The organism is Moheibacter sp., assembly GCF_049672845.1.
Taxonomy (GTDB): domain Bacteria; phylum Bacteroidota; class Bacteroidia; order Flavobacteriales; family Weeksellaceae; genus Moheibacter.
Genome location: NZ_JBATWT010000023.1, coordinates 460,115 through 575,457 on the forward strand (window position 1 = coordinate 460,115; position 115,343 = coordinate 575,457).

106 protein-coding genes and 6 tRNA genes (2 of these 112 running past the window's edge) are annotated in these 115,343 nt (G+C 39.1%); 65 read left to right on the forward strand and 47 right to left on the reverse strand.

Going from position 1 to position 115,343, the window contains the following annotated elements:
- On the reverse strand, positions 1 to 222 hold the start of the coding sequence (locus WBF63_RS09790) for an exosortase F system-associated membrane protein (protein WP_424369534.1). 228 nt of this gene lie to the left of the window's left edge; the window shows 222 of its 450 coding nt (coding positions 1–222); it begins with the start codon at positions 220 to 222; the stop codon falls past the left edge of the window.
- Positions 206 to 757 (reverse strand): exosortase family protein XrtF, encoded by a 552-nt coding sequence (xrtF, locus tag WBF63_RS09795; protein WP_424369535.1) that lies wholly within the window; start codon positions 755 to 757, stop codon positions 206 to 208. The genes WBF63_RS09790 and xrtF overlap by 17 nt, the downstream gene beginning before the upstream one ends.
- Before the next feature lie 76 nt (positions 758 to 833).
- Between xrtF and WBF63_RS09800 the strand changes: the two genes are divergently transcribed.
- From WBF63_RS09800 to gyrB, 3 genes are all read left to right on the forward strand, one after another.
- Complete coding sequence (locus tag WBF63_RS09800) at positions 834 to 1,280, forward strand: GAF domain-containing protein (protein WP_424369536.1); 447 nt, start codon at positions 834 to 836, stop codon at positions 1,278 to 1,280.
- Entirely contained in the window at positions 1,280 to 1,897 is a 618-nt protein-coding gene (rsmG, locus tag WBF63_RS09805; RefSeq protein ID WP_424369537.1) for a 16S rRNA (guanine(527)-N(7))-methyltransferase RsmG, read from the forward strand. Before WBF63_RS09800 ends, rsmG begins: the two co-directional genes overlap by 1 nt.
- Before the next feature lie 104 nt (positions 1,898 to 2,001).
- Entirely contained in the window at positions 2,002 to 3,939 is a 1,938-nt protein-coding gene (gene gyrB, locus WBF63_RS09810) for a DNA topoisomerase (ATP-hydrolyzing) subunit B (RefSeq protein WP_424369538.1), read from the forward strand.
- A 128-nt stretch (positions 3,940 to 4,067) separates the two neighbouring features.
- On the opposite strand, the gene WBF63_RS09815 is transcribed toward gyrB, so the two are convergent.
- The 3 genes from WBF63_RS09815 to WBF63_RS09825 are packed head-to-tail and all read right to left on the reverse strand — an operon-like array spanning position 4,068 to position 5,975.
- Positions 4,068 to 4,652, reverse strand: coding sequence for a Maf family nucleotide pyrophosphatase (locus WBF63_RS09815; protein ID WP_424369539.1), 585 nt, complete (start codon positions 4,650 to 4,652; stop codon positions 4,068 to 4,070).
- Between the two features lie 38 nt (positions 4,653 to 4,690).
- Positions 4,691 to 5,218 (reverse strand): KdsC family phosphatase, encoded by a 528-nt coding sequence (locus tag WBF63_RS09820; protein ID WP_424369540.1) that lies wholly within the window; start codon positions 5,216 to 5,218, stop codon positions 4,691 to 4,693.
- Positions 5,211 to 5,975, reverse strand: coding sequence for a Rossmann-like and DUF2520 domain-containing protein (locus tag WBF63_RS09825; RefSeq protein ID WP_424369541.1), 765 nt, complete (start codon positions 5,973 to 5,975; stop codon positions 5,211 to 5,213). Before WBF63_RS09825 ends, WBF63_RS09820 begins: the two co-directional genes overlap by 8 nt.
- Positions 5,976 to 6,165: 190 nt before the next feature.
- Here WBF63_RS09825 and WBF63_RS09830 point away from each other — a divergent pair, with 190 nt between their 5' ends.
- From WBF63_RS09830 to WBF63_RS09855, 6 genes are all read left to right on the forward strand, one after another.
- On the forward strand, positions 6,166 to 6,537 hold the full coding sequence (locus tag WBF63_RS09830; protein WP_424369542.1) for a carboxypeptidase-like regulatory domain-containing protein: 372 nt from the start codon (positions 6,166 to 6,168) through the stop codon (positions 6,535 to 6,537).
- 28 nt (positions 6,538 to 6,565) lie between these two features.
- A complete protein-coding gene (locus WBF63_RS09835) occupies positions 6,566 to 8,962 on the forward strand; it encodes a TonB-dependent receptor domain-containing protein (RefSeq protein ID WP_424369543.1) in 2,397 nt (798 codons plus the stop codon).
- A gap of 289 nt (positions 8,963 to 9,251) precedes the next feature.
- Positions 9,252 to 10,178, forward strand: coding sequence for a malate dehydrogenase (locus WBF63_RS09840; RefSeq protein WP_424369544.1), 927 nt, complete (start codon positions 9,252 to 9,254; stop codon positions 10,176 to 10,178).
- A 70-nt stretch (positions 10,179 to 10,248) separates the two neighbouring features.
- A complete protein-coding gene (nadC, locus tag WBF63_RS09845; protein ID WP_424369545.1) occupies positions 10,249 to 11,112 on the forward strand; it encodes a carboxylating nicotinate-nucleotide diphosphorylase in 864 nt (287 codons plus the stop codon).
- Between the two features lie 113 nt (positions 11,113 to 11,225).
- Positions 11,226 to 13,634, forward strand: coding sequence for a TonB-dependent receptor (locus WBF63_RS09850; RefSeq protein ID WP_424369546.1), 2,409 nt, complete (start codon positions 11,226 to 11,228; stop codon positions 13,632 to 13,634).
- Between the two features lie 84 nt (positions 13,635 to 13,718).
- Positions 13,719 to 14,135: a hypothetical protein gene (locus tag WBF63_RS09855; RefSeq protein ID WP_424369547.1), complete on the forward strand. Its 417-nt coding sequence runs from the start codon at positions 13,719 to 13,721 to the stop codon at positions 14,133 to 14,135.
- A 69-nt stretch (positions 14,136 to 14,204) separates the two neighbouring features.
- On the opposite strand, the gene WBF63_RS09860 is transcribed toward WBF63_RS09855, so the two are convergent.
- The 3 genes from WBF63_RS09860 to WBF63_RS09870 all read right to left on the reverse strand — a co-directional run bounded on the left by WBF63_RS09860 (position 14,205) and on the right by WBF63_RS09870 (position 16,418).
- Positions 14,205 to 14,975 carry a DUF3108 domain-containing protein gene (locus tag WBF63_RS09860; protein WP_424369548.1) on the reverse strand — a complete coding sequence of 257 codons (771 nt, stop codon included), beginning with the start codon at positions 14,973 to 14,975 and terminating at the stop codon, positions 14,205 to 14,207.
- Between the two features lie 70 nt (positions 14,976 to 15,045).
- Positions 15,046 to 15,303 carry a NifU family protein gene (locus tag WBF63_RS09865; protein WP_424369549.1) on the reverse strand — a complete coding sequence of 86 codons (258 nt, stop codon included), beginning with the start codon at positions 15,301 to 15,303 and terminating at the stop codon, positions 15,046 to 15,048.
- Between the two features lie 14 nt (positions 15,304 to 15,317).
- Positions 15,318 to 16,418 (reverse strand): Mrp/NBP35 family ATP-binding protein, encoded by a 1,101-nt coding sequence (locus tag WBF63_RS09870; protein ID WP_424369550.1) that lies wholly within the window; start codon positions 16,416 to 16,418, stop codon positions 15,318 to 15,320.
- A 128-nt stretch (positions 16,419 to 16,546) separates the two neighbouring features.
- Here WBF63_RS09870 and WBF63_RS09875 point away from each other — a divergent pair, with 128 nt between their 5' ends.
- A complete protein-coding gene (locus WBF63_RS09875; RefSeq protein WP_424369551.1) occupies positions 16,547 to 17,005 on the forward strand; it encodes a DinB family protein in 459 nt (152 codons plus the stop codon).
- A gap of 42 nt (positions 17,006 to 17,047) precedes the next feature.
- Here the strand turns inward: WBF63_RS09875 and WBF63_RS09880 are convergent, their stop codons facing one another.
- Positions 17,048 to 18,142, reverse strand: a complete 1,095-nt coding sequence (locus tag WBF63_RS09880; RefSeq protein WP_424369552.1) for an HmuY family protein — start codon at positions 18,140 to 18,142, stop codon at positions 17,048 to 17,050.
- Positions 18,143 to 18,153: 11 nt separating this feature from the next.
- Positions 18,154 to 20,319, reverse strand: a complete 2,166-nt coding sequence (locus tag WBF63_RS09885; RefSeq protein ID WP_424369553.1) for a TonB-dependent receptor plug domain-containing protein — start codon at positions 20,317 to 20,319, stop codon at positions 18,154 to 18,156.
- Positions 20,320 to 20,431: 112 nt separating this feature from the next.
- Here WBF63_RS09885 and WBF63_RS09890 point away from each other — a divergent pair, with 112 nt between their 5' ends.
- Positions 20,432 to 21,190, forward strand: a complete 759-nt coding sequence (locus WBF63_RS09890; protein WP_424369554.1) for a T9SS type A sorting domain-containing protein — start codon at positions 20,432 to 20,434, stop codon at positions 21,188 to 21,190.
- Positions 21,191 to 21,305: 115 nt separating this feature from the next.
- On the opposite strand, the gene WBF63_RS09895 is transcribed toward WBF63_RS09890, so the two are convergent.
- Positions 21,306 to 21,387: transfer RNA gene (locus WBF63_RS09895), tRNA-Leu, on the reverse strand.
- Positions 21,388 to 21,490: 103 nt separating this feature from the next.
- On the opposite strand from WBF63_RS09895, the gene WBF63_RS09900 reads away from it, so the two are divergent.
- From WBF63_RS09900 to WBF63_RS09910, 3 genes are all read left to right on the forward strand, one after another.
- The gene (locus WBF63_RS09900; RefSeq protein WP_424369555.1) at positions 21,491 to 21,856 is read left to right on the forward strand and encodes a DUF3127 domain-containing protein; all 366 of its coding nucleotides are present in this window, start codon (positions 21,491 to 21,493) and stop codon (positions 21,854 to 21,856) included.
- A 114-nt stretch (positions 21,857 to 21,970) separates the two neighbouring features.
- Complete coding sequence (locus WBF63_RS09905) at positions 21,971 to 22,420, forward strand: hypothetical protein (RefSeq protein WP_424369556.1); 450 nt, start codon at positions 21,971 to 21,973, stop codon at positions 22,418 to 22,420.
- Positions 22,421 to 22,513: 93 nt separating this feature from the next.
- Positions 22,514 to 22,981, forward strand: a complete 468-nt coding sequence (locus tag WBF63_RS09910) for a DUF6702 family protein (RefSeq protein WP_424369557.1) — start codon at positions 22,514 to 22,516, stop codon at positions 22,979 to 22,981.
- A gap of 50 nt (positions 22,982 to 23,031) precedes the next feature.
- Here WBF63_RS09910 and aroA read toward each other — a convergent pair whose 3' ends face one another.
- The 11 genes from aroA to WBF63_RS09965 all read right to left on the reverse strand — a co-directional run bounded on the left by aroA (position 23,032) and on the right by WBF63_RS09965 (position 34,348).
- Positions 23,032 to 24,261 carry a 3-phosphoshikimate 1-carboxyvinyltransferase gene (gene aroA, locus WBF63_RS09915; RefSeq protein WP_424369558.1) on the reverse strand — a complete coding sequence of 410 codons (1,230 nt, stop codon included), beginning with the start codon at positions 24,259 to 24,261 and terminating at the stop codon, positions 23,032 to 23,034.
- A gap of 14 nt (positions 24,262 to 24,275) precedes the next feature.
- On the reverse strand, positions 24,276 to 24,602 hold the full coding sequence (locus WBF63_RS09920) for a nucleotide pyrophosphohydrolase (RefSeq protein ID WP_424369559.1): 327 nt from the start codon (positions 24,600 to 24,602) through the stop codon (positions 24,276 to 24,278).
- Positions 24,603 to 24,605: 3 nt separating this feature from the next.
- Positions 24,606 to 26,552: a DUF3857 domain-containing protein gene (locus tag WBF63_RS09925; RefSeq protein WP_424369560.1), complete on the reverse strand. Its 1,947-nt coding sequence runs from the start codon at positions 26,550 to 26,552 to the stop codon at positions 24,606 to 24,608.
- A 9-nt stretch (positions 26,553 to 26,561) separates the two neighbouring features.
- Positions 26,562 to 28,460 carry a DUF3857 domain-containing protein gene (locus WBF63_RS09930; RefSeq protein WP_424369561.1) on the reverse strand — a complete coding sequence of 633 codons (1,899 nt, stop codon included), beginning with the start codon at positions 28,458 to 28,460 and terminating at the stop codon, positions 26,562 to 26,564.
- 23 nt (positions 28,461 to 28,483) lie between these two features.
- Complete coding sequence (dtd, locus tag WBF63_RS09935; protein ID WP_424369562.1) at positions 28,484 to 28,936, reverse strand: D-aminoacyl-tRNA deacylase; 453 nt, start codon at positions 28,934 to 28,936, stop codon at positions 28,484 to 28,486.
- Positions 28,937 to 28,955: 19 nt separating this feature from the next.
- Positions 28,956 to 29,876: a ribosome small subunit-dependent GTPase A gene (gene rsgA / locus WBF63_RS09940; protein WP_424369563.1), complete on the reverse strand. Its 921-nt coding sequence runs from the start codon at positions 29,874 to 29,876 to the stop codon at positions 28,956 to 28,958.
- Positions 29,873 to 30,961, reverse strand: a complete 1,089-nt coding sequence (locus WBF63_RS09945) for a chorismate mutase (protein ID WP_424369564.1) — start codon at positions 30,959 to 30,961, stop codon at positions 29,873 to 29,875. Before WBF63_RS09945 ends, rsgA begins: the two co-directional genes overlap by 4 nt.
- A gap of 23 nt (positions 30,962 to 30,984) precedes the next feature.
- Positions 30,985 to 31,854, reverse strand: coding sequence for a prephenate dehydratase (locus tag WBF63_RS09950; protein WP_424369565.1), 870 nt, complete (start codon positions 31,852 to 31,854; stop codon positions 30,985 to 30,987).
- Positions 31,855 to 32,107: 253 nt separating this feature from the next.
- The gene (locus WBF63_RS09955; RefSeq protein ID WP_424369566.1) at positions 32,108 to 32,824 is read right to left on the reverse strand and encodes a porin family protein; all 717 of its coding nucleotides are present in this window, start codon (positions 32,822 to 32,824) and stop codon (positions 32,108 to 32,110) included.
- A 129-nt stretch (positions 32,825 to 32,953) separates the two neighbouring features.
- Positions 32,954 to 33,679: a bifunctional demethylmenaquinone methyltransferase/2-methoxy-6-polyprenyl-1,4-benzoquinol methylase UbiE gene (ubiE, locus tag WBF63_RS09960; RefSeq protein ID WP_424369567.1), complete on the reverse strand. Its 726-nt coding sequence runs from the start codon at positions 33,677 to 33,679 to the stop codon at positions 32,954 to 32,956.
- 111 nt (positions 33,680 to 33,790) lie between these two features.
- A complete protein-coding gene (locus tag WBF63_RS09965; protein ID WP_424369568.1) occupies positions 33,791 to 34,348 on the reverse strand; it encodes a hypothetical protein in 558 nt (185 codons plus the stop codon).
- 167 nt (positions 34,349 to 34,515) lie between these two features.
- Between WBF63_RS09965 and rpsO the strand changes: the two genes are divergently transcribed.
- Complete coding sequence (rpsO, locus tag WBF63_RS09970; protein ID WP_424369569.1) at positions 34,516 to 34,785, forward strand: 30S ribosomal protein S15; 270 nt, start codon at positions 34,516 to 34,518, stop codon at positions 34,783 to 34,785.
- Between the two features lie 194 nt (positions 34,786 to 34,979).
- The gene (locus WBF63_RS09975; RefSeq protein WP_424369570.1) at positions 34,980 to 37,142 is read left to right on the forward strand and encodes a polyribonucleotide nucleotidyltransferase; all 2,163 of its coding nucleotides are present in this window, start codon (positions 34,980 to 34,982) and stop codon (positions 37,140 to 37,142) included.
- A 108-nt stretch (positions 37,143 to 37,250) separates the two neighbouring features.
- Here the strand turns inward: WBF63_RS09975 and WBF63_RS09980 are convergent, their stop codons facing one another.
- The 3 genes from WBF63_RS09980 to WBF63_RS09990 form a co-directional block, all read right to left on the reverse strand.
- Positions 37,251 to 39,359: a DNA topoisomerase 3 gene (locus tag WBF63_RS09980; protein ID WP_424369571.1), complete on the reverse strand. Its 2,109-nt coding sequence runs from the start codon at positions 39,357 to 39,359 to the stop codon at positions 37,251 to 37,253.
- Positions 39,360 to 39,460: 101 nt separating this feature from the next.
- Positions 39,461 to 39,796: a hypothetical protein gene (locus tag WBF63_RS09985; protein WP_424369572.1), complete on the reverse strand. Its 336-nt coding sequence runs from the start codon at positions 39,794 to 39,796 to the stop codon at positions 39,461 to 39,463.
- A gap of 14 nt (positions 39,797 to 39,810) precedes the next feature.
- Entirely contained in the window at positions 39,811 to 40,209 is a 399-nt protein-coding gene (locus WBF63_RS09990; protein ID WP_424369573.1) for a DoxX family protein, read from the reverse strand.
- A gap of 154 nt (positions 40,210 to 40,363) precedes the next feature.
- Between WBF63_RS09990 and WBF63_RS09995 the strand changes: the two genes are divergently transcribed.
- The 3 genes from WBF63_RS09995 to WBF63_RS10005 all read left to right on the forward strand — a co-directional run bounded on the left by WBF63_RS09995 (position 40,364) and on the right by WBF63_RS10005 (position 44,629).
- Entirely contained in the window at positions 40,364 to 42,247 is a 1,884-nt protein-coding gene (locus WBF63_RS09995) for an ABC-F family ATP-binding cassette domain-containing protein (protein ID WP_424369574.1), read from the forward strand.
- On the forward strand, positions 42,244 to 43,056 hold the full coding sequence (locus WBF63_RS10000; protein WP_424369575.1) for a sulfite exporter TauE/SafE family protein: 813 nt from the start codon (positions 42,244 to 42,246) through the stop codon (positions 43,054 to 43,056). The genes WBF63_RS09995 and WBF63_RS10000 overlap by 4 nt, the downstream gene beginning before the upstream one ends.
- 151 nt (positions 43,057 to 43,207) lie before the next feature.
- Complete coding sequence (locus WBF63_RS10005; RefSeq protein ID WP_424369576.1) at positions 43,208 to 44,629, forward strand: MBL fold metallo-hydrolase; 1,422 nt, start codon at positions 43,208 to 43,210, stop codon at positions 44,627 to 44,629.
- Positions 44,630 to 44,691: 62 nt separating this feature from the next.
- Here WBF63_RS10005 and WBF63_RS10010 read toward each other — a convergent pair whose 3' ends face one another.
- The 3 genes from WBF63_RS10010 to WBF63_RS10020 form a co-directional block, all read right to left on the reverse strand.
- Complete coding sequence (locus WBF63_RS10010) at positions 44,692 to 45,834, reverse strand: MFS transporter (RefSeq protein ID WP_424369577.1); 1,143 nt, start codon at positions 45,832 to 45,834, stop codon at positions 44,692 to 44,694.
- A 195-nt stretch (positions 45,835 to 46,029) separates the two neighbouring features.
- Positions 46,030 to 48,036: an excinuclease ABC subunit UvrB gene (gene uvrB / locus WBF63_RS10015; RefSeq protein WP_424369578.1), complete on the reverse strand. Its 2,007-nt coding sequence runs from the start codon at positions 48,034 to 48,036 to the stop codon at positions 46,030 to 46,032.
- Between the two features lie 70 nt (positions 48,037 to 48,106).
- A complete protein-coding gene (locus WBF63_RS10020; RefSeq protein ID WP_424369579.1) occupies positions 48,107 to 48,814 on the reverse strand; it encodes a hypothetical protein in 708 nt (235 codons plus the stop codon).
- A 368-nt stretch (positions 48,815 to 49,182) separates the two neighbouring features.
- Here WBF63_RS10020 and WBF63_RS10025 point away from each other — a divergent pair, with 368 nt between their 5' ends.
- Positions 49,183 to 49,503: a hypothetical protein gene (locus WBF63_RS10025; RefSeq protein WP_424369580.1), complete on the forward strand. Its 321-nt coding sequence runs from the start codon at positions 49,183 to 49,185 to the stop codon at positions 49,501 to 49,503.
- 4 nt (positions 49,504 to 49,507) lie between these two features.
- On the opposite strand, the gene mazG is transcribed toward WBF63_RS10025, so the two are convergent.
- The 4 genes from mazG to ruvX all read right to left on the reverse strand — a co-directional run bounded on the left by mazG (position 49,508) and on the right by ruvX (position 51,942).
- On the reverse strand, positions 49,508 to 50,272 hold the full coding sequence (gene mazG, locus WBF63_RS10030; RefSeq protein WP_424369581.1) for a nucleoside triphosphate pyrophosphohydrolase: 765 nt from the start codon (positions 50,270 to 50,272) through the stop codon (positions 49,508 to 49,510).
- A 58-nt stretch (positions 50,273 to 50,330) separates the two neighbouring features.
- Positions 50,331 to 50,798, reverse strand: a complete 468-nt coding sequence (locus WBF63_RS10035) for a DUF5606 domain-containing protein (RefSeq protein ID WP_424369582.1) — start codon at positions 50,796 to 50,798, stop codon at positions 50,331 to 50,333.
- A gap of 22 nt (positions 50,799 to 50,820) precedes the next feature.
- Positions 50,821 to 51,393, reverse strand: a complete 573-nt coding sequence (def, locus tag WBF63_RS10040) for a peptide deformylase (protein WP_424369583.1) — start codon at positions 51,391 to 51,393, stop codon at positions 50,821 to 50,823.
- A 135-nt stretch (positions 51,394 to 51,528) separates the two neighbouring features.
- Positions 51,529 to 51,942 (reverse strand): Holliday junction resolvase RuvX, encoded by a 414-nt coding sequence (gene ruvX / locus WBF63_RS10045; protein WP_424369584.1) that lies wholly within the window; start codon positions 51,940 to 51,942, stop codon positions 51,529 to 51,531.
- 116 nt (positions 51,943 to 52,058) lie between these two features.
- Between ruvX and WBF63_RS10050 the strand changes: the two genes are divergently transcribed.
- From WBF63_RS10050 to aqpZ, 5 genes are read left to right on the forward strand one after another with little or no spacing between them, the layout of a single operon-like run.
- Positions 52,059 to 52,874 carry a 2,3,4,5-tetrahydropyridine-2,6-dicarboxylate N-succinyltransferase gene (locus WBF63_RS10050; RefSeq protein ID WP_424369585.1) on the forward strand — a complete coding sequence of 272 codons (816 nt, stop codon included), beginning with the start codon at positions 52,059 to 52,061 and terminating at the stop codon, positions 52,872 to 52,874.
- Positions 52,875 to 52,907: 33 nt separating this feature from the next.
- Positions 52,908 to 54,827 carry a glycosyltransferase gene (locus WBF63_RS10055; protein WP_424369586.1) on the forward strand — a complete coding sequence of 640 codons (1,920 nt, stop codon included), beginning with the start codon at positions 52,908 to 52,910 and terminating at the stop codon, positions 54,825 to 54,827.
- Between the two features lie 37 nt (positions 54,828 to 54,864).
- The gene (fabD, locus tag WBF63_RS10060) at positions 54,865 to 55,743 is read left to right on the forward strand and encodes an ACP S-malonyltransferase (protein WP_424369587.1); all 879 of its coding nucleotides are present in this window, start codon (positions 54,865 to 54,867) and stop codon (positions 55,741 to 55,743) included.
- A gap of 50 nt (positions 55,744 to 55,793) precedes the next feature.
- The gene (locus WBF63_RS10065) at positions 55,794 to 56,732 is read left to right on the forward strand and encodes a GYDIA family GHMP kinase (RefSeq protein WP_424369588.1); all 939 of its coding nucleotides are present in this window, start codon (positions 55,794 to 55,796) and stop codon (positions 56,730 to 56,732) included.
- 42 nt (positions 56,733 to 56,774) lie between these two features.
- Positions 56,775 to 57,485, forward strand: coding sequence for an aquaporin Z (gene aqpZ / locus WBF63_RS10070; protein WP_424369589.1), 711 nt, complete (start codon positions 56,775 to 56,777; stop codon positions 57,483 to 57,485).
- 38 nt (positions 57,486 to 57,523) lie between these two features.
- Here the strand turns inward: aqpZ and WBF63_RS10075 are convergent, their stop codons facing one another.
- The gene (locus tag WBF63_RS10075; RefSeq protein WP_424369590.1) at positions 57,524 to 58,426 is read right to left on the reverse strand and encodes a TIGR01777 family oxidoreductase; all 903 of its coding nucleotides are present in this window, start codon (positions 58,424 to 58,426) and stop codon (positions 57,524 to 57,526) included.
- Between the two features lie 36 nt (positions 58,427 to 58,462).
- On the opposite strand from WBF63_RS10075, the gene WBF63_RS10080 reads away from it, so the two are divergent.
- Positions 58,463 to 59,335 carry an ion transporter gene (locus WBF63_RS10080; RefSeq protein ID WP_424369591.1) on the forward strand — a complete coding sequence of 291 codons (873 nt, stop codon included), beginning with the start codon at positions 58,463 to 58,465 and terminating at the stop codon, positions 59,333 to 59,335.
- A gap of 51 nt (positions 59,336 to 59,386) precedes the next feature.
- On the opposite strand, the gene secG is transcribed toward WBF63_RS10080, so the two are convergent.
- The 7 genes from secG to miaB form a co-directional block, all read right to left on the reverse strand.
- The gene (secG, locus tag WBF63_RS10085) at positions 59,387 to 59,725 is read right to left on the reverse strand and encodes a preprotein translocase subunit SecG (protein WP_424369592.1); all 339 of its coding nucleotides are present in this window, start codon (positions 59,723 to 59,725) and stop codon (positions 59,387 to 59,389) included.
- Positions 59,726 to 59,792: 67 nt separating this feature from the next.
- Positions 59,793 to 60,584, reverse strand: coding sequence for a hypothetical protein (locus WBF63_RS10090; RefSeq protein WP_424369593.1), 792 nt, complete (start codon positions 60,582 to 60,584; stop codon positions 59,793 to 59,795).
- Between the two features lie 100 nt (positions 60,585 to 60,684).
- The gene (locus WBF63_RS10095) at positions 60,685 to 61,209 is read right to left on the reverse strand and encodes an LptE family protein (RefSeq protein ID WP_424369594.1); all 525 of its coding nucleotides are present in this window, start codon (positions 61,207 to 61,209) and stop codon (positions 60,685 to 60,687) included.
- A gap of 18 nt (positions 61,210 to 61,227) precedes the next feature.
- Complete coding sequence (locus tag WBF63_RS10100; RefSeq protein ID WP_424369595.1) at positions 61,228 to 62,478, reverse strand: sigma-54 interaction domain-containing protein; 1,251 nt, start codon at positions 62,476 to 62,478, stop codon at positions 61,228 to 61,230.
- Between the two features lie 72 nt (positions 62,479 to 62,550).
- Entirely contained in the window at positions 62,551 to 62,703 is a 153-nt protein-coding gene (locus tag WBF63_RS10105) for a hypothetical protein (RefSeq protein ID WP_424369596.1), read from the reverse strand.
- Positions 62,704 to 63,258 carry a GNAT family N-acetyltransferase gene (locus WBF63_RS10110; RefSeq protein ID WP_424369597.1) on the reverse strand — a complete coding sequence of 185 codons (555 nt, stop codon included), beginning with the start codon at positions 63,256 to 63,258 and terminating at the stop codon, positions 62,704 to 62,706.
- A gap of 84 nt (positions 63,259 to 63,342) precedes the next feature.
- Positions 63,343 to 64,785, reverse strand: coding sequence for a tRNA (N6-isopentenyl adenosine(37)-C2)-methylthiotransferase MiaB (gene miaB, locus WBF63_RS10115; protein ID WP_424369598.1), 1,443 nt, complete (start codon positions 64,783 to 64,785; stop codon positions 63,343 to 63,345).
- A gap of 113 nt (positions 64,786 to 64,898) precedes the next feature.
- On the opposite strand from miaB, the gene WBF63_RS10120 reads away from it, so the two are divergent.
- From WBF63_RS10120 to WBF63_RS10155, 8 genes are all read left to right on the forward strand, one after another.
- Complete coding sequence (locus WBF63_RS10120) at positions 64,899 to 65,681, forward strand: hypothetical protein (RefSeq protein ID WP_424369599.1); 783 nt, start codon at positions 64,899 to 64,901, stop codon at positions 65,679 to 65,681.
- 52 nt (positions 65,682 to 65,733) lie between these two features.
- Complete coding sequence (gene topA, locus WBF63_RS10125) at positions 65,734 to 68,202, forward strand: type I DNA topoisomerase (RefSeq protein WP_424369600.1); 2,469 nt, start codon at positions 65,734 to 65,736, stop codon at positions 68,200 to 68,202.
- Entirely contained in the window at positions 68,202 to 69,338 is a 1,137-nt protein-coding gene (locus WBF63_RS10130; RefSeq protein ID WP_424369601.1) for a formimidoylglutamase, read from the forward strand. The genes topA and WBF63_RS10130 overlap by 1 nt, the downstream gene beginning before the upstream one ends.
- Before the next feature lie 105 nt (positions 69,339 to 69,443).
- Positions 69,444 to 70,892 (forward strand): gliding motility lipoprotein GldK, encoded by a 1,449-nt coding sequence (gldK, locus tag WBF63_RS10135; protein ID WP_424369602.1) that lies wholly within the window; start codon positions 69,444 to 69,446, stop codon positions 70,890 to 70,892.
- A gap of 65 nt (positions 70,893 to 70,957) precedes the next feature.
- Positions 70,958 to 71,632 carry a gliding motility protein GldL gene (gene gldL, locus WBF63_RS10140; protein ID WP_424369603.1) on the forward strand — a complete coding sequence of 225 codons (675 nt, stop codon included), beginning with the start codon at positions 70,958 to 70,960 and terminating at the stop codon, positions 71,630 to 71,632.
- 62 nt (positions 71,633 to 71,694) lie between these two features.
- Positions 71,695 to 73,224: a gliding motility protein GldM gene (gene gldM / locus WBF63_RS10145; protein ID WP_424369604.1), complete on the forward strand. Its 1,530-nt coding sequence runs from the start codon at positions 71,695 to 71,697 to the stop codon at positions 73,222 to 73,224.
- A 49-nt stretch (positions 73,225 to 73,273) separates the two neighbouring features.
- Positions 73,274 to 74,146 (forward strand): gliding motility protein GldN, encoded by an 873-nt coding sequence (gene gldN / locus WBF63_RS10150; RefSeq protein ID WP_424369605.1) that lies wholly within the window; start codon positions 73,274 to 73,276, stop codon positions 74,144 to 74,146.
- A 160-nt stretch (positions 74,147 to 74,306) separates the two neighbouring features.
- Positions 74,307 to 75,383, forward strand: a complete 1,077-nt coding sequence (locus WBF63_RS10155; RefSeq protein WP_424369606.1) for a PA0069 family radical SAM protein — start codon at positions 74,307 to 74,309, stop codon at positions 75,381 to 75,383.
- A gap of 137 nt (positions 75,384 to 75,520) precedes the next feature.
- Here WBF63_RS10155 and ribB read toward each other — a convergent pair whose 3' ends face one another.
- Genes ribB through WBF63_RS10175 form a run of 4 tightly spaced genes read right to left on the reverse strand, consistent with a single transcriptional unit; the run spans position 75,521 to position 81,135 of the window.
- Positions 75,521 to 76,660, reverse strand: a complete 1,140-nt coding sequence (gene ribB / locus WBF63_RS10160; protein ID WP_424369607.1) for a 3,4-dihydroxy-2-butanone-4-phosphate synthase — start codon at positions 76,658 to 76,660, stop codon at positions 75,521 to 75,523.
- Positions 76,660 to 78,123 (reverse strand): LptF/LptG family permease, encoded by a 1,464-nt coding sequence (locus tag WBF63_RS10165; protein WP_424369608.1) that lies wholly within the window; start codon positions 78,121 to 78,123, stop codon positions 76,660 to 76,662. Before WBF63_RS10165 ends, ribB begins: the two co-directional genes overlap by 1 nt.
- A complete protein-coding gene (locus tag WBF63_RS10170) occupies positions 78,123 to 78,749 on the reverse strand; it encodes a LolA family protein (protein ID WP_424369609.1) in 627 nt (208 codons plus the stop codon). The genes WBF63_RS10165 and WBF63_RS10170 overlap by 1 nt, the downstream gene beginning before the upstream one ends.
- A 4-nt stretch (positions 78,750 to 78,753) precedes the next feature.
- On the reverse strand, positions 78,754 to 81,135 hold the full coding sequence (locus WBF63_RS10175) for a DNA translocase FtsK 4TM domain-containing protein (protein ID WP_424369610.1): 2,382 nt from the start codon (positions 81,133 to 81,135) through the stop codon (positions 78,754 to 78,756).
- A gap of 139 nt (positions 81,136 to 81,274) precedes the next feature.
- On the opposite strand from WBF63_RS10175, the gene dnaX reads away from it, so the two are divergent.
- The 3 genes from dnaX to WBF63_RS10190 all read left to right on the forward strand — a co-directional run bounded on the left by dnaX (position 81,275) and on the right by WBF63_RS10190 (position 84,034).
- The gene (dnaX, locus tag WBF63_RS10180) at positions 81,275 to 82,366 is read left to right on the forward strand and encodes a DNA polymerase III subunit gamma/tau (RefSeq protein WP_424369611.1); all 1,092 of its coding nucleotides are present in this window, start codon (positions 81,275 to 81,277) and stop codon (positions 82,364 to 82,366) included.
- A 149-nt stretch (positions 82,367 to 82,515) separates the two neighbouring features.
- Positions 82,516 to 82,977 (forward strand): hypothetical protein, encoded by a 462-nt coding sequence (locus WBF63_RS10185; RefSeq protein ID WP_424369612.1) that lies wholly within the window; start codon positions 82,516 to 82,518, stop codon positions 82,975 to 82,977.
- Positions 82,978 to 83,107: 130 nt separating this feature from the next.
- On the forward strand, positions 83,108 to 84,034 hold the full coding sequence (locus WBF63_RS10190; RefSeq protein ID WP_424369613.1) for an FKBP-type peptidyl-prolyl cis-trans isomerase: 927 nt from the start codon (positions 83,108 to 83,110) through the stop codon (positions 84,032 to 84,034).
- A 75-nt stretch (positions 84,035 to 84,109) separates the two neighbouring features.
- Here WBF63_RS10190 and rho read toward each other — a convergent pair whose 3' ends face one another.
- Positions 84,110 to 85,768, reverse strand: coding sequence for a transcription termination factor Rho (rho, locus tag WBF63_RS10195; RefSeq protein WP_424369614.1), 1,659 nt, complete (start codon positions 85,766 to 85,768; stop codon positions 84,110 to 84,112).
- A 194-nt stretch (positions 85,769 to 85,962) separates the two neighbouring features.
- Here rho and WBF63_RS10200 point away from each other — a divergent pair, with 194 nt between their 5' ends.
- The 27 genes from WBF63_RS10200 to WBF63_RS10330 all read left to right on the forward strand — a co-directional run bounded on the left by WBF63_RS10200 (position 85,963) and on the right by WBF63_RS10330 (position 112,070).
- The gene (locus tag WBF63_RS10200; protein ID WP_424369615.1) at positions 85,963 to 86,370 is read left to right on the forward strand and encodes a DUF4293 domain-containing protein; all 408 of its coding nucleotides are present in this window, start codon (positions 85,963 to 85,965) and stop codon (positions 86,368 to 86,370) included.
- 213 nt (positions 86,371 to 86,583) lie between these two features.
- A complete protein-coding gene (locus WBF63_RS10205; RefSeq protein WP_424369616.1) occupies positions 86,584 to 88,770 on the forward strand; it encodes a glutamine synthetase III in 2,187 nt (728 codons plus the stop codon).
- Between the two features lie 155 nt (positions 88,771 to 88,925).
- Positions 88,926 to 89,822 carry a T9SS type A sorting domain-containing protein gene (locus WBF63_RS10210; protein WP_424369617.1) on the forward strand — a complete coding sequence of 299 codons (897 nt, stop codon included), beginning with the start codon at positions 88,926 to 88,928 and terminating at the stop codon, positions 89,820 to 89,822.
- A 126-nt stretch (positions 89,823 to 89,948) separates the two neighbouring features.
- The gene (gene prfA / locus WBF63_RS10215; RefSeq protein ID WP_424369618.1) at positions 89,949 to 91,037 is read left to right on the forward strand and encodes a peptide chain release factor 1; all 1,089 of its coding nucleotides are present in this window, start codon (positions 89,949 to 89,951) and stop codon (positions 91,035 to 91,037) included.
- A gap of 84 nt (positions 91,038 to 91,121) precedes the next feature.
- Positions 91,122 to 92,405, forward strand: coding sequence for a DUF2851 family protein (locus WBF63_RS10220; RefSeq protein WP_424369619.1), 1,284 nt, complete (start codon positions 91,122 to 91,124; stop codon positions 92,403 to 92,405).
- Complete coding sequence (locus tag WBF63_RS10225) at positions 92,398 to 92,619, forward strand: PspC family transcriptional regulator (protein WP_424369620.1); 222 nt, start codon at positions 92,398 to 92,400, stop codon at positions 92,617 to 92,619. The genes WBF63_RS10220 and WBF63_RS10225 overlap by 8 nt, the downstream gene beginning before the upstream one ends.
- A 101-nt stretch (positions 92,620 to 92,720) precedes the next feature.
- Positions 92,721 to 93,674: a hypothetical protein gene (locus tag WBF63_RS10230; protein WP_424369621.1), complete on the forward strand. Its 954-nt coding sequence runs from the start codon at positions 92,721 to 92,723 to the stop codon at positions 93,672 to 93,674.
- Between the two features lie 93 nt (positions 93,675 to 93,767).
- Positions 93,768 to 94,910, forward strand: a complete 1,143-nt coding sequence (locus WBF63_RS10235) for an acyl-CoA dehydrogenase family protein (protein WP_424369622.1) — start codon at positions 93,768 to 93,770, stop codon at positions 94,908 to 94,910.
- A 63-nt stretch (positions 94,911 to 94,973) separates the two neighbouring features.
- Complete coding sequence (rpsU, locus tag WBF63_RS10240) at positions 94,974 to 95,168, forward strand: 30S ribosomal protein S21 (RefSeq protein WP_424369623.1); 195 nt, start codon at positions 94,974 to 94,976, stop codon at positions 95,166 to 95,168.
- Positions 95,169 to 95,233: 65 nt separating this feature from the next.
- The gene (locus WBF63_RS10245; RefSeq protein WP_424369624.1) at positions 95,234 to 96,127 is read left to right on the forward strand and encodes a tyrosine-type recombinase/integrase; all 894 of its coding nucleotides are present in this window, start codon (positions 95,234 to 95,236) and stop codon (positions 96,125 to 96,127) included.
- 6 nt (positions 96,128 to 96,133) lie between these two features.
- Complete coding sequence (gene hpf, locus WBF63_RS10250; RefSeq protein WP_424369625.1) at positions 96,134 to 96,433, forward strand: ribosome hibernation-promoting factor, HPF/YfiA family; 300 nt, start codon at positions 96,134 to 96,136, stop codon at positions 96,431 to 96,433.
- 110 nt (positions 96,434 to 96,543) lie between these two features.
- Positions 96,544 to 96,617: transfer RNA gene (locus WBF63_RS10255), tRNA-Thr, on the forward strand.
- Between the two features lie 21 nt (positions 96,618 to 96,638).
- Positions 96,639 to 96,720 (forward strand) — tRNA-Tyr (locus tag WBF63_RS10260).
- A gap of 57 nt (positions 96,721 to 96,777) precedes the next feature.
- Positions 96,778 to 96,850, forward strand: a tRNA-Gly gene (locus WBF63_RS10265).
- Positions 96,851 to 96,860: 10 nt separating this feature from the next.
- Positions 96,861 to 96,932: transfer RNA gene (locus WBF63_RS10270), tRNA-Thr, on the forward strand.
- Between the two features lie 133 nt (positions 96,933 to 97,065).
- The gene (gene tuf, locus WBF63_RS10275; RefSeq protein WP_424369626.1) at positions 97,066 to 98,253 is read left to right on the forward strand and encodes an elongation factor Tu; all 1,188 of its coding nucleotides are present in this window, start codon (positions 97,066 to 97,068) and stop codon (positions 98,251 to 98,253) included.
- 69 nt (positions 98,254 to 98,322) lie between these two features.
- Positions 98,323 to 98,394: transfer RNA gene (locus tag WBF63_RS10280), tRNA-Trp, on the forward strand.
- Between the two features lie 82 nt (positions 98,395 to 98,476).
- Positions 98,477 to 98,671, forward strand: coding sequence for a preprotein translocase subunit SecE (gene secE / locus WBF63_RS10285; RefSeq protein WP_424369627.1), 195 nt, complete (start codon positions 98,477 to 98,479; stop codon positions 98,669 to 98,671).
- A 25-nt stretch (positions 98,672 to 98,696) separates the two neighbouring features.
- Positions 98,697 to 99,242, forward strand: a complete 546-nt coding sequence (gene nusG / locus WBF63_RS10290; RefSeq protein WP_424369628.1) for a transcription termination/antitermination protein NusG — start codon at positions 98,697 to 98,699, stop codon at positions 99,240 to 99,242.
- A gap of 248 nt (positions 99,243 to 99,490) precedes the next feature.
- Complete coding sequence (gene rplK / locus WBF63_RS10295; protein WP_424369629.1) at positions 99,491 to 99,931, forward strand: 50S ribosomal protein L11; 441 nt, start codon at positions 99,491 to 99,493, stop codon at positions 99,929 to 99,931.
- A 20-nt stretch (positions 99,932 to 99,951) separates the two neighbouring features.
- Positions 99,952 to 100,647: a 50S ribosomal protein L1 gene (gene rplA / locus WBF63_RS10300; RefSeq protein ID WP_424369630.1), complete on the forward strand. Its 696-nt coding sequence runs from the start codon at positions 99,952 to 99,954 to the stop codon at positions 100,645 to 100,647.
- A gap of 18 nt (positions 100,648 to 100,665) precedes the next feature.
- Positions 100,666 to 101,190: a 50S ribosomal protein L10 gene (rplJ, locus tag WBF63_RS10305; protein ID WP_424369671.1), complete on the forward strand. Its 525-nt coding sequence runs from the start codon at positions 100,666 to 100,668 to the stop codon at positions 101,188 to 101,190.
- Positions 101,191 to 101,275: 85 nt separating this feature from the next.
- Positions 101,276 to 101,653, forward strand: a complete 378-nt coding sequence (rplL, locus tag WBF63_RS10310) for a 50S ribosomal protein L7/L12 (RefSeq protein ID WP_424369631.1) — start codon at positions 101,276 to 101,278, stop codon at positions 101,651 to 101,653.
- A gap of 404 nt (positions 101,654 to 102,057) precedes the next feature.
- Entirely contained in the window at positions 102,058 to 105,891 is a 3,834-nt protein-coding gene (gene rpoB, locus WBF63_RS10315) for a DNA-directed RNA polymerase subunit beta (protein ID WP_424369632.1), read from the forward strand.
- Positions 105,892 to 105,977: 86 nt separating this feature from the next.
- Entirely contained in the window at positions 105,978 to 110,237 is a 4,260-nt protein-coding gene (gene rpoC, locus WBF63_RS10320) for a DNA-directed RNA polymerase subunit beta' (protein ID WP_424369633.1), read from the forward strand.
- Positions 110,237 to 110,539 carry a DUF3467 domain-containing protein gene (locus WBF63_RS10325; protein WP_424369634.1) on the forward strand — a complete coding sequence of 101 codons (303 nt, stop codon included), beginning with the start codon at positions 110,237 to 110,239 and terminating at the stop codon, positions 110,537 to 110,539. Before rpoC ends, WBF63_RS10325 begins: the two co-directional genes overlap by 1 nt.
- A 226-nt stretch (positions 110,540 to 110,765) precedes the next feature.
- On the forward strand, positions 110,766 to 112,070 hold the full coding sequence (locus tag WBF63_RS10330; RefSeq protein ID WP_424369635.1) for a dihydrolipoamide acetyltransferase family protein: 1,305 nt from the start codon (positions 110,766 to 110,768) through the stop codon (positions 112,068 to 112,070).
- A gap of 81 nt (positions 112,071 to 112,151) precedes the next feature.
- On the opposite strand, the gene WBF63_RS10335 is transcribed toward WBF63_RS10330, so the two are convergent.
- The gene (locus WBF63_RS10335; protein WP_424369636.1) at positions 112,152 to 113,759 is read right to left on the reverse strand and encodes an FG-GAP-like repeat-containing protein; all 1,608 of its coding nucleotides are present in this window, start codon (positions 113,757 to 113,759) and stop codon (positions 112,152 to 112,154) included.
- Positions 113,760 to 113,773: 14 nt separating this feature from the next.
- Positions 113,774 to 114,883 (reverse strand): hypothetical protein, encoded by a 1,110-nt coding sequence (locus WBF63_RS10340; protein WP_424369637.1) that lies wholly within the window; start codon positions 114,881 to 114,883, stop codon positions 113,774 to 113,776.
- 118 nt (positions 114,884 to 115,001) lie between these two features.
- Here WBF63_RS10340 and WBF63_RS10345 point away from each other — a divergent pair, with 118 nt between their 5' ends.
- Positions 115,002 to 115,343, forward strand: the 5' portion of a protein-coding gene (locus tag WBF63_RS10345) for a Smr/MutS family protein (RefSeq protein WP_424369638.1). The gene runs 156 nt beyond the window's last position; the window shows 342 of its 498 coding nt (coding positions 1–342); its start codon is at positions 115,002 to 115,004; the stop codon falls past the right edge of the window.

Here is a 115,343-nt window from a genome sequence, read left to right on the forward strand (position 1 = left end):
TAATCCGATGATCCCTAAACTTAAAATGGAATTCAATACATACCGGAATATAATGTGAATGCTTATTCGGACTAAATCATATTCGGGAAATTCTTTATTCAGAAAATCCCCTTTGAAAAAAGCCAGAAAAGGATCATAAAAAAGATTGTCTTCGTATTTTCTGACGAGAATTAATCCGAAAATTAAAACCGCAGCGAGTGTATATCTAATCCACTTGTTCATCGGACTTGTTTCTAAGTTTCAATGCAAAATATTTCACCCAAATAATCCATAAGACGACAATGGTTCCATAGATAATCGCCGGAAAAAGATAATCGTGTGCGATTTTGCCGTATTCTTTATGATAAACAAAAATATAATTAAGCAAAACAATCCGGGCGATGTTCATTATTTTGATGACAATCAATCCGCCCAAAATGTAAAGCGAGGTTTGTTTCCAGGTCGTGGAAAATGCAAAGATAAAAGCAACAAAAATAATCATTACAGAAACCGCATTACAACCTTCGTTGATGTAAGAAAGCCATTCGTTGTTCATTCCGATCCAAACCCAAGGGCGTGTTTTGTCCACAGCTTGGTAAGCATCTAATCCGAGCGAGTTCATCGAGGCAACCGTGCAGTCTGCAACAAATTCACTGTAAGGATCAGGAAGATTGTATTGATGGTATTGGTGCAGGTACAAATTATAAAGAACGACCAAAACGATTCCCGTCACGGCGAATTTGAGTAAAAAAATCAGAACGGGTTTGAATTCTTTCATTGTCTAGATTCTGCGACAAAGTTAATCAGAAATTACCGAACAAAATTTCATAAATTTGTAAGCTTAAAAGGAAGGTATGGAGCGTTTAAGACTTAGAATTGATACGATTTTCAATGCAGATCAGTCGGCAGAAGTAAAATTGCAGAAAGTTTGTCAGTTATTGCACGACGAAGTAGCACATTACAATTGGGTTGGCTTTTATTTCCGAAACGGTGACAAAGAAGAATTGAAATTGGGGCCTTATGTAGGTGCGGAAACCGATCACACCATCATTCCGTTTGGAAAAGGAATCTGCGGACAAGTTGCGGTTTCCAACGAAACTTTTGTCGTTCCGGATGTTTCGGCACAAGATAATTATCTTTCCTGTAGCATTAAAACCAAATCTGAAATCGTGGTTCCCATTTTCAAAAACGGCGAAAACATCGGTCAGATCGACATCGACAGTCACGTGATTGATCCGTTTACCGACACCGATGAAGAATTATTGAATTATGTTTGTGAAAAAGTTTCTGAAATAATTTGATGGACGAAATTCTCAAATATTTTCCCGATTTATCCGAAAAGCAAATTGAGCAGCTTTCAAAACTGAAAGATTTGTATTTTGAATGGAATGAAAAAATCAATGTGATTTCGCGTAAAGACATTGACGAATTGTATGTGAAACACGTTTTACATTCCTTAGCAATTGCCAAAGTGATGAAATTTAAAGACGGAAGCGAAGTTCTGGATGTTGGGACCGGAGGAGGTTTTCCGGGAATTCCATTGGCGATTTTATTTCCCGAAGTGAATTTTCATTTGGTGGATTCTATTCAGAAAAAAATATTAGTCGTTTCAGAAGTCGCAAATGCTTTGGAATTGAAAAATGTGAAAGCCGAAACCCAAAGAGTCGAAAAATTAAAATCAAAATACGATTTCATCGTCAGCCGCGCCGTTACCCAAATGCCGAAATTCGTAGGTTGGGTACGAGGAAAAATAAAAAAGGAAAATATAAATCCGCTTCCCAACGGTATTTTATATCTGAAAGGCGGTGATCTTTCAGAGGAACTAAAAGACTTCAAAACCGCAGAAATTTATCCGATTTCCGAGTTTTTCTCAGAAGATTTCTTCGAGACAAAAAAAGTAGTGTATCTACCCTTGTGAAAAACTTCAAAAATTGTTGAAAACTATTGATTTGAAAAGGGTTTTATGGTCCAAAATCCCTTTAATTTTCGTATCTTTGTTAGGTTAAAAAAGTAAGAGATTTTATGAGCAAGAACACTTATACGGCTGATAGTATTCAGGCGTTAGAGGGAATTGAGCACGTACGTATGCGTCCTTCGATGTATATCGGGGATGTGGGAGCGAGAGGTCTTCATCATTTGGTGTACGAAGTAGTGGACAACTCCATTGACGAGGCTTTGGCCGGTCATTGTGATACGATTTCCGTCACCATTCATGAAAACAATTCCATTACGGTAAGAGACAACGGACGGGGAATTCCTGTCGATATGCATAAAAAGGAAGGGAAATCTGCTTTGGAGGTCGTAATGACCAAAATCGGGGCGGGTGGTAAATTCGACAAAGACAGTTATAAAGTTTCCGGTGGTCTTCACGGTGTAGGTGTTTCCTGTGTGAACGCACTTTCCGTGGATATGATTACAAAAGTTTACCGGAACGGAAACATTTACCGTCAACATTATCAGAAAGGTCATGCCGTAACAGAAGTTGAAATCATCGGAACCAGTGACGAAAACGGTACAGAACAGTTTTTCCAGCCCGATAATACGATTTTCAACGAACTGGTTTATAATTATAATACATTGGCAAGCCGAATGAGAGAGCTTGCTTACTTAAACCGTGGTTTGACCATCATCATCACTGACGAGCGTGAACAAAATGAAGACGGAAGTTTCAAATCTGAGACTTTTCATTCAGTAGGTGGATTGAAGGAATTCGTTGAATTCATCGATGGAAACCGTGAGGCACTGATGCAGGAAGTGATCTATATGGAAGGTGAGCGTGATGATATCCCGGTAGAAGTTGCCATGCGTTACAATACTTCTTACAATGAAAACCTGCATTCCTATGTAAACAATATCAATACACACGAAGGAGGAACGCATCTGGCCGGATTCCGTCGTGCACTGACCAGAACTTTGAAGAAATATGCCGATGAGAATTTCAATTTGGCAAAAGAAAAAGTAGAAATTGTTGGAGACGACTTCCGTGAAGGTTTGACGGCAATTATTTCCGTAAAAGTAATGGAACCTCAGTTTGAGGGACAAACCAAAACCAAATTGGGGAATTCGGAAGTAAGTGGTGCGGTTGATAAAATCGTGGGCGAAATGCTGACGAATTATTTGGAAGAGCATCCGAATGAAGCCAAAATAATCGTTGAAAAAGTAATTCTTGCCGCGAAAGCAAGACAAGCCGCCAAAAAAGCCCGTGAGATGGTTCAACGTAAAAACCCGATGGGTGGAAGTGGACTTCCCGGGAAACTGGCAGATTGTTCTTCAAAAGATGCAGCTGAAAGTGAATTGTATCTGGTGGAGGGAGATTCTGCAGGTGGAACGGCCAAACAAGGACGTGATCGTCATTTCCAAGCAATTTTACCGTTGAGAGGAAAGATTCTGAACGTGGAAAAAGCCATGGCTCACAAAGTTTTTGAAAACGAAGAAATCAGAAATATTTATACCGCTTTGGGGGTAACTATTGGAACTGAAGAAGACAGCAAGGCGCTGAATATCGAAAAGTTGAGATATCATAAAATTGTGATTATGACGGATGCCGACGTGGATGGGAGCCACATTTCGACTTTGATTCTGACTTTCTTCTTCCGTTATATGAAAGAATTAATCGAGAACGGATATATCTACATTGCAGCGCCACCATTGTACATGGTGAAGAAAGGTTCGCGCCAACAATATGCATGGGGTGAGGCCGACCGTGAAAGAATCGTTCATGAATGGTCAGACGGAACCGGAAAAGGTGTTTCCATCCAGCGATACAAAGGTTTGGGAGAAATGAATGCCGAACAACTTTGGGAAACAACCATGAATCCCGAAAACCGTACACTTCGTCAGGTGACGATTGACAATGCAGCAGAAGCCGACCGTATTTTCTCCATGCTGATGGGCGATGATGTTCCACCAAGACGAGAATTCATAGAGAAAAATGCGATGTACGCAAAAATTGACGTATAATAATAGATTTACTTTATTTTGAAAATGCCCGAACTTGTTTCGGGCGTTTTTATTTTGAATTTAATTGGAATTATAATTTTGGTCAATTTTAATTTAGGAATTTTAAACTTCTGACTAATCGATTTGATTCAAAATTCATTGGACTCCAAAACACTATATAATTTGTGCAGTGGCAATCCCATCACATTGTAGTAACAACCTTGAATACGGAAAATCTTTGCAAAGCCAATCCACTCCTGAATTCCATACGCGCCTGCTTTGTCAAAAGGTTTGTAATTTTCAATGTAATAATTGATTTCATCTTCCGAAATGGGTGAAAAAGTAACTTGCGTAGTATCTGAAAAGGTTATGATATTCCGAATGGATTTAACGGTAACCGAAGTGAAAACTTCATGGGTTGAATCCGACAAAAGGGAAAGCATCTGAATTGCTTCTTCCTGATTTTTGGGTTTTCCTAAAATTTCATTTTCAAGCCAAACCAAAGTATCAGCGGTAATCAGAATTTCATCTGAATCCAATGGCCGGAAGGATTCCGATTTGGTTTTGGAGATGAATTCAGTGATTTCTTCCCGCACCAAATGTTCCGGAAAACTTTCATCTGCTTCGATTTTTACAATTTCGAAATCAATGTCAAGCCCTTTCAGAAGTTCCTGTCGCCGAGGCGATTGTGAAGCCAATAGAAATTTTTTGTCGGAATAAATTTCGCAAAGCATTTAATTATAAATATTAAGTGGATTAAATTTCAACTTAATTAGACCGAAGTAGTAGTATCGTCTTCGTCGTACCATTTTCCCTGAACTTTCATCGTTTGTTCGATGATGTCCCTGACACAGCCTTTTCCACCATCCAACAGAGAAATGTATTCCGAAATAACCCGAATGTCAGACACTGCATCATTCGGACAACAAGCGATTCCTACATCTTTCATCACATCCAGATCCGGAACGTCATCGCCCATATAGAGAATTTCTTCGGGTTTGAGATTATAACTGTACAAAATGTCCTGATAACTGTCCCATTTATCCCGAATTCCCAAATAAATATCGGTAACACCAAGGTATCTGAGACGAGCTTCCACCATTTTGTCCTGCCCTCCGGAAATAACAGCAATTCTGAAACCCTTTTTCAGTGCGAGTTGTATGGCATATCCGTCTTTTGTATGCATGGTTCTGACCATTTCGCCACTTGGAACCAGAATAACCGTTCCGTCTGTGAGTACGCCGTCCACATCAAAAAGAAAAGTGGTAATATTTTTTAATTTCTGTTTGTAACTAATCATTTCTGTAAGTTCTGACAATGGAGTCCGATAGTAATCTGTAAAGTTGCTGCAGTCTGGAATCTTCCAGAATTTCCAAATGTTTGTTGATGATGATTTCATCGCCGCGTCTGGCCGGACCTGTCTGGGCTTCAAAAGGTTCCAAATCCTGAACTTTCAGTGCGGTTTCTTCAATCAATGGGCGCAATACATCAAACGGTAAATCGGCTTCTTTGCAGATATCCTGAGCGATTTGGTACATGTGATTCACAAAATTACTTGCCCAAATGCCCGATAAATGCACTTTTAATCTTTTCGCACTATCGACCCGATGAACTTCATTTGAAATTTTATCGGCCAATTTAAAAAGCGCTTCTTCATCATCCTTATTTTCGGCTTCTACAAAAAACGGAACTTCTTCGTAACGAAGATTTTTTCGTTTGGTAAAGGTCTGAAACGGATAGAAAACACCTTTTCTATAATCACCTTTCAGTGCAGAAGTGCTAAGTGAACCCGAAGTATGCACCACCAATGTATCGTCAAAAGGAATGTAATGGGAAAGCTCTTCCACAGCTGAATCCGAAGCAGCGATGATGTAAAGATCAGCCTTTTCAAGTTCCGAAATTTTATCGGTATATTTTATATTGTTGGCTTCGCCCAATTCCTGGGCTTTGAAAAGCGTACGGTTAAAAATCTGCCTGACATTCACTGTATTTTGAATCAAGGCGCGTGTCAGATGGAAGGCTACATTTCCTGCTCCAATAATTACTACTGATCTCATGGAGAACAAATATATAAGATTTCAATTAATTGTTTATTTAGAATAAAAATGAATAGATAATTTTTTAAAATATTTTTTCATTGTGTGTAACAAAGTGAAAAACAAAATCGTCTTATAAGTAAAAATAGGGATAATTATTCTCTTCAATTATGTATAACAAAGTAGTATGTATAATATAAAATCATTTAAGATGAAAATTCAAAAATTAATTGCAGGCCTTGTTTTAGTATTTGCCATCATGTTTATGGTACACGAAAACAAATCAGATCTTACCGGGAAAATCCAGGATTATTCTGGACAAGGAATATTATTCAGCACGCTGGAAGTCTATAAAATGGGAGTGGAGAATCAATTTGTTTACAAAGTATTTACGGGATTGAATGGTGAATTTGAGCTTCCTAATTTAATTCCGGGCGAATATAAACTTGTAATCAAATCTCCCGGATTTGAAGACCGCGTCCAAATTGTCAGGCTGAATGGAAAAGACCGGGATTTAGGAGCCATTCAACTTGATGGAAATGTAATTACGCTCAGCCCGGCTATTATTTATGGTAAAGTCTGAGTGAAAATCCGTAAACAAAAACAAATATATGAGCTTAAGAAAAATTTATTTGATGTTGTTCCTTTTCAGTACCGTCTGGGTGTTTGGAAATGATGATAAAAGTGGACAGATCATTGGTGTGGTGCAGGATGGAGCCGGACATGGTTTGCCCTTCGTATCAGTAGAAATTTATACAAAAGGTGAAACGCAGGATTTGATTTCAGGCGGAATGACCGATGAAAATGGGAATTTCCAGATTGACGATGTTCCCTATGGCGAATACGAACTCGTGCTGATGGCTGTTGGTTTTGCCGATAAAGTTCAGGATATAAAAGTAAGTGCACCCAAAAACGATTTGGGAGTTATAAAGCTCGGTAACGATGTAGTGATGCTGGAAGGAGCCGAAATCCGAGCCGAAACTTCTCAATACCGCACCGAGATCGACAAACGAGTAGTAGATGTCGGTAAAGATTTGGTGAGTGCCGGTGCCGATGCTGCGGCGGTTTTGAACAATATTCCTTCGGTTAGTGTCGATCAGCAGACCGGGCAGCTTTCCCTTCGTGGAAACGAAAACGTGAAAGTGATGGTGGACGGCAAACCTTCCAATATTCCGGCAGCACAATTATTGAAACAACTGCCTTCCAACGCCATTGCCAAAGTGGAAATCATCACCAATCCTTCCGCAAAATATGAACCCGAAGGGAATTCTGGAATCATCAATATCATTACCCATAAAAACAAAAGACAAGGTTATAATGTAGGATTGGATTTGGGTTATACGCAAGGTGATAATTCACGCCACAATGGTTCGGTAAATGCCAATATCAACACGGGGAGTTTCAATTTCTTTGGAAATTACAATGCAAATCTAGGAAAAAACAGATTCCACGGAACCGTTACCAACTATGAAACTTTGCTTGATCAGTCTTTTGATGTGATTAATGACAATACTTCGCAGATTTTCAAAGTCGGATTTGACTGGTTCATAAGTGATAAAACCGCTTTGACACTGTACACCAGCCATTATTTCTACAAAGGAGAAGGTTATGGCTCTTCAAATGTTCTGGATAATTCAAACGGAATTTTTTATGAAAATCTGAATGTAAACGACGGTACTTACAACAACCACGATTACAGTCTGAATTTCAAACAGGATTTTGGCAAGGAGGATCATCATATTGTGTTGGATGCGATTTATTCAACTTCTGAAAACGACGATTTTCGGGATTATAACAATAGTTTTCCGGACTTGAACGCGCCGCATCTTTACAATGAAACAAGAGAAGGCGGCAACGACAATACCCGAATCAATCTGGATTATACCAATCAGATTGTAGACGGTGGAAAAATCGAAGCCGGACTTCAGTTCAGACAGGAAAAAACCGAGAGTAAGATGAATTCTACCCAAAATCTGAGTTACATCAACGATCAAGGCGAAATTGTTAATTATCAGCCCGATGTGAATTATGATTTCACGCGTGATATTTATTCGGCTTATGCCAATTACGGGCAGAAATTCGGGAAGTTTGCGATGCAATTGGGTGTAAGAGCTGAGCAGGTTGTGGAAGGTTCAAATTACAATGTAAATCCAACCGGAGCCGGGAAATTTGAAAATGATTATGTTGAATTTTATCCTTCGGCATTCTTGACGTACGACATCACCGAAAGAGGTCAGATTGCGTTGAATTACAGCCGCAGAGTGGATCGTCCCGGGGTCAATCAACTTACGCCGGTTCCTGAATGGAGCACGGTAACCATGCAAAGTTTGGGGAATCCAGAACTGAAACCGCAGTTTACGAATTCATATGAATTAGGTTATTTGCAAAGGTTTAAAGGCGGAAGTCTGAATGCCACTGTTTTTTATCGCAAAGTAAACGATATGATTTTTCGTTATCTGGAAACAGATGAAAACGATCCGCGGATTACCAATCAATTGTATATCAATTATGACGATTCGGAAAGTTATGGATTGGAGTTGAGCGCCAATTACAGACCGGCCAAATGGTGGAGTTTCAATTCGAGTTTTGATGTTTTTTCGAATAAATTTTATCTTGGAACGGAAGAATCAACCGGAACACCTTGGAACTTCCGAATCAATAATAATTTCAGTTTGTTGAAAAACTTGAGTTTGCAGAACTTCTTTATGTACAGAGGGAAATTCAAATTTGTACAGGGAGAAATGCAGCCGATGTGGCGAATGGATTTAGGTGCCCGTTATACGTTTATGGACGGGAAAGCGACATTGAGTGCGAGAGTGAGCGATATTTTCAAAACTTTCAAAGCGGAAGTGCATTTGGATAATCCTACGCCGGGAATCGGGAAGTTTCATTGGGAAAGTCATACACTATATGTTGGGTTTTCTTATAATTTCGGAGGCGATGTGCGCAAACGAAACATTCAGCAGGAGTCTCATCAGCAGGCGCCCGGCGGTGGAATTGGATTTTAATACAAGTTTCATTTTTTATAATTTTTTATCACAAGAGAAATCCTTTCGGTTGCGACCGGAGGGATTTTTTGTGAATTTTGAATTGTTTATGAAACCCATAGCCCCGATAGTAGCGGATATCCTTTTTTGTGAGGAACGAGCAAAAAAGATAGTAGCGGATAGCGGGAAAAAGCTCCAAAAAAAACATAAAAACTTGAATCTGAAAACAATCATAGTCTGAAATCAGATAGTTTGGGATGAATTAATTATATTTACAACCCTAAAATTAATTTAAAAAATCACACATATCATGAAAGTAACTGTTGTAGGAGCAGGAGCAGTAGGCGCAAGTTGTGCCGAATATATTGCAATGAAAAATTTCGCTTCAGAAGTCGTTTTGGTGGATATCAAAGAAGGATTTGCCGAGGGGAAAGCCATGGATTTGATGCAGACTGCTTCGTTGAACGGATTTGATACAAAAATCAGCGGAACGACCGGAGATTATTCCAAAACAGCCGGTTCAAAAGTAGCCGTAATTACTTCGGGAATTCCAAGAAAACCGGGAATGACACGCGAAGAATTGATCGGTATCAATGCCGGAATTGTAAAAGATGTAACCGAAAATTTGATCAAACATTCGCCTGATGTAATCATCATTGTGGTTTCCAATCCGATGGATACGATGGCATATTTGGTGCATAAAACTTCGGGATTGCCAAAGGAAAGAATCATCGGAATGGGTGGAGCTCTGGATTCGGCTCGTTTCAAATATCGTTTAGCGGAAGCACTTGACTGTCCGATTTCTGATGTGGACGGAATGGTCATCGCGGCGCATTCTGACACGGGAATGGTTCCTTTGATTTCAAAAGCAACGAGAAACGGAGTTCCGGTTTCTGAATTTTTGAATGAAGAGCAACAAAATTATGTAGTGGAAGAAACCAAAGTCGGTGGGGCAACCCTGACCAAACTTTTGGGAACTTCGGCTTGGTATGCACCGGGTGCGGCAGTTTCGGTTTTGGTTCAGTCGATTTTATGTGACCAGAAAAAGATGATTCCTTGTTCGTTGATGTTGAATGGCGAATACGGAGAATCTGATATTTGTTTAGGCGTTCCGGCGATCATCGGGAAAAACGGTGTAGAAAAAATCGTGGATATTACGCTTACCGATGCTGAAAAAGAAAAGTTTGCAACGGCTGCCCAAGCAGTTCGTGAGGTGAACGGCGATTTGAAATTTTAAATTCAATTAAAAATAATAAATTTGGCGGTGGCTGTCCGGATTCGGAGTCACCGTTTTTTATTTCTGCATTATGAAAAGACCCGAATATGTAACCGATCTAAGGTTGAGACATTTTATATCCGAAGCTTTTAAAGAAGATGTAGGCGATGGTGACCATTCGACTTTGGGCAGTGTGCCGGAACATCTTCAGGAAGAAGCCGAATTATTGGTCAAGGAAGATTGTGTTTTGGCCGGAGTGGAACTTGCCATTGAAATTTTCAAGTTTTTCGATTCCAAACTTCAGGTTGAAGTATTAATGCAGGATGGTCAACAAGCCTTGAAAGGAGATATTGCGATGAAAGTGAAAGGCTCGGCACGTTCGATTTTAACATCGGAGCGTTTGGTGTTGAATTGTATGCAAAGAATGAGCGGAATTGCGACACTTGCCCACCAAATGGTAAAAGCTGTGGAAGGAACCGGCGTGCGAATTCTGGATACTCGAAAAACGACTCCGAATTTCAGGATGTGTGAGAAATGGGCCGTTTACATTGGAGGCGCATATAATCATCGTTATGGGCTTTATGATATGGTGATGTTGAAAGACAATCATAATGATTATGCGGGTGGGATTACCCAAGCGGTGGAATCGGTGAGTAAATATTTGGATCATTATTATACCCATTTAAAAATAGAAGTCGAAACCCGTAATCTGGATGAGGTAAAAGAAGCATTGGCTACCAATCTTGTTGATGTCATTATGTTGGACAATATGAGTTACGACGAGATGCGTGAGGCGGTAAAATTTATCAATGGCAGATGTAAAACCGAAGCTTCGGGTGGAATTACGCTCGAAACCATCCGACAAGTAGCCGAAACAGGAGTAGATTATATTTCATCAGGCGCCATCATCCATTCTGCTGCCAATAAGGATTTGAGCTTAAAAGCCGTCAGATAAATGATTTATTTCATATAAAAAGTTGAAATCAAGTTAATAAAATTAACAGACAGTTAACAATTATAATAAGAACTGTTCGCAACTTTGCCCCGTAATTATAAAACATTATTGTTATGAGGCAAAACTCTACTTTTTTAAAGGCAGCATTCCTGTTTATGATAGGCGGCGCTACTTTAACTTATGCACAGGTAGATCCTGAAGTTCAGGATTCTATCGTCGATTCAACAGAATTGGACGATGATATCTTACTTACCGAAACGGTAATCGTCGGTAAAGGAATTATCGACCTTGAGGAGGACAGAAAAACTCCGGTAGCGGTTTCGACTATTACGAAACAAGAAATTCAGGACAAAGCAGTTGGAAATGTTGAGTTTCCAGAAATTCTGAAAAACACTCCATCTGTATACGTTGCAGGTCAATCAGGTGGATTTGGGGATTCCAAAATGTTTTTACGTGGATTTGATCAGTCCAACACCGCTTACTTATTGAACGGTCAGCCGATTAACGGTATGGAAGACGGTAATATGTATTGGTCTAACTGGAGCTCTATGACTGACGTTGCCAACGTAATCCAGATTCAAAGAGGTTTGGGTTCTTCTAAATTGGCGATTTCTTCTGTGGGTGGTACGGTGAACATCGTAACCAAAGCGACAGAAAAACAACAAGGTGGTATGGCGCGTTTCGTAATGGGTAACGATAGTTATTTCAAAGGAACAGTTGCTTATGACACTGGTCTGAAAGGTAAATGGGGATTCTCTATGTTGCTTGACTATTGGCAAGGGCACAGAAAATTTGCAAGAGGAACAGCAGGTCAGGGACAGAGTTATTTCTTCTCAGTTGGATACCAGCCAACAGATCGTCACAACTTGAACTTGATGATTTTTGGTGCGCCACAGTGGCATGATCAGAATTATTCTACAAAATCTCCTTCTCAGTGGGATCGTGGAGCTGAAGGTGGATTTGGTAAAAAATACAACAATACTTACGGGTTTCTTGATGGTGAAGCACTTAACTTCAGAAGAAACTATTACCATAAACCAGTTGCTAACTTGAACTGGGACTGGACGATCAACAATGATTTGTCTTTGTCTACAGTGGTTTACGCTTCTTTGGGTAGAGGTGGAGGAACCGGAAACTTGGGTAGCTCAAGCAATACTACAAATTTGTTGAATGATAGTGGAGAGATAGATTTCGATCAGATTTATGCCAATAACCTTGCTGACGATGACGGAATCGGTAACAATGGTGGCGGATTTAAAAACGGAGCTATCAGAGCTTCTGTAAACAACCACTTCTGGTATGGTGCTGTAACAAATTTGAACTACGATATCAACGAATATTTTACTTTCAACGTTGGAGCTGACTTACGTTTCTACAAAGGAGATCACTACAGACAAGTGGTAAACTATTTAGGATTGAACGGATGGCAGGATACAAGATCATATGATGGTGCAAGTTCGCATATCGTAACGGAAGCTTTTGAAGCTGATCCTTGGAGTGCTTTGTTCAACAGCGCAAGCGAAGACCAAAGAGTAGCTTATGACAACTCTGAAAAAATCAACTATCAGGGTGGATTTGGTCAGTTTGAATTTGCAATGGGAGGTTTCTCTGCATTTGTTCAGGGAGCGGTTTCCAACCAATCTTATGTGAAATTGGACAGATGGAATTATGCAACAGAAGCAGAGTCTGAGAAAGTAAATAAAATCGGATATAACATCAAAGGAGGTTTGGCTTATCAGTTCAACAGCGAACATACTGTATTTGGTAACGCAGGATTCTACTCACGTCAGCCATTCTTGGATAATATCTTTGTTCCTAACACAGTTGATTTGTATGAGCCGGAGGTGGACAACGAGGAAATCACTGGATTTGAAGTTGGATACCGTTATAACACAAGAGCTTTGAAAATTAATGTGAACTTGTATCATACAGAATGGGCGAACCGTTTTGAAACCAGAGCATCTGAAAAAGGTCCTGATTATACCAATATATTCCCAAATGTAACACAAGTACATAAAGGTGTTGAAGTTGACTTCATGGCTAAATTATCCAGAAAATGGACTTTAAGAGGTTATGCTTCTTACGGTGACTGGCAATATGATGGAATATCCAGAATAATGGAAAGAGACAACGAAACTTTCCAATTGACTGAATTAGGTGAAAGAGATTTGTCTGGTGCCAGAGTGGCGGAAGCAGCTCAGTTTACTTTTGGTTGGGGAACTCAGTTTGAAGTATGCAGAGGCCTTTCTTTTGACTTAGATATGAACTACTATGCAAGTATGTTTGCGGTTGTGGATCCCATCACATTTGATGCTGCTGTAGATAAGCAAGACGAAGTTGCTCCGTTTGCATTGTTTGATGCAGGTGTAACTTACGAATTGAGATTCGGTAAGCAATCTGTACGTTTGAGAGGTAACGTTAAAAACCTTGCCAACACGCAATACATCATCACTAAAGATGCATTCGGATACGGATGGGGAATCGGGAGAACTGTTAACGCAGGAATCCAGTTCAATTTCTAATTTAGTATCATTATAAAATACAGAAAGTCGCTCAGTCCTGAGCGGCTTTTTTTATTTTTGTGTAGCAATCAAAAAGCAATTCTTATGTACAAGTTTTTACAAAATTTTCACAGCGGTTGGGCCTATCTGACCTTGCTGGCTGGCGTTTTATTTTTTGTGATGATTGGCTATTATGCCATCAACAAAAAAGCAAGAAATAATTTCATTACCAAACTGAGCTTCTTTACCACACTGACTTTTCACATTCAACTCATCATCGGAGTACTTTTGTACTTTGTTTCACCCTATGCGCAATGGTCGGGGGACACCATGAAAGATCCTACCAATCGACTTTACGCGATGGAACATCCGCTGATGATGTTTGCTGCAGTCGTGTTGATTACAGTAGCCAATTCAAAACTTAAGAAATCGGAAACCGTAAAAATGGCACCCGCAATTCTGGCACTTTTGGCTCTGGCCTGTGTTGTTTCAAGAATTCCTTGGGATGCCTGGTTGGGTTAAACTTTTTATAAAATCAACAAAGCCATGTCGGTTCAACCGAGATGGCTTTTTCTTTTCTTCTAAAATAAATTACTTCGTAAAATGAAGTGTGTATTTATTGTTTTTATAACTGTGTAAATCCGCTTTCAAAGAACCCACCGTAAGTTCTGCTTTGATCTGAATCGGAATATGGTTTTTGTCATCACTAACCCACATGGTTACACTTTCTGACTCCTTAAAAACACGTCCGGACTGTACATAAGGACGGATTTTGATGGTTTTGATTTTTCCGAATCGGGTATTCATCGTTTCTCTTCCCAAAATCTTTAGCCTGAAACGGTAAGTATCATCGGTCATAAAAATATTCAGGTTGATGAAATCCCCTGTTTTTAAGTTGTCGGTATCATAACTTCTTAAATAATAAAAAGCCGACAACAGATCCTGAACGTTGCCTTCAAATTCTTTATAAGAGATTTTCTGTTCTTTTCTGTCATTGATTCTCACAACTTTCTTATCATGGTCAAATGTGAAAATCTGATCGCGCGTATATCCGCCTTCACTGATGTTTCTGATGAATTTTGAAGGTTTATTTGTTTCCTGATCAAAGAAACTCTCATATCGGTCATCCACCTTGTAAAAAGCCCTTACAGCGCCTGAAGAAGAGCCTTCGCCTATAACGTGAAAATGGGGTCTGCCATCGTGTGTGGTAGATTTAATTTCAAGTGAAGCAAAACCGGCGTTCAATAATCCATAATGAATTCGGTATTGAAGGTATTCTCCGCTCTTAAAATTATGCGAACTGCTTCCCATAAAGGACATAAGCGTAACAGAAACAATCAGAAACAAGAAAATTTTCTTCATTGAGTTGGTTTTGCGCTTATTTAAACAAACAGTTTGCCAAAATCCGGAGTTTTGTGAGAGGTGTTGATTTTTAACTAATTGTAGGCGTTACAGAATCGAGATTAATCACTTTGCTGATCTCTGGCGCATACTTTTTAATGGTCATTTCCACTCCCGATTTCAAAGTCATCTGGTTGATAGTGCAGTAAGTGCAAGTTCCTGTAAGTCTGACATTTACCACGTCGTTTTCAACTGAAACCAACTCTATGTCGCCGCCATCATTGTTCAAAAAAGGACGAATCTCTGCCAGAGCGCTTTCAATTCTTTGGATTAAATTTTCATTTTCCATACTTACAAAGTTAATTATTTTTTAACTGCCGAACAACCGGCCATTGTGGTGATTCTCACGGCTTCAGTGGGAGGAAGTGTATCATTTCTTTCCACCAGACTTACAATCATATTCTGAGTAATCTTCTCATAATTATTCGAAACAGGAGTGTTGTCCTGCAATGCTGCCGGACGACCGACATCCGCCGCTTCTCGAATGCTTTGAACCAAAGGAATTTCTCCTAAAAATGGAACGTCTAATTTTTCCGAAAGGTTTTTCGCACCATTTTGTCCAAAAATATAATATTTATTTTCAGGTAATTCAGCCGGTGTGAAATACGCCATGTTTTCAATGATTCCCAGTACCGGAACATTGATCGCTTCCATTTTGAACATCGCAACGCCTTTTCTCGCATCAGCCAAAGCGATGTTTTGCGGTGTACTCACAATTACAGCACCCGTAATTGGAATTTGCTGAACGATGGACAGGTGAATATCACCAGTTCCCGGAGGTAAATCTATCAGTAGAAAATCAAGCTCGCCCCAATGTGCGTCGCGGATCATTTGATTCAAAGCTTTGGCCGCCATGGGACCTCTCCAAACCACTGCTTGGTCGGTTCCGGCAAAAAATCCGATGGATAATAACTTAATCCCATAACTTTCAATCGGTTTCATTTTGGACTTTCCATCCACTTGAACCGAGTGCGGTTGAGCGCCTTCCACATCAAACATCGTAGGCATAGAAGGACCGTAAATATCCGCATCCAAAAGCCCGACTTTGAAGCCCATCTTTTGTAGACTAATCGCGAGATTAGCAGAAACAGTTGATTTTCCAACGCCACCTTTTCCTGATGAAATAGCTACAATATTTTTCACCCCCGGAATTTCGTTTCCTTTGATTTCGGGTAACTTTTCTTTCGTTTCAACTAATATATTTAATTTCAAGTTGGCTTGGGGAAGCTGTTCTGCAAATGCTGCTTTTAACGCCTGTTCCAAACGTTTTCGTTCATGCATCGCCGGCGAATGAGAAACAATGTCTAGGATGATTTCATCACCTATTACCTGAATGTTTTTCATCCATTTCTCAACTCCAAGTTCTTCCAGTAAACCAATGGCTTGATTTTTCAGATTGCTCATTTCTTTTAAATTAAACTACAAATTTACGGATTTAAAGGTGGTTTAAAAAATGGTGGATGATGATTTTCATTATGAAGTTCTTTATTGTGTCGAATGTTTTTTAATTTTGACAATTAATAAGTTAACCTATGGAAAAGCATTTTGAAGATTTGGCTCAAATCCGTCAGCACTTTATTGATTACTTACTCAATTATGACCTAAAACGCCTGACTTTTATTCCCATGGGTTTTAAAAATCACATTTTTTGGAATTGTGCCCATGCGCTCGTTACGCAACAATTGATGACCTATTATCTTTCTGATAATGAAATGCTGGTGGAAAATGATTGGGTGATGCGTTTCAAAAAAGGAACTTTTGGTGATCAGAATGTATCCGAAGATGATGTGCGAACGCTGATTAAGCTTCTCCAATCAACACAAGTCAGACTTAGAAAAGATTATTTTGCCGAAAACCTATCCTATTATCGTCCGTATCAAACCAGTTTTGGAATTCATCTGGAAACCATTGAAGACGCCATTCGTTTCAATAATCTGCATGAATCCCTTCATTTGGGTTATGTGATGGCGTTGAGTAAAAATATTCTGTAAAAAAGAAAGCCCTGACTTAATCAGGACTTTCAATATAAAACATTAAAGTGGTTCGTATTCAAATGTCGGATAGCCGCGCATATTGTTTTCATCTAACATACTTAGAAAACGGATTTTATAAAGAACTCCGTCTGGATCTTTTAAAACATAGAATCGATCACCATGGACAACAGGAGTAGAAGTAGTCCCGGAAACAGTAGAACGCCAAGTTCCGCCTATGTTTCGGTGATCATCTGAAGTAAACAGCGATTCGTCCACATCGTTTTTAGTGAAATTATTATAATCAGCTTCCAACGTAAGAGCCGTGGTTGTAATTTGATACGTTTTTACGCCATCTTGGGTATTGGTTAAAATAAAATCGGGGAAAGTATAGGTTCCAAATCCTTCAATCACATTGTTAAAAATGGTAAAACAGAAATCCCAGTTTTTCTTTTCGGGTTGAATTTGAGCTAAACTTTCTGTATTGAAACTAAAGAATGAAAAATTATGGGAATCATTTTTTTCCACAATGAATTCAGAATGAGTGCTGGCATCCAGATCAGCATATTGAATTTTATAAGCATTTGCGCCTTCTCTTAAAATTCGGACTTTTTTATATCCGCGCGCCTCTCCAATTGTATAGACAGAATAGGGCGGAATGTCATTTCCCTGATAGGTATCATAACCAAGTTTAATCAGATAAACTTTGTTTTCATTTGTATCAAGACTGATTGCATCGATCGCAGTTCCGTTTTCTCCAAGGAAATTTCCACTTACATCATCAATGTATTCTTCAGACCAACCGGCGGCAGGATCCAAAATATTGACAAGCGAAGAAAAATCACTTTGCCCGACTGCGTCAATATCATTTGATTCAATGGCTGCGGCAGCCATCAGAATGGAATTGTTCAGGATAACACGGAATTCATTTCCGTTGTAAAAACCCAAGTCCCAATTGGTGCGCAATGTAGAAGTAGAGGGATTGTCAGGATTGGATAAATCAATCCAAACTTGATTGGGTTGGGCAGCTCCGCCTACTTCCGGGGCTACAGTTGCGCCTTCGAGTGGTGGTATAAGGATGTTTTCGTCGTCTTCTTTCAAACAAGAAGTAGTGATAAAAAGAATTCCGGCTGTTAGTGTTAAAAATATGTTTTTCATTATTTAAATGATTAAAATTCAAGATTGTAAACTAGTTTTAAAAAGTATGATCGACCGTAAAAAAGTTGAACATTTCCGCCACCCGTTCCGGTATGACCTTGCCCGATGTAGGCATCGTCATCGATTGAAGTTACATCCAAGATATTTCTTGCTCCGATTGTGACTTCAAAACGGTCATCGTAAAAGCCTTTTCGGATAGAGGCGTCCAACATATTGAAATCGTCTCTTTTGGCCAGAGTGAAATAGGTGTTTTCTTGCGTACTGTTTTCGTAATCCACAATGAACTGAGATGATTTTCCTGTGTATTTGTAATAAATTGAAAAAGTCGTCGCCCAATTGGGTATCTGATAATTCAATGAAGCATTTCCCTGAAAATGATAACGATATTCATCTTCTGTTTTTTGATCAGTCGAATAAGTTTGACTACTCAAAGTCTGGGATTCTCCAAATAAAGAAGCGCCCAAACCTAAACTTAAACGGTTCCAGGTAAAACGATGATCCGTAGAAACGCCCCAAGTTTTGTATTTGTCGATGTTCATAAATTTGTAATTCGCACCGCCAAAATTCACCAAATCAATTTTATCATCGACATCCAAATAAAGTGTAGTGACGTTATTCTCCATTCTGAAATTTCCAAATCGGCTTCTGTTGTTCCACTGAATGGAAGTCGAATAACCGTTTTCCGGCGTTAAGTTCTCATCACCCAAAATATTGTGGTTACTGTCCACCTGATAGGTGTATAATTCAGTAAAATCCGGATAGCGATTCGCTGTTCCGATGACCGCTCGTATGGAAGAATGATTGGTCAGATCATATTTGGAACTTAAGGAATAACTAAACTGAGGCTTGAATTTATTACTGAAGCTCGCTCTGAATCCCGGACGTAATGAAAGTCCTGAATTTGTGTGAATCTCCGCTGAAACAAATCCGGCATACGACCCGATTTCTTTGTCCAAATTCTCATCAAAAACGAAAGAGTCTGCAAAAGCATTGGCAAAACCTTTGTTGAAATCCAATTCATATCCCAACTGGTAATCCAGATCTTTTCGGTTGGTGAAATTGGTAAAAGTTCCTCTGGAATAGTAGGCTTTGGTGGACAAATAAATGTTTTCGTCTTTTCTCAAAGTTTCCGTTCTTGCCGGAATATCATATTCATAATCCTGGAATTTTCTCTCTTGGGTTTGGTAAGAGAAATCGCCGTTGTACTTAATTTGATTAAATAATTTGGCATTCAAATTCAAATGATGCGTCCATCTTTGGGTGAAATAATCCCGATCAGAAGCAAAGAAAGTTCTTTCTCCGCCCGGAAAAACACGGGATTTTACAATCGAATCATATTTGTTGATTTCTTCCGATAAATAACTCAACTTATAAAACGCACTGAAGTTTCCTTTTTTGAAATGGAGTGAACCATAGGTGTTCCATTGTTCTTTGGGAAGCCATTCATATCCCCGATTATTGTCCTGCTCAAAATATTTTTTTCCTTTTTTAACGCCCCAAAAACCTTGAAAATCATTTCGGTTGACACCGGCATTAATGTACCAGTTGTTTGAGATTTTTTTGCTTACATCCAGCGCTTGTATATGTCGGCCCTTTCCTTTTCCCACGCCACCATCTTCGTACCAGTCATATTCTTTTCCTACGGTTTCTTCCTGAACCATAAAATTGATTTTCCAATCAGATTTTGCAGTCTTTTTGGTGATAATGTTGATAATCCCCGCCAAAGCATTGTTTCCATAATCCACACCCATCGCGCCTTTCACGATTTCAATTCGTTCGACATTGTCCAAATTAATTTTGGTCAAATCTATATTATTACCAAATCCCGAATCCGAAACCAAAGGAATATTATCTACCAAAACTTTCACATAACTTCCATTCAGTCCCATCATTGTAATTTGGGAATCTCCGGAACCGCTACTTGGATTTATCTGAATGTTGAGGTTTTGGTTCAGAACGTCAGCAATAGTGTTTCCTGCCTGATTTTTTATATCTTCGGAACTAATTACTTCCACCTGATAAATGGATTTGTCCACAGATTGTGCAGAGAACTGCCCCGTAATTACTACATCTTCAAGTCCGACAATTTCAGTCGAATCAACAGGCTCATTTTGTTGAGCATAAGCAAATTGCGAGCAAATTAAAATTACTAAGCAACTACCCCAGATTTTCTTCATAAATATGATTTTTGTTAGAAACCGGGGCAAAACTACTAATTTATTTAGACTAAATCCAAATAAAAATTATATTTGCACCGTGATAAAAATCAAGTATTAATCAAAAAATTAAATGATGAAAAAAAGTATATTTTCTTTGTTTTTTGCTTTTATAGCAATTTTTGCTTCTGCACAATGTGAAGCCGTAAATGAAATAAACGAAAACTTCGACACTTGGTCAGAAATTGATCCATGTTGGAAAACAGTAAGTAATGGAGGGATGGTTTACGCAGAAGAAAACGTGACCTTCTATAGCTTTATGAGTCCAAACATCAGTATGTTCCTGATTTCTCCTGAAATTGTAAATGGTGATTACGTATTGACTTTCGACGCAGGGACTTTTTCACTTGCAGGTGAGCAACCAGAAGGTGTTACAGTTGAGGTAGGAACATTGACTTCAAATGAAGATACTTCTTCTTATGTAGCGGTAAGCGAAGCAGTTGCACTGGATAATGATTTTCAAACAATTGAGATTCCGGTAAGCTTTTCAGGTGAAGCTAAATATATTGCAATGAAAATTTCTACAGTAGCACCTCATAGCGCAGCGGGAATTGACAATTTTACTTTGCAAGCTGCTGTAGCAGGTGTTAATGACATTCAGACTGCAAAAGTTCAGGCTTATCCAAATCCGGTTGTAAACCAGTTAAATCTGAATTCAGACCAAAACATTCAGGAAGTGAAAATCTTCAGCACAACAGGTCAATTGATTCAGAATGTGAAATTGAACGGAAAAAATACTAATGTAAATGTGTCTGGTTTGAAATCGGGCGTTTATGTGGTTCAGGTTATCACTGAAAAAGGTGTGGAAACCTTGAAAGTTGTGAAAAAATAAATTTCTATTGAAATAATTCAAAACAGAAACCGTCTCATTTGAGGCGGTTTTTTATGAACTAAACTTAAAAATTAGCCATAAAAAAAGCAGAAAGTCAAACTTTCTGCTTTTAAAGTGCGGGCGGGGAGACTCGAACTCCCACACCTCGCGGCACCAGATCCTAAGTCTGGCGTGTCTACCAATTCCACCACGCCCGCAAAAGGACTGCAAATATACACTAAAATCTTTTTTTACAAATTTTATTTCGCGAATTTTTTGCTTCTACCAAATTCCAGTACTTTTGTACAAAACGAATTTGAAATGGAAATAAGCGGAAGAATTAAGAAAATTTTTGAAGAACAGACCTTTAACAGTGGGTTTCGCAAGAAGGAAATGGTAATTACAACACAAGAACAATATCCCCAAGATATTTTGATCGAATTTACCCAGGACAAAATCGATTTGTTGAATCCTTTGTCAATAGGTGATGAAGTGAAAATTTCAATCAACATCAGAGGAAGAGAATGGATCAACCCGGAAGGAGTAGCGAAATATTTCAACAGTATTTCCGGATGGAGAATTGAAAAAGTCGGCGGAGATGCTCCTTCCCTGAATCAATATGCAGAACTGCCTCCGGTAACAAATGATTATTCTGATTCAAAAGAACCGGACGATCTGCCTTTCTAAATGGATATTTTCCGGCAATTAGAAAATCACCACAGCAAAGAAAATTCGCTTGAAATCATAAATTTCATCGGAAAAGATGAAAAAAGATTTGAGGAATTGATGAATTGCTTTTTTATGGAAACAAAAGACTATCGTGTGCCGCAAAGAGCGGCACACACTGTTTCTATGAGTTTTGACAAACATCCGGAACTCATCACTCCTTACATCAATCAGCTGATTGAACATTTATACAAAACCGATTTAAGAAGTTCTTTGAAGCGAAATATTCTTCGTATTTTACAATTCTGTGAAATTCCGGAAGAAGAAAGAGGCGGTGTTTATGACCGTGTTTTTGGACTTCTGATGAATCCAGCGGAAGATATTGCGGTGCGTGCTTTTGCGGCAACTGTTTTGTACAATATCACCGAATATTACCCGGAACTAAAACCCGAACTGAAATCCGCAGTTGAATTTGTTTTGGAAGAACCCGGATGCTCGCCCGGGGTACGTTCAAGAGGTAAAAAAGTTTGGACTAATTTGCAAAAAGATTTGTCGGAAATCGAGAAAATCAGCGAAAAGAATTAATTTTTATAAATTGCAGGGATTTACTACTTTAACATCGCCTTCCGGGTTTTGGCATTGACTTTGTAAATCAAGAAATTATGTAAATCAAAGCGTATGAAAAATTTAAAATTGATAATCTTGCTGTTTACCATCGGACTTTGCGGTTTTGCTTTTTCACAGGATTTTCATGCTTCCACAACCAAAGTAGAATTTGAAAACGGAACCTTGAAGCTGACTGCCAAATTTTTTACATCCGATCTGGAAACGGCAGTAGGCGCAAGTGTAAATTCCAAAGACAGTTTTGACAACAAAGCCCGGGCTTATGCCAATTCAAACCTTGTGGTGCGTGTAAACGGAACTGTGGTATCGCTGACTTATGTCGGCTCACAAACCAACGATAAATCTACAAGATTGTATCTGAAAGCGGATAATATAAAGGACATCAAGGAAATAGAAATTAAAAACTCCATGTTAATTAGTTCTTTTTCCGACCAGCAAAATCTGGTGACTTTTGATGTAAATGGTGTACGGAAAAGTTTCACAGCCAAGAAAGGCAACGAAACCGGAAAAGTAATTTTTTAAGAATTTATAATTATTCAAATAATTTAGTCTCACCAATGTGTGGGACTTTTTTATGCCTTGATGAATTCGATTTTGGATAAATCCTTCCAAAAATTCGGATAAGATTTCTCTACTACTTCGGGGTTTTCAATTTCAATATCCCGAATCAAAGCCAATGGCGCAAAACTCAGAGCCATACGGTGGTCGCTGTAAGTTTTGATTTTTGGAGTTTCAATTGTTTCGGAAAAACGCATTATTTCCAAAGAATCATTCGTTACCGAAGTTTCGGCTCCCAACTTTTGGAGTTCGTTTTGGAGAGCATTTAAACGGTCGGTTTCTTTTACTTTTAAGGTTTCCAAACCAGTTAGTTTGCATTTGATTTTTAGTCCTGCACAGGTTGCAGCAATGGTTTGGGCGATGTCGGGCGTGGTGTTCAAATCCAGTTCGATTAAATCAAAATCGGGATGATTTTTTTTGGAAAGAATTATTTTATTTCCTTCGAATTTAGTTTCAACCCCGAAATATTTCCGGTAAATGTTTCGGACTTCCGCATCACCTTGCAAACTGTCTTCAAAGAAAGAACTCAGTTTGAGTTCAGCCTGATTGGACAAAGCCGCAACCGAATAAAAATAGGAAGCCGAACTCCAGTCGGATTCGATGATCCATTCCTGTTTTGGTATTTCTGAAACAGGCGGAACTTCAATTATATTTTGGTTTCTTTTTGTATCAATTCCGGATTTTCTGAGCATAGAAAGGCTCATTTCCAAATAAGGAAGTGAGGTGATTTTCCCGTTAAGCTGGATTTTCAACCCGTTTGGGAGTTTGGGCGCAATCAACATCAAAGCAGTGATAAACTGACTGCTGACGTCGGCATTTAGTTCGACAAAATTATTTTCTAATTTTCGTCCAGCTATTCTCAAGGGTGGAAATCCTTCTTTTTCCAGATAATTAATTTCGGCTCCCAGTGAACGCAATGCTTCGACCAAAATACCGATCGGACGTTGTTTCATTCTTTCCGAACCTGTCAGGATAGTTTCTTTGCCGTCCTGAATTGAAAAATAAGCAGTTAGAAACCGCATAGCGGTCCCGGCGTGGTGAATGTCTATTTCGGAAGAATGATTGTTCAAAGCTTTTTGCAGAAGTTGTGTATCTTCTGAATTGGAAAGGTTTTGCATTTGAATCGGATTCTCAAACAAGGAATTCAGCACCAAAAGCCGATTGCTCTCGCTTTTTGAACCGCCGATGGAAATTTCACCTGAAACATTCGGACTGACTTTGTTTAGAAATATAGATTTACCCATCAGTTTTCTTGCGGTTATTTCAGCTTTTCATTGTTTTGATGACGGTCATGATCGCGTTCCGTTTTGATATTTAGTTTTTTATAAAATGCCGAATCCAAATCCACACCTGTTTGATTGGCAAGGCAAAGCACTACAAAAAGCACATCGGCCAATTCTTCGCCCAAATCTTTTTGTTTATCGGACTCTTTTTCAGACTGTTCCCCATAGCGACGGGCAATAATCCGTGCAACTTCCCCTACTTCTTCTGTGAGTTGCGCCATATTGGTCAGTTCATTGAAATAGCGAACGCCATGGTTCTGAATCCAGTCGTCAACGTCTTTTTGTAGTACTTTGATGTTCATTTTTTATAGTTTTACGAAAACAATATCCTGATTTTCTGCATTGATTTGTTTGTTTTCAAAGTCTTTCATCAGCTTATAATAATTGGCCGGTAAAAAACTATAAGCAATTTCATAAAGAGAGGTCAGAAGGATATGCCCGTCTTTTTCTTCAATCTTGTAAACATACCCGGCTACGTTTCCATCTACCACAAACTGTTTTTCTGTCGGGAGCGATTCCACTTTGTATCCTTCAGGAATTTTAATTTTAATGATTTTACTTTTGGATATTGCGGTTCCAAATTCCAAAGGATAGTTTCTTGTATCGTGTTTAAAAGAATTCTCTTTCAGTTGTGTAAAGAGTAACGGATTGATAATCATTTTATTGCCTACGATATCTGCTGCCTGAACATCTGAAAATTTAAAGCTGTAGCGAAGGGAACTTTTATCCTTACTCTCATCGATTTTGAAGTTTTCTATATCAAAAGTATAGTTGTCCAGATAAGATTCTTCAAAACCTTTTGGGTCTTCAAGCTGGCTCATTCTATCGGTCATGGCAAAGTACTGATCTTTGGTGTCGGCATAAGTACCAGATATTTTTCCGTCAGGCGATAGGGAAATATTCAACAATTCTTTTGTAGTACTAAGTGAACTATTTGTCAGTTGAATTTCTTGGACATTTCCGTTGCTCAGAATTCGGAATCCACGGTGATTGAGGTCGCGAAGCGGAAGCATATTGATATTACTGTATTTTTCAGTTGCATCCATCAGGTACAGTCCATTATTTATTTCCACACAGGCAATCACAAAATCAAGACTGGTAACAGAGGGGAAAGTGTAATTCACCATCAGGTTTTGTACCGTACTCAAAGCTACGGGATCTGCATTTAGCCCGGCTTTTTGTAACATTGAAACCAGCATGAGGTTGATGTCGGCCGCATTTCCGGTTTTATCTTTAAATGTAGTCCGAATTCCTGAATCAGTTGTAAATGAATAAAAATTATTCCAGGTGTAATTGGATTTTACATATTGGAAAATCGCCTGCATTTTTTCAGCGGGAGTTGACATAGCCGAAGTGATGTTATTCACAGTTTCATCCAGAAATGCGTTTCCTTTCAATTGTCCACCAAACTTACTATCATTCATTAAATCTTTTCCAATCTGTGCCCAGGTTGTCGCATAATTTTCTGAAATAAATCCGGGATGTTCAAATTTCATAAGTTCATATCGAACCGATGATTTCAGGTTGTTTGGATTAAAGACAAATGGTTCTTTACGTAATGGTTTTACGTTTTCAAAAATATGTTCGGTATGTAAATTGTCAAAATTCCAGCCATGGGCTTTCTTTGTACTAGTGTTTACACGTCCCCGGAGTTCACCTCGCTCATCAGTGCTGTACACAAAAAATTCGGGTCTTTGAAAAGTATATTCACTTCTCAGAACCGGTATTTCCTGTTGGAAATACCATCTGCCGATGTCGCGTGTATATGGAGAAGTTACCGTGTATTTGTATTCCAACACCGATCCATTCTGCACAGCGGGAAAAGCAAATTTTTCAGTTTCCCAATATTTGTTTTTTCTTTCTTTGAAAATATCTGAATTTCTTACTTTGGTTTCGACAATTTTACCATTATCAAGATTATACGTTGAACCGCGAAAGTTCAGAAGTTTTTCCCGTGTCGAATTCGGTGCATACATTGCTACTTCCTGTTGTAAAAATTTATTGGCTAAATTGTCCTTATCATAAACCTTGATACGTCCTTCCACTTCTTTTGTAAGATAAAATTTTCCGTCAACCTCAGAAATCTCAAGTTTCATATAGGCTTTTTCATAAAGAATTTCGCCGGCAGCTTCCGGATCAATGCTACTTTCTTCTTTTGATAATTCTTCTTTGCTGACTTTCCCATAACGATAATCTTGCGCTGAAGCCGCAGTGATTATCAATAAAAACAATAGTGTAAATTTGGTTTTCATGTGTTTGTATTAAATTTTTTCAAGTAATATTTTAGTATTGTCTAATGACGAAATTTTTCGTACAAATTCAACATAATCATTGAATTTCTCTTTTGGATAAGTACCGTCTTTAACCATCAGTCTTCGACTTATTTTAAGCATTCCTGCTTCTTTTTCTTCCACTGCCAAAAGGTAAGTCCCGAAATCGTCGGCAAATATAATTGGCTGAAATTTTTCACTCATTTTATAACCTTTCGGTAATTTCAGTTCAAATTCTGTTTCATCGGTATACCCGTATCTGATTTCAAAAGGAAATCTGCGTTTATTGTCTTTCTTTAATGTCGAAGCTGTACGTTCAAAAGGAACAACATTCACGGCCATACTTTCACCAAAAACTTTTGCGAATTGAGTTGATTCCAATTGTGCTTGCGTAGTGAAAACCGCATTGTCACGGTCATTTTCAAAATTATACTCAATTAGATTCAGATTGGGCATTCGCGAAAAAAGTTTATTCATTTTCAATTTTTGATCTTTGGCAGAATCAAAAAATATATCATAGACCCAGTCATATTGTAAACCGGAATCCTGAATTGTGAATTGCGCATTCAGATTTCCGTTGGCCAGAATTTCTCCTTTTCCTTTTACGATTTCTTTGTTTTCACTTGGTGAAAATTCCTGAGTTGTCACGATTTTTCCACCCTCGGGAGTAACAGAAAGCGCATAACGACCGTCGGTAAATTGTCCCAAATAATTAAAAGCCGTCTGCTGACTTGTGCATTCCAGCCAGAGGGTTTCATCTTCCAGCGGAACATTGATAATCATATGATTTCCCTGAAGCGAAGCGAAATCTTTGTCCATGTCCATTTTTCGGCTTCTTTCGCCATAAACAACGGTATGAAATGCATCAATCCCGATGACCTTCAACAAACTGATCATATAATTGGAAAGCGCTTTGCAGTCACCATAGCTTTTACTGCTCACATAGGAAGCAGGGAAAGGTTCCCATCCACCAATGCCGATGGCAACATTTACATAACGCGTTTTGGACTGCATATATTGGTACAGAATTCTGACTTTTTCCACCGGATCGGAAATGCCATCCACCAACTGAAGCACTGTTTTTTTATCTTGTTCCGATAAATCCTGCTTATCAGAGAGAAGATTTTTGTAATACCATTTCCCGAATTCATCCCAGTTTTCGAACTTTCCCTTTACGCCGGCCAGTTGAAATTCATTTGGTGTGAAAGCTACTCTGGGTGTAAGATCACGAAGCGGCGGACTCAGGACTTCATCTTTCACCGCAGGAATATTATGTGCGGAATAAGTCAGTGTGTTTCCGCTTTCCGATTTTTTAACTTCACAGAAATCAAATCCCGATTCTTTCTTGCGAACAGTGATTCCGGAATGATTGACCAATGTTAAAGAAGAATTCTCAACCGAAACATCATATCCGCCCAAAGGTCTCCAGCCCGGAAGGGAAATGGTGTTGGAAGAATTGATCTCAACTTTGTAATAAATCGTAAACGGATAAGAAGTCGGTGTAAAATCATAATACTGAATGCGGTCATCTATGTAAAGTGAAAAACCATCATAAGCACTTACATCTTTTAAATCTTTTGATCTTAATTTTCGGATTTCTTTTCCGGAAGCATCGTAAATAACCGCGTCAAACTTACTGATTTTCCGATTCTTATCATAAGAAATGAAATTATAAGCATACTTCAATCCGCTTTCATTCAAAATAGTTACAGCCGTTTCTGAAGTATATTTAACTTTATTGTACTGATAAAAATCGACTTGCGTATGATCGCTTCGAACCACGGCATAGGCGTCGTCAGTCAATGTTTTGGATAGATTTGTAACGGAGTAATTTTGCGCCTGAATGAAAGAGGAGGCAAAAATAATGAGGGTCAGAAAAAGACGGATCACAACTTAAGCTTTTTGTCGGTAGTTTATTCTTTATTTTTAGAGTCCATACAGATGGTAACGGGACCGTCATTTAATAATTCAACTTTCATGTCAGCACCGAATTCTCCTGTTTGAACGGGGCTAAAGTATTTATTTTTTAATGAGATAACAAATCTTTCATACTGATTCTTTGCAAGGTCAGGTGGGGAGGATCGTATGTAAGAAGGCCGGTTTCCCTTTTTGGTGGAAGCATGCAGCGTGAATTGACTCACTACAAGAATTTCACCTTTTATATCCTGAACCGATACATTCATCACACCGTTTTCATCCGGAAATACTCTTAACTGAATAATTTTATTGATAATCCAGTCGAAATCTTCCTGCGTATCCGATTCTTCGAATCCGACCAAAACCAAAAGACCGACACCGATTTGACCTGTAATTCTTTCGTCGACTTTTACACTGGCGTGTTTTACCCTTTGAATAACAACTCTCATTTTGATTTAATTCAGAAATTTAACTCTTATTTTGGCTAACTTCCTCCATAAAGCCTAAATAATTTTCATATCGGCTCGGTGCGATTTCAGCATTTTCCACGGCTTGATTCACGGCGCATTTAGGTTCGTTGAGGTGGAGGCAATTGTCAAATTTACATTCACTTTTCAATTCGAAAATTTCCGGAAAATAATGCTGAATTTCTTCTCTTTCCATTTCCACCAGTCCAAATTCCTTGATCCCAGGCGTATCAATGCTGAAACCGCCAAACGGCCATTCGTACATTTCGGCAAAAGTTGTGGTGTGCTGACCTTTTTGATTAAAATCCGAAACTACAGAAGTTTTCAGATCTAAATTCGGATGTAAAACATTCATCAAAGTCGATTTTCCAACGCCCGAATGCCCGGCAATTAAACTTGTAATTCCTTTGAGTTCAGATTTTAATTGGTCGATGTTAAAACCGGTAAGTGCTGAAACTTCAATGGTTTCATAACCAATGTTTTCGTAGATGAATTTATAATATTTAACTTCCTCGAGCATTTCCTCGTCATAGGTATCCATTTTATTGAAGACCAGCATCACGGGAATATGGTAAGCCTCTGCCGTTACTAAAAAACGGTCGATGAATCCAAAAGAAGTTTTGGGATTGTCCAAAGTTACCACCAGAAAAGCCTTGTCGATGTTGGATGCGATGATATGCGATTTTTTGGAAAGATTGACAGAGCGGCGGATGATGTAATTCTTACGTTCGTGAATTTTCTGAATGACGGCCAGTCCGTCTTTGTCCACTTCGAAATCCACAAAATCACCGACAGCAACCGGATTTGTATGCTGAATATTGTCAAGCCGGAACTTTCCTCTGATGCGGGCTTTGAAGATTTCGCCTTCTTCATTTCGCAACAAATACCAGCTTCCTGTAGATTTGATCACACGTCCCTTCATTCAGACTGAATCGAATTTTCTTTGTTCATAATTAAATTTTGATGTTGAATGGATTCTTGGTGAATTGCCCGAATCAATTTGTCGATGAATTCCTCAGAAAGTCCAAGTTTCTCACCTTGCTTTACAGAGTTCTCGCGGATTTGTTTCCATCTTTCGGGTTGAAAAACAGCTACGTTATGTTCTTTTTTCAATTCTCCTATTTTGTTGGAAATCAACATTCGTTGGGCAATATTGTCCAAAAGACTTTGATCGTTCTCGTCGATTTCATTTCGAAGTCTCGCCAGATTCATATGGTACAAAGCATCTTCGTCATCACTTTTCCGAAGTTCAATTTTCTGAAGAATTTCCTTTAACCTTTCTGGTGTTACTTGCTGTTTGGCATCGCTCCAGGCTTCGTCAGGATTATTGTGCGTTTCGATCATCAATCCATCATACTCAAAATTATACGCTTGTTGGGAAACATCAAAAATCCCTTCGCGGTTTCCGCAAATGTGCGAAGGATCGCAAATCATAGGGATTTCCGGCATTTTGTCCATAAAATCCAAAGCGATTTGCCATTGCGGATTATTGCGGTATTTGGTTTTTTTATACGTTGAAAATCCGCGGTGAATAGCACCGAGATTTTGAATATTTTGTGCTTGAAGACGTTCGATGGCGCCCATCCACAATTCCAAATCGGGATTGACGGGATTTTTCACCAATACGACTTTTTTTGTATCACGAAGTGCTTCTGCAATTTCTTGGACTGTAAAAGGATTCACGGTGGAACGTGCGCCAATCCATAAATAATCCACGTCGTATTCCAGTGCGAGTTTCACGTGATTGGCGGTTGCTACTTCTGTCGCGATTTTAAACCCGAATTCATCTTTGACTTTTTTCAGCCAGTTCAATCCGATGGCGCCCACGCCTTCAAAACAATTGGGTTTTGTTCGTGGTTTCCAGATTCCGGCACGAAAGATCTGAACGTAATTTTTGTCGATTCGTTCGGCGATTTCCATCATTTGTTTTTCGCTTTCGGCGCTACAAGGACCAGCGATTGCCAATGGTTGGTTGAATTCTTTTATCCAGTTTTGTTTGTTGTTCATAACCTTGCAAATTTACGATTATTTTATGAGTAAGTGGGGTCTAAGATAGGTTGATAGGCAGTTGGATTTACGATTGGATCTACCGCATTTTTATACTTTCCGAGAATTTGAATTCGGGTAGTTTTAGGCCTGATTTTTTCCAATAAAATGTCTAATTCAGTTGGATGGGACAATTCCAAATCAACATGGAAAGCATATTGCCAGGGCTCATCTACAATAGGAACCGACTGAATTTTTTTCATGTTCAAATTCAAATCAGAAATTTCATTCAATACACTTGCCAAAGCTCCTCTTTCGTGGGAAGTAGAAAACTTCAGCGAAACTTTATTGAAATCACTGACGGAAACAGAATTTTTCTGTAAAATGAAGAATCGGGTGGAGTTTTTATAAATATTCTGAACATCATTCTCCAAAATTTTCAAACCATAGATTTCGGCTGACATCCGTGAGGCGATGGCGGCAACATTCTGGAATCCTTTTTCGGCGATTTCCTTTGCTGCAGAAGCGGTGTCGGCAGATTCCATCACTTTTAAATGTTTATTTCGCTCAAGAAATGTATCGCATTGAAGCAGTGCCATGGGATGTGATCGTATTTCAGTTATGGTTTTTAAATCGGAATCCGGATGCGCCATAAACTGATGGTGAATGGGAAGGTAAATTTCTCCTGAAATTTTCAAATCATATTTTGTAATCAGTCCATAATTGGGCAAAAGTGTTCCGGCGATTGAATTTTCAATTGCCATAATTCCATAGTCAGATTCCAAATTGTGAATGGATTGTGCAACCTTTGAGAAGCTGTCTAATTCCATCAAATCCATATGTTCTGATTTGAAAAATTCCGCAGCTGCCTGGTGATGATAGGATCCTAAGATACCCTGAATGGCTATTTTCATAATTATGATATAAAAAAAGTCCCGCCTTTTGAGCGGGACCTGTGAGTTATCTTTTTTTAACTTAATTCATCACATAAATTACCGCTTCTGAACTGGTGCCCAAAAGAAGTAATAAAAAAATGTATTGAATAAGCTCGTCATTTTTCGGTGATTATTACACAAAAATAAAAATTTATTGAAAACGGCCTAATAAAATTCAAAAAACATTACAAAAAAAAACCGGTTTCAAACCGGTTTGTATATAAGTGATAATTTATTCGAATTTAAGCGAGAAGAAAACTCCTCTTGATGAAAGTGATTTCAAAGAACCTGCCCATTGTGGGTTTGTGTCAGGATTGTCCTGAACTAATTCATTGTTAAACATGAAAATACCTTTTAATGAAGGTGTGAGTTTGAATTTGCTGAAATAAATTTCAACTCCCATTTCTACTTGCCAATTGAAGTTATGTGTTTTCATTCTGAACATATCCTCTTGATTGTCTTCTTCTTTTTTTTCGTTGGACTGAAGGTTAACCATATAACCCACACCTCCTTGTATATAAGGTCGCGTGTTTACCCAACGGTCGCCATGAAGTTTTAGGAGTAGAGGAATATCAATATAGGTTGATTTGACCTCACGTACACTATCGGCTTCTGTGGCGATATTTCCAAAATACAGGTTTCGTTCTGCAAAATGAACGCCCGGTTCAAGTTTCAGGTCAATGTTATCATGAAGTCTCATTCGTCCCATCAAACCAACTGAAAATCCAAGTTTGTTTTCCTGGCGCAGGTAAATCATTCCTTGCTCATTCAGACCATTATCATTTGGAAGAACTTTAAAAGACATCAAGTTTGTACCGAGGAAATATCCCCAACTAAATGATCTTTCATCGAAATCTTCTCTGTGCCATGTTTTTTCCGAATTAGGGCGAAACTGGCCAAACGAAGTGACCGCCAAAGAAAACAGGATAATTGCCAAAAAATTTTTCATCTGATATCTACGTAAATTTTTATTCGGTCAGTCCTGTCTGCAGACAGGCAGGTGTGATTTGCCATTTTTTTCAAGAAATGGCGCAATTCATACCTTTCCTTAACGAATTTTTGTGTGTTTTATTTTAAACTATTTTTTACTCTCATAAATACTTGCGATTCCAAAAGTAAGTTTTTTATCGTAAGGTTCCACAAATTTCGATTTTTTTAAGATCTTTTTCATTTCTTCTCCATAGGGAAAAGCTTGTACAGAGTCAGGTAGGTAGGTATAGGCGCTTTGGTCTTTTGATATTTTTTTTCCGATTCGTGGCAATACAGTGCGTGAATAAAAACTGTACAATTGTTTCATCGGGAAAGACTCGGGTTGAGAAAATTCAAGAATGATAAACTTTCCGTCCGGTTTCAAAACGCGGTAAATATCATTCAGTCCTTTTTCAAGGTTTTCAAAATTGCGAACACCAAAAGCCACTGTGATAACGTCAAATGAATTATCCTCAAAAGGCATATTTTCCGCATCTCCCTGAATCATTTCAATACGGTTTTGCAGATTTTGCTCTTCCACTTTTTTTCTGCCAACTTCCAACATTCCGGCTGAAAGGTCAAAACCCGTGATTTTGGCATCGGTGGATTTGGCCATCGCAATCGCAAGATCACCGGTTCCGGTAGCGATATCCAAAATGGTTGCCGGATTTTCTTTTTTGACCGATTTCACTACTTTCTTCCGCCAGCTCACATCAATTCCCATCGACAAAATACGGTTCAATAAATCGTATTTCCCCGAAATATTGTCAAACATTTGTTCAACTTGCTGTTTTTTGCTCAGATCGGAATCGGAATATGGTTTCACTGTGCTCATAAGTTTGCAAAGGTAATTAATTTGTTTTGAGTTTTAAGTTTTGAGTTAAGTGTGAAGCGTTTTTTGTTTTAATTTAATAACTCAAAACCCACAACTCCAAAACTCTTAACCCTATTCATAATTCTCAAAATAAAACTGTTTGAAATCTTCTTTTGAGAAAATCTTGGAAAGATCAGTTGCTTCTCCTTTTTTCAGGAAGAATTTCGGATAATCCTGATCCAGATTGTAATAAAAATCCTGAATGTACAAACCGTTGTGATGTGTAATATTTCCGTGGTAAATCTTCTCGTCAATGGTAATGGTCTGCGAAGTGAAAATGGAATCCCGGTTGCGGCCGGCGCCATAAGGCCTTACAAAAACATAATAATCGGCAAGTGTGGGATTAATCACTGCATTGAAACGCGTAATATTAATAATAGTATCGGTTTGTTTTCCGTTATAATTAAAGCTCAATGAATGTTCGCCGCCATCAAGCTCTACAGGGGTTATCTGTTGAGGAGCAATCGAATAGGATTTATCATCAATTTTTATTTTTATCAGTTCGTCCGTGGGATTTGTAATCAGATAACTGTCTTTTTTTTCAAGCGCCAATTCGTAAACCAGATAGCAGGCCGCAACAACGGCAAGGGTTACAAAAAGTCCGATGAGCATTGGGTTTTTCTTCATCATTTCATTTTTTAATTCATTCAGACCAAATGTCTGGTCGGCATTTTATCCGGCAAATTTACCCAATCAAAAATGAATTTGTACGAGAAATTAAACAAAGTTTTTCTACTTTCCCAAATAATTGTACATTTGCACCCGCATACATAATAATCATTTAAAACAATATTGGAATGTATTTGACAACAGAAAAAAAACAAGAAATTTTTGCAAAACACGGTAAATCTGCAACAGATACCGGTTCTGCCGAAGGCCAAATCGCCTTATTTACTTTTAGAATCAATCACTTGACAGGACACTTGAAAGTGAACAAGAAAGACTTCAACACTGAAAAAGCGTTGGTGAGATTGGTAGGTAAAAGAAAAAGTTTGCTAGATTATTTGAAAAGCAAAGACATTGAAAGATATCGTGCGATCATCGCCGAACTTGGTCTGCGTAAATAATCATTCAAACCACACTATAAAAAGGCAATTGCAAGATTGCCTTTTTTTGTTTTAAAGCATAGGGTTTTAAAGCTTAATTTTTAAAATAACTTTAAACCTAGAACTTTAAACTTTGAACTTGAAATTATAGAAAGACTATAAATACCCGGTGAAACAGACGGTTTCACCAAGACGAATTAAAATTTATTAGACGAATGATTCCACAAGCAATCACAGAAACGATTACCTTGGCAGACGGCCGGGAAATCACGATTGAAACGGGAAAGCTGGCCAAACAGGCCGACGGATCCGTTGTCGTAAAAATGGGCGGAACGATGCTTTTAGCAACCGTTGTAGCCAACAAAGAAGCAAATGAAGGAGTGGATTTTCTTCCACTTACCGTAGATTACAGAGAAAAATTTTATGCCGGAGGGAAAATTCCCGGAAACTTTTTTAGAAGAGAAGCACGCCCATCTGACCAGGAAATCCTGACAATGCGATTGGTGGACCGCGTTTTGCGTCCGCTTTTCCCGGAAGACTTCCATGCAGAAGTTCAGGTGATGATTTCACTTATTTCCTATGACGGAAAATCTATCCCAGACGATTTAGCTGGTCTGGCCGCTTCTGCAGCCATCGCCGTTACCGATATTCCTTTCAATGGACCCATGTCAGAAGTTCGCGTAGTTCGAATTGACGGAGAATTGAAAGTAAACCCAAATTACAAAGATTTAGAAAAATCGGATTTGGATATCATGGTCGGCGCAACCAAATCTTCTATCGTAATGGTGGAAGGTGAAATGAAAGAAATTTCCGAAAAAGAAATGTTGGAAGCAATTTCATTTGCACACGAAGAAATCAAAAAACAAATCGAAGCACAGGAAAGATTGGCTGAAAAAGTCGGAAAATCTTTGCCGAAAAGAGAATATTCACACGAAATTCATGACGAAGAAATCCGTGAAAAAGTATGGAAAGAATGTTATGATAAAGTCTATGAAGTAGCCAAATCTCCTGCCGGAAAAGATGAGAGAAAGGAAAACTTCAAAGCTGTTTTGGAAGAATTCCTTGCACAATACATCGATAATCCGGAAGAACTGGAACGTGTGACGCCGTTTGCAAAAGTTTATTACCATGATGTGGAAAAAGAAGCAATGCGTCAGATGATCCTGAACGAAAATGTTCGTCTGGACGGACGAAATCCAAAAGAAATCAGACCTATCTGGTGCGAAGTGGATTATTTGCCCGGCTCTCACGGTTCAGCAGTATTTACACGTGGTGAAACACAATCACTTACAGCCTTGACTTTGGGTTCTTCCAAAGATGCCAATATGGTGGACAGCGTGATTTCACAATACGATGAAAAATTCTTTTTGCATTATAATTTCCCTCCGTTTTCAACCGGTGAAGCAAGACCACTTCGTGGGACTTCCCGTCGTGAAGTAGGGCATGGGAACTTAGCGCAAAGAGCCTTGACTTATACTTTGCCGGAAGATTATCCTTATACGGTACGTATCGTTTCCGATATTTTGGAATCCAATGGATCCTCCTCTATGGCAACCGTCTGTGCGGGAACTTTGGCCTTGATGGATGGAGGTGTTCCGATTAAAGCACCGGTATCCGGAATTGCAATGGGATTGATCACCGACGAAAAATCAGGAAAATTTACCGTTCTTTCTGATATTTTGGGGGACGAAGACCATTTAGGAGACATGGACTTCAAAGTAACCGGAACCAAAGAAGGAATCACAGCTTGTCAGATGGACATCAAAATTCAAGGTTTGACCATGGACATTATGGAACAAGCTTTGGAGCAAGCAAGAGAAGGTCGTTTGCATATTTTGGGTGAAATGATGAAAGCGATTTCTGAACCACGTCCGGAATTGAAACCAAATGCACCGAAATTGATTGTAGTTGAAATTCCGAAAGAATTCATCGGAGCCGTAATCGGGCCAGGTGGGAAAATCATTCAGGAATTGCAGAAAGAAACCGATACAGTTATTGCCATTGAAGAAACGGAAGAATTTGGAAGAGTGGAAATTGCAGGTGTAGATCAGGAAAAAATCAATGCGGCCATTGAACGAATCAAACAAATTGCTTTCGTTCCTGAATTGGGCGCAACTTACAATGCCGTAGTGAAATCCATCAAGCCGTTCGGTGCTTTTGTGGAAATTTCAAAAGGTGTGGAAGGTTTGGTTCACATTTCAGAAATCGAACACCGAAGATTAAACACGGTGGAAGAATCCCTGAATTTGGGCGATAAAATCGATGTGAAATTCTTAGGTTACGACGACAAGAAAAAAATGAAACTTTCAAGAAAAGCCTTGTTGCCAAAACCGGAAAGAACAGACAGACCAAAGGACAATAATAAGCCGACTGAATAATTTCAGTTTGTTATACTCGAAAACGCTTCCGAAAGGGAGCGTTTTTTTTATAAAAAATAAAATCCTTTTAACATTAAGCATCAATACTTAATACTTCCGTCTTAATACTCAATTATTCAATTCAATTTCTAAATTTTGACTCAACACCAAAATCCCTTCTTCCAAATTTTCCGGATGCGATTTAAAACCTTTTAGTTTTGATGTTTTTCCTTTTGAAACCAAATCCAGAATTTGTTTTTCGGTCAGTTTTTTACCGAAAATTTCAAATGGAATTTTAAAACCACACGCCTGAAAATTCTGACAGCCCACTGCCGTTTTTCCTTTGATTAACTTTGAATTTTTACATTTTGGACAATCGGTTTCTTCCCAATTGATTTGCTTTTTGGTTCGGGGTTTTAGATCTTTTTTCGTTTCGGGTTCCGGTTCTTTGATTTCGATGGTTTTGTGCTGACCTCGAATTACCTTTTGGGTCAATTCCCTCACCATTAAAATCAATTCTTCTTTGAACTGATTAGCTTCGTATTCGCCTTTTTCAATTTTCCGAAGTTTCAATTCCCATTCTCCGGTCAGCTCCGGACTTTTCAATACTTCATCTTCAATCGTATCGATTAATTCCATTCCGACGGAAGTCGCAAATAAATTTTTTCGCTTCTTTTCGATGTAATTTCGTTTGAACAAAGTTTCGATGATATTGGCACGTGTCGAAGGCCTTCCAATTCCATTGTTTTTCAATAATTCACGCAATTCTTCATCTTCCACTTGTTTTCCGGCAGTTTCCATCGCTCGAAGCAAAGTCGCTTCGGTAAAGGGTTTGGGCGGCGTGGTTTTCCCTTGATGAACAAAAGGTTCGTGCGGACCTGATTCGCCCGCCACAAATTCAGGAATCGTTTGTTCCTCGTCTTTATTGGTTTCCGAATCGTCTTTTTTGTCCTTGGCATAAACTTCTCGCCAGCCGGGTTCGAGAATCTGCTTTCCCGTTGCCCGGAACGGAATCGTCCCTACTTGTCCTTCCACAACGGTATTGGAAATTTTACATTCCGGATAAAAAACCGAAATAAACCTACGCGCAATTAAATCATATACAAATTTTTCTTCCTTCATTAAATTCGAACTTGGAGGGATTTCCGTGGGAATAATCGCGTGGTGATCCGTTACTTTTGTATCGTCAAAAACCGATTTGGATTTCGGAATGGGTTTGCCCAAAAGCGGCGCAATTAAATCCTGATAAAACCGCATCGAAGAAAGAATTCCTTGCATTTTCGGGTGTAAGTTTTCCGATAAATAAGTGGTATCAACACGCGGATAAGTCACGTGTTTTTTTTCGTACAAACTCTGAACGTATTTCAAGGTGTTTTCTGCCGAATAACCGTATTTTTTATTGGCTTCCACCTGCAAAGCCGTTAAGTCAAACAACCTTGGATTCTTTTCTTTTCCTTCTTTGATTTCAAATGAAATAATTTCAAAAGGATGTTGTTTCAAATAGTCCAAACCTTTTTCGGCACGTTCTTGAGAAGTCAATCGGTCAATGGTAGCGTTGAAAATAACTTCCTTGTATTTGGTTTTTAGTTCCCAATAATCGGCCGATTGGAATGCGTTTATTTCCTTTTGACGTTGCACGATCATCGCCAGTGTAGGCGTTTGAACCCGACCGATGGAAAGAACTGCTTTTCCACCACCAAATTTTTTGGTAAATAATCGCGTGGCATTAATTCCCAAAAGCCAGTCGCCAATCGCACGTGCATTTCCTGCTAGATACAAATTATGATAAGCTTCGGCCTCTTTTAAATTCGCAAATCCTTCTTTGATGGCATCTTCCGTCAGCGAAGAAATCCAAAGACGTTTCATCGGTTTTTCACATCTTGCTTTTTGCAAAACCCAGCGCTGAATGACTTCTCCTTCCTGTCCGGCATCCCCGCAATTGATGACCTCATCGCACTGCTGCACCAGTTTTTCAATTACCTCAAATTGCTTTTCCACACCTTTGTTGGGAATGAGTTTGATGCCGAATTTCCTTGGAATGATGGGAAGGTTTCGCAAATCCCAATACTTTAAATTCGGATTGTAATCGTGGGGTTCTTTGAGCGTGCAAAGATGCCCGAAAGTCCAGGTAACGCAATACCCATTTCCTTCCATATAGCCGTTCCGGGCGGTTGTCGCACCCAGAACTTTGGCAATATCTCTCGCTACACTTGGCTTTTCGGCAATACAAAGAATCATTTATGCAAATTGATCAAGAAAGGCAAAAATCCGTAATTTTTTTGAGATTAATTCCGAAGGAATAATTTGATTGATTGAATTTTTTCCTGAAGAGGTTCAGATTATTTCACCACATCAATATCGGGAAGCGAACTCAAATCTTCTTCAATCTTTTCATAATTCAGATAAATCCTTTCGTCGTCCAACAAATCAAAAGGACTGTAAATCACGATTAAATCCTGATTTTCTTCGTTGACAAGCAAAAAGAAATCGAGTAAATCTTCGTTTCCATCGGCTTCGTTTTTAATTAAAAAATCTTTTAATTTCCCTTCGGAAATCGTGTTTTTCAGCGAATTTTCATCGACGGGTTTGGTACTTCCCAAATAATAAATCTCTTCAAATTTTTTGAGAAAATTTTTGTCGGTCAGACTTTCCAAAGAATCGAGCCAAGCATTCATATTTTATTTATTTTTTAATCTTCATTTTTATCAAAAACCGCATCCATACTGAATTTCCCGGGACCTTCAAAAATCAGAAGAAAGCTCCCGAAAAGCATCGCCAGCGCGGGCGTCATTTGTTCCAAACTTAAGTGAATATCCACAACAAAAAAAGCAACCAGAAAATTAATCATCATCAAAAATGCCACAAATCTTGTTTGAAGACCCAAAATGATCAATAATCCGCAAATCAATTGCGCATAAACCGAAAGTGGTGCAGCCAAAGTCGGATAAGGAACATTGTAACTTGATAGAAACTGAGCGAATTCGGCCATTTTCTCTGAATTTACCACATTGTCCCAAACGCCGATAAAAATTCTTCCACCCATAAAAATCCGGAACAAGAGCAAACCAAAACCTGTAAATGTTTTCATAAGAATTAGATTGATAAAACTAATTTAATTAAAAACAGTCAATTAAACACCAAGTGAAATTTCAATTTCTCATCAATTTAACTTCAAATAAATTCACCCGAACCAAAAATTCCATCCAAAGTTTTCCCTTATATTTGTATCTGACAACACACAAATGAACTATCTTTCAGCAAACAATCTTTCCAAATCCTATGGGATCAGGACGCTGTTTAGCAACGTCAGTTTCCACGTAAATGAAGGCGACCAAATAGCACTTGTTGCCAAAAACGGAAGCGGAAAATCAACGCTTTTGAAAATTCTAGCCGGAAAAGAAACTTCGGATACGGGCGAAATTTTATTCAACAAAGACGTGAAAGTTTTGCTTTTTGAACAATCCGATGATTTTGATGACCGTCAGATTGCCGGCGATTATATTTTCAATCATTCCAATACCATCCTCGACGTCATTCGAAAATACGAAGACCTGATGCAGAATAATCCTTCTGATCCGAAAATGATGGATTTGATGGAACAGATGAACCAGCTCGATGCTTGGAATGTGGAGTCGATCATTCAGGAAATATTGTCCAAACTGAAAATTGATTTCCTGAACCAGAAAATCGGACAACTTTCCGGCGGACAACGCAAAAGAATTTCATTGGCTAAATTTCTGATCGATATAAGTCTGGAGTCCGGACATTTGCTTTTGATTTTGGACGAACCGACCAATCATCTCGATATCGAAATGGTCGAATGGCTCGAATTCTTCCTGAACAAAGAAAACAAAACAATGATGTTGGTGACGCACGATCGCTATTTTCTGGATGCGATTTGTACGAAAATCATCGAACTGGAAGGTGGACAAACCTATGTCCACAATGGAGATTATGAAACCTATGTGACGAATAAAGCCATTCGGATTGAAAACCAAACGGCCGAAATCGACAAAGCCAAAAATTTGTATCGAAAAGAGTTGGAATGGATGCGACGCCAACCCAAAGCACGAACCACCAAATCTAAAAGCCGCATCGGAGATTTTTATGAGACCAAAGACAAAGCACATCAGAAAATCAATAAAAGCGAAGTTCAACTCGATATGCAGATGACACGATTGGGAAAGAAAATCATCGAAATGAAAGAAGTTTCCAAACGATTTGGCGATAAAATTATTCTGGATAATTTTTCACATTTCTTTGGACGTGGCAATAAAATCGGTATTATCGGAAAAAACGGTGTCGGGAAAACTACTTTCCTGAAAATCATCGAAGGCGAAGAACCGATTGACTCGGGAATGATCGAAATCGGGGAAACTTTGAAAATCGGACATTTCAAACAAGATGGAATTAAATTCAAGGAAGATCTTCGTGCCATTGATTTTGTGAAAGAATTGGCGGAGTCATTCCCACTTTCCAATGGAAAACAAATTTCGGCCTCGCAGTTTATGGAAATGTTTCTTTTCAGTGCTGAACAGCAATACACGCCGATTGCTAAACTCAGCGGTGGCGAGAAAAAACGTTTGCAATTGCTGTCCGTGCTTTTTCAAAATCCGAATTTCCTCATTCTGGACGAACCAACCAATGACTTGGATTTGCCGACGCTGACGGTTTTGGAAAATTTCCTGAATGATTTTCAGGGTTGTCTGCTCATCGTCAGTCACGACCGATATTTTATGGACAAAGTGGTGGACGAAATGATGGTTTTTGAAGGCGAAGGTAAAATCAATTGGTTCATTGGGAATTATACCGAATATTTCCTTTTGCAAAAAGAATTGGAAGAACAGAAAAAAATTCAGGAGAGACCCAAAGAAAAAGTTCAGGAAGAAATTAAATCCAATGCCAGAAAATTAAGCTTCAAGGAGAAAAGAGAATTTGAGGAATTGGAAACCGAAATTCCAAAGCTTCAAAAATTAAAAGAAGAACTGACAATTCAAATTTCCGAACCCGATCTGGATTTCGAAATGATTCAGAAAGTCAGTCAGGAATTGGAAAAAATCATTGCGCAGATTGACGAAAAAGAAATGCGCTGGCTCGAACTTTCAATGCAAATGGACGAAGTATGAGCGGGATTGAGATCATCGGATACATCGGCGCTTTGTTCATTGGTCTCGTGATGGGATTGACCGGTAGCGGCGGCTCCATTCTCTCCATTCCTATTTTGGCTTACCTCTTTAGTTACGACGAAAAAACGGCAACGGCTTATTCGCTTTTCATCGTGGGAGTGACTGCTCTTTTTGGTGCTTCCCAATCTCTTTACAACCGATTGGTCAATTTCAAATCGGTTTGGATTTTCGGAATTCCGGCGATCATCGGCGTTTTGCTGGTGCGCAGAATTCTGATGCCGGTTTTGCCCGAAGTTCTGTTTCATATTTCCGACTTTGAATTCACACGGCGAATGCTCGTTTTTGGATTATTTGGAATGTTGATGCTTTTGGCGGCTTATACGATGCTTCATAAAACCAAAGTCAATTTATCGGAAATCGAAAACCAGAGTTTTCAGTTTCATCCTTTGATGCTTACCGAAGGATTTTTTCTGGGAATTTTTATGGGATTAATTGGTGCGGGAGGCGGGTTTTTGATTGTGCCGGCTTTGATGTTAATTGCCAAATTACCGATCAAAGAAGCCATCGGGACTTCATTGGTCATCGTCTGTCTGAATTGTCTGGTCGGATTTTTTCTCGGCGACTTTTTCTATATGGAAATTGACTGGAATTTCCTCTTTGTTTTCGTGGCGATTTCCTTTGTAGGAATTGTTCTCGGAGGGATTTTAACCAAACGTGTCAACAGCGAACGACTGAAAAAAGTATTTGCTTATTTCGTGATTTTAATGGCGGTTTTTATTTTCTTCATGGAGTTTTATCTGAATTCTTAAATCATTCATTGACTGAAATTTTGGAAGCTTAAATGAAAATTTTGTCTTTCATAACTCTAAACTTTTCTAAATCCCTATAAAACTGAAACTTATCAGTTCGGGATTTTAAACCAAAGCAATTCCGTAAATTTGAACTTCAAATAGTTTCAAAATGAAAATCGAACAAATTTATACCAAATGTCTAGCGCAGGCTACTTACTATATTGAAAGTGAGGGCGAAGCGGCTGTGATTGACCCTTTGCGCGAAACCGATCATTACTTGGAAATCGCTGAAAAAAACGGTGCGAAAATCAAATATATTTTTGAAACCCATTTTCATGCGGATTTTGTTTCAGGTCATTTGGATTTGGCGAAAAAATCCGGTGCAACCATCGTTTACGGACCGACTTCTGAAGCCGATTTTGATTTCCATCAAGGAAAAGATGGCGAAATTTTCAAAGTTGGGAAAATTTCATTCGAATTATTGCACACGCCCGGGCATACCATGGAGTCTTCTTGTTTTTTGCTTCGTGACGAAAACGGAAAAGAAGTGGCGCTGTTTTCCGGAGATACTTTGTTCATCGGTGATGTAGGTCGTCCCGATTTGGCACAACGCGTATTTTCAGACTTGACGCAGGATAAATTGGCGGGTCATATGTTTGACTCACTTCGAAATAAAATCATGCCGTTGGCAGACGATATCATCGTTTATCCGGGGCATGGTGCCGGTTCAGCTTGTGGGAAAAATATGAGCAAAGAAACTTCCGACACTTTGGGGAATCAGAAGAAAGTAAATTATGCACTTAATCCTGAGTTAACCAAAGAGGAATTTATCAAAGAACTCACCACCGGATTGACACCATCGCCGGCTTATTTTCCGAATAATGCCGTGATGAACCGAAAAGAATTTACTGGATTTAATGAAGTTTTGAAGAAGAACCTGAAACCACTTTCGGTAGATGAATTTGAAACTTTATCAAACGAATCTGACGTTTTGGTTTTGGATACGCGCCATCAAAATGATTTCGTAAAAGGATTTGTCCCGAATTCCTATTTCATCGGGGTACAAGGTGATTTTGCACCATGGGTGGGAACCGTAATTGAAGACATCAACCAGAAAATCATTTTTATTTCCGAACCGGGAAGAGAAGAAGAAGTGATCACAAGACTTTCAAGAATCGGTTACGACAATGTTTTGGGTTATTTGAACGGAAGTTTTGAGGCTTGGAAAAATGCCGGAAATCCGATCGATACCATGGAAAGCATTGACATAAATGAATTCGAAAATCAATATCAATCCAATCCCGAAATGGACATTCTCGACGTGCGCCGCGCGGGAGAATTTGAAAGCGAACACATCGTTTCGGCCAAAAACCTACCGGTGGATTACATCCATAAAAATCTGCATGAAGCCGATGCCGACAAAACTTATTTTGTGCATTGTGCAGGCGGATATCGTTCGGTGATTTTTGCTTCGATCGCCAAATCAAAAGGGTATAAAAATTTAATCAATGTGGAAGGCGGATTTGGAAAAATTAAAACATCCGAAGTTTTCCCGAAAACAGAATTCGTTTGTCCGACGACGATGCTTTGATTATAATTTAAAATTGTAGAAAGTATGTTGTATAAGCCTCCGAAAGAAATTTTGGAGGTTTTTTACTTCCTCTGAGTTCTTAAAAAAGCAACCGTCAACATCACGCCAATTGCCGCCATTCCCACCCCGACCAAAACCGGTGTATCGTAGGCAAATCCCATTGTAATCGGAATTCCTCCGAAATAAGCACCCAATGTATTCCCCATATTGAAACTGGCTTGTCCGGCCGACGCGGCAAAAGTTTCTGCGCCTTTGGCATCACGGATTAACATCATCTGAATCGGTGAACCGGCCGAAAATGAAATCACGCCCGTTATAAAGGCCATCACATAAGCCATCCATTCAATCTCCGCCGTGAAATGAACCGCGACAAGACAAATCGCCATCGAGGAAAAACAAATAATGGTCGCCTTGGTCGGATTGACCGCATCGGCCAATTTGCCGCCCAATAGATTCCCGATGACCATTCCCAATCCGACCAACACCATAATGATCGGAACTCTGCCTTCGGGCAAACCTGAAACATTTGTAACCATCGGTGCGATGTAACTAATCCAAGCAAAGAGACCGCCCGTCCCGATGGAAATAATCGCAATCAAAAGCCAAGAACGTCCTTTTTTGAAATACTTAAGTTGTCCGAATAGATTTCGGTTGGAACTTTTTATGACCGGAAGCCATAGCCAAAGAGCCGCAAAGGTAACAAGTCCGAGAAATGCGATGATTCCGTAGGTAATTCGCCAGGAATAATGATGTCCGATGTAAGTTCCCAGCGGAACGCCAATCAAATTGGCAAGCGTCATTCCGGTAAACATGGTGGCAATTGCTTGGGCTTCTTTTCCTTTTTTGGCGAGATTGGTGGCGACCACAGAACCCACGCCGAAGAAAGCGCCGTGTGGTAATCCAGAAGCAAACCTTGAAACTTCCAAAAGAAAAAATCCGGGCGCAATGGCAAACAAACCATTGAAAACAAAAAAGACCAACATCAAAACCATCAAAACGGTTTTGGGCGGATATTTTCCTGAAAATAAAACCAAAGTTGGAGCGCCCACAACCACGCCCAAAGCATAAAGTGCAATAAGATGAGCTGCTTTTGGAATTTCAATTTCCAAGTCTTTTGCGATGTCGGGGAGAATTCCCATCATCGTAAATTCCGTCATTCCAATCGCCATTCCGCCAAAAGCAAGCGCTATCAATCCCTTATTCATTTGAATTTTTTGAAGTTGCAAATGTCCATCGTTTCGGGCATTCACAAAAGTTAAAACTTCAGTTTTTAATTATAATGCAATTGATTTTATTAATTTTAAGAAAACTGAACCAGCTTGTTGAACTTCTGCCTGTCGATTGACAGGTTAACCGTTCTTAATAAGTTCAATTTCAATGAATAAATCTTAATGGTTCAATCAATTCTGAACTTCTTGTAATTCTTTGATCATATCACGGAATTTAGCTGCTTCGATAAAGTCCAGGTTTTTCGCTGCTTTTTCCATTTTTTTCTGAAGTTCGTCGATTTTTTTGGATAAATCCTCACCCGAAAGACTTCCATATTCCGCCCGTTCATCCGCCGCAATCGTGGAAATGGTTTTTCGTTCGTAAGGATTTAGCTCAAATCTTTCTGCAGAAGTATTGATGGCATTAATTTTTTTGTTCAATGGCTGCGGCGTCATATTATTGTCCATATTGTATTTCATTTGAATTTCACGACGGCGTTCGGTTTCATCAATGGTCATTTGCATACTGTTTGTGATTTTGTCTGCATACATGATCACCCGTCCGTTGATATTTCGAGCCGCACGTCCCGAAGTTTGGGTAAGCGAACGATGGTTTCTTAAAAATCCTTCCTTGTCCGCATCCAAAATCGCTACCAACGAGACTTCCGGCAAATCTAGACCTTCGCGCAAAAGGTTTACGCCGACCAAAACATCAAACAATCCGGCGCGTAAATCCTGCATGATTTGAACTCGCTCCAAAGTATCGACATCGGAATGAATGTACCTTGTTCGAACCCCAAATTTCGTCAGGTATTTGGTCAATTCTTCAGCCATCCGTTTGGTCAAAGTCGTTACCAGAACCCTTTCGTCTTCTTCTGCACGTTTTTGAATTTCTTCCATCAAATCATCCATCTGGTTCAGGGACGGACGAACTTCAATGATGGGATCGAGCAGTCCGGTTGGACGAATGATTTGTTCGACTACCACGCCTTCCGATTTTTCCAGTTCATAATTCGCTGGCGTCGCCGAAACATAAATCACCTGATTTTGCATGGCTTCGAATTCTTCAAATTTCAGCGGACGATTGTCCATCGCAGCCGGCAATCGAAATCCGTATTCGACCAGATTTTCTTTACGACTCCGGTCTCCGCCGTACATCGCATGAACCTGCGGAATGGTCACGTGCGACTCGTCAATCACCATCAGATAATCTTGCGGAAAATAATCCAGCAGACAGAAAGGACGCGTCCCGGGCAAACGACCGTCGAGGTAGCGGGAATAATTCTCAATCCCCGAACAATAGCCGAGTTCTTTCATCATTTCCACGTCAAATTCGGTTCTTTCCTGTAGCCTTTTTGCTTCCAGATGTTTTCCTATTTCTTGAAAATAGGAAACTTGTTTTCCCATGTCAATCTGAATGTTTTTGATCGCGCCGTTCAGGGTTTCGGGAGAAGTCACGAATAAATTGGCCGGATAAATATTGATTTTGTCCAAGGAATTGATTTTGCGTCCGCTCGCCGGATCAAAAGTTTCGATTTCTTCGATTTCATCTCCAAAAAAATGAACCCGAATTCCTTGATCGGAATAAGCCGGAAAAATATCGGTCACATCACCACGAACACGGAAATTTCCTCTTTGAAAATCCACTTCGGAACGCGAATAAAGCGAACTCACGAGTTTTTGTAAGAATTTAGTGCGGGAAATGGTTTCACCGGTTTGAATGGCGATGATGTTTTTATGAAATTCAGTCGGATTTCCAATCCCGTACAAACAGGAAACCGAAGCTACCACCAGCACATCGCGTCGACCCGAAAGGAGGGAAGAGGAAGTACTCAATCGCAGTTTTTCGATTTCTTCATTGATGGACAAATCCTTTTCTATGTACAATCCCGAGGAGGGAATGTAAGCTTCCGGTTGATAATAATCGTAATAGGAAACGAAATATTCCACCGCATTTTCGGGGAAAAATTCTTTGAATTCCATATACAATTGAGCCGCCAAAGTTTTGTTGTGCGCCAAAACCAAAGTCGGCCGCTGGGTTTCTTCCACCACATTTGCAATCGTAAAGGTTTTTCCCGAGCCGGTCACACCCAAAAGCGTCTGGTATTTGTCTCCGGAAATAATTCCTTTGGACAAAGTTTCGATGGCTTTGGGCTGATCGCCGGTGGGTTGAAATTCCGAATGGATTTTGAATGGCATAATGGCTTGAAAATAAATGCAAAGTTACGCAAACCTGACAGGTTTTAAAAACCTGAAAAGTTTTAAGAGGTTATTTTGGTTTTATCAATTTTCGAGTAGAAATTAATTCTTTCTTGCCGTTTTCAACTAAGTATTTTTTAGTCCAGATACAATCTCGGTTGTTGTATTTATAAACGTATTGGGAGATTTTAGCATTGTCTAAATCGGGTTCATTTTTTTGAGAAATGGACTGGGTTTTTTCTTTTACTGACTTGGACTCAATAACATTATTACATTTATTATATTTTAAAAAGGATGTTGTTCTCTGTAGAAAACCATGACTTGTCAATTCTATTGAGACAATCTGATCTATTAGTTCAGTTTCATTATATGAATAGCTTATTGAAGGGAGAAATCCTTCTTTCCATTTAGAGACTAATTTTCCGTTTTTATTATAGCTGTAGTAAAAATCTTTATCATATTCTAATAAATCACCGAATGGATATTGATTATATAATTTGATAGTATCCTTCCTTAGATCCTTGATAATCATTTCTACATTGTTCTGCTTGTCATAAATGTAGGTTTCAGAATAAACTAAAGAATCTTTTATAAAGTTTTGAGTCTTGATTACCTTTCCATCTTCCAAGATATATACGCTTTTTGAATCTTTAAACTCAGGATTGACTTCAATCACTTTTGAATATTTTGACCAATTTGGATTATCTTCAAGAAGTTCTTGTGAATAGGATAAAATAGGGAAGATTAAAATATAAAGTATTAAACAATGAATTTTCATAATAATAACGTTCTCGGTTGAAATTCCGAATGGATTTTGAATTGCATAATGGCTTGAAAATAAATGCAAAGTTACGTAAACCTAGATTATTCTGATTTTATCAATTTTCGAATAGAAATTAATTTTTCACTAAATTTGTTATAACGATTGGGTTATGGATATTACGACAAGAAAATATAAGTTCATAGAGGATTTTATGCGAATTATTAATTCAGATCAAATGAGTAAATTGAAAGAACTTGAAAATTTATTGTACTCTGAAATTACGTCCGCAAAGGAAGACTTTAAACTTACGGATGAACAAATTAAGTTCCTTGATGAAATTCGAGACCGACATATTTCCGGCGAGAGCAACTCTATGTCTTTAGATGAATTCAGAAAGCGATTTAAAGATACTTATGGCGTATCACATTAAAATCAAAGAAGAATATTGGGAAAATCTTTCAGAAGTATTTGAATACTATTCACAAATTAGTGAAGATCTGGCATTGCGGTTTTACAGAGAGACAGATGTTCTTTTAAATGAAATTACGATGAGACCGCTTTCTTTTCAGGTTCAAACGAAAAACTACCGTCAAGCTTTGGTTAAAAGTTTCCCCTTTCAAATTATTTTTGAAATTATTCAGAATGAAATTGTGGTTTATACTCTCTTTCCGGCAAAAGCTAACCCTGACAAAAAACCAAAATAGGTTCTTACATCAACTTCGCTTTCTCCCAAAGTTCATCCTGTTCTTTCAAGGAAAGTTCAGCAATGTTTTTACCTTCTTCTTTGGACAATTCTTCAATTTTCTGAAATCGCGCAATGAATTTTTTATTGGTTCGTTCCAAAGCATCTTCAGGATTTATGCCGGTGAAACGCGCATAATTGATCAGTGAAAATAAAACATCACCGAACTCCTGTTCGCGTTTGGAGGCTTCGGTTTCGGCCTTGAATTCGTTAATTTCTTCCTGAACTTTTGCCCAGGTATCCTCTGAATTTTCAAATTCAAATCCTACGCCTTTTACTTTCTCCTGAATTCGGAAAGCCTTTACCATAGCGGGAAGTGATTTGGGAACGCCTTCCAACACCGATTTTTTTCCTTCCTTGAGTTTGAGTTTTTCCCAGTTTTGTTTGACTTCTTCTTCGTCAGTTACTTTGACGTCGCCGTAAATATGCGGATGCCGATAAATCAGTTTTTCGCTGATGCCGTTCAGGACATCGGCCACGTCAAAATCTTGGGTTTCGGAAGCGATTTTCGAATAAAAAATCAGGTGAAGGAAAAGGTCACCCAATTCCTTCCTGATTTCCGTTTTATCATTTTCCAGAATCGCGTCAGAGAGTTCGTACATCTCCTCAATCGTCAGATAACGAAGCGATTCCATGGTTTGTTTTTTGTCCCAAGGACATTTCTCACGCAAGTCATCCATGATGTCAAGCAAGCGGTTAAAAGCTTTAAGTTGTTCTTCGCGTGAGTTCATTTTTAATTAAATTCTAAGCCATGAACATCCATCATCCATCACCCAACATCCATCAAAATTAATCTTCCTTCTTAGCCTTCGTTTTTTTCGCTTTTGGCTTTTCTTCCGAAGTTTCTTCTTCTGCAACTTCTTCGGTTTCCGGTTCAGGTGTGACCAAACCTTTTGCTTGAAGAATGTTGTACCATTGGAATAATTTTTTCAAATCCGAGTCATAAACTCTTGATTCATCATATTCCGGCAAAACTTCCTCGATGTATTTTCTCAGGTTCGCACCCGATTCTTTGTGGCTGATGCAGGCACCGCCGTTTTCTTTTTCGTAAATTTTGGTAAAAACATCTTTCAAAGGATATTCTTCTGAAACCCCGTAAATCGCAACATTTTCAAGCAAACTCACATTATTTTGAGCGGAAATCGAAGTCTTTTTTCCCTTGTCCAAATCCTCAACAATAAATCCACCTTTTGCCTGGGAAACCAATTTGTACAATCCCGGTTTGCCCGAAATTGAGATAATTTTTGTTAAATCCATATTCTATCTTACATTTTTTAAGTTAGTTGGGAAACTGCATTTTATAATCCGCTTTCACTTTCCCTTTGCTTATATTTTTTAATTTATTCTGAACTAATTTTTTCTTGAACGGCGTCAGATAATCCGTAAACATAACGCCTTCGATGTGATCATATTCGTGCTGAATAACGCGGGCACGAATATCGGAAAATTCTTCTTTGTGTTTCTTCCAATTTTCATCAAAATATTCAATTAGGATGGTTTCCGGTCTGGAAACGTCTTCCCGCACGCCAGGAATGCTCAAACAACCTTCATTGAATTTCCATTCCTCGCCCTTTTTCTCTATGATTTTTGCATTGATGAATACTTTTCGGAAAGTCTTCAATTCCTCCGAAACTTCTTCGTATTCCTCATCTTCGGCAAAAGGCGTCAAATCCACAATAAAAAGCCGGATAGCCAATCCGATTTGGGGTGCCGCCAATCCCACGCCATAAGCGTCAGCCATGGTGTCAAACATATTTTCGATTAATTGATTTAGATTTTTATAATCCTTATCAATGTCCACAGCTTTTTGTCGTAAAACGGGATCGCCATAAGCGCGAATCGGTAAAATCATTCTCGAAATTTTTTGCAAAGATAAAATTTGAATTTTAAACAGCATCTAATAAATGATGTACATTTTGGTTTTTTCAGAGCCTTGTTAGGGTTATCATCGGGCTGAATTTAACCCTAACAGGGCTGGATTGTACAACTACAACTTGGTTTCCATATAAGATTGCAGAATAATCGTCGCACTGACTTTGTCGATGAGTGATTTGTCCTGACGTTTTTTCTTCTTGGCTCCCGATTGAAAAATCGCTTGGGAAGCCATTTTGGAAGTAAAACTTTCGTCTTGCCGAAACACGGGAATTGTCGGATGTTTTTCTTTGAATTTGGAAATGAATTTTTGGATTTCCGTTTCGAGTTGCCCGACTTCGCCATGCATGCGCATCGGCAATCCGACCACGATTTCCTGAACATTGTTTTCGGACAAATATTTACCGATAAATTCAAATAATTTGGGAGTTTCGATGGTATCCAAAGCCGTAGCAATGATTTGCAGTTCGTCTGTAACGGCAATTCCGGTGCGTTTCATTCCATAATCGATGGCGAGAATTCTGGGCATGGGACAAATGTAGAAATCTTCTTGAAATAATTTAAAATCTTAATCAAATTGATTTTTCCGACTTCTCATTTCTAACTTCTAACTTAATGATGTAGTTTTGCAATCAACTGAGAATTATGGAAAACTTAAGATCAATCATAGAGTCGGCTTGGGACAACCGGGATTTATTGAAAAATGAAAAGACTCAAAAGGCTGTAAGAGAAGTTGTTGATTTATTGGACGAAGGGAAATTACGGGTAGCTGAACCTGATTCTGATGGCTGGCAAGTAAATGAATGGGTGAAAAAAGCCGTTGTGATGTATTTCCCGATTCAACAAATGGAAACTTTTGAAGTCGGGATTTTTGAATTTCACGATAAAATTCCATTGAAAAGAAATTATGCCGAAAAGGGCGTTCGGGTTGTTCCACATGCGATTGCACGTCATGGTTCCTATGTTTCAAAGGGTGTGATCATGATGCCTTCTTATGTAAACATTGGTGCTTATGTGGACGAAGGAACGATGGTCGATACTTGGGCGACGGTGGGAAGCTGTGCGCAAATCGGGAAAAATGTTCACCTGAGCGGTGGTGTTGGAATTGGTGGTGTTTTGGAGCCCCTGCAGGCAGCTCCGGTGATCATCGAAGACAATGCTTTTATTGGTTCGAGATGCATCGTCGTGGAAGGCGTAAGAGTCGGAAAGGAAGCCGTTTTGGGAGCGAATGTCGTGTTGACTGCTTCGACGAAAATCATCGACGTTACAGGCGAAAATCCAATTGAAATCAAAGGTGAAGTTCCGCCACGTTCAGTCGTGATTCCGGGAAGTTATACCAAAAAATTTCCGGCAGGAGAATTCCAAGTTCCTTGTGCTTTGATCATCGGAAAGAGAAAGGAAAGCACCGATTTGAAAACCTCCTTAAATGATGCTTTGAGAGAGCATAATGTTGCCGTTTAAGGAATTCTGCTTAAATTTAGGAGAAGAAAATCTATGCTGGAGTTTCAGAAAAATAATCTAAAGGATTCAGAAATTGGTTCAGGTAAAATCAAAGCGCTGATTTTGCAGAACAAATACATCGGCGATGTGCTGACTTCTTCTGTGATTGCTGAAAATCTCAAGCAAATCAACCCTGAAATCGAGGTCCATTTCTTTTGTTATAAACCGGCGGTTACGGTTTTGGAAAACAACCCATTCATCGATCAAATCATTTCATTCGAAGAAAAGAAACTGAAAAAGATTTCGGTTTTGAACCAATATGCCAACCAAATTAAGCAGGAAAATTATGACATCGTTTTGGATCCTTATGCGAAACTCCAAAGCCGGTTCATCGTTTTGAAATCGCGTGCGAAAAGACGCATCAGTTATGATAAACCATTCTTCAAACACATTTACACCGACGTTGTTGAGAAAACAACCATACCTACAGCCGAAACTTCCTGCACTGCCATTGACAACCGCGTTTCGCTTGCGACGCCTTTGATGGATGAAAAGATTTCGTTGGCGCTCCACCCAAAAATTTATCTGACCGAGGATGAAATCAAAGAAGGAAAAAACATATTGGAGTCGGCTCATGTAGATTTGAACCGAAAGACATTGATGATCGGGATTTTGGGAAGTAGCGAAGAAAAATCATGGCCGATTGAGTATATGATCAAATTGATTTCGCATATACAGAAATATTACGATTTCAATTTGTTGTTCAATTATATTCCGAGCCAACAAAATACGGTCGATAAAATCCTTGCCGGACTGGATTCGACTGAAAAAATCTATCCGGAAGTGATGGGAAAATCGGTACGTGAATTTTTGAAAATTCTGTATCATTGCGATGCTTTTCTGGGCAATGAAGGAGGAGCGGTAAACATGTCAAAAGCGCTGGACATCCCTACTTTCAGTATTTATTCTCCCCATAAATTCCCGGCGGACTGGGGATGTTTTGAAGATGGATTGCATCATGTCAGTGTTCATTTTCAGGATTTGGATAAAAAATCGGTGGACAATTCTACCGTCAAACAATTATTAAGAAACACCCACAAATACTATAAAAAATTGAACTATCCCTATGTAAGGACGGAAACCGACAAATTTTTGCAGAATAATTTTGGGAAAATCGATTTACCTGAGGAATTCAAACAGGATCTTCCAAAAATTTCTGCTTTGTTGATTACCTATAACGAAGAAAGGAACATTCAGAAATTTTTGGATGAAGCCTGGTATGCAGACGAAATCGTCATCGTGGATTCGGAAAGTACTGACCGAACCGCTGAAATCGCCAAAAAACATCCGAAAGTAACCTTTATCACAAGAAAGTTTGACAATTTTACTTCGCAGAAAAACTTTGCCATAGACCAGGCACAAAATGAATGGGTGACATTTTTTGATGCGGACGAACGGATTTCCAAAGCTTTGATTTTTGAAATGATGGACGAAATCAATAAAGCGGAAGCCGATGCTTTTTTTGTGTACCGACGTTTTTATTTCATGGAAAAATACATCAAACGATCGGGTTGGCAGAACGATAAGGCGATTCGGTTGTTTAGAAAATCCAAAAACCGTTATGGTGAAGGCCGGTTGGTTCATGAACTCATCGACAGCAAAGGAAAAGTGAAGTTTTTACAAAATAAATTGGATCATTATTCCTATTATTCCGTAGAAGAATATGACCGGAAACTCACCCAATATTCCATCTTAAGAGCCAAAGAATTATTTGCTAAAAAGCTGAAACCCAATGTTTTTCATTTTTGGGTGAAACCTTGGTTTCGCTTTGTGCATCATTATGTTTTGCGCATGGGAATTCTGGACGGAGGGGAAGGATATATCATTTCCAAATTGCATGCACACCACGTTTTCAAGCGTTATCTTTTTCTTTCCAAAATGTGGGAAAACGAAAAGGAGAAAAAAGCGAAATAATTTTTTTACATTTAATTTTTAATTTGAACTATTTCACATGAAAGCATACGTATTTCCCGGACAGGGCGCACAATTTACCGGAATGGGTAAAAACCTTTTTGATACTTCCGAATTGGCCCGAAAACTTTTCGGGCAAGCCGACGAACAATTGGGATTTGAAATCTCCAAAATCATGTTTGAAGGTACGGCAGATGAACTCAAACAAACCAAAGTTACCCAACCGGCGGTTTTTTTGCATTCGGTTATTCTGGCCAAAACATTGGAGAATTTTAAACCGGATATGGTGGCCGGGCATTCGCTTGGCGAAATTTCCGCTTTGGTAGCCAACGGAACTTTGGATTTTGAATCAGGTCTGAATTTGGTTTATAAAAGAGCAATGGCGATGCAAAAAGCCTGCGAAATCAAACCTTCAACGATGGCGGCAATCCTCGGATTGGATGATGAAATCGTAGAAAAAGTTTGTGCGGAAATTGAGGGAATCGTCGTTCCTGCGAATTATAATTGTCCAGGGCAATTGGTGATTTCGGGAGAAGTCCCCGCTGTGGAATTGGCTTGTGAAAAATTAAAGGAAGCCGGAGCCAGACGTGCCTTGATTTTGCCGGTGGGTGGCGCTTTTCATTCGCCATTGATGAAACCGGCCGAAGATGAATTGGCGGAAGCAATTCACCAAACGGAATTTAAAAATCCAATTTGTCCGGTTTATCAGAATGTGACCACAACGGCTGTAACCAATCCGGAGGAAATCAAGAAAAACCTGATTGCACAATTGACGGCACCTGTGAAATGGACGCAATCGGTTCAAAATATGGTGAAAGATGGCGCATCAGAATTTATCGAAGTAGGTCCGGGCAATACTTTACAGGGATTGATTCGTAAAATAGACGGAAATGCGGTGACGAGTTCCGCTACTTCTTGAGTGGGAGAGTGTTTGAATGAAGAGTTGTTGAGTAATTTGTAACCTGAAACTTGAAACCTGAAACTTTAAACAAAAAATTCCGTGCCAACGGAAAATTGTACATCGCCGGCGAATATACCGTTCTCGATGGCGGACTTTCCTTTGCCATTCCTACAAAATTGGGTCAGACTTTGGAAGTGAAATATGGAGAAGAAGTGGATTCTCCCCAATTGATTTGGGAAGCTTTTCTGGAAGACGGATCTCTTTGGTTTTCTGCAGAATTTGAAATGAAAACTTTGTCGATTTTGAAAAGTTCCGATGCGAAGTTGGCTTCCAGATTATTTGAAATATTACAAGCCATTGAGACCTTAAATCCTACATTTTTTCTAAACCAGACACAAAATATTCATTGTAAAACCCAATTGGAATTTCCCAAAGATTGGGGATTGGGCAGCAGTTCGACTTTGATTTATCTATTGGCGCAATTTTCCGGTGTTGATGAATTCGAATTAAATAATCTGACTTTTAAAACCAGCGGATATGACTTGGCTTGTGCAAGTCGGAATCATCCGATTTTGTATCAAATTAAAGATGGAAAAAGAAGGATTGAAAGCGTAGAATTTCAACCGAAATTTATAGATGATTTGTATTTTGTTTACTTGAATCAAAAACAGGATACGCAAATCAGTGTTTCCCAAACTTATGCTTCCAAAACTAAAAATGAATCGCTGGTAGCGGAAATTTCTGGGTTGGTAGAAAAGATAATTCAGGCAGAAACTTTGGAAGAATTTGAGAAATTAATGGACCGGCACGAAACTTTATTATCCGAGCATTTGGGATTACCTAAAGTAAAAGACCTGTATTTTTCAGATTACGAAGGATCGGTGAAAAGCCTGGGTGCATGGGGCGGAGATTTCGTTATGGTTACCGGCAGAAAAGGCTTTTTGGATTATTTTTCATCAAGAGGATACCACATCATTCTGGCCTACAAAGATTTGGAAATTTCTTAAAATTTTCTAAATTTACTATATCATCCCAAAATTAATTTACACATGAAAAAATATTTTGCTGAGTTTTTTGGCACCTTTTGGTTGGTGTTTGGAGGTTGTGGTAGCGCGGTTTTTGCTGCCGGAGTACCGGAGATAGGAATCGGTTTGCTGGGCGTTGCTCTTGCATTTGGTTTGACGGTTTTGACGATGGCTTATGCCGTGGGTCATATTTCAGGCGGACATTTTAATCCGGCTGTTTCATTTGGATTATTGGCCGGCGGAAGATTTTCTGCCAAAGAATTGCTTCCGTATGTGGTAGCGCAGGTTGCGGGAGCGACAGCGGCTGCTGCAGTATTATGGGCGATTTTGAACGGAGCCGGAGCTTTTACGACGGAAGGAGTCGGAGCTTTTGCGACGAATTTCTATGACCAGCCGGGCTATGCCGACCGGAGCTACAGTATGATGGCTGCGTTTTTGGCAGAAGCGGTATTGACGGCTTTCTTTTTGATCGTCATCATGGGCGCGACCGATAAATGGGCCAACGGTAAATTTGCCGGAATCGCCATCGGTTTGGCTTTGACGTTGATTCACCTGATTTCGATTCCGATTACCAATACTTCGGTCAATCCTGCTCGTTCTACTTCTCAAGCTCTTTTTGTAGGCGGAACGGCTTTGTCCCAATTATGGTTGTTCTGGTTGGCACCAGTTGTAGGTGGTATCGTCGGAGGTTTGATTTACAAATATTTGTTGCAAAAGAATCAGGACGAAGACTGATTTTAATTGAAAAATAAAATAAAAACCGTTGGAATTTTTCAGCGGTTTTTTTTATGCAATAAATCGTCGAGTGCGGGTTTGAGTTCCTCAAATTGAAATTCAAATCCCGAATTTTTTATTTTTGAATTGGAAACAGGGCTTCCTTCCAGAATTATTGAGGACATTTCGCCCAAAACGGTTTTCAATATAAATCCCGGAACAGCCGGGAAAATAACCTTTTTGTTCAGACTTTCAGCAAGCGCAAAAGTGAATTCTTTGTTGGTAATCCTTTCCGTTGCCGAAGCGTTGAAAGCGCCGAAAAGGTTTTCATTTTCAAGTAAATGAATGTAAATATTGACCATATCTTCAATGTGAATCCAAGGCATAAATTGTTGCCCCGAGCCCAAAGGAGAAAGAAGAAATTTGTTTGCCAAAGGAATCAGTTCTTTCAACATTCCGCCATCGGGCGATAAAACGGCAGCTGTTCGGACAGCGCAAACCCGGGTTCCGAGCGTTTCAAATTTTTGGGCGGTTTGCTCCAAATCGAAACAAATTCTGCCTAAAAAATCATCGGTAAATGAATGTGTTTCTTCGTAAACAATATCAGAGGTTTGGGTTCCATAATAATTTACGCCGGAAGCGGTAATGAAAGTTTTTATAGGTGCATTGAGTTTTCGGGCGGTTTCAAATAAAAGTTCGGCTGAATTTATACGACTTTTGTACAATTCTTTTTTGTAGGAATGGGTCCATCTTTTTGAAATCGGAGCTCCGGCGAGGTGAATGATGGCGTCTAGGTTTTCAAAAGCTTTTTCGTCGATTTCAGCATTTTCAGGGTTCCAATAAAAATGACTTTCGCTCTGTTTCCTTGACAGCGTGCGGACTTCCCAGGATTTCGATTTCAGTTTTTGAACTAAATTTTGTCCGATGAGTCCGGTTGCGCCGCTGATTAAAACAGATTTCATATTAATTTGTAAATTCGTTTAGCACAAAGTTACACTATGAATTGGGTTGACAAACTGATTTTTCCCAAAATGGAAAAGTCAAAACTAAACCATCGGAAAGAAAGGATTTTTGAAGTAATCTTCGAGTCTGATACCTTTTACGGAAAGCTTTTTAACATCATTTTACTGGTGGTAATTCTCCTGAGCGTTGCACTCGTAATGATGGAATCGGTAGCTTCGATTAATGAACGTTACCACGATTTATTGGTTATTTCAGAATGGATCATTACGATTTTATTCACGATTGAATATGCTTTTCGAATTTATTCGGTGCGAAAGCCCTGGCGTTATTTCTTCAGTTTTTATGGCATCATCGATTTGTTGAGCATCCTTCCGACTTATCTGGGAATTATTTATCCATCTTCGAAATATTTATCAAGCATCCGAATCCTAAGATTATTCCGGATTTTCAGGATTTTTGGACTGACGGATTTTATGCGAGGCGGAAATGTAATTCTGATTGCATTGCGAAACAGTCGCGCCAAAATCGTAGTTTTTCTTTCGTTTGTCACACTGATTGTGGTGGTAATCGGTTCAATTATGTATGTGGTGGAAGGAAGTCATCCCGAATCGGGTTTTACGAGCATTCCCACGAGTATTTATTGGGCGGTGGTAACTTTGACTACAGTCGGATATGGTGATATTGCGCCGGTAACGGCTTTCGGGAAATTTCTCGCATCCATCGTGATGATCATCGGTTATGGTGTGATTGCGGTTCCCACGGGAATTGTGACGGCCGAAGCTGTACGCGGAAACAGAAAGCACCCAGAACCTCAAAAAAACACACAAGTTTGCCAGCGTTGTCACGATGGAAACCAAATGGATGGTTCCAATTTCTGCAAGACTTGCGGCTATCCGCTTCATCAATAAAAAATCCCCTGCGAATGCAAGGGATTGTATAATTATTGAAATTTATTCTAATTAATTTCCGGTTTCAACTGGCGGAGTAGCAGGAGCGTCCGGAGTTGGAGCGGTCGGTAACTGCTGAACTTCTTGCGGAACGTCTAATTGTCGCACAGCATAAGGATTATCCATCAAAACGTTGGCTGTGATAATCAAAATCACGATGATACCCGCAAGTGTCCAGGTTGCTTTGTCCAAAAATTCGTTAGTACGCTGAACACCGAACATCTGTCCGCCCCCAGAACCTCCAAATGTTGAAGAAAGTCCACCACCTTTAGGGTTTTGAGATAGAACTACCAAAGTTATGATGACACAAACCGCAATGATCACAATCATTAAAAATATAAATGTCTGCATTGTTTTTGAAAATTAGTCTGCAAAGAAACTAAATTTTTGAAGAATATTCAAATTATTTAATCTGAACTTATTTAGAATCCATTAAATATTCGATTTCCGAAATTTTGTCAGCAAAAAACTCACACTTTTCGGGGTATTTCAAACTCAGGATTTTATACGCCCGAATTGCCTTGTCGTATTTTTTTTGTTCGGTATAAATCTGAGCCAGGGTTTCGGTCATCAAATCCGAATATTCGTTGGAAGCTTCAGCTTTTTTAGTCGGTAAACTAACTTCCGCATTTTTATTTACAGGAGAAATTTTGGGAGACTTTTCAATAAATTCTTCAATCAACTGAAATTTAATGTCCTTTTCGCTCGGTGGATTTTCTTTCTTTTCCGTAGAAGATTTCGACAGAGAAAGCCATTCAGAAAAAGTAAGTTCCGAATGGGAAACATCCGTTAAAATGGATTCAGAGCCCGTCGAAGCATCTTCTGAAATAGTTTCTTCTTCAGTAGTTGTTGCTATTTCTTCCTGAATTTCAATTGGTTCGGTTGGGTTTGTTTCAATTTCAATTTTTTCTTCAACCTCAATTTCCTGAGCTGTTTCCACCTCAATTATTTCCGATGAAATTTCTTCGGTTGATTCTTGTTTTTCACGTTGCAGATAATGGTAGAGTGCAACGCGGCTCGGACAATGAATACTTGTTTTTTTGAGTTCTTCCTGATAAGAAGAATGGTCAAATTCTTTCAATCCAAATAGCAAAAGCGTGCGAAGCGTAGAGAAATACGGATATTTTTCGATTTCGTCCTGCAGCAAAGCCACGTCGGAAAGCTGAACTTCAAACGGATGATAGATGAGATGTCGGATTCTGGGATTCACGTTTTGAGTTATGTGTTAAGTGTTTTTGAGTTATGCGAAAATAGTAAAATGAATCTGATTTCCAAATTAAACTCCCCTCCTTTGGTGGGGGTGGGGAGGCTTACCAATCCATCGCAATGGCATTGAAAATCTGAGTGGTCAGTTGTTCCAGGATACTGTCCAGCAAAGCGCCTTCTGCTTGTTGCAAAGTCAGGTTGGATTCAAAATCTTCATAAGCTGAAAATGAGCGATCAAAACTTTTGGATTCGTCCTGATTGTTCTGATACCGAACTCTCACGCTCATTGTCAATCGGTTTTTACCTGCTACTTCATTGGCCTGAATCGCCACAGATGTCTGCTGATAACCCGTGATTTCTCCGTCGATTAATAAATCTGCATTTTCTTCGGTTGTCAGTGAAAGTTTCGTTCGATTATTAAAAATATCCTGCAATTCGTTTGTGAAATCCTGACTCAGATTTGGATTTTGATATTGTGGCGCATAATTCGGAAAATTCGAAATCCTGATGGTTTGCCATTCGGGTAAAATGGAGGAGCCGGAAAGTGTGTAGCATCCGTTCAGAATGAAAAATCCTAACAAAACCGCGATAAATTTTAAATGTTTAGAAATCATTTTCAAATTTTCCATAATTAAATTTAATTCAAATTATTCCAAATCATATTGTTTAATTTTCCGGTAAAGCGTGCGCTCCGAAATCCCGAGTTCATCGGCTGCCGAACGTCTTTTGCCTTTGTATTTTTCAAGTGCCTTTTTGATCAGTTCGCGCTCCTTGTCCTGCAGAGAAAGCGATTCATCTTGCTCGCTTACTTCTTCATAATCCGATTCATCGTAATCGTAATCCTGAATGATGGAAGTCTGTACTTCTTCTTTCGGATAAAACTTAAGTTGCGAAAAATCGGTTTCAGAACTACTGTTTTCGCGGATTACACGTTGCAAAACATCTTGATTTCCGGTGGAAATATTTTCTTTGTTGTGAATCAGATCCAAAGTCAGCGAACGTAAATCATTGAGATCCTGTTTCATTTCAAGCAGGAATTTAAAAAGAATTTCACGTTCCAAATGGTCTGAGTTTCCAGTTGATTTCTCTGAATTTACCAATACCGGAACGGAATTTTGATAAGGCAGATAAGCCTGAACTTTTTCTAGCGAAATGGTTCTTTCTTTTTCCACCACCGAAATTTCTTCTGCGAAATTTCTCAGCTGACGAATGTTTCCCGGCCAGGGATAATTCACAATGTACTGAATGGCTTCAGAAGTCAGTTCCAACGGTGGCATACGGTATTTGGCAGCAAAGTCTGATGCGAATTTGCGAAACAAAAGCGGAATGTCGTTTTTACGGTTTCTAAGCGCCGGCATATCAATTTGAACGGTATTCAGACGGTAATATAAATCTTCCCTGAATTTTCCTTTTTCGATGGCTTCTTCCATTTTGACGTTGGTCGCAGCCACAATTCTGACATCGGTTTTTTGAATTTCAGATGAACCTACTTTCATAAATTCACCACTTTCCAGAACGCGCAAGAGACGAACTTGTGTTGGCAGCGGTAATTCTCCGACTTCGTCCAGGAAAATCGTTCCCTTGTCCGCTACTTCAAAATATCCTTTTCTTGTGGTAGTCGCACCGGTAAAAGCGCCTTTTTCGTGTCCGAAAAGTTCGGAATCAATGGTTCCTTCAGGGATTGCGCCACAATTGACAGCAATGTAATTATTATGTTTTCGGGCAGATTGCGAATGGATGATTTTGGGAATGAATTCTTTTCCAACCCCGCTTTCGCCACTTACCAAAACGGAAATGTCGGTCGGTGCCACCTGAATAGCTTTTTCCAATGCCCGATTCAGTCCTGGATCATTTCCTATGATTGAAAATCTTTGTTTTATCGTTGTTAAGTTGTCCATTTCATTTTTTGTTTCAAGTTTAAGGTTCAAAGTTTCAAGTCGTTATTTTTTACCTTAAAATAAAATTTCCTTTTACATCATTAGGGTGGGTTTGATCTTCTCCCACGAATTCATTTTCATCCAGCATTGTGAAAAATATGCCAGTCGTTCGGCATAGCTCAAAGCTAGGAATTCTTTTTCTCGTCTTTCGTTGTTTTCTTCTTTTGTGGCGAATATGATTTCCATTTATTTAGGATTTATAATTGAATAATGAACGGAATCCAAAAATTCGCCATCGTAATAAAAATCTTCTCTGAAATGAGCTTCCTTTGTGAAATTTGCACGTTGTAAAACCCTTTCCGAAGCTGAATTTCGCGGATCAATCACGGCTGTCAGCGTATGAAAATTACAATGTGTAAATGCGAATTCCATAACTTTCTGCAAAGCTTCGCCCAGAATCCCTTTTCCCTGAAAAGCGGGATGTAAAATATATCCGATTTCACTTCGGAAGTTTTCTTTCTCGATTCTGTAAAGTCCGATGATTCCTATGAGCGTCTCATTTCCTTTTTGGGTAATGGCCCAATTAATCCCTTCTTCATTTTCTTTGGCCTTTCGCAGGACTTCAATGTGTACCAGAGCTTCGTCTTTGGTTTTCGCCAACGGACGCGGGATATACTTCATAATTTCTTTGTCCGACCTTAAAAAAAACACTTCCTCCACATCTTTCTCCACGACTTCACGCAACAATAAATTTGCTGTCTCAAGAATCGGGAATTTTGAAAAATCTGTGTTTAAGTTCATTATAGTTTCAAGTTTCAGGTTCGAATGTCGAAGCTTTTAGAGTTATGAAATTCAAATTTTGAATAAACATTAATTTAAACAAAATCAATTAACCATTTCCCCTAACAATGTCGCTGAAGTACAATCATTTGCTTTGACCATCACGAAATCCCCGACTTTGGTTCCGGGCGTTTTTGGGAAAACCATCACGGCATTTTGGGAAATTCTTCCGTACCAGAAATTCTCATCTCTTTTACTATTCCCTTCGATCAAAACTTCGTGAATTTTCCCCACATAAGCACGCATTCTTTCGGCTGCGTGTTTTTGTTGTAAGTTGATGATTTCGGTCAGTCTTCTTTTCTTCACTTCTTCTGGTACATCGTCCTCGAGTTTTTTGTGTGCCGGCGTTCCGGGGCGTTCAGAATAAGCGAACATAAATCCGAAATCGTATTTCACATATTCCATTAGACTCAAAGTATCCTGATGTTCTTCTTCGGTTTCGCCACAGAATCCGGCAATCATATCGTGTGAAAGGGCAAGTTCAGGCACGATTTCACGGATTTTATCGATTAATTCCAGATATTCTTCTCTTGTGTGCTGACGGTTCATTCGCTCCAAAACCGTTGTGCTTCCCGACTGAACCGGTAAATGAATGTATTTGCAAATGTTTTTGTATTTGGCGATGGTTCGCAGCACATTTTCGTGCATATCCTGCGGATTGGAAGTTGAGAACCGGATTCGCATTCCCGGAACGGCTTCGGCAACCATAGAAAGCAATTCTGCAAAATCAACGGCAGTTGCCTGTTGTATTTCAGTCGCTTTTTTGAAATCTTTTTTCAGTCCGCCACCATACCACAAATAAGAATCCACATTCTGACCGAGAAGCGTTACTTCTCTATAACCTTCATTCCAAAGGTTTTTGCATTCTTCTACGATTGAATGGGGATCACGACTACGTTCCCGTCCGCGGGTAAATGGAACCACGCAAAACGTACACATATTGTCACATCCGCGGGTAATGGTTACAAAAGCGGTCACGCCGTTTCCGCCTAAACGAACCGGATTCAAATCGGCATAAGTCTCATCTTTGGAAAGGATCACGTTGATGGCTTGTCGGCCGTCTTCCACATCTTCCAGAAGATTGGGCAAGTCGCGGTAGGCGTCGGGACCTACAACCAAGTCCACGATTTTTTCTTCTTCCAGAAATTTAGATTTCAGGCGTTCGGCCATACAACCTAAAACCCCGACTTTCATCGCCGGATTGGATTTTTTCAAAGCATTGAATTCCGTTAGTCTTTTGCGAACGGTTTGTTCAGCTTTGTCGCGAATGGAGCAGGTATTGACCAAAATCAGGTCAGCTTCTTCCATTTTTGAAGTTGTATTGTAGCCGTTTTCAGATAGGATGGAAGCGACGATTTCCGAGTCGGAAAAATTCATCTGACAGCCATAGCTTTCCAAAAACAATTTCTTTGAATTGGACTTATTTCCTTCTAAAACAAGGGATTCGCCTTGTTGGGATTCGTTTATTTCTTTTACTTCTGAATGCATTTTTAGAAATCAAATAGTTTGCAAAGTTACGATTTTCACTGACATTCTGGCAGTTTTTTTAAGCTTTGCATATTTTTAACTTTTGCTTACTTTTGAAATTAAATTAAATCAAAATGAATCCGGAAATAGAATCAATTCAGGAAAAAAATAACTCAATCAGTTACAGCAGAGTGTTTAGCGAATCATGGAGTCTGTACACCAAATTAATTGGAGTTGGCGTGCTGGCAGTAGTCATATATAGCATCGCTTCTTTTTTTGTAAGTTTTCTGTTGGAAAGCATCACCGGATTTAGAAATGTAACCAATGAATTTATGATGGATATTCAAGGAATTCAAGACCCCAATGTTTTATTATACGAATTTCAGGATTTTTATATGGAACACTTGAATACTTTATTAGTTACCCGATTGGGGACCGAATTCATCATGTTACTTGCTTTTCCTTTGGCCGGGGGTTTTATGTTGGTTTGTCGCGAAATGGATAAAAACGGAGCTTTCAATATGGGAACTTTGTTTGAAGGATTCAGACCGCAATATTGGGGAAGACTGATGGTTTTGGCCGTTATTTATTTCTTTATTTCCAAAATTGCCACGATGCTTTTCCTTCTGCCCGGAATTTATATCTGGGTTGCGGCGGTAATTGCCTGCCCGATTGTGATGTTTACAAACGCCAGCGGAATTCAGGCATTTACAACCAGTATCAAGTTGGTCAATAAAAATTGGTTTACGGTTTTTCAGATTCTTTTTGTGGCTTCGTTAATAGGTGTAGCAGGATATTTAATTTGTTTTGTCGGACGAATTGTTACGTATCCGCTCGTTCTGGTAACGGTTTATATGCTTTATAAACACATGGTTGGATTCAATGACGAAAAGATTGATGAAATAGGTCATTCCTAAGTGTTTTTGGTGGCTTCGGAAATTTGTTTCTATTTTTGCGAAAAATTTAGAGATGCCCAAAAACCTTGTCATAGTCGAGTCCCCTGCCAAAGCAAAAACCATTCAGAAGTATTTAGGAGATGATTTTATGGTCGAATCCAGCTTCGGTCACATCGTGGATTTGCCCAAAAAAGGAATGGGGATTGAAATCGATAATAATTTCAAACCCGTTTATGAAGTTTCAGCCGACAAAAAGGAAGTGGTCAAAAAATTAAAAGAACTTACTAAAAAGGCAGAAACCGTATGGTTGGCATCCGATGAGGACCGCGAGGGAGAAGCCATTTCCTGGCATTTATACAATGTACTGGATTTAGAAAAGAAAAATACACATCGGATTGTCTTCAACGAAATTACAAAGAAAGCCATACAGAAAGCAGTTGAGAATCCACGTAAAATCGATGAGAATTTAGTGGATGCCCAACAGGCAAGACGGGTTTTGGATCGTCTGGTAGGATTTGAAGTTTCCCCGATTTTGTGGAAGAAAATCAAACCGGGATTGTCGGCAGGACGCGTTCAGTCGGTCGCAGTTAGGTTGATTGTGGAACGCGAAAAGGAAATTCAGAATTTCGTTCCGGTTTCATCTTTTAAATTTACTGCGCAATTTCTTACGCAAAAAAATAAAGGCCTGAAAGCTGTTCTGACAAAGGAATTCAAAACTTTTGAAGAAGCCAGAGCTTTTATCGAATCCTGTGCCGATGCGGATTTCAAAGTAAAAGATTTACAGAAAAAACCAGCGAAACGTTCGCCTTCGGCACCTTTCACCACTTCAACTTTGCAACAAGAAGCATCCTTGAAACTTGGTTTTCCGGTTTCCAGAACTATGCGTGTTGCCCAGCAATTGTATGAATCGGGATTGATTACCTATATGAGAACCGATAGTGTGAATCTTTCTCAGGAAGCAATTCAGGCTGCGGAATCGGCGATTAAATCAGAATTCGGAGCGAAATACAGTTCGCCAAAAAATTATACCAATAAAAATAAATCGGCACAAGAAGCGCACGAAGCGATTCGTCCGACTAGTTTTGATGTGAAGTCGGCCGGAGGAGACGATGGTCAGCGAAGATTGTATGAACTGATCTGGAAAAGAGCCATTGCCAGTCAGATGGCCAATGCCGATTTGGAACGAACCATCATTGATATAGACAATTCCAAGAATAAAGAAATTTTTCAGGCAAAAGGAGAAATCATCGTTTTTGACGGATTTTTGAGGGTTTATCAGGATTCGGTAATGGACGAAGAAGCTGAGGATTCGTCAACAGCACCCATTTTGCCCGATGTTTCAATAGGAGAAAAACTATCGGCCGAAGAAATTTTTGGAACCCAGAAATTTACCAAATCGCCACCGCGCTACACAGAAGCTTCGCTTGTGAAAAAGCTGGAAGAATTGGGAATCGGACGACCTTCTACATATGCGCCTACGATTTCTACGATTCAGAACCGTGAATATGTGATTGTGGGAAGTCTGGACGGAGAAAAAAGAAAATTGCAGACTTTAAAATTAAAATCGGGAAAAATTACCGAAAAAGAAGAAACCGAGACTTTTGGCGCTGACCGCAGAAAGTTGATTCCGACTGATATAGGAATTGTGGTAAACGACTTTTTGGTCGATTATTTCAAAACCATTCTCGATTATGATTTCACGGCAAAAGTGGAAGAAAGTTTTGACGATATTGCGGAAGGAAAAGAGAAATGGACTTCTATGATTGACGGATTTTACAATAAATTCCATTCGAATGTAGAAAAAGTGGAAGAAACCGCTGAGCGTGCAACCGGAGAAAGAGAATTGGGGAAAGATCCGAAATCAGGGAAGCCTGTTTTTGCCAAAATTGGAAGATTCGGCCCGATGATTCAGATTGGGGAAGTGGATGATGAAGAAAAACCAAAATTTGCGAGTTTATTAAACACCCAGTCCATTCATAGTATTACGCTTGATGAAGCATTGACTTTGTTTGATCTGCCTAAAAATTTAGGCGAATACAAAGGCGAAGCCGTTGAGGTAAATGTCGGTCGTTTTGGGCCATACGTAAAATACAAAGAAATGTTTGTGTCGATTCCGAAAGGTGAGGATCTGATGGAAGTTTCGCTGGAAAGAGCCGTGGAGTTGATTGAACAAAAACTCAAAGCAGATGCACCCATTGCGATTTACAAAGGGCTTGATGTTTCAAAAGGAAAAGGACGATTCGGACCGTTTATCAAATGGAATGATTTGTTTATCAATGTGAATAAAAAATACGATTTCGATAATCTTTCTCAGTCAGATGTGGAAGAATTAATTGAAGATAAACTGAAAAAAGAAGCCGAAAAGGTGGTTCAGAATTGGGAGAAGGAAGGCATCAGAATTGAAAAGGCACGTTGGGGAAGACACAACATCATCAAAGGTAAAACCAAAATAGAACTGGCCAAAGACGTAGATGTTACAAAGCTGAAATTGGAAGATGTGCAGAAAATAATTGATTCTAAAAAACCCGGAAAGAAAAAATAATGGTAAACGAATTTCTTACGCCTGTTTCGGAAGACTTACGGGAATTTGCGATGCAGCTTGACAGTTTCAGCATAGGTAATGGACTTCAGTTTGACGGAGAGCCAGAAGAAAAGTCCATCGTAATTTTGGGAGTGCGTGAAACCAGAGGCGGAACGGAAAGTTTCAATCCGGAGCTTGAGTTTGACGGACTGCGCAAACAATTGTACCAACTGAAAAAAGGAAACTGGCATTTGCCCGTTTATGATTTGGGCGATTTGCATGCCGGTGCCACAAGAGAAGATACTTATTTTGCCTTTCTGAAAATTCAGGAAGAATTGCTTAAAAAGAAAGCTGTTCTGGTAATTCTGGGTGGAAGTTCCAATCTGATTTATTGGCAATTCAGAGCATTTGATTCGATCAAACACACCATCAATCTGACGTGTATTGACAACCGATTCCGGTTGGGAGTTGATTCAGAAGAATTAAATTCAAATAATTATTTAAGTAAAATTATCACAGACGAACCCCATTCGCTTTTTGAATATACACATTTGGGACATCAGACCTATTTTGTGGCGCAGGAAGAATTAGATTTGATGGAGCATTTGAATTTTGATGTCAAAAGATTGGGGAAATTAACGGAAAATCTAAGTGAATCAGAGCCTGAATTAAGAAATTCTGATTTGGTTGCTTTGAATCTGGAAGCGGTACAATCGTCTGATTTTCGTTCTGTCACCGACTTATCACCCAATGGATTTAATTCCAGAGAAATATGTACGCTTGCAAGATATTCGGGTATAAACAATAAAGTACAGTCTTTTGGCGTTTATAATTTCAAAGCGATAAATATACCGTCTGACGAATTACTGTTGGCGGAGATTCTTTGGTATTTTATAGAAGGAAAAAACCATGCCCGGGAAATATTAAATTTTGAAAAAGAAGATGCTTACGAAACCTATTTCGTACAGATTCCTGAACAGGATTTAATTTTTTACAAGGACTTAAAAAATGAACAATGGTGGATGGAATTAGGTGAGCTGAATGATTCAGATCCGCTGAATAAACAAGTGATTCCGTGTTCGGCTAAAGATTATGAAGAATCGCTAAAAGGGCAAATTCCGGAGAGATGGTGGAAATCGTACAAAAAATTGTATTGAAAGCAATAAAATAATTTTTTGTTCGTTTAGCTAATTGCCGATTTAAATAATAATTTTGGAGAATCGTAAAATTATAATAGATTTACACGCTTAAAAAAAATGAGGATGAATAAAGCATTGGTAGCAGCTATCATTTTGTCTTTTACACTCTCTTCCTGTAATATGTTGAAAAAGGGAAGAAACGGAGGTAAGGATGATGGTCAGATTGTAGGAACTAAATCGTCATCTTGGACGCCGCAACGCCCGAAAGGGATGGTGCCGATTCCAAGTGGGTCTTTTGTGTTGGGACAAACAGACTATGACTTTACATTTGACAATTATGCACCGGTAAGAACTGTTTCTGTTTCAGGTTTCTATATGGATGATACTGAAACAACAAATTCTGAATACCGAGTGTTTGTAAATTATGTACGCGATTCTATTGCTCGTACTATGCTGGCTGAAAAAGCTGCTGAACTGGGATTTGACCCTACAAATGCGGGTTCTGCAGACGCAACTGGAATTGCTGCTTATCGGTATATTTCAGGGTCTGAAGATGGTGATAAGACAGCTTGGGATGAGTATGTAGAGCAAAATTCAACCGGTAGAGACGGTGGTCTTCCTATTGATCAAAGAAAGCTGAATTGGAATCAGGAGCTTATGTGGAACAAATATGAGTATCCGGACGTTGACTATGCAGCAACCATTGACCAATTATATTATCCGCCGGAAGAAAGATTCAACAACGAAAGACTTATTGATGTAAGAAAACTGCGTTTCAAATATGTATGGGTTGACCAAGAAGGAGCGGCCAGGGAAGGACAAGACAGCGATTCTTTCCGAATTGATTTCCGTCATGAAGAAGAAGTATCTGTCTATCCTGATACAACGGTTTGGGTACGTGATTTTAACTATTCACATAATGACCCGATGCATGAAAACTATTTCTGGCATGAAGCTTATTCTGATTATCCGGTAGTAGGTGTAAATTGGGATCAGGCAATGGCTTTCTGTGCATTCAAAACCAAAAAGCAAAACGATTTTCTGGCATCCAAAAAGAAAAGAAGAGGTACTTCTACCAAGGTCATAGATTACCGTTTACCTACAGAAATAGAGTGGGAATATGCGGCGAGAGGCGGATTGCAAGATGCACCATATCCTTGGGGCGGTCCTTATCTTGTAGATGACAGAGGATGTTATTTAGCGAATTTCAAGCCTAAAAGAGGTGATTATGTGGAAGAAGAAGGGAAAGGGTACATGTACACGGCTCCTGTAAAAACTTTCCATGCAAACGGATATGGATTGTACGATATGGCCGGAAACGTTGCTGAATGGACAAGTTCAGCTTACGACAAAGCTTTTTACCAAATGACTTCTACCCTAAACCCGACCATGGCACGAGACAGAAGCGAAAACAAAGCGGTGAGAGGAGGTTCCTGGAAAGACATCGGGTATTTACTGATGGTAAGTGCACGCGATTGGGAACATTCAGACTCTGCAAGAAGTTACATCGGATTTAGAACAGTTCAGTCATTCCCTGAAGGGTCAAAAATCAAATTCAGAAAGAAAAGATAATTAAATTATAAATAAAACAATCAAAACAAATTCACTTATTAATTAACACAAATTCAATTTAAATTATGGCAGTACAAGCAAGCAAAAAGGACGTTAGACTAAACTTCTTTTATAGTATTGGGGCGGCGATTGTAATTTTGGGAGCGCTTTGTAAAATTAACCACTATTCATTGGGACCATTGGATGGGTCAACTATCCTTTTGATTGGTATGGGTATGGAGGTAATCGTATTTACGATTTTCGCATTTGACAAACCAAAAGGGGAGTATGAATGGGAACAAGTTTATCCGGAATTGGCTAATGGGGCGCCAGTTGCAAAAAAAGCTCAAAAAATTGTTGATGAATCAGACAATATGTCTCTTTCTCAAAAATTAGATAAAATGTTGAATGAAGCGAAATTGGATGTTTCCTTGATGGAAAGATTGCGCTCCGGAATTGAGAACTTCGGATCTGCAGTTAATGAAATCAATAAAACAACCAGCGCCGCTGCTGCAACACAACAATATGGTGATCAGTTAGCTTTGGCTGCAAATCACATGGAGTCTTTGAACGCACTTTACCAGGTTCAGTTGGAAAGTGGTCAGAAACAAGTAGAGTTAAACAAACAATTCATTACTGAGATGGAGGCTTCTGCAGGAGGTTCTCAGAAATTCCAGCAAGAATTGGAGTCATTGACACAGAGCATCAACAGCCTGAACAAAGTTTACGGTGGTATGTTGTCTGCAATGAAAGGAAGTTAATTACAAATTTGTATTAACTAAAAAATTAACTTAATGTTTAACATTCTACTTATTAAATAAAAATGGCAGGTAAACAGACACCACGTCAGAAGATGATCAACTTGATGTATCTGGTCTTCATTGCAATGATGGCAATGCAGGTAGACCGTCAAGTATTGAGATCTTTTGAAGGAATAACCGTAACCTTAGATGAATCATCTAAATTAACGGCAGAAAACAATAACACTTTTTATGGTCAAATTGATTTAAAAGCCGATAGTGACACAGACTATCAAGCTATTCAGCAAAGAGCAAATCAAGTGAAAGCAGAATCAGATAAAGTATATAATTTCATCGAATCATTAAAGGTAAATTTAATGCAGGAACTGAACTATGCCTTACCTGATATCTATTCTGAAGAAGAAAAAGAAACAAATTATTCATCTTTGTCCAACACAGACGCTATCACGAAACGTATGTTTGCGAGCGGAGGACCAACTGAAACGGCTACTGATTTACAGAAATCAGTAGATGATTACAGAACTTTTATGGCAGCTGCTTATCCGGCTGGTTCAAAGGATGCTGAGCGTATCAATAAACTTTTTTCTACAGAAGACAGACAAAGAAGAACTTGGATTCAAAGAATGTTCTACGATCAGCCAATGGTTGCCGGTCTTGCGAACTTAACAAAAATCCAGTCTGACATCCGTACAGAGGAAGGAAACTTGGTGAGAGCTTTATTGTCAAACAAATTGGAAGAAGAAATTGAGTTGAAAGCATTCGAACCAATCGTTATGGCTTCGCCACTTGTTCTTTCAGGAAAACCAGCTGATGCAAACATCGCTTTTGGTGCATTTGACAACACATTACAAGGTAAAATTACTGTGGGAGGACAAGAAATTCCATTGGTAAACGGTAAGGCAACAATTGCATTGAACACTTCAGGATCAGGTAAGAAAACAATTTCCGGAACTATGACTTATAAAGATCATACCGGTGAATTCATCGAACCGATTCCATTTACACACGAGTATGAGGTAATTGCAGAAACTTTAATGCAACCACCATCCGGAGCTGTTATTTCAGCGGATAAGATGAACGTTGTGTACCGAGGATTGGACAATCCGATTTCAGCTACTGTAAACGGAGCAGACGGACCAATCAGTTTGAGAGCTTCTTCTGGAAACTTGAGCGGTTCTAACGGTAAATATGTATTCAGACCTGGTACAGGAAATACTGTAACATTCACAGCTTCTGCGACAACTTCCACAGGAAAAAGCGTTTCAGGAACTCAGGAATTCAGAATCAAGCCTGTTCCACCTGCACGTGGTGTGATCTTAGGGAAAACACATATTACAGTTCCTGCAAACGGTATTGCTGCGCAAACAGTACGTGTTGACTGGCCAGACTTCTTGTTTGAAATGTCAGCTACCGTAACTTCATTTAAAGTGAAAGTTCCGGGACAACCGACTACTTCTGTAAACGGTACGACCATTGGAGCTGCTGCGAGCAAAGCTAAAAAAGGAGATGCTGTATTTGTATTTGATATTAAGTACAAGAGCTCAACAGGAATTACAGGTGAAGCATCACCAATTACAATTGAAGTAAGATAATTAAATAAATATTTTCATCATGAAATGTCTTTTTTTCGGAATAATGAGTATGGTAACGACACTGGGTTTTGCTCAGAACGTTTTAAACACAGTCTCACCAGAAGAACTTAGAGAGCAGAGAGCAAACAAGACAGCTGTTACCGAAGCAGGAGATACAATCAGTACGGTTGCAGAACCTATGGCGTACGGATTCATTGAAGACAAAGACATCATTTGGTCAAAAGTGGTGTGGGAAGTAATTGATTTGAATGAACGTTTAAATCAACCCTATTACCGTGCCTCTGACGGATTGATTACTGAGTCAGCTTCTTTATTTGATGCTCTGGTTGACGGAGTAGAGTCCGGGAAAATCGCACAGGTTTATGATGATGAGTATTTTACCAATAAAATGACTTACGAGCAGATCGTTGACCGTACAAATCGAATCGATACCAATCAATACTATTTTGATATGATTGAAGCAGGTGAAGAACCGGATCCTGCAGCAATCTTTAAGTTCGAAATGGACTCCAGCGATATTGAGATGATCAAAATCAAAGGTATGTGGTACATAGATCGTCGTTTGGGTGAAATGAAATACCGTCTTTTGGGATTGTGTATCATGGGACCCGATGCACAGACAATCGGTACCGAATTTGACGACGGAGTTTTTGTGGAAATGTTCTGGATCTGGTATCCAGACGCACGTACTGTGCTGAACAACTATACGGTGTTCAATCCCAACAACTCTTCATCAAGTATTACTTTTGATGATTTGCTGAACGCCAGAAGATTTTCCTCTGTCATTTACAAGGCACAAACCATGTACGGTATCACGCCGATTGAAGATTACATTCCTAAAAATGCAAAAGGTCAGCTGGAAGAAAGCGATCGCATCAGAGAAAGTATTCTGCAATCAGAAGCCGATATGTGGAATTATTAAGATTCAATTAGAATTTATCATAAAAATCCGTCCGGTTAAGCCGAGACGGATTTTTTTATTCTCAAAATTCATAAACAAGTTTTTGTCACACCGAGCTTGTCGACATGCATTTTTATCAACAATGACATATTCTGACTTTCTGAATTTGTAATTTTATAAAATGAACAGCAAAGCAACAAAAGGTCAAGGAGCCGTGCAGAATGTAAATAATCATTTTGAACGACACCTTTATGAAAGAACGATTTATGATGATGCTTGCCTGAATGAGCATGGCGAACCGGAAGAATTCGTAGCCAAATCAGAATATATTGAAGTCTTTCCCAAAACCATCATGAATGATGTTAAACGAAAAGGAATGCCGCTCGAATTTTCCATGAATCCTTATCAGGGTTGTGAACATGGCTGTGCTTATTGTTATGCCCGGCCGACACATGAATATTGGGGTTACAGTGCCGGAGTAGATTTCGAAAGAAAAATCATGGTAAAGAAAAACGCACCGGAACTTTTGGAGAAATTATTTCAAAAAAGAGGTTATCAGGCTCATCAGTTTATGCTTTCGGGCAATACAGATTGCTATCAGCCAATCGAACGCAAGCTCGAAATCACCCGCCAAATTTTACGAATTTGCCTTGATTACAGACATCCCGTAGGAATTATTACCAAAAATGCACTCGTACTTCGCGATCTTGATATACTGACGAAACTCGCCGAACGTAATTTGGTCAATATAGCCATCAGTATCCCAACAATCAATGAGGATTTAAGAAGAAAATTAGAACCGAGGACTTCAACGATTTCCAATAAATTAAACGCCATTGAAACTTTATCCAAAAATGGAATTCCCGTCATTGCAATGGTGGCTCCGATTATTCCCGGACTGAACAGTGACGAAATTCTAAACAACCTGAAAACCGTTTCGGAAAAGGGAGCAGTAGATTTCGGCTATACTTTGGTAAGGCTAAATGATACCGTCGAGCCGGTATTTATCGATTGGTTGGAACAACACTTTCCCGACAGAAAAGATAAAATCCTGAACCAAATTCGCTCGATTCACAATGGTAAATTAAATGAACGACTTGCAATCAAAAGATATGTGGGCGTAGGAAACATAGCAGATATGATTCATCAGTCATTCAAAATCGGGAGACAAAAATATTTCAGTCATAAAGAGGCCCGGAAACCGCTTGCTACTCATTTGTTCAATGGGAAAAGAGGTGAACAATTATCTTTGTTTTAAATTTATTCGAAGTAAAAACAATTAAGCAAGACAGTTTTAGAAAATAAAAAACTTAGTAGCGGATTTAAATCATTTATGATTTCTTAACCAATCTTAATTTTAATTTCTGGAATGTATAATTCTTAATGGTGAAAAATTTATCGAATCTGAGTATAATCCACTATTTCAATGTCAAATCCGCCAACGGTTTGTTGTTTGCCTTTTGGTTGTCTTGTAATAAGATTTACTTTCTGAATTCCTAAATCCTGAATGATTTGCGCTCCGATTCCATAATCTTTCATATCGTTTGGAATGATACCGATTTCAGATTTTCCTTCCACAAATTGTTGGAATTGTTTCATTTTGCTCAACAGCAAATCAGAGTCAGAAACGTTATTGATAAAAATCATTGCACCTTTTCCAAATTGATTGATGATGTCGCTTGTAACCTGCAATTGAGGCGTTTCTCCAAATTCCAAAGCCGAAAATAAATCGTAATAACTATTGGAAGAAATCACACGAAGTGGAACGGTTTCATTTTCTGTCCATTCGCCTTTTTTCAATACGAAATGAATCTGATTATTGGTCGTTTGTTTGTAAGAAATCAACTGAAATTCACCATAAACAGTTTTTACCGGGAATTCATCAATCCGTTCGATAAGTGAATCATATTGCAGTCTATAAGCAATCAAATCCTGAATGGAAATGATTTTCATATCAAATTTTTCTGCAATTTTGACAAGCTGAGGCAAGCGCGCCATACTTCCGTCTTCGTTAAGTATTTCAACCAGAATTCCCGCTGGCTGAAAGCCCGCCAGTCGTGCCAAATCAACTGCAGCTTCGGTATGTCCGGCTCTTCTCAAAACGCCGCCATTTTTGGCCTGAAGAGGAAAAATGTGTCCGGGACGACCTAAATCTTCCGGTTTCGTATTGGGGTCAATCAGAGCTTCAATTGTATTAGCCCTGTCCTGAACTGAAATTCCGGTTGTGTTTCCTTTGCCTTTGAAGTCAACAGAAACCGTAAACTGTGTTTCGTGCAAAACGGTATTATGTGTGACCATAAGCTGCAAATCGAGTTCTTTGCAACGTTCAATGGTAAGAGGTGCACAAATCAGTCCGCGACCATATTTCGCCATGAAATTGATCATTTCGGGTGTAACAGATTCTGCTGCGGCAATGAAATCTCCTTCATTTTCACGGTCTTCATCATCCACAACGATGATGACTTTTCCACTGCGAAGATCTTCCAGCGCTTCAGAAATGGTATTGAGTTGAATTTTGTCTGTTATTGTTTCCATTATTGATAACGGGTATGTTCTGTGTTTTTTTGTTTTCGGAATTTTGAAAAGTATTTCACAATCGGATCCAGATAATTCCCAACATTAAACAATCCTGAATCATTATTAGCTTTGTAAAACAAAACCAACGCAATTGGGAAAAATATCAGATTGGCCGACCATGCTGCAAATGTAGGGTGTAAAATGCCATTTTTGGTCATATTTTCAGAAGAAAAATTGATGATGTAATAAAGTACAAAAATCACAATCGAAATTACCACAGGCATCCCGATTCCTCCTTTCTTTACAATGGCTCCCAGCGGCGCGCCAATCAAAAAGAAAACAATACAAGTAAATGCATACGAATAATTTCTGTGATAGTGTAGTTTTTGTTTGGCTTGTAATTTAACTTTTCCGGTGATTTCATCGCCCTGATAACGGTAGTTGGTAATTTCCCGATCTACGAATTCAAGGGCCTCTTTCAGAATCTGAGTTTGTTTTGCCTGAGAAATATCTTCCATTGATTTCGGGAGTTTATCTTTCTCCGAAATATTTATAGAATCCATTCCAAGTGAACCATAAACATTTTTGGTTAAACCTGAACTGTAAATCTGATCGTAATATTTTTCATAATCGATTTGCATGGAATCGATTCTTTGTTTTAAATCTTTTGAATTTAAGAATTTATAATGATCCTGAATGTTCTCTTCGTCCATCGCTTTCTGCATGATTTCAGAAATATCAATGTATTGCGTAAGTGTATCAAACAGGATAGTCTGATTGGGTTGATTTTTTCTTTCCTGCCCAGATTTTCCTTTGATCTGATCCACATAAATTGTTCCGTCAAACAAGACCATTTTCAGAAGTCTGATGTCATCCACATCCCGGTTAAGCGTACCATGAGTTGCGATAATGGTTCGTTTGTCCTCATCATATTTTCCGTCCTGAAAAATAAAAACATCCTGCAACTGATCTTTTTCTTCACCCGAAACCTCACTGATTTTCATACTGAATCCCGGAATATTTTCTATAAAAACACCTTCTACTAATTGCAATGTGGGATTTGCTTGTACAATGTTGTAAGCCAGATTTTTTGCTTTTCGCTGTGAATAAGGCATAACATGATCACCAAAAAAATACAATCCGATGGATAGCACAGAAACAACTGTAAACATCGGCAAAAGAATTCGAGCAAGTGAAATTCCGGAAGCTTTCATGGCAGCCAGTTCATAGCGTTCACCAAATCCGCCAAAGGTCATAATGGAACCCAAAAGTATAGAAAGCGGGAGTACAAGCTGGATGACGTTGATTCCCAGATAGAGCAATAATTCGCCAATGGTAAGCCAACTTAATCCTTTACCTGCAAATTTTTCCATTTCCTGCCAGGCAAACTGAACAATGAAAATGAAAAAAAGTATACTGAAAATAAAGAAAAAAGGGCCTAAAAATGTTTTAACGGTGTACCAATCAAGCTTTCTGAACATTAGATAGAGGTTACTATGTAGCCGTCTTTTTCATATTTTGACTGGTCAAATTTAAACAAAGCACGCGGAATAATTAAATTTTCAAGGTATTCTTTTACAGTGATAAACCTTGAATTCCCGTTTCTGTAAAATTCCTTGTATTGTTGAAGTGTATTATTTTTCACATTTACACCTACCAAAATAGATTCAACTTCGGAATTTGTAGTAGGAATCAGTTTTATAAATTGAATTTTTTCTCCGGCAATCGTTTCAGTTTTTCCCAAACTCAACTGAAACCCTGATTTATACATTTTCAGGATTTTAGTCGGTGTCAGCAAATCATCACTGTCCGGCTCCGGAGTAGAAACGGTTACTTCTTTGTCTTCTTTTGAAACGGTGTAAAGCATTTTGCCGTCGTACATCTGTTTGATGTCCATCACATCCAGACTGTATCTTTCTTTGGCAGCAAATAATTCGCCTGTATGTGCTTTTTGAGCTCCGCTTTCTTTTAGTTCAAATTTGATGTAATAAGTCGGGATTTTCTGATAATTTTCACTGACTTTGTCCATCCATTGTTGAGCAGTCTGAGCATTCAGAAAACCAAATGCAAGCATTGAAGCCAGAATTGAAAATACAAATTTTTTCATCCAATTAATTTTGGTTCAGATTATTCAACAACTGTTCCAAACTCATCTCATCCTGAATCAATACCTGACGGGCTTTACTGCCTTCAAATGGACCCACAATTCCTGCAGCTTCCAATTGGTCAATCAATCTTCCGGCACGGTTGTATCCAAGTTTTAACTTTCGCTGTAAAAGGGAAGCAGAACCTTGTTGCGCCATCACAATTACGCGCGCGGCATCATCAAACAGACTATCGCGTTCGCTCAAATCCACATCCATAAGACCGCCTCCGTCTTCGCCCACATATTCCGGTAGTAAGAAAGCATCTGCGAAACCAGCTTGTGAACCGATGTATTCGGTGATATCATCGACTTCGGGTGTATCCACAAAAGCACATTGCAATCGAACTAATTCATTTCCGGTGGTGAAAAGCATATCTCCTTTTCCGATTAATTGATCGGCACCCGCCGAATCCAAAATCGTTCTTGAATCAATTTTTGAAGTAACTCGGAAAGCGACTCTCGCAGGGAAATTCGCCTTGATAATACCTGTGATTACATTTACAGACGGCCTTTGCGTAGCAATGATCAAATGAATGCCCACCGCTCTCGCTAATTGTGCCAAACGGGCAATCGGGGTTTCCACTTCTTTTCCGGCGGTCATAATCAAATCGGCAAATTCATCCACGATTAACACAATGTACGGCAAAAATCTATGTCCGTGTTCCGGATTTAATTTGCGATTTTTAAATTTTTCGTTGTATTCTTTCAGATTTCGGACGTAAGCATTTTTCAATAATTCGTAGCGTTCGTCCATTTCAATACAAAGCGAATTCAAAGTATGAATAACCTTGGTGTTGTCGGTAATAATCGCATCCTCACTATCAGGAAGTTTGGCTAAATAATGCCGTTCGATTTTGGAATAAAGCGTTAATTCTACCTTTTTCGGATCGACCATCACAAACTTTAATTCGGTCGGATGTTTTTTGTACAAAAGGGAAGCGATGATCGCATTCAACCCAACTGATTTTCCTTGTCCGGTGGCTCCGGCCATCAATAAGTGCGGCATTTTGGCCAAATCGGCTACAAAAGTTTCGTTTTCGATAGTTTTTCCAAATGCAATCGGTAAATCCATTTTGGCTTGTTGGAATTTGCTCGAAGCAATTACCGAACGCATGGAAACCATGGTTGGGCTGCTGTTTGGAACCTCAATTCCAATGGTTCCTTTACCCGGAATTGGTGCGATGATTCGGATTCCGAGTGCGCTCAAACTTAAAGCGATATCATCTTCCAGATTTTTAATCTTCGAAATTCTAACTCCGGCTTCCGGAACGATTTCGTATAAAGTAACCGTCGGACCAATGGTTGCCTTGATTTGCGAAATCCCGATTCCGTAATTGGCAAGGGTTTCCACAATCCGGTTTTTGTTTTGTTCCAGTTCCTGCTGATTTACCGTCACGTTGTCGCCGGTTTCGTATTTCCGCAATAAATCAAGCGTCGGGAATTTATATTTGGGAAGTTCCAGTCTGTGGTCATATTCGCCATGTTTTTCGACAAGATCTGAAGCGATTTTATCGACTGTATCTTCTTCGTGGGCTTTTTCTATCGTAAGCGCCACATCATTATCATCTTTTGGCGGAATGATTTCGGGAACCGGTTCCGGCTTAATTTCCGTTGTTTGTTTGGGTTCTGAACCTGTTTTCATAACCGGTTTGAAATCTTCTTCATTCAGTTCTTCAATCCTCTTTTCCTGAACAGTTTTTACGATTTCCGGTTCGTGCACATCAAGGAATGGATCATCTTCACGGATTTCAAATTCGTCATCTTCCACCACATCTTTGTCGAGTCCTTTTGATTTTCGTTCCAATGTGGACGAAATTTTATCGGGCGTAATACGCCAGTTCACAACCAAATATAAAATCAGGCTGACAAAAATGGCGATTCCCGTTCCGATTTTTCCAATGAGCATATTCAGAAAATCATTGACTTCAAAACCCATCACACCGTGCAGAATTCCTTTTTGGAAAATAAAACCTAAAGCAATCGGAAGCCAGATCAGGAAAAATATACAATTGTATAAAAGTTTAAATGGCTTGATTTGTTTGAAACGAAACAGGATTTTGATGCCAATCAGAATGAAAAAAATCGGAAGGAAAAAGGATGTAATTCCGATTCCATGGTAGATGAACAATTCGCCCAGGTATGCACCGATTTTCCCCATTACATTTTCAGCTACAATCTCGCGACTCCAAAAGTTGCTCAACTGACTTTGATCGTTTTCGTAATTAAATAAATAGGAAATAAAGGATATGAGTAGAAATAAGCCGATGGCAATCAGCAGCACACCCAATATTGTTTTCAATACGTTTTTGCGGGAATTATTTTTGGAAATCAACGTTGGCTCGTCCATTCTGTGTTTAAAGATTTTCAACTCACAAAAATAGGAAATTTTGTGGGAGTTCAGCATTTTTGAAAACCGAATTTTAGCAAACAGAAAATGCTAAAACTTAATTTTGATTCTCAAATATTCGATTAACTTTGTAATCCTTATGCAAAATTTCGTTGTTTCCGCCAGAAAATACCGTCCGCTACAGTTTGAAGATGTAGTGGGGCAATCGGCCATTACCGAAACCCTTGACCATGCTATTTCCAGCAATCAACTGGCGCAGGCACTGCTTTTCTGCGGTCCGAGAGGAGTCGGGAAAACCACTTGTGCCCGGATTTTGGCCCGGAAAATCAACGAAGAAAACGGAATTTCTGAAGAAGATCAGGATTTTGCCTTTAATATTTTTGAGCTTGATGCAGCTTCCAATAATTCGGTGGATGACATACGAAACCTGATCGACCAGGTTCGATTTGCACCCCAAGTCGGGAAATACAAGGTATATATCATTGATGAGGTGCATATGCTGTCAAACGCAGCTTTCAACGCCTTTTTAAAAACTTTGGAAGAACCACCTGCGCACGCGATTTTCATTTTGGCAACCACCGAAAAACACAAAATCATCCCGACGATTTTGTCGCGTTGCCAGATTTATGATTTCAAACGGATTTCCATTCAGGATATTCAGGCACATTTGATTAAAATTGCGGAGCAGGAAAACATTACCTACGAAGAAGATGCACTTCATCTGATTGCGATGAAAGCCGACGGGGCTTTGCGCGACGCACTTTCCACTTTTGACCGTATGGTAACTTTTACCGCAGGAAATTTAACACTGGAAAAAGTAGCGGAAAACCTGAATGTTTTGGATTATGAATATTATTTCAAAATCACCGATGCCGCACAGAAAAATCAGATTCCGGAACTTTTATTGGAATTCAACGAAATCCTAAACAAAGGTTTTGATGCACATGTTTTCATCAATGGGCTGGGCGGGCATTTCCGTGACTTGCTGGTGTCCAAAATTCCGCAAACCGTGGAACTGTTAGAAGTCGGTGAGAAAACAAAAGCCAAATACCTGGAGCAAGCCAAAAATTGTGATATAAAATTCCTGACAGATGCCATCGAAATCTGCAATCTGACCGATATGAATTATAAATCAAGCAAAAACTCACGATTGACAGTGGAAATTGCTTTGATGCAAATCGGTTCATTGACAGCAGAAAATCAGACCGATAAAAAAAAAAGTTTAGGATAATTCCACCGGTAATTTCTGCCGAAGAAATTATTGCTAAAAAATCTGGAAACCTTTCCAAAACTGAAAAGATTCCGGAAAAGCCATCGACCCCAAAGGTAATTCCTGAACCGGAAAAAATAGAGCGAGCAGAAAAACCACTTCAAAGTCAGGTGCAACGTTCCTTTAATCTGAAAACGATTTTCAATACAGTTGAAGAAGAAAAAGCGGTAATTGAAAACCTGGAAAACAAACCCAAAGATGAGTTTGCTCAAGAGAAATTGATGCAACTTTGGGAAGAATTCCTCAATCAATTGCTGAAAGCAAATAAAATCCCCGCTTATAATGCGCTTCATACAGGAAAGTTGGAGTTAAAGGATAATTTCAAGATTCAATTTGAATTCAGTTCGGCCTCACTTGCCAATGAATTTGATTTGGAAAAGGATAATCTGATGTGGTTTCTTCGTGAGAAATTAAACAATTATGCCATTGATTTCCAAGTTCAAGTCATTCAGGATGATACGGTGAAATACATTAAAACGAAAGCAGATGTTTTCAAAGAAATGGCCGAAAAAAATCCGATTCTTTTGAAAATGAAAGAGGAGTTGGGATTAGATTATAATTCTAACGAATAAGAGCAAATTATTTCGTAAACTTGCCGAAAATTTAATTAGAATGAAATGAGTCATAACGAACTAGGTTTTTAACTGAATTTTTTTTGACGAATTCTATCTGATAAGTAAAAAACAAAATAAAAATAAACAGATGAAAAAAATAATTACGACTGTAATTTTGGCTGCTGTTGTTGTTTCTTGTAACGAATCAGGAAGTAGCATTGGCAACGTTAAAAAATTGGAAAACAATGACCAGAAAGCCGGATATGCTTATGGATTGAGCATTGGTGAGCAAGTTCAGAATTATTCAACTTCTCTGAAAGCAGACAGTTTGAATTATTCAGAATTAGAAAAAGGTATCACGGATTACTTGAAAGCAGATAAAAAAACAAGAGATTCGTACAGTACGGGTCAACAGATTGGTAAAAATATTACCGATTTCTTGAAAATGCAGAAATTGGAAGGTGTTGTTGATGAAAAATTCATCGTTCAGGGTATAATGGATGTTGTGAAAAAGAAAGACCTTTTGTTTGCAAAAGATTCAATCGATACTTTCATGCGTCAGTACATGCAGGATAACATCACGCGTCTTCAGAATGAAAACCTTAAAAAAGGAAACGAATTCCTTGAAGCAAAAAAGAAAGACAGCAAAGTAAAAGCGACTGAAAGCGGATTGCTTTATGAAGTTGTGACAGAAGGAACCGGTGAAATGCCAACCGAAAACAGCATCGTAGAAGTTCACTATAAAGGGCAGACTTCTGATGGAAAAGAATTTGATGCTTCTCAAGAAGGGCAGCCTGCTAAATTCCCATTGGCCAACGTAATTCAGGGATGGAAAGAAGGCTTACAATTGATGAAAGTTGGTGCTAAATATAAATTCTATATTCCTGCGAATTTAGGATATGGTGAATTTGGTGACCCAAGCGGAAAAATTGGTCCGAATGAAACTTTGATTTTCGATGTGGAATTGGTCTCTACAGAAGAAATGCCTGCTCAACAACAGCAACAAGGTCAGCCACAGCTTTCTCCTGAACAAATGGAGGAATTGCAACGAATGATGCAACAACAAGGGAATTAATTCTCAGTTTAAGATAAAAATAAAGCCATCTCGGTTCAACCGAGATGGCTTTTTTATGGGTATTGATTTCTTGAATTATTTATTCATCGAAATCAGGAATTCTTCGTTGGAACGAGTGTCTCTGATTCGGTGAATCAGGAATTCCATTGCTTCCAGCGGATTCATATCGGCCAAATGATTTCTCATAATCCACATGCGTTGCATAGTTGGTTCGTCCAAAAGTAAATCATCACGACGCGTACTGGAAGAAACCAAATCGATGGCAGGGAAAATTCGTTTGTTGGCAATTTTTCTGTCCAATTGCAATTCCATGTTACCTGTTCCTTTGAATTCTTCGAAGATTACTTCGTCCATTTTGGAGCCTGTATCAATCAATGCCGTAGCGAGAATGGTAAGTGATCCACCGTTTTCGATGTTTCTTGCTGCACCAAAAAATCTTTTGGGTTTATGAAGTGCGTTGGCGTCCACACCACCCGACAAAACTTTACCGGAAGCTGGTGCCACCGTGTTGTAAGCTCTTGCCAGACGTGTAATCGAGTCGAGTAAAATCACTACATCGTGTCCGCATTCTACCATTCGTTTGGCTTTGGACAAAACAAGATTGGCAACTTTTACGTGTTCCGAAGCTTCTTTGTCAAAAGTTGAAGCCACGACTTCGCCGTTTACGCTTCGTTTCATATCAGTAACCTCCTCAGGACGTTCGTCGATCAATAAAACGATGAGATAAGCTTCAGGGTGATTGGCTGCAATGGCATTGGCAACTTCTTTTAATAAAACGGTTTTACCGGTTTTGGGTTGTGCCACGATCATCCCTCTTTGCCCTTTTCCGATGGGAGCGAACAAATCGAGAATTCGGGTAGAAAGTGTTGCATTGTTTTCTGCCAACATAAATTTTTCATCCGGAAACAAAGGCGTCAAGTGCTCAAAAGCAACGCGATCCCGAACAAAATCCGGCGTTCGTCCGTTGATTTCTTTTATTTTAATCAGCGGAAAATATTTTTCTCCCTCTTTTGGTGGACGAACTTCTCCGGTGATAGTATCTCCGGTTTTCAGTCCGAACAAACGGATTTGAGATTGGGAAACATACACATCATCGGGAGAAGAAAGGTAATTGAAATCAGATGAACGCAGAAAACCGTAGTTATCCGGCATAATCTCCAAAACACCTTCCGTATCTATAATTCCTTCAAATTCATAGTTGGCCGCACGGTATTTATTTTTTTCAGAAGTCTCTTGAGTCTGGGTGTTTCCCTGGTTCTGATTCTGATTTGAGTTCTGATTTTTGTGCTGGAAGTTTCCGCCTTGTTTTTTCTTGTTGTGGTGCGGATTGTTGGTTCGGTTATTATTTTGTTGGGGTTGATTAGATTGGTCCTGATTAGGTTGTGTAGTATTATTTTGTTGGTTTTGCTGTTTAGGAGTCGGTTTATTTTGAGAATTTTCCGATTTAGGGGCTTCTACCTTTTCCTTTGGAGTCTCGACAATTTCAGGTTTCACTTCTTTTGGAGAATTAGAGGATTCCTGCGGAGTGAATTTTTTTCTCGGACGTTTCGCTTTGTTTTCGCCGTCTGCTTCATTTTCAGTTTTTTCTTGCGCAGAATTATCGGCCTGATGATCTAAGATACTGTAAATCAAATCCATTTTTTTCTGTTGTTTGGCTTTTTTGATTTTCAGGTTGGTAGCTATCTCTAGTAATTCATCAACTTTTTTGGTCTTGAGTTCGTTTAAATCAAACATATGTATGTGTGTAATATTTTTTGCTAAAATTGAATAGAATGTGTTTGAGGATTACTCCTAACAATTGTGGGTTGAAAACATTGAATAAAATGTAATGTGAAGAATAGTCGTTAGGAACAACTCTGCAATGTTACGAATAAATTTTAATACACAACAAAAAAATTATTTATAATTTTGTAGCTGAATTTTGATAAATGATACAAAGAAAGCAGAGTATTTATTTGTTTCTTGCGGCATTGGTTTCGGGGATTTCCACTTGGGTAGCCGATTTGTGGAAAGTGGCGCGAGAGTGGATGCAGCCTGAAGATAATTTGGCAACCTTTCTGCTATTTGGTGTTTCGGCTCTTTTATCGTTTCTGACCATTTTTCTGTTTAAAAACAGATTGATGCAAATGCGGTTAAATAGCCTAAATATTTTTTTGAACATTTTGTTAATTGGCTATCTGGCCTATGTTTTATCGGCATTGCCCGGAGGGTTTTCGGACTCAGAGAAGGGCATTGGGCTTTTGGTTCCTTTCGTATCGATTGTTCTGCTTTTCATAGCTAATCGGTTTATTAAGAAAGACGAAAAGCTTGTAAAATCGGTAGACAGGTTCAGGTAACTTAACAACTTTTTATATGAGCGCGAAGCAGCCTTTTGAATAAGGCTGCTTTTTTTGTGCCTTAATTTCATTTTATTCTCAATTTGACTTGCCTGAATACAAAGGGGAAATTGAAATTTATTGTAAAAATTTAATCTAACCCCTAAATTTTTTAGGGTGTGTTTCATTTTTTCTATTAAATTTGCTGCGATAACCCAATAAAAATATACCACCATGTCACAATTGCGATTTAATGCTTTGAAAGAAGTCTTTCGAAGAGAGCCCGTGGAGGTCAAAATTCCGGAACGTTTGTCCCGATTGTATAATCAGAATGTTTTTTCTGACGAAACCATGAAGGAATATTTAACCCAAAGCGCCTATAAATATATAGTCGCGGCAAAGGAAAAAGGAGAGAAAATTCCCCGAGAAATTGCAGATCAGGTGGCTTCGGCTATGAAGGAATGGGCAATTTCCAAAGGCGCAACGCACTATACGCATTGGTTTCAACCTTTAACGGGAACGACGGCAGAAAAACACGATGCTTTTTTCAGTACGGTGGAAGGCGGTCTGGCCATTGAACAATTCAATGGTTCGATGCTGGTACAGCAGGAGCCCGATGCTTCCAGTTTTCCCAACGGCGGAATCCGGAATACGTTTGAAGCCCGAGGTTATACAGCTTGGGATCCGACTTCGGCGGCATTTGTGATCGATACGACATTGTGTATTCCTTCGGTTTTTATTTCCTATACGGGCGATACGCTGGATTATAAAACACCTTTGCTGAGAGCGCTTCAGGCGGTAGATGAAGCGGCGACGGAAGTAGCGCGTTATTTTGACAGAAACGTAAATAAAGTTCAGTCTACATTGGGTTGGGAGCAGGAATATTTCCTTGTGGATTCGGCTTTGTTCAATACGCGTCCCGATTTGCAGCTGACCGGAAGGACGCTTTTGGGGCATTCTCCCGCAAAAGGTCAGCAATTGGAAGATCATTATTTTGGTTCAATTCCTTTGCGAATTCTAAGATTTATGCAGGAATTGGAAGTAGAATGTATGAAATTGGGAATTCCAATTAAAACAAGACACAATGAAGTGGCGCCGAATCAGTTTGAATGTGCGCCGATTTTTGAAGAAGCCAATCAAGCCGTAGATCATAATTCACTTCTGATGGATTTGATGGCGAGAGTGGCGAGAAGACATAATTTTAAAGTTTTACTCCACGAAAAACCATTTAAAGGTGTAAACGGTTCCGGTAAACATAATAACTGGTCGCTCAGTACAGATACTGGTGAAAATTTATTGAGTCCCGGAAAAAATCCGAAGAAAAACCTTCAGTTTCTGACATTCTTCATCAACACGATTAAAGCGGTTCATGATTATGGCGATATTTTGAGAAGTACGATTGCTTCTGCAAGTAATGACCATCGGTTAGGAGCAAATGAAGCGCCGCCAGCGATCATTTCTATTTTTATCGGTTCGCAGCTATCGGGAGTTTTGGATGAATTGGAAAAAGTTACCGAAGGAAGGTTGACGCCCGATGAGAAAACCGATCTCAAGCTCAATATAGTGGGGAAAATCCCTGAAATTTTATTGGACAATACCGATAGAAACCGAACTTCGCCTTTTGCTTTTACCGGAAATAAATTTGAATTCCGGGCGGTGGGTTCATCGGCCAACTGTGCCGAAGCCATGATGGTCATCAATACAATGGTGGCAAACCAATTAAAATTATTCAAATCGGAAGTTGAGAAATTAATTGAAAGCGGTCTTACCAAAGACGAAGCCATCTTCAATGTTTTGAGAGATTACATCAAAACTTCACGTAATATATTATTTGAAGGTGACGGATATAGCCAAAGCTGGGAAAAAGAAGCCGCCAAAAGAAAGTTGAAAAACCTGAAATCGACTCCTGAAGCGTTGAAAATCGAAATGGAGCCCAAATTCATGAATTTGTTTTTGGACAATAGTGTTTTGAGTAAAGTTGAAATTGAAGCGAGAAATGAAATCAAACTTGAGAAATATTCGACGCTGATTGATATTGAAGCGCAGGTTTTGGTTGATTTGGCACGGAATCATATCATTCCCACGGCGGTTATTTACCAGAATAAATTAATTGAGAACGTTCGCGGTCTGAAAGAAATTTTCAGTGTAGATGAATACAAATCCCTGGCACAGGAACAGATTGATTTGATCAAAATGATTTCTGAGAAAATTGCCGGTATAAAAATTTCGGTGGACAAAACGATTGCAGAATTGAAAAACTGTCATGAAATTATGGACTCTCACAAAAAAGCAGAAGCTTATTCCAAAAAAGTTAAACCTTATTTTGATATCATTCGTGCAGATGTCGATGAATTGGAGATGATGGTGGATGATGAAATCTGGCCACTTACCAAATACAGAGAGTTATTGTTTACTAAATAAAAGTCTCAGGAAAGTCTGATTGGATATAGTCGTTTTAAACTCTGACTTCGGGAAATTCTATATGATATAAATCAGAAATTATGTTAAATTATGATAGAAACTGATTATTCGGAAATAAATAACTTAAATTTGAATTATAAATTAAATAAATTATTATGAAAAAAATTCTATTTTCGTTGGCTTTGGTAGCCGGATTTTCGTTAGTAAACGCGCAAACAGTATTGATTGAAGACGATTTTGAATCATATGAGGATTTCATTATCGACGGAGTTGGAGACTGGGTTTTGATCGACGTTGACGGATTAGGTACTTATTCAGGAGGAGGAGGTACATTCCCGAACCAATTTGATCCAAAAGCATTTATGGTATTCAATCCATTGACTGCAGGAGTTACAAATGATGATGGTAGCGGTGGAGAAACCCGTAATTTTGATCCTCATTCAGGTGATAAATACATGGGAGCTTGGGCTTCGAGTGGTGGTGCAAACAATGATTGGTTGATTTCACCTCCTATTACTTTAGGAGCTGCAGATAACGTAGTGGAGTTCTATGCTAAATCAATGTCAGATTCTTATGGACTTGAAATGTTCAATACTTACGTATATGTAGGTTCTGACGTTCCTTCAACTGATGATTTCGTTTGGATTGATCAATATCAGCCAGGATGGGAAAACTGGGAATTAGTTTCTGAAAACCTTGACGCATATGCAGGTCAGACAATTCGTTATGCGATTCAGTGTGTATCAAACGACGTTTATATGTTGATGATTGATACTTTCAAAGTTACAACAGGAGGTTTAGGTATCTCTGATTTAAACGCAAATGTTTCTTCAGTTTATCCAAACCCAGTGGTTGACACTTTCAACGTTAGCTTGTCTTCTAAATTCAACACATCTAACGTAACAGTTACTGTTACTGATCTTGCAGGAAGAACAGTTAAAACTTTTGGAGCAGCAGATTCTTACAATGTTTCTGACTTGTCAAAAGGAGTTTACGTAGTTACTATCACAGATGGTAAGAACACAGAAACGAAGAAAATCGTTAAAAAATAATCAGATTTAATTCTGATTTCTGAACCGCAGGTGAAAACCTGCGGTTTTTTTATTTTCCTCATTTTATATCCCACGATTTCCTATTTCTAAATTCTAAATTTATCTTTGCAGTCCAAAAATCAGAAAATGGCAGACAGTAGTTTATTGGAAAAATTAAGAGCAATCAAACAAAGATTTGACGAAGTTTCAGATCTCATCATCCAGCCCGATGTGATTTCAGACCAATCACGCTACGCCAAACTGAACAAAGAATATTCTGATTTAAAAGACATCGTCGCCAAACAACAGGAATATGAATCCCTGCTCAACGTAATTTCTGAAGCAGACGAAATTATTTCAGACGGAAGTGACGGCGAAATGGTAGAATTGGCCAAATTGGAAAAAGACGAAGCCATTCATAAAATTCCTGAAATCGAGGAAGAAGTGAAATTCATGCTGATTCCAAAAGACCCCGAAGACGAGAAAAATATAATCGTGGAACTACGTGCCGGAACCGGAGGAGATGAAGCGGCCATTTTTGTGGAAGACGTTTTCCGTATGTACACCATGTATTTCAAAGAAAAGGGTTGGCGTTATGAAGTGCTGAATTCAAACGAAGGATCGGTAAAAGGCTTCAAAGAGCTCATCATGGAAGTTCAGGGAAATGCCGTTTTTGGCACCATGAAATATGAAAGTGGCGTGCATCGGGTGCAGCGTGTGCCGGAAACGGAATCACAAGGACGCGTTCATACTTCCGCTATCACTGTGGCAGTTTTGCCCGAAGCAGAAGAAGTGGATGTTGAAATAAATCCGGCTGATCTGGAGTATCAAACAGCGCGTTCGAGCGGAGCAGGAGGACAAAACGTAAACAAAGTCGAAACCAAAGTTCAGCTTACTCACAAACCATCCGGAATTGTGATTGTCTGTCAGGAAGCACGTTCTCAGCACGCAAACCGTGAAAGGGCTTTGCAATTACTTCGGACTAAATTATACGAAATCGAATACGAAAAAAAACACGCAGAACGTTCTGCGCAACGTAAATCGCTGGTTTCAACCGGGGATCGTTCGGCCAAAATTCGTACCTATAATTATCCGCAGGGAAGGGTAACCGATCACCGTATCAATAAATCGATTTATAATCTTGACAACTTCATGAACGGCGATATTCAGGAAATGATTGACGCACTCAAATTGGCAGAAAACGCTGAGAAGCTGAAAGGAGCAGAGGAGATTTAGCCAATTGCGGGATAAAATTTCCCAATCTTACTTTTAGAAATCAAATATTTCTTAAATTTAGGGAGTAAACTAACCCTTACTACCTTGAAAGAGAAATTTCTACATTTTATATGGAGGTTTCAGTTATTTCAGTCAACGCCTCTATTCACGACCGACGGCTCTCCGGTTTCCGTGGAATCAAAAGGTTTGTGGAATAAAGTAGACGCCGGTCCTGATTTCTCCATGGCCAGAATCAGAATCGGAAACGAAATTTGGGTAGGTAATCTTGAAATACACGTCAAAAGTTCTGACTGGAATCTGCACAATCATTCTGTCGATAAAAATTACGAAAATATAATTCTTCATGTTGTGTATGAACATGATAAAAACATAGGATTTCTGGAATCGAGAAATATCAAAACCCTGGAACTGAAAAACTATATTGCTCAAGAAGTACTTTCAAATTATGAATCCTTATTGGAATCTGAACAGAATTTCATTCCTTGTGAAAAAAGCCTGCATTTGATTCAGCAAGATTCGGTCAAATTCTGGCTGGAACGAATGGTTATTGAACGGCTTGAACGCAAAACTGAAGAAATAGAAAGAGAATTTATTCAGTCCGGAAAAAACTGGGAAGAACTTCTGTTCAAGAAAATGGCGTATGCATTTGGTTTGAAGATAAATGCCGAAGCTTTTTTGATTTGGGCATCATCATTTGATTTTAAAATTCTCAATAAAGTCCAGACAAACCCGGAGTATGTTTATGCATTGTTTTTTGGACAAGCCGGATTTTTAAATTTAAAAACAGAAGGTTCCTATATTCAGAATCTTCAAAAAAATTATTTGTTTTTAAAGTCTAAATTCGGACTGAATCCGTTGGACAAACACATTTTTAAATTTTTTCGTTTGCGTCCACCTAGTTTTCCGACTGTGCGTATGATGCAGTTGGCAACAATTTACGTGCACTATCAAAATGTTTTCGCATTTCTGATGGGAACAAAAGATGTGAAGAAAATCCGCAAAGTTTTCAATGAGTTGGAATATCCGGATTTTTGGGAAAATCATTTTAGAATCGAAAAAGAAAGTTCGGTTCGCTCCAAAAAGGAAATTTCAAACGAATTAATTGATAGAATTATAATTAATGTCATCATCCCGCTGAAATTTATCTATGCAAAGCATCGTGGTGTGGAAATTTCTGAAGAATTGCTGGAATGGCTTCGCATACTCCCGCCGGAGAAAAATACTATCATTCATGAATTCAAAAAGTTGGGACTAAAAGCGGAAAATGCTTTTGAAACCCAAGCTTATCTCGAATTGAAAAATCACTTTTGCAACGAGAAAAAATGTTTAAATTGCGCATTAGGACTACAAATACTTAAAAATGTTTGACAAACTCAGAAATTTTCTGGAATTCAATGGATTTAATGTGATTTCACGCATTGCTGATAAATTTGGAGTTCGCGCTTCCAAACTACGTTTGCTGTATATTTATTTATCGTTTGTCACATTGGGAATTACCTTTGCTTTCTACTTGATTATGGCATTTTTTCTTTGGGTAAAAGATGGGATTGTAGTAAGGAGAAAGTCTGTTTTTGATTTATAATTAAGAAAAAATTATGATAATTGTCAGAAAGTTTATATTTTAGTTAAATATTTGAAAAATATATTAGATGATTCAGCTTAATTAAGCTTAAAAATAAACACATGAGGACTTTTGCAAAATCCCGAATTCGCTACAGCAAATCGCAGCGAATGGGGATTTTTGCTTTTTTAATAGTGCTAATTGGATTTCAGTTTTTAAATTTTTTCCTAAGCCAAAGTGAACCGGTTTATGAAGTAGCAGAGGTGCCGGAAGATGTTTTACATCTCGATCTGCAACTAGCAAGTGCCAAAACTTCTACAAATTCATCAGAATATTCTCTAGAGAATTTTGATCCGAATAAATTATCGGCGGAAGAATGGCAAAAACTCGGTTTTTCTGAAAAGCAGGTAAATACGATTTTGAAATATAAATATTCAATTGGCGGATATTTTTCTGATAAAGAAGAAATCAAAAATTGTTTTGTAATCAGTGAAAAGAAGTTTTCGGAAATTGAACCTTTTATTGTTTTTGAAGATTTAAACCGATATGAAAATTCTAGGAATTCCTATTTTAATTCTAAATCCCCAAAAGAAGCCAAAACCAAGATTCGCTATGAGAAGTTTAATCCGAATGATTATACACTTGAAGATTGGAAAAGAATTGGATTTTCGGAAAAGCAAGCCACAACTATTTTGAAATATAAAAAATCGAGAGGTGGTAAATTTAATTCGCTCCAAGAAATCGCAGCTTGTTTTGTCATCAGTGATGAAAAATTCGCAGAAATGAAACCTTATATGGTTTTGCCGACCGTGAAAAGTAAAGGTGAAATAAAATTGCTGGAAGAGGAAGCTGAAGTTTCAGAACCAAAACCTTTAAAAATAGAGAGTTTCAATCCGAATGAACTTAGATTTGATGAATGGTTACAACTGGGCTTTACCGAAAAACAAGCAAATACGATTCTTAATTATAAAAAATCTTTGGGCGGAAAATTCAAGGATGCCGAAACCTTTGGTAAGTGCTATGCAGTAAGCACCGAAAAGTTGGCAGAATTGGAACCATATATGGTGTTTGATTAGCGTTTGGTATTTATTCTGTCAAATTTTCTTATTTTTGAGCACTTGAAATCAAAAGGAACCAAAGGTTCAGTAAAGCAAACAAAATAGTAAGTAATGAATTTTGAGATAAACGAAAATCAGAAAATTATCGCTGAGTCGGCAAGAGAATTTGCCAAACAATATATAGAACCACAGATGATGGAGTGGGACGAATCCCAGCATTTTCCGGTTGAAGTATTTAAAAAAGCCGGAGAAATGGGGTTTATGGGAATTTTGGTTCCGGAAGAATTAGGCGGAAGCGGGCTTTCGTATGACGAATATGTTTCCATTGTAGATGAGATTTCCCAAGTAGACCCTTCCATCGGATTGTCAATTGCAGCACATAATTCTTTGTGTACAAACCACATTTTGACTTTTGGAAATGAAGAGCAGAAAAAAAAGTGGATTCCACAATTAGCAACCGGAGAAGTGATCGGCGCTTGGGGACTTACCGAACACAACACCGGATCTGATGCGGGAGGAATGAATACTACCGCCAAAAAGGACGGTGATGATTGGGTAATTAACGGCGCAAAAAATTTCATCACGCATGCCATTAGCGGAGACATCGCAGTGGTAATGACTAGAACCGGTGAAAAAGGAACTTCCAACAACGCCACAGCATTTGTATTGGAAAAAGGAATGCACGGGTTTACGTCAGGAAAAAAAGAAAACAAACTCGGAATGCGTGCTTCGGAAACTGCCGAATTGATTTTTGATAACGTACGCGTTCCCGATAGTCATCGTCTTGGTGAAGTAGGGGAAGGTTTCAAGCAGGCGTTGAAAATTCTGGATGGCGGACGGATTTCCATTGCAGCATTGAGTTTGGGAATTGCCAAGGGTGCATATAAAGCAGCATTGAAATATGCAAAAGAACGTCATCAATTCGGGCAGGCGATTGCAAACTTCCAGGCGATTAATTTCAAATTAGCCGAAATGGCAACAGATATTGAAGCATCTGAATTATTGATTCAAAAAGCCTCTTATTTGAAAAATAATGATTTGCCCATGACCACTGAAGGCGCTATGGCAAAATATTATGCGTCAGAAGCCTGTGTGCGAATTGCGAATGAAGCAGTTCAGATTTTCGGTGGATATGGTTATACAAAAGACTTTCCGGCTGAGAAGTATTACCGTGATTCGAAGCTTTGTACCATTGGCGAAGGAACCACAGAAATTCAAAAATTAGTAATCGGAAGAAATATTCTGAAAGATTAGGTAAAATATTTTGCAGGATTAAGAAAGTTTTCTATCTTTGCAACCTCAAAAATAAGAGTAAATATGTTAATTATACCAGTAAAAGACGGAGAATCAATCGACAAAGCGTTGAAGAAATACAAACGTAAATTTGATAAAACCGGTGTTGTTCGCGAATTGAGAAGTCGTCAGCAATTTATCAAGCCTTCTATTTTGGAAAGACAGGCGCGTCTGCGTGCTGCTTACAAGCAAAGAATGCAGAGCAAAGAAGAAGCTTAAGATTTTACTGAAATCATATACGCCTGTTCATGAAAGTTTTTTAACTTTGATGAACAGGTTTTTTTATGTCTATATCCAAATTTTTACAATACCTGAAAGTCGAAAAAAACTATTCGGCCCACACAATCAAAAGTTATGGAGATGACTTGACGGAATTTTTGGCGTTCTATCAGTCCGAAACTTCAAATCCAGAAATTGAACAGGCGCAAAAACTTGATCTGCGCAATTACATTGTCTGTCTTTCTCAGAACTCATTATCAGAAAGAAGCATCAACCGAAAAGTCAGTACGCTCAAATCTTATTATAAATATTTACTTAAAATTGGTGAAATTGAAGTTTCGCCTGCAACCGGAATCAGAACACTGAAACAGTATCCGAAAGTTCAGGTTCCTTTTTCAGAAGATGAAATGAGCAGTTTATTTGAGACCGAGGGTTTGTTTCCCGATGGGTTTAATGGAATTCGGGATCGGCTGATGCTGGAAATGCTATATCAGACCGGCATGAGGCGAAGTGAGCTAATCAATCTTCAAGTGGGTAGCGTAGATTTTTCTCAAAAGCATTTGAAAGTTTTGGGAAAAAGAAATAGAGAGCGGCTGATTCCTTTAAGTGATAAATTATTAAAAAATCTGTTGAAGTACCTAGAAGAGCGCAGAGAGGTATTTCCGAATGATTCAACCTTTTTATTTCTTACTGAAAAAGGAAAACCTTTTTATGATAAACTTGTTTATAATTTGGTAAATTCTTATCTTAGTCATATCAGTACGAAGCGAAAAAAAAGTCCTCATATGCTGAGGCATAGTTTTGCTACACATTTGTTGAATCGTGGAGCCGATTTGAATGCGGTCAAAGAGCTTTTGGGGCATTCAAGTCTCGCGTCCACGCAGGTTTACACACATGGTAGCATAGAGCAATTAAAAAAAGTGTTTAACCAAGCTCACCCAAGAGAGCAAAAAAATTAGGTAATTATGACAATTAATCTTCAGACAGTTAATTTCAACGCCAAAGAAGGGTTAGAAGAATACGTTGAAAGAAAGTTAAGTAAATTGGAGCAATATTATGATAAAATCATATCCGTTCAGGTGGCAATGCGAGTTGAAAACGTATCGGATAAGGAGAATAAATTTGTAGATATAAAACTGGAAGTTCCAGGGGATGATATTATGGTGAAAAAGTCGGGTCAAACATTTGAAGAATGCATTGATTTATCGGTAGATACATTAAAGAAGTTAATCATCAGAAAAAAGGAGAAAATCACAGACAGATAAGGCAAAGAAATATTTTTTTCCAAAAATTTGGAGAATTCGTAAAACTTCGTACATTTGCAGTCCGTTAAACAAAAACGGACTGTTCTTTTACATAAAAATGAAGATTTATTGCCGGCATAGCTCAGTTGGCCAGAGCACGTGATTTGTAATCTCGGGGTCGTGGGTTCGAATCCCTCTGCCGGCTCAATTTTTATAAATATAAGGCGGGGAGATACTCAAGCGGCCAACGAGGGCAGACTGTAAATCTGCTGACTATGTCTTCGCAGGTTCGAATCCTGCTCTCCCCACAAAATTTTCATTTTTTAAATGGACAAGACCAACGAGTTTGGTCAAGTTAAGTATAAGCGGGAGTAGCTCAATTGGTAGAGCTTCAGCCTTCCAAGCTGAATGTTGCGGGTTCGAGTCCCGTCTCCCGCTCTACTTTTTGGCCGATGTAGCTCAGGGGTAGAGCGCTTCCTTGGTAAGGACGAGGTCACGGGTTCAATTCCCGTCATTGGCTCTAAGGAAGAGCGTTAAGCTCAAGGGATGGAAGAGAATAATGAAGTTGGTTTTTAAAGGTGTTGGGCAGGGAAGCTCACCACTTTTTGTGTTGAAATTATTTAGAATTAAGTATAACATAGAAATTATTTAAAATGGCAAAGGAAACCTTTAATCGTAATAAGCCGCATTTGAATATTGGTACTATCGGTCACGTTGACCATGGTAAAACTACTTTGACTGCAGCTATTACAAAAGTATTAGCTGATGCTGGATTTTCAGAAGCAAAAGCTTTCGATCAGATCGATAACGCTCCAGAAGAAAAAGAAAGAGGTATTACAATCAACACCTCTCACGTGGAGTATGAAACAGCAAACCGTCACTATGCGCACGTTGACTGTCCAGGTCACGCGGATTACGTTAAAAACATGGTTACAGGAGCTGCACAAATGGACGGTGCCATCCTTGTAGTTGCCGCTACAGATGGGCCTATGCCTCAAACTCGTGAACACATTCTTCTTTGTCGTCAGGTAAACGTTCCTCGTATCGTTGTTTTCTTGAACAAAGTTGACATGGTGGACGATGCTGAATTATTGGAATTGGTAGAAATGGAAGTTAGAGATCTTTTGTCTTCTTATGAATACGATGGTGATAACACTCCGGTAATCCAAGGTTCTGCTTTAGGTGCATTGAACGGTGAGCCAAAATGGGTAGACACTGTTATGAGCTTGATGAGTGCAGTTGACGAATGGATCGAACAACCAGTTCGTGAGCAAGACAAGCCATTCTTGATGCCAGTTGAGGACGTTTTCTCAATTACAGGACGTGGGACTGTTGCTACCGGACGTATCGAAGCAGGAGTTATCAACTCAGGTGATCCTGTAGATATCGTTGGTATGGGTGAAGAAAAATTGACTTCAACTGTAACAGGGGTAGAGATGTTCCGTAAAATTCTTGATAGAGGTGAAGCTGGAGACAACGTTGGATTGCTTTTGAGAGGTATCGAGAAAGCTGACATCCGTCGTGGTATGGTTATCGCTAAGTCAGGGTCTGTTAAACCACACAAAAAATTCAAAGCTGAGGTTTATATCTTGACTAAAGAAGAAGGTGGTCGTCACACGCCATTCCATAACAAATACCGTCCTCAGTTCTACGTACGTACAACTGACGTAACAGGAGAAATCCAGTTGCCGGAAGGTGTTGAGATGGTATTGCCAGGTGATAACTTGACAATTACTGTTGACTTGATTCAACCAATTGCTTTGAACGAAGGACTTCGTTTCGCTATCCGTGAAGGAGGTAGAACAGTTGGTGCTGGTCAGGTAACTGAAATCCTTGAATAATCATAACGATTAATTGATATAAAGAAAGGTGTTTTCGGTTTTCGGATTCGAAAACACCTTCTTTAAAATACGGGCATAGTATAATGGTTAGTATCGCGGTCTCCAAAACCGCTGGTCAGGGTTCGAATCCTTGTGCCCGTGCTACGAATAATGATTTGAGTGGAACCAATTTAACGAGTAAGCTAAGGAAGTCTCAGACGTTATAAACAATAAAAAGAAACAGATGAAAGTCGTAAACTACGTAAAAGATTCTTTTGCAGAATTTAAAGATCATGTAACATGGCCCACTTGGGCATCGCTACAGCAAGACACCATCATAGTCGCAATTGCAACTGTCATACTTGCATTATTCCTTTATGCCGTTGACTCTTTGTTTGGTAATGTCATTATCAAGAACCTTTTTGATTTACTTAGATAAGATTCAAATCTGATAAAAATAAGTTATGAGTAACAAAAAATGGTACGTGTTGAAAACCGTAAGTGGCCAAGAATTAAAGGTCAAAACTTACATTGAAAATGAAATTCAGTACCATAAATTACAAGAATTCGTAGGACAGATTGTGGTGCCTATGGAAAAAGTAATTCAAATCAGAAACGGAAAGAAAGTTCAAAAGGAAAAAGTACACTATCCGGGTTATGTAATGATAGAAGTGGATCTGCAAGGAGAAATCCCACATATCATCAAAAATATTCCGGGTGTTATCAGCTTTCTAAGCGCAACCAAAGGCGGCGATCCGGTTCCTATGCGTCAGGCAGAAGTAAATCGTATGCTGGGAAGAGTGGATGAATTGGCAGAATCTGATGAAAATCTTGTAAATATTCCTTATCTGGTTGGAGAAACCGTAAAAGTAATCGACGGACCTTTCAACGGATTCAATGGTACAATCGAAAAAATAAATGAAGACAAACGTAAACTTGAAGTGATGGTATTGATCTTCGGACGTAAAACTCCGCTGGAACTTTCCTTTATGCAGGTTGAGAAAGTTTAAACTTTGATTGAAGATATTAAAAAGCCATTCTGCGGAATGGCTTTTTTCTTTTAGCGGGTTTGGATAATTATTTATAAACTCAATTAAGGTGAAATCTTATTAAAAATCAACAGTTTACTTTTGTCAGATTAAATAAAATTTATACTTTTGCAGTCCAAAAAGTAAAATAGGGTATTGTGAGTAACCTAATTTGCTGAATAATAAATGCTTCCAAATTCATTTAGTATTCAAATTATTAAAAAACAAAAATGGCAAAGAAAGTTGAAAAAGTTGTAAAACTTCAGGTCAAAGGAGGCCAAGCCAATCCATCGCCACCGGTAGGTCCGGCATTGGGTGCGGCAGGGGTCAATATCATGGAGTTTTGCAAACAGTTTAACGGACGTACACAGGAAAAACAAGGTCAGGTTTTGCCGGTTGTAATTACGGTTTATCAGGATAAATCCTTTGATTTTATCGTAAAAACTCCACCCGTAGCAGTTCAGTTGATGGACGCTGCCAAGCTTAAAAAAGCTTCAGGTGAGCCCAACCGGGTAAAAGTTGCAAACATTTCCTGGGATCAAGTTAAAGCGATTGCAGAAGACAAAATGCAAGATATGAACTGCTTTACAGTAGAGTCTGCGATGAAAATGGTAGCCGGTACGGCTCGTTCTATGGGTATAACCGTAAAAGGAGGACAAGCTCCCCAGTAATCATTTTAAATTTTAAAGAAATGGCGCAGTTAACAAAAAAGCAAAAGGAAGCACAAGCTAAAGTAGATAAAACAAAGTTATATACTATCGACGAAGCAGCTGCTTTGGTAAAAGACGTGAATACAGCGAAGTTTGACGCTTCAGTTGATATTGCTGTAAGGTTGGGTGTTGATCCAAAAAAGGCAAACCAAATGGTACGTGGAGTGGTTTCACTTCCTCATGGTACCGGAAAAGACGTAAAAGTTTTGGCTTTGGTTACGCCTGATAAAGAAGCAGAGGCAAAAGAAGCCGGAGCTGACTTTGTAGGTTTGGATGAATACCTTGATAAAATCAAAAACGGTTGGACAGACGTGGACGTTATCGTTACCATGCCAGCTGTTATGGGTAAATTAGGTCCATTGGGACGTATTTTAGGTCCAAGAGGATTGATGCCAAACCCCAAAGCGGGTACGGTAACTATGGAAGTAGGGAAGGCAGTTGCAGATGTAAAAGCCGGTAAAATCGACTTCAAAGTTGACCGTTATGGTATTATCCACGCGGCTATCGGAAAAGTATCTTTCACTCCTGAAAAAATCAAGGAAAATGCAGCGGAATTAGTTTCTACTTTGGTTAAACTAAAACCAACGGCAGCAAAAGGTACCTACATGAGAAGTATCACCCTTTCAAGCACTATGAGCCCGGGGATACATATTGATCCTAAAAGTTTAAACGCATAAAATTAAGGAATTATGGCAATGACAAGAGAACAAAAAGCTGCAATGATCGACGATCTGGCCACGCTATTAGAAGAGTCAAACATAGTTTACTTAACTGATATTGCAGGTTTGAACGCGTCCAATACTACCGAATTGAGAAGAGCTTGCCACAAAGGTGACATCTCTCTTCGTGTCGTAAAGAACACCTTACTTAAAAAAGCCATGGAGCGAGTTGAAGCAAAAGAATTCGACGGACTTTATGACTCTTTAAAAGGTAATACGGCTATTATGATTTCCCAAACAGGAAATGCGCCGGCAAAAGTTATTGAAACTTTCAGAAAAAAATCCGATAAACCCCTTTTGAAAGCCGCTTGGATTGACGAAGCAGTTTTCGTTGGTGATGACCAGCTAAAGGCTTTGGCCAGCTTGAAATCAAAAGAAGAGTTAGTGGGAGAGATCATTGGATTGTTGCAATCGCCTCTTAAAACCGTTGTGTCTCAATTGCAGTCAGGTGGTCAAAAAGTGGCAGGAATTGTTAAAACACTTTCTGAAAGACCCGAGTAATAAACGCACTCATATTATTATACCGTTTCAAGTTTGACTTGAAACAAAACTTAAAAGTTGTTCAACAAAAAAAAAATTATTTAAAATGGCAGATTTAAAACAATTAGCTGAAGATTTAGTAAACCTAACCGTAAAAGACGTAAACGAGTTAGCTACTATCCTTAAAGATGAATACGGAATTGAGCCTGCTGCTGCTTCTGTAGCAGTTGCTGGTCCTGCTGCGGGTGGAGATGCACCTGCTGCTGAAGAAAAAACTGAATTCGACGTAATCCTTAAAGCAAGCGGAGCTAACAAACTTGCAGTTGTTAAATTGGTTAAAGATTTAACAGGTAAAGGTTTGAAAGAAGCTAAAGATTTAGTGGATACTGCACCTCAACCAATCAAAGAAGCTGTTTCTAAAGATGAAGCAGAAGCTTTGAAAAAACAATTGGAAGAAGCTGGTGCTGAAGTAGAATTGAAATAATTCATTTCGATACAGAACAGAAGCCATCGCATTGCGGTGGCTTTTTTGTATAAAAACATTTTAAAACTGTAAAATAATTCGTACATTTGCAGTCCTTTTGAGAGTATTAAATAGTTATATGTGAGTAACTTGCTGAAAATCAACTCTTCCGTATTTCGGGAGGGGAATTTTAGTTTGTGCCTACATCAACTTTTTATAAGGTTTCAAAAGAAATAAAAAATATTTTGCACTACGCTGTGAAAAGATATACCAGTGTTGCAGTTAGAAAAAGAAAAAAGAATACAGAATACAGAACAAAGATTGCAACTAAGAAATCTTTTGTCTATTTTTTACCATCTTAATCTCTTTTTCTAATATTTTTTTGAGTAACAAAATATTTTTTTAACCCATTTCTTAAAATTTTTATGAGTAAAAAAGACACCAAAACTCAGGAAAATCAGAGAATCAGTTTTTCTTCAACAAAAGTTCAATCCAAATTCCCGGACTTTCTGGACATCCAGATCAAGTCATTTGAAGACTTTTTCCAATTGGAAACACGTCCCGATCAACGTGGAAATGAAGGATTGTACAAAACGTTTGCTGAAAACTTTCCGATTTCCGACACGAGAAATCAATTCGTATTAGAATTCTTAGACTATTTCGTAGATCCGCCGAGATATACGATCGACGAATGTATCGAAAGAGGATTGACATACAGTGTTCCTTTAAAAGCACGTATGAAACTGTTCTGTACTGACCCTGAACATGAGGATTTTGAAACCGTAGTTCAAGACGTTTATTTGGGAACGATTCCCTATATGACGGCTTCGGGTTCATTTATCATCAACGGAGCGGAGCGCGTGATTGTTTCACAGCTTCACCGTTCGCCGGGTGTGTTCTTCGGACAATCTTATCACGCAAACGGTACTAAACTTTATTCTTCCAGAATTATTCCTTTCAAAGGTTCCTGGATTGAATTCGCAACCGACATCAACTCTGTGATGTATGCATATATTGACCGTAAAAAGAAATTACCTTTAACAACTTTGCTTCGTGCAATCGGATACGAAAAGGATAAAGACATCCTGGAGATTTTCGACCTGGCCGAAGAAATAAAAGTTAGTAAAACAACGATAAAAAAAGCAATCGGTAAAAAACTCGCTGCACGTGTATTGAATACTTGGCACGAGGATTTCGTAGATGAAGATACCGGTGAAGTAGTATCAATCGAACGTAACGAAATCATTTTGGAGCGTGAAACCATCATTGAAAAAGAGCACCTTGACCAGATTTTGGAATCAGGGGTGAAATCAATTTTGGTTCACAAAGAGGATAACAAATCTGCCGATTATGCCATTATCCACAATACGCTTCAAAAAGACTCTACCAACTCTGAAAAAGAAGCGGTAGAATACATTTACCGTCAATTGCGTAATGCTGAGCCACCAGATGAGGAAACTGCAAGAGGAATCATTGACAAATTATTCTTCTCAGACCAGCGTTATTCACTAGGTGAAGTAGGGCGTTATCGTTTGAATAAAAAATTAGGACTTGATATCTCTGAAGATATTCAGGTTCTGACCAAAGAAGACATCATTTCGATTATTAAATATTTGATCGAATTGGTAAACTCAAAAGCAGAGGTGGACGATATTGACCACTTGTCAAACCGTCGTGTGAGAACCGTTGGTGAGCAAATGGCTGCTCAGTTCGGAGTAGGATTGGCTCGTATGGCGAGAACCATCCGTGAGCGAATGAACGTTCGTGACAACGAAGTGTTTACACCAATTGATTTGATCAATGCTAAAACACTTTCGTCGGTTATTAATTCCTTCTTTGGAACGAACCAGCTTTCTCAGTTTATGGACCAAACGAACCCATTGTCTGAGATTACGCACAAACGTCGTCTTTCTGCATTGGGGCCTGGAGGTCTTTCACGTGAAAGAGCAGGTTTTGAGGTTCGTGACGTTCACTATACGCATTACGGAAGGCTTTGTCCGATTGAAACACCGGAGGGACCAAACATTGGATTGATTTCTTCACTTTGTGTTTTTGCAAAAGTGAACAACTTAGGATTTATTGAAACACCTTACCGTAAAGTTGAAAACGGAAAAGTCAACCTGAACGATGAACCGATCTACCTTTCTGCTGAGGAAGAAGAATCCAAAACCATCGCACAGGCAAATGCGCCGATCAACGATAAAGGAGAATTTGTAAATGAGCGTGTAACGGCGAGAGAAGATGGTGACTTCCCGGTTGTAGAGCCACAGGAAGTTGAACTGATGGACATCGCACCTAATCAGATTGCATCAATTTCTGCGTCATTGATTCCTTTCCTTGAGCATGATGATGCAAACCGTGCTTTGATGGGATCCAACATGATGCGTCAGGCCGTTCCATTGTTGAAGCCTCAGGCTCCAATCGTAGGAACAGGTCTGGAAAAACAGGTTGCGAAAGACTCAAGAATTCTTATCAACGCAGAAGGAAGCGGAACCGTTACTTATGTAGATGCAGACATCATTTCAATTGATTATGACAGAACGGATGACCAGAAACTAGTAAGTTTCGACTCTTCAGAAAAAAGATATAATCTGACCAAATTCCGCAAAACAAATCAGGGAACAACCATTACTTTGAAGCCAATTGTTAAAGTAGGCGACAGAGTTGAAAAAGGACAGGTTCTTTGTGAAGGTTATGCTACGGAAAACGGAGAATTGGCAATCGGACGAAACCTTGTCGTGGCATTCATGCCTTGGAAAGGGTACAACTTTGAGGATGCGATTGTGATTTCTGAAAAAGTTGTGCGTGAAGATTGGTTTACTTCTATCCATATTGACGAATATTCATTGGACGTTCGTGATACCAAATTGGGTATGGAAGAATTGACTGCCGATATTCCAAACGTTTCGGAAGAAGCTACCAAAGACTTGGACGAAAACGGTATGATCCGTATCGGAGCTGAAGTAAAACCGGGTGACATACTGATTGGGAAAATTACTCCAAAAGGAGAATCAGATCCGACTCCTGAAGAAAAACTTTTACGTGCCATCTTTGGTGACAAAGCAGGTGATGTGAAAGACGCTTCATTGAAAGCTTCTCCGTCTTTGAGGGGAGTTGTAATCGACAAGAAATTGTTCTCAAGAAGCATCAAAGACAAGAGAAGAAGATCTCAGGACAAAGCCATCATCGACAGTATTGAGGCAGATTTCCAAAAGAAATTTGACGAATTGCGTGATACATTGCTCGACAAATTATTTACACTTCTGGATGGAAAAACCTCTCAGGGTGTATTCAATGATTTGAACGAAGAGGTGATTAAAAAAGGAACTAAATATTCCAAAAAAGCACTTTCTTCAGTTGAAGAATATTTGAACCTTACTGGTGCAGACAGTGTTTGGGTAGTTGACGAAGATAAAAACGATCAGGTAAAAGAATTGCTTCACAATTACAAAATCAAATACAATGATTTGCAGGGAGCACTTAGCCGCGAGCGTTTCACTATTTCTGTCGGAGACGAATTACCGGCAGGTATCGTGAAACTGGCCAAAATCTATATCGCTAAGAAGCGTAAGCTGAAAGTAGGTGATAAGATGGCAGGTCGCCACGGTAACAAAGGTATTGTTTCAAGAATTGTTCGTGATGAAGATATGCCGTTCCTTGAAGACGGAACACCGGTTGATATTGTGTTGAACCCGCTTGGGGTACCTTCCCGTATGAACATCGGTCAGATCTTCGAAACCGTTTTAGGCTGGGCAGGTTTGAAATTAGGAAAAACATTTGCTACGCCAATTTTTGACGGAGCCAATATTGACCAAATCAATGCCTTAACAGACGAAGCAGGTTTACCACGTTACGGTACAACTTACTTGTATGATGGTGGAACCGGAGAACGTTTTGCGCAGAAAGCAACGGTAGGAGTTATCTACATGTTGAAATTAGGTCACATGGTTGACGACAAAATGCACTCGCGTTCCATCGGTCCTTACTCATTGATTACGCAACAGCCGCTGGGTGGTAAAGCACAATTTGGTGGACAGCGTTTCGGAGAGATGGAGGTTTGGGCACTCGAAGCATTTGGTGCGTCCAACATCTTGCGTGAAATCCTGACAGTTAAGTCAGACGACGTGATTGGTAGAGCGAAAACTTACGAGTCAATCGTAAAAGGTGAGCCAATGCCGGAACCGGGAATCCCGGAATCGTTCAACGTATTGTTGCATGAATTACAGGGTCTTGGATTAGACATAACATTAGAAGAATAATCTAATAAGTTTAAAGTCAAAGGTTCAACGTTTAATTTAAATAAACCTGATACCTGAAACTTGAAACTTGAAACAAAATTTAGAATATGTCAACAAAAAATAAAACAAGTAAATTTTCAAAAATCCGTATCGGGTTAGCATCTCCTGAATCGATTCTTTCAGAATCAAGAGGGGAAGTCCTAAAACCTGAAACGATTAACTATAGAACCCATAAACCTGAGCGTGACGGTTTGTTTTGCGAACGAATTTTCGGCCCTGTAAAAGACTATGAATGTGCCTGTGGAAAATACAAAAGAATCCGATACAAAGGAATCGTTTGTGACCGTTGTGGCGTAGAAGTGACAGAGAAAAAAGTGCGTCGTGAAAGAATCGGACATATCAACCTAGTGGTTCCGGTAGCGCACATCTGGTATTTCCGTTCTTTGCCAAATAAAATCGGATACGTTTTGGGTATGCCATCCAAAAAATTGGATATGGTGATCTACTACGAACGATATGTGGTGATCCAACCCGGACTTGCACAAGCACCGGAAGGAGGTGAGTTGGCTAGATTGGATTTCTTGACTGAAGAAGAATATTTGGATATTCTGGATCAACTTCCGGCAAATAACCAATACCTGGAAGACACAGATCCCAATAAATTCATCGCCAAAATGGGTGCTGAAGCATTGGAAGATTTGTTGAGAAGAACCAATTTAGATGATCTTTCCTATGAACTTCGTCACAAAGCACACCACGAAACTTCTAAGCAAAGAAGAACCGAAGCTTTAAAAAGATTGCAAGTTGTAGAAGCATTACGTGAATCCAATATGACACATGTTAACCGTCCCGAATGGATGGTAATGCGTGTCATTCCTGTAATTCCACCAGAATTACGTCCTTTGGTTCCGCTGGATGGTGGACGTTTTGCTACTTCGGATCTAAACGACCTTTACCGTCGTGTAATCATCCGAAACAACCGTCTGAAAAGACTGATGGAAATCAAAGCGCCGGAAGTTATCTTGCGTAACGAAAAACGTATGTTGCAAGAATCAGTGGATTCATTGTTTGACAACACGCGTAAAGCATCGGCTGTAAAAGCAGATGGTAATCGTCCGTTGAAATCTCTTTCCGATTCATTGAAAGGGAAACAAGGTCGTTTCCGTCAGAACTTATTAGGAAAACGTGTGGATTATTCGGCTCGTTCGGTAATCGTCGTGGGGCCAAGTTTGAAATTATACGAATGTGGTTTGCCAAAAGACATGGCAGCCGAATTATACAAACCGTTTATCGTTAGAAAATTAATCGAAAGAGGAATTGTGAAAACGGTAAAATCGGCCAAGAAAATCATCGACAGAAAAGAGCCAGTTGTTTGGGATATTTTGGAAAATGTATTGAAAGGACACCCTGTGCTACTGAACCGTGCACCAACTTTGCACCGTTTGGGAATCCAGGCATTCCAGCCCAAATTGATTGAAGGAAAAGCAATTCAATTGCACCCGTTGGTGTGTACGGCATTTAACGCCGACTTCGACGGTGACCAGATGGCAGTTCACTTGCCTTTGGGACCTGAAGCAATTCTGGAAGCACAATTATTGATGTTGGCTTCACAAAACATTTTGAATCCTGCAAACGGTTCGCCAATCACGGTACCTTCTCAAGACATGGTTTTGGGTCTTTATTATATGACCAAAGCCAGAAAATCTGCAAAAGGAAATGGTATTACTTTCTATTCTGCTGAAGAAGTTGAAATTGCTTACAATGAAAAAGCAGTCGACCTAAATACGGTAATTAAAGTAAAGGCAAGAGTTCGTAAAGGAGAAGAATTAGTTGAAGAATTCATCGAAACAACCGTGGGTCGAGTCTTATTCAACCAAATTGTTCCTGAAGAAGTAGGATTTGTGAATGAAGTTCTTACAAAAAAATCTTTGAGAACGATCATTAACAATATATTGAAGATCACCGACTTCCCAACTACAGCTGAATTCCTTGACAAGATGAAAGATCTTGGATTCAGAAATGCATTTGAGGGGGGATTATCATTCAGTTTAGGAGATATCTTGATTCCGGATCAGAAAAAAGATTTGATTGCCAATGCAATTGAACAAGTAGAGGGAATCAAGATGAACTATAACATGGGTCTTATCACAAACAATGAACGTTACAATCAGGTAATCGATGTTTGGACAAACACCAACGCGACTTTGACCGAAATCGTAATGAAACGTATGACCGATGATAAAGAAGGATTCAACTCCGTTTATATGATGCTTGACTCTGGAGCGAGGGGTTCAAAAGAACAGATTCGTCAGTTGTCAGGTATGCGTGGATTGATGGCGAAACCACAAAAAGCAGGTTCATCAGGAGGGGAAATTATCGAAAACCCGATTGTATCCAACTTCCGTGAAGGACTTTCCATTTTGGAATACTTTATCTCAACGCACGGTGCACGTAAAGGTTTGGCGGATACCGCTTTGAAAACGGCCGATGCGGGTTACTTGACTCGTCGTCTGGTGGATGTTGCTCAAGACGTAATCGTAATGGAAGAAGATTGTGGAACATTGAGAGGATTAGAAGCGCATGCACTTAGAAAGAACGAAGAAATTGTTGAAACTTTAGCTTCGCGAATTTTAGGTAGAACTTCACTTCATGATGTTTACGACATGGATTCGGGAGAGAAATTGGTTTCTGCAGATCAAATCATCACAGAAGAAATCGCAGACGCTATTGAAAAAGCCGGAATTGAAACCGTTGAAGTTCGTTCCCCATTGACTTGTGAAGCCAAAACGGGTATCTGTGCTTCTTGTTACGGTCGAAACCTTTCAACAGGTAAGAAAGTTCAGAAAGGTGAAGCAGTTGGAGTTGTGGCAGCACAATCCATCGGTGAACCGGGTACACAGCTTACACTTCGTACGTTCCACGTGGGAGGTACCGCCGGTAACGTATCTGAGCAATCTTCAATTATTGCGAAAGCAAACGGTAAAGTTGAATTTGAAGATTTGAGAACTGTTAAAGGTGAAGACGAACTTGGAAATCCGGCAGATGTTGTGGTTTCTCGTTCAACCGAGATGAAATTAATAGACGCTGAAGGAAACGTTCGTATGACAAATAACCTTTCTTACGGATCGGTTCTGAAAATCAAAGAAGGACAAGAAGTTTCCAAAGGTGATGTTATTGCAAGCTGGGATCCATACAATGGTGTAATTATCGCAGAATCTGCCGGTAAGGTAGAATACGAAAATATCGAGCAAGGATCTACCTTCCAGTTGGAAATCGACGAACAAACAGGATTCCAGGAAAAAGTTATTTCCGAATCCCGTAACAAAAAGTTGATTCCTACGCTGAAAGTAATGACCAACGACGGAGAAGAAAGAAACTACAACCTTCCAGTAGGTGCTCACCTTATCGTAAACGACGGTGAGAAAATTAAAGCTGGTAAAGTTTTGGTGAAAATTCCGCGTCGTTCTGCAAAAGCAGGGGATATCACGGGTGGTTTACCGCGTGTAACCGAATTGTTTGAAGCACGTAACCCATCCAACCCTTCTGTGGTAGCAGAAATCGACGGTGTGGTTTCATTTGGTAAGATTAAACGAGGTAACCGTGAGATTGTAGTGGAATCCAAAACAGGTGAAGTAACCAAATATTTGGTTAAACTTTCCAACCAGATTTTGGTTCAGGAAAACGACTTCATCCGTGCAGGTATGCCGCTTTCAGACGGAGCGATTACGCCGGAAGATATCTTGAGAATCAAAGGTCCAACTGCTGTTCAGGAGTATTTGGTAAATGAAATTCAAGAAGTTTATCGTTTACAAGGTGTGAAGATTGATGACAAACATTTCGAAATCATCGTTCGTCAGATGATGCGTAAAGTTCGAATCGTTGATTCAGGAGATACCAGATTCCTTGAAGATTCTTTGGAACACAAAGACGACTTCTTGGAAGAAAACGACCGAATTTTCGGAATGAAAGTCGTGGAAGAATCCGGAGACAGCGATACGTTGAAGCCTGGACAAATCATTTCTGCAAGAGAATTACGTGATGAGAATTCTAGACTGAAACGTGAAGATAAAAATCTGGTAACAGCAAGAGACGCAATGCCTGCAACGGCAGAACCGATTTTGCAAGGTATCACGAGAGCTTCTCTTCAAACAAAATCTTTCATGTCGGCTGCATCCTTCCAGGAAACAACCAAAGTTTTGAACGAAGCTGCGGTTGCCGGAAAAGAAGACGAACTGAACGGATTGAAAGAGAACGTAATCGTTGGACATTTGATTCCTGCCGGAACTGGTTTGAAGGAATACCAGCGAATCATCGTAGGTTCCAACAAGGAATATGAAGAATTAGTAAGCGCAAAATCTGTATTGTAATGTCAGAAAACAAAAAGAACATCGATATTGAAATCAACGACCAGACGGCGGAAGGAATTTATTCCAATTTGGCGGTAATCAACCATTCGCCTTCTGAATTCATCGTGGATTTCATCCAAATGATGCCGGGAGTACCCAAAGCAAAAGTGAAGTCAAGAATCATTTTGACACCACAACACGCAAAGCGTCTGTCGCAAGCATTGGCCGAAAATGTAAACCGTTTTGAAAAACAATTCGGGGACATCAAGGACAACCAGTCAGCGGCAATGCCTTTGAACTTTGGACCTCCGGGTGAAGCTTAAATTAAGTATTACTGTATAATGTAAAATTGTATACTGTAATTCAAAATAGAAACCGTCTCATTTGAGGCGGTTTTTTTATATTTGGATTTTGACTTAGATATGCCAAATGACACGGATTTAACGAAGGCTTACAAAAAACCATTTAATTCCTGTCTTTTCACTAATTCCCCAATCCATTTTAGAATTCAAGTCAAATTAATTAGATTTGTGCAATCAAAGAAAAACTATGGCCGATTACAAATTGATATTACCAGCAATGGGCGAAGGTGTGATGGAAGCGACCGTCATCAATTGGTTGAAAAACGTTGGAGACAACATTGAAGAAGATGAATCTGTAGTGGAAATCGCTACCGATAAAGTGGATTCAGACGTTCCTTCTCCTGTAGCCGGAAAATTAAAAGAAATATTGGTAAACGTGGACGGTATAGCCAAAATTGGTGAACCAATTGCCATTTTGGAAGTGGAGGGCGAAGTGTCATCTGCAGAACCTGTTGCTATTCCAGCTGAAACATCGGTTTCAGAGCCGGAAACATCGGTGGTTGCTGAACTCGAAAAACCTTTGCAAAGCAGTGAGAGCCTTGACGTTTCTTCTTCCGATAAATTCTTTTCGCCCTTGGTGAAATCCATTGCACAACAGGAAGGAATTTCTGTAGCGGAATTGGAAACTATTCAAGGTTCAGGAAAAGAAGGCAGAGTGACCAAAGAGGACATTTTGAAATTTGTGAAGAGCAAAAAATCCGGTTCGGCCCAGCCTGCTACACAAGCAACTGCTCCGGTTTCCACTCCGACTCCTGCGAAACCACAACCGGTGATTGTTTCGGGTGAAGATGAAATCATCGAAATGGACAGAATGCGTAAAATCATTGCGCAAAATATGGTTCAGGCCAAACAAATTGCACCGCACGTAACTTCATTCATAGAGGCGGATGTGACCAATATTGTTCTTTGGCGAAACAAACACAAGGACGAATTCCTGAAGAAAAACGGCGAGAAAATTACTTTCATGCCGATTTTCATTGAGGCCATTGCAAAAGCTATCAAAGATTTCCCGATGATCAATGTTTCGGTCAATGGAGATCAAATTATAAAGAAGAAAAATATCAACATCGGAATGGCAGCTGCACTTCCAACCGGAAACTTAATCGTTCCTGTGATCAAAAACGCAGACCAATACAGTCTGGCAGGATTGGCTAAACAAGTAAATGATTTGGCAAACCGAGCGCGTCAGAATAAATTAAAACCGGATGAAATCCAAGGTGGAACTTATACCATTACCAATATCGGAAGTTTTGGAAATACATTAGGAACACCGATTATTCCTCAGCCACAAGTTGCGATCATGGCCGTGGGTGCGATTGTCAAAAAACCGGCGGTGGTGGAAACTCCGCAAGGAGATGTGATTGCCATTCGTCATAAAATGTATTTGTCGCATGCTTATGACCACAGAGTAGTGGACGGTGCTTTGGGAGGTGGATTTGTGCAGAGAGTAGCACAATATCTGGAAGCGTTTGATTTAAACACGCCTGTTTAAGATTGATTAAAATATAAGAAAAACGAAAAAGCTATCTGATTTCAGATAGCTTTTTCTCTTTCAACAGGTTTATGTATCAAACTATTGTTTGACAAATTTCGTATTGGACTTTTTACCATTTTGTTCGAAAGTCAAAATGTAAATTCCTTTTTCTAAATGGTTTACATTTATTTTTCCTGACTGTGCATTTCCTTTTAAAATAACAGATCCTGTAAGATCCCGGATTTCAAATTTTGAATTCGTCAAGTCATTGGTTTTGATATTCAAAATATCTTTTACCGGATTTGGATAAATGGCAAACTGCAGCAAATCATGTTCTGCTAGACCCATTAGGGTCTCGCCTTCCGTAACGGTAAGCGTTGTATTGATTTCAGGATTTAGGATGGTGTCCACGATACCAGATGGCCATCTAATGATAATTTTCTCGATTTCGGTATCGGTTCCGATTCCGAAATGCGTGTTCAGCGTGCTCATAAAGGCAAAGCCTTCGCCACTTCTCACATCACGGATCTGCATACCCATTTCGCTGTAAAGTTCTACACGCGCTCCGATTCCGTTTTTATTGCTTTCTGTTCCGATGGTATTTAATTTAATCCAGTTATTGTCATTTCCTTGATTATAAAAAATAGTTCCGAACGCATACGCATCGATAAAGCCGTCATTGTCCAAATCGCCAAATGCTGCATCTGAAAACCCAACCGTTACAGGAGTAAAAGTCATATCGCCATTGTTAAAGAAAATCTTATTGGAATTTCCAGCGATATCAAGATATCCGTCATTGTCAAAATCATAAGTAACGTGTTCACGGCTTTTTCCTTCAAAATTGTCAAATCCTGAGCCGGCTGTAACATTTGTAAATGTTCCGTCTCCATTGTTTTTCATGAGTTCATGACTACCAGAATTATTTTGCATTTGAGCATTTATACCATTAAATAAATCCATCCAGCCGTCATTGTTAAAATCACCCCAGGCACTTGACCAGTTCTCAGATGAACTGTCGAGATTTGCTTCGGGGGCAACATTGGTAAAAGTTCCGTCGCCATTGTTCTTATGAAGTTCATTGATTCTTTTTCCTTCTGTACTTCCACATTTTGCAATGAAAAGATCCATTAATCCATCATTATTGTAATCCACCCAAAGAGATCCATAATGTCCGCCTGTTGGATAATCACCCAAACCTCCTTGGTGATATACCGGCATATTTTCTTCATTAATATAGTAAACACTGGGGCCAACATCATGACACATATAGCCATCGAGATTACCGTCATTGTCAATGTCTATGAAATTTCCACGTTGTGAAAAGACATATTGATTTCCATAAACTATATTATAATTGACACCCATTGCCCCAGGTTGTGAGAGGGCAAAAGCGACACCGTTTCCACTTCCATACATCAGATCATTATAGCCGTCACCATTAAAGTCACCTGCAGTGATAGACCATCCCGGCATATAGGGAGAACTCTGAGTCATATATTGTTTCAAAGTGAAACTACCATCAGCATTTTGTTGGTTTACATAAATAATTCCGTCTGAAACGCCTACAAGATCATCTAAAAAATCGCCATTCATATCTACCACACAGCGTTTGGTGCTGCCCGGAAAAGATATGCTCTGACTTGTAAAGCTAACTTGGGCGTCCAATACCGCTGTAGCTAAAAAAATAATTAATAAAAGTTTTTTCATAATTTTTGTTTGTGTTAATTACAATCTCCCTCAAGGGTGTTAATCCATTGTTCGGTTAAACTAACCGCTTCTTCATGCACCAGATTTCTTCCAATCATTGGCATTTTTATATTTTCTTCTTCAGATTTTATTCGTTGATACATATTGGATGAAACAGGATCTCCCGGTTTAACAATATGAGTAACGGGAATTCCAATAAATCCGCTGATGTCAATATTCGGTACTACACAGATTCCTAAATTATCAGGATTTGCCGTTTCTGAAAATGCGAGTAAAATCGGTAAATAATTACAATGTCCGGTGGCGCTGTGGCAGTGCGCACAATTAATGTCTACATAGGATCTGAACCTATCATTAAGTGACTGCGAAGCATCGTTATAATCCACCGTCGAATTGATATTGGCAGGCGTACCCAAACTCAGGTACCCAAAATCTTCCCATTTATCAAGCTGAAATTGCTGTCCGTCGGCAAAATTTAATTTGAAATTCAGATTTTGTGGTTTTGGCCCGATTGGAATGGCAGAATCACCGGTTTTGTGACAAGTTAAACATTCTGATTGGGATGGAATCCGGTAAAAAACATTTTTGGTTTGTCCGTTATGAACGAAATCAACCTGGGTGAAACTCCCATCAAGGTCAAAAAATGCTTCGGTTTGGGCTTCATTCCAAACATAATTGGCAAAAATCCAGTCTGCATCCTTTTTGATGATTAGCCGAGTTTCAATGATTCGTTTTGAATTGGAAGGCAAAGCCTGATCATAATAGAAATTCTTTATCAGAATGGTTCCACTTGGAAAGTTAAATATTTTTTCGTCTGAAACATATTGTGCACTTACACCTTCAGGCATCCAGATAAAACGGCTTTTGGATGTATAATCGGTAAAGAGCTGAGAAGCAGGCTGAAACGGAAGAACGCCATAAACAGGGTCTAACGCAGACATTGGAGATTTAAAAAAATTATAATCTGAAAGTTTCGGATAAGGCACTGCATTAATATCAAATACAACCGGTGAAACTTCAACCGGATCATCGTCGTCAATTACCGGGAAATCATCACCATCAGACGAACAAGCAACTAGCACAGACAGGAATGTCAGTACCATCCAACCGTAAAAAATTCTCATAAAATTGTTCTCGTGTTAATTAAAGTTATCGAATTTAAGAATTTATATGATATAAGTCACTAGAAACAACATAAATTATTGGTTTGTGGTGGAATTTTACAATTCCTATTTTTGTGGAATGTTCAAGGCTGGAGATAGTGTAAAGGTAATCGACGATGATCATAAGGGAAAGGTGCTTCGCGTTCAGAAAAACCTTGTGACCATTTTGAACGAATTTGGTTTTGAAGAAAATTTTTATGCTCATGAATTACTGCCCGATGCAGAATTGCCAATTGGAAAAGTAATCATTCAGGAACCTATTGATTTACCTAAAAAGTCCGGTGCCAAACCTTTATCAGAGCCCAAAGAAGTGGATTTGCATATCGGACAGATTGTCGATTCTTTTGCGCATTTGTCCAATTATGAAATGCTTCAGATTCAACTTGATAAAGTGCGTGAGGAAATGGATTTGGCGCGAGCC

What these genes read in the sequence shown, in the direction of transcription:
- WBF63_RS10035 (WP_424369582.1), bottom strand. Translation starts at nt 50,798, where the DNA reads ATGGATTTAACAAAAATTATCTCAATTTCGGGCAAACCGGGATTGTAC.
- WBF63_RS09800 (WP_424369536.1), top strand. Translation starts at nt 834, where the DNA reads ATGGAGCGTTTAAGACTTAGAATTGATACGATTTTCAATGCAGATCAG.
- ubiE (WP_424369567.1), bottom strand. Translation starts at nt 33,679, where the DNA reads ATGAGCACAGTGAAACCATATTCCGATTCCGATCTGAGCAAAAAACAG.
- nusG (WP_424369628.1), top strand. Translation starts at nt 98,697, where the DNA reads ATGAGTAACAAAAAATGGTACGTGTTGAAAACCGTAAGTGGCCAAGAA.
- WBF63_RS09855 (WP_424369547.1), top strand. Translation starts at nt 13,719, where the DNA reads ATGTACAAGTTTTTACAAAATTTTCACAGCGGTTGGGCCTATCTGACC.
- WBF63_RS10190 (WP_424369613.1), top strand. Translation starts at nt 83,108, where the DNA reads ATGAAAAAAATAATTACGACTGTAATTTTGGCTGCTGTTGTTGTTTCT.
- dnaX (WP_424369611.1), top strand. Translation starts at nt 81,275, where the DNA reads ATGCAAAATTTCGTTGTTTCCGCCAGAAAATACCGTCCGCTACAGTTT.
- WBF63_RS09865 (WP_424369549.1), bottom strand. Translation starts at nt 15,303, where the DNA reads ATGGAAAATGAAAATTTAATCCAAAGAATTGAAAGCGCTCTGGCAGAG.
- WBF63_RS10155 (WP_424369606.1), top strand. Translation starts at nt 74,307, where the DNA reads ATGAACAGCAAAGCAACAAAAGGTCAAGGAGCCGTGCAGAATGTAAAT.
- WBF63_RS10055 (WP_424369586.1), top strand. Translation starts at nt 52,908, where the DNA reads ATGCTGGAGTTTCAGAAAAATAATCTAAAGGATTCAGAAATTGGTTCA.
- rpoB (WP_424369632.1), top strand. Translation starts at nt 102,058, where the DNA reads ATGAGTAAAAAAGACACCAAAACTCAGGAAAATCAGAGAATCAGTTTT.
- WBF63_RS10010 (WP_424369577.1), bottom strand. Translation starts at nt 45,834, where the DNA reads ATGAATAAGGGATTGATAGCGCTTGCTTTTGGCGGAATGGCGATTGGA.
- def (WP_424369583.1), bottom strand. Translation starts at nt 51,393, where the DNA reads ATGATTTTACCGATTCGCGCTTATGGCGATCCCGTTTTACGACAAAAA.
- WBF63_RS10025 (WP_424369580.1), top strand. Translation starts at nt 49,183, where the DNA reads ATGAATTCAGAAAGCGATTTAAAGATACTTATGGCGTATCACATTAAA.
- WBF63_RS09920 (WP_424369559.1), bottom strand. Translation starts at nt 24,602, where the DNA reads ATGAACATCAAAGTACTACAAAAAGACGTTGACGACTGGATTCAGAAC.
- WBF63_RS09825 (WP_424369541.1), bottom strand. Translation starts at nt 5,975, where the DNA reads ATGAGATCAGTAGTAATTATTGGAGCAGGAAATGTAGCCTTCCATCTG.
- WBF63_RS10005 (WP_424369576.1), top strand. Translation starts at nt 43,208, where the DNA reads ATGAAAATCGAACAAATTTATACCAAATGTCTAGCGCAGGCTACTTAC.
- WBF63_RS10110 (WP_424369597.1), bottom strand. Translation starts at nt 63,258, where the DNA reads ATGAACTTAAACACAGATTTTTCAAAATTCCCGATTCTTGAGACAGCA.
- WBF63_RS10230 (WP_424369621.1), top strand. Translation starts at nt 92,721, where the DNA reads ATGAGGACTTTTGCAAAATCCCGAATTCGCTACAGCAAATCGCAGCGA.
- WBF63_RS10335 (WP_424369636.1), bottom strand. Translation starts at nt 113,759, where the DNA reads ATGAAAAAACTTTTATTAATTATTTTTTTAGCTACAGCGGTATTGGAC.
- WBF63_RS09945 (WP_424369564.1), bottom strand. Translation starts at nt 30,961, where the DNA reads ATGAACAACAAACAAAACTGGATAAAAGAATTCAACCAACCATTGGCA.
- WBF63_RS10340 (WP_424369637.1), bottom strand. Translation starts at nt 114,883, where the DNA reads ATGAGAATTTTTTACGGTTGGATGGTACTGACATTCCTGTCTGTGCTA.
- WBF63_RS10170 (WP_424369609.1), bottom strand. Translation starts at nt 78,749, where the DNA reads ATGAAAAAATTTGTATTTTCAATTCTGGCTTCAATGCTTGCATTTGGT.
- WBF63_RS10075 (WP_424369590.1), bottom strand. Translation starts at nt 58,426, where the DNA reads ATGAAATCTGTTTTAATCAGCGGCGCAACCGGACTCATCGGACAAAAT.
- rplK (WP_424369629.1), top strand. Translation starts at nt 99,491, where the DNA reads ATGGCAAAGAAAGTTGAAAAAGTTGTAAAACTTCAGGTCAAAGGAGGC.
- WBF63_RS10080 (WP_424369591.1), top strand. Translation starts at nt 58,463, where the DNA reads ATGAATTGGGTTGACAAACTGATTTTTCCCAAAATGGAAAAGTCAAAA.
- WBF63_RS09830 (WP_424369542.1), top strand. Translation starts at nt 6,166, where the DNA reads ATGAAAATTCAAAAATTAATTGCAGGCCTTGTTTTAGTATTTGCCATC.
- WBF63_RS09860 (WP_424369548.1), bottom strand. Translation starts at nt 14,975, where the DNA reads ATGAAGAAAATTTTCTTGTTTCTGATTGTTTCTGTTACGCTTATGTCC.
- miaB (WP_424369598.1), bottom strand. Translation starts at nt 64,785, where the DNA reads ATGCATTCAGAAGTAAAAGAAATAAACGAATCCCAACAAGGCGAATCC.
- gldL (WP_424369603.1), top strand. Translation starts at nt 70,958, where the DNA reads ATGGCAGTACAAGCAAGCAAAAAGGACGTTAGACTAAACTTCTTTTAT.
- dtd (WP_424369562.1), bottom strand. Translation starts at nt 28,936, where the DNA reads ATGAGAGTTGTTATTCAAAGGGTAAAACACGCCAGTGTAAAAGTCGAC.
- WBF63_RS09955 (WP_424369566.1), bottom strand. Translation starts at nt 32,824, where the DNA reads ATGAAAAATTTTTTGGCAATTATCCTGTTTTCTTTGGCGGTCACTTCG.
- WBF63_RS09840 (WP_424369544.1), top strand. Translation starts at nt 9,252, where the DNA reads ATGAAAGTAACTGTTGTAGGAGCAGGAGCAGTAGGCGCAAGTTGTGCC.
- ruvX (WP_424369584.1), bottom strand. Translation starts at nt 51,942, where the DNA reads ATGCCCAGAATTCTCGCCATCGATTATGGAATGAAACGCACCGGAATT.
- WBF63_RS10120 (WP_424369599.1), top strand. Translation starts at nt 64,899, where the DNA reads ATGAATCCGGAAATAGAATCAATTCAGGAAAAAAATAACTCAATCAGT.
- gldK (WP_424369602.1), top strand. Translation starts at nt 69,444, where the DNA reads ATGAATAAAGCATTGGTAGCAGCTATCATTTTGTCTTTTACACTCTCT.
- gyrB (WP_424369538.1), top strand. Translation starts at nt 2,002, where the DNA reads ATGAGCAAGAACACTTATACGGCTGATAGTATTCAGGCGTTAGAGGGA.
- WBF63_RS09850 (WP_424369546.1), top strand. Translation starts at nt 11,226, where the DNA reads ATGAGGCAAAACTCTACTTTTTTAAAGGCAGCATTCCTGTTTATGATA.
- fabD (WP_424369587.1), top strand. Translation starts at nt 54,865, where the DNA reads ATGAAAGCATACGTATTTCCCGGACAGGGCGCACAATTTACCGGAATG.
- WBF63_RS09995 (WP_424369574.1), top strand. Translation starts at nt 40,364, where the DNA reads ATGAACTATCTTTCAGCAAACAATCTTTCCAAATCCTATGGGATCAGG.
- WBF63_RS09880 (WP_424369552.1), bottom strand. Translation starts at nt 18,142, where the DNA reads ATGAAAAACATATTTTTAACACTAACAGCCGGAATTCTTTTTATCACT.
- secE (WP_424369627.1), top strand. Translation starts at nt 98,477, where the DNA reads ATGAAAGTCGTAAACTACGTAAAAGATTCTTTTGCAGAATTTAAAGAT.
- WBF63_RS10020 (WP_424369579.1), bottom strand. Translation starts at nt 48,814, where the DNA reads ATGAAAATTCATTGTTTAATACTTTATATTTTAATCTTCCCTATTTTA.
- ribB (WP_424369607.1), bottom strand. Translation starts at nt 76,660, where the DNA reads ATGGAAACAATAACAGACAAAATTCAACTCAATACCATTTCTGAAGCG.
- WBF63_RS10175 (WP_424369610.1), bottom strand. Translation starts at nt 81,135, where the DNA reads ATGGACGAGCCAACGTTGATTTCCAAAAATAATTCCCGCAAAAACGTA.
- tuf (WP_424369626.1), top strand. Translation starts at nt 97,066, where the DNA reads ATGGCAAAGGAAACCTTTAATCGTAATAAGCCGCATTTGAATATTGGT.
- topA (WP_424369600.1), top strand. Translation starts at nt 65,734, where the DNA reads ATGCCCAAAAACCTTGTCATAGTCGAGTCCCCTGCCAAAGCAAAAACC.
- WBF63_RS10105 (WP_424369596.1), bottom strand. Translation starts at nt 62,703, where the DNA reads ATGGAAATCATATTCGCCACAAAAGAAGAAAACAACGAAAGACGAGAA.
- aroA (WP_424369558.1), bottom strand. Translation starts at nt 24,261, where the DNA reads ATGGGTAAATCTATATTTCTAAACAAAGTCAGTCCGAATGTTTCAGGT.
- gldN (WP_424369605.1), top strand. Translation starts at nt 73,274, where the DNA reads ATGGTAACGACACTGGGTTTTGCTCAGAACGTTTTAAACACAGTCTCA.
- WBF63_RS10130 (WP_424369601.1), top strand. Translation starts at nt 68,202, where the DNA reads ATGGTAAACGAATTTCTTACGCCTGTTTCGGAAGACTTACGGGAATTT.
- WBF63_RS10330 (WP_424369635.1), top strand. Translation starts at nt 110,766, where the DNA reads ATGGCCGATTACAAATTGATATTACCAGCAATGGGCGAAGGTGTGATG.
- WBF63_RS09925 (WP_424369560.1), bottom strand. Translation starts at nt 26,552, where the DNA reads ATGAAAACCAAATTTACACTATTGTTTTTATTGATAATCACTGCGGCT.
- rho (WP_424369614.1), bottom strand. Translation starts at nt 85,768, where the DNA reads ATGTTTGATTTAAACGAACTCAAGACCAAAAAAGTTGATGAATTACTA.
- WBF63_RS10235 (WP_424369622.1), top strand. Translation starts at nt 93,768, where the DNA reads ATGAATTTTGAGATAAACGAAAATCAGAAAATTATCGCTGAGTCGGCA.
- WBF63_RS10225 (WP_424369620.1), top strand. Translation starts at nt 92,398, where the DNA reads ATGTTTGACAAACTCAGAAATTTTCTGGAATTCAATGGATTTAATGTG.
- rpoC (WP_424369633.1), top strand. Translation starts at nt 105,978, where the DNA reads ATGTCAACAAAAAATAAAACAAGTAAATTTTCAAAAATCCGTATCGGG.
- WBF63_RS09910 (WP_424369557.1), top strand. Translation starts at nt 22,514, where the DNA reads ATGAAAAATTTAAAATTGATAATCTTGCTGTTTACCATCGGACTTTGC.
- WBF63_RS10100 (WP_424369595.1), bottom strand. Translation starts at nt 62,478, where the DNA reads ATGGACAACTTAACAACGATAAAACAAAGATTTTCAATCATAGGAAAT.
- prfA (WP_424369618.1), top strand. Translation starts at nt 89,949, where the DNA reads ATGGCAGACAGTAGTTTATTGGAAAAATTAAGAGCAATCAAACAAAGA.
- WBF63_RS09905 (WP_424369556.1), top strand. Translation starts at nt 21,971, where the DNA reads ATGGAAACAAAAGACTATCGTGTGCCGCAAAGAGCGGCACACACTGTT.
- xrtF (WP_424369535.1), bottom strand. Translation starts at nt 757, where the DNA reads ATGAAAGAATTCAAACCCGTTCTGATTTTTTTACTCAAATTCGCCGTG.
- WBF63_RS09820 (WP_424369540.1), bottom strand. Translation starts at nt 5,218, where the DNA reads ATGATTAGTTACAAACAGAAATTAAAAAATATTACCACTTTTCTTTTT.
- rplL (WP_424369631.1), top strand. Translation starts at nt 101,276, where the DNA reads ATGGCAGATTTAAAACAATTAGCTGAAGATTTAGTAAACCTAACCGTA.
- hpf (WP_424369625.1), top strand. Translation starts at nt 96,134, where the DNA reads ATGACAATTAATCTTCAGACAGTTAATTTCAACGCCAAAGAAGGGTTA.
- rsgA (WP_424369563.1), bottom strand. Translation starts at nt 29,876, where the DNA reads ATGAAGGGACGTGTGATCAAATCTACAGGAAGCTGGTATTTGTTGCGA.
- rsmG (WP_424369537.1), top strand. Translation starts at nt 1,280, where the DNA reads ATGGACGAAATTCTCAAATATTTTCCCGATTTATCCGAAAAGCAAATT.
- uvrB (WP_424369578.1), bottom strand. Translation starts at nt 48,036, where the DNA reads ATGCCATTCAAAATCCATTCGGAATTTCAACCCACCGGCGATCAGCCC.
- nadC (WP_424369545.1), top strand. Translation starts at nt 10,249, where the DNA reads ATGAAAAGACCCGAATATGTAACCGATCTAAGGTTGAGACATTTTATA.
- rplA (WP_424369630.1), top strand. Translation starts at nt 99,952, where the DNA reads ATGGCGCAGTTAACAAAAAAGCAAAAGGAAGCACAAGCTAAAGTAGAT.
- aqpZ (WP_424369589.1), top strand. Translation starts at nt 56,775, where the DNA reads ATGAAAAAATATTTTGCTGAGTTTTTTGGCACCTTTTGGTTGGTGTTT.
- WBF63_RS10210 (WP_424369617.1), top strand. Translation starts at nt 88,926, where the DNA reads ATGAAAAAAATTCTATTTTCGTTGGCTTTGGTAGCCGGATTTTCGTTA.
- WBF63_RS10000 (WP_424369575.1), top strand. Translation starts at nt 42,244, where the DNA reads ATGAGCGGGATTGAGATCATCGGATACATCGGCGCTTTGTTCATTGGT.
- WBF63_RS09885 (WP_424369553.1), bottom strand. Translation starts at nt 20,319, where the DNA reads ATGAAGAAAATCTGGGGTAGTTGCTTAGTAATTTTAATTTGCTCGCAA.
- WBF63_RS10205 (WP_424369616.1), top strand. Translation starts at nt 86,584, where the DNA reads ATGTCACAATTGCGATTTAATGCTTTGAAAGAAGTCTTTCGAAGAGAG.
- WBF63_RS09985 (WP_424369572.1), bottom strand. Translation starts at nt 39,796, where the DNA reads ATGAATGCTTGGCTCGATTCTTTGGAAAGTCTGACCGACAAAAATTTT.
- WBF63_RS10095 (WP_424369594.1), bottom strand. Translation starts at nt 61,209, where the DNA reads ATGGAAAATTTGAAAATGATTTCTAAACATTTAAAATTTATCGCGGTT.
- WBF63_RS10165 (WP_424369608.1), bottom strand. Translation starts at nt 78,123, where the DNA reads ATGTTCAGAAAGCTTGATTGGTACACCGTTAAAACATTTTTAGGCCCT.
- WBF63_RS09890 (WP_424369554.1), top strand. Translation starts at nt 20,432, where the DNA reads ATGATGAAAAAAAGTATATTTTCTTTGTTTTTTGCTTTTATAGCAATT.
- WBF63_RS09990 (WP_424369573.1), bottom strand. Translation starts at nt 40,209, where the DNA reads ATGAAAACATTTACAGGTTTTGGTTTGCTCTTGTTCCGGATTTTTATG.
- WBF63_RS09875 (WP_424369551.1), top strand. Translation starts at nt 16,547, where the DNA reads ATGGAAAAGCATTTTGAAGATTTGGCTCAAATCCGTCAGCACTTTATT.
- WBF63_RS09980 (WP_424369571.1), bottom strand. Translation starts at nt 39,359, where the DNA reads ATGATTCTTTGTATTGCCGAAAAGCCAAGTGTAGCGAGAGATATTGCC.
- secG (WP_424369592.1), bottom strand. Translation starts at nt 59,725, where the DNA reads ATGCAGACATTTATATTTTTAATGATTGTGATCATTGCGGTTTGTGTC.
- gldM (WP_424369604.1), top strand. Translation starts at nt 71,695, where the DNA reads ATGGCAGGTAAACAGACACCACGTCAGAAGATGATCAACTTGATGTAT.
- WBF63_RS10245 (WP_424369624.1), top strand. Translation starts at nt 95,234, where the DNA reads ATGTCTATATCCAAATTTTTACAATACCTGAAAGTCGAAAAAAACTAT.
- mazG (WP_424369581.1), bottom strand. Translation starts at nt 50,272, where the DNA reads ATGAACTCACGCGAAGAACAACTTAAAGCTTTTAACCGCTTGCTTGAC.
- rpsU (WP_424369623.1), top strand. Translation starts at nt 94,974, where the DNA reads ATGTTAATTATACCAGTAAAAGACGGAGAATCAATCGACAAAGCGTTG.
- WBF63_RS09870 (WP_424369550.1), bottom strand. Translation starts at nt 16,418, where the DNA reads ATGAGCAATCTGAAAAATCAAGCCATTGGTTTACTGGAAGAACTTGGA.
- WBF63_RS10200 (WP_424369615.1), top strand. Translation starts at nt 85,963, where the DNA reads ATGATACAAAGAAAGCAGAGTATTTATTTGTTTCTTGCGGCATTGGTT.
- WBF63_RS09815 (WP_424369539.1), bottom strand. Translation starts at nt 4,652, where the DNA reads ATGCTTTGCGAAATTTATTCCGACAAAAAATTTCTATTGGCTTCACAA.
- rplJ (WP_424369671.1), top strand. Translation starts at nt 100,666, where the DNA reads ATGACAAGAGAACAAAAAGCTGCAATGATCGACGATCTGGCCACGCTA.
- rpsO (WP_424369569.1), top strand. Translation starts at nt 34,516, where the DNA reads ATGTATTTGACAACAGAAAAAAAACAAGAAATTTTTGCAAAACACGGT.
- WBF63_RS10325 (WP_424369634.1), top strand. Translation starts at nt 110,237, where the DNA reads ATGTCAGAAAACAAAAAGAACATCGATATTGAAATCAACGACCAGACG.
- WBF63_RS09975 (WP_424369570.1), top strand. Translation starts at nt 34,980, where the DNA reads ATGATTCCACAAGCAATCACAGAAACGATTACCTTGGCAGACGGCCGG.
- WBF63_RS10050 (WP_424369585.1), top strand. Translation starts at nt 52,059, where the DNA reads ATGGAAAACTTAAGATCAATCATAGAGTCGGCTTGGGACAACCGGGAT.
- WBF63_RS09835 (WP_424369543.1), top strand. Translation starts at nt 6,566, where the DNA reads ATGAGCTTAAGAAAAATTTATTTGATGTTGTTCCTTTTCAGTACCGTC.
- WBF63_RS09950 (WP_424369565.1), bottom strand. Translation starts at nt 31,854, where the DNA reads ATGAAAATAGCCATTCAGGGTATCTTAGGATCCTATCATCACCAGGCA.
- WBF63_RS09900 (WP_424369555.1), top strand. Translation starts at nt 21,491, where the DNA reads ATGGAAATAAGCGGAAGAATTAAGAAAATTTTTGAAGAACAGACCTTT.
- WBF63_RS09965 (WP_424369568.1), bottom strand. Translation starts at nt 34,348, where the DNA reads ATGATGAAGAAAAACCCAATGCTCATCGGACTTTTTGTAACCCTTGCC.